At 62.2% G+C, this 115343-nt stretch carries 102 protein-coding genes, 1 pseudogene and 1 riboswitch (1 of these 104 cut by a window edge); of the genes and pseudogenes, 47 read left to right on the forward strand and 56 right to left on the reverse strand.

The genetic code is table 11. The features are described 5' to 3' along the window. Positions 1-196: 196 nt before the first annotated feature. On the forward strand, positions 197-619 hold the full coding sequence (locus tag ACMUVN_RS05225) for a GFA family protein (RefSeq protein WP_132571950.1): 423 nt from the start codon (positions 197-199) through the stop codon (positions 617-619). 101 nt (positions 620-720) lie between these two features. Next, positions 721-1368: a VOC family protein gene (locus tag ACMUVN_RS05230; RefSeq protein ID WP_047610092.1), complete on the forward strand. Its 648-nt coding sequence runs from the start codon at positions 721-723 to the stop codon at positions 1366-1368. Positions 1369-1390: 22 nt separating this feature from the next. Here the strand turns inward: ACMUVN_RS05230 and ACMUVN_RS05235 are convergent, their stop codons facing one another. Beyond that, positions 1391-1921 (reverse strand): DUF1003 domain-containing protein, encoded by a 531-nt coding sequence (locus tag ACMUVN_RS05235; protein ID WP_028758558.1) that lies wholly within the window; start codon positions 1919-1921, stop codon positions 1391-1393. A gap of 192 nt (positions 1922-2113) precedes the next feature. On the opposite strand from ACMUVN_RS05235, the gene ACMUVN_RS05240 reads away from it, so the two are divergent. Next, the gene (locus tag ACMUVN_RS05240) at positions 2114-3793 is read left to right on the forward strand and encodes an NAD+ synthase (RefSeq protein ID WP_097543661.1); all 1680 of its coding nucleotides are present in this window, start codon (positions 2114-2116) and stop codon (positions 3791-3793) included. Here the strand turns inward: ACMUVN_RS05240 and ACMUVN_RS05245 are convergent. Further along, positions 3780-3947 (reverse strand): hypothetical protein, encoded by a 168-nt coding sequence (locus tag ACMUVN_RS05245; protein WP_414814903.1) that lies wholly within the window; start codon positions 3945-3947, stop codon positions 3780-3782. The two genes, ACMUVN_RS05240 and ACMUVN_RS05245, sit on opposite strands and share 14 nt — an antisense overlap. On the opposite strand from ACMUVN_RS05245, the gene ACMUVN_RS05250 reads away from it, so the two are divergent. Further along, positions 3946-4773, forward strand: coding sequence for a TolB family protein (locus tag ACMUVN_RS05250; RefSeq protein ID WP_097543660.1), 828 nt, complete (start codon positions 3946-3948; stop codon positions 4771-4773). The genes ACMUVN_RS05245 and ACMUVN_RS05250 overlap by 2 nt on opposite strands. On the opposite strand, the gene ACMUVN_RS05255 is transcribed toward ACMUVN_RS05250, so the two are convergent. From ACMUVN_RS05255 to ACMUVN_RS05270, 4 genes are all read right to left on the reverse strand, one after another. After that, a complete protein-coding gene (locus ACMUVN_RS05255; RefSeq protein ID WP_047610087.1) occupies positions 4770-5834 on the reverse strand; it encodes a 3-deoxy-7-phosphoheptulonate synthase in 1065 nt (354 codons plus the stop codon). The two genes, ACMUVN_RS05250 and ACMUVN_RS05255, sit on opposite strands and share 4 nt — an antisense overlap. 326 nt (positions 5835-6160) lie before the next feature. Beyond that, positions 6161-6742 (reverse strand): hypothetical protein, encoded by a 582-nt coding sequence (locus ACMUVN_RS05260; RefSeq protein WP_028758678.1) that lies wholly within the window; start codon positions 6740-6742, stop codon positions 6161-6163. A 60-nt stretch (positions 6743-6802) separates the two neighbouring features. Then, a complete protein-coding gene (locus tag ACMUVN_RS05265) occupies positions 6803-8677 on the reverse strand; it encodes a methyl-accepting chemotaxis protein (RefSeq protein WP_097543659.1) in 1875 nt (624 codons plus the stop codon). A gap of 231 nt (positions 8678-8908) precedes the next feature. After that, positions 8909-10312, reverse strand: a complete 1404-nt coding sequence (locus tag ACMUVN_RS05270; RefSeq protein ID WP_097543658.1) for a DHA2 family efflux MFS transporter permease subunit — start codon at positions 10310-10312, stop codon at positions 8909-8911. A 196-nt stretch (positions 10313-10508) separates the two neighbouring features. Continuing rightward, positions 10509-10697, forward strand: a riboswitch (cobalamin riboswitch). Positions 10698-10737: 40 nt separating this feature from the next. Here ACMUVN_RS05270 and bluB point away from each other — a divergent pair. Beyond that, positions 10738-11427, forward strand: coding sequence for a 5,6-dimethylbenzimidazole synthase (gene bluB, locus ACMUVN_RS05275; RefSeq protein ID WP_028758681.1), 690 nt, complete (start codon positions 10738-10740; stop codon positions 11425-11427). 3 nt (positions 11428-11430) lie between these two features. Here bluB and ACMUVN_RS05280 read toward each other — a convergent pair whose 3' ends face one another. Then, on the reverse strand, positions 11431-12522 hold the full coding sequence (locus ACMUVN_RS05280; RefSeq protein WP_132571948.1) for a DUF2865 domain-containing protein: 1092 nt from the start codon (positions 12520-12522) through the stop codon (positions 11431-11433). 338 nt (positions 12523-12860) lie between these two features. Here ACMUVN_RS05280 and ACMUVN_RS05285 point away from each other — a divergent pair, with 338 nt between their 5' ends. Beyond that, on the forward strand, positions 12861-13397 hold the full coding sequence (locus tag ACMUVN_RS05285; protein WP_414815011.1) for a ribonuclease H family protein: 537 nt from the start codon (positions 12861-12863) through the stop codon (positions 13395-13397). 66 nt (positions 13398-13463) lie between these two features. Here the strand turns inward: ACMUVN_RS05285 and ACMUVN_RS05290 are convergent, their stop codons facing one another. Then, a complete protein-coding gene (locus tag ACMUVN_RS05290; RefSeq protein ID WP_063474992.1) occupies positions 13464-15776 on the reverse strand; it encodes an NADP-dependent malic enzyme in 2313 nt (770 codons plus the stop codon). 223 nt (positions 15777-15999) lie between these two features. Here ACMUVN_RS05290 and ACMUVN_RS05295 point away from each other — a divergent pair, with 223 nt between their 5' ends. Then, on the forward strand, positions 16000-17439 hold the full coding sequence (locus ACMUVN_RS05295) for an FAD-binding oxidoreductase (RefSeq protein ID WP_097630999.1): 1440 nt from the start codon (positions 16000-16002) through the stop codon (positions 17437-17439). A 119-nt stretch (positions 17440-17558) separates the two neighbouring features. Here ACMUVN_RS05295 and ACMUVN_RS05300 read toward each other — a convergent pair whose 3' ends face one another. Next, the gene (locus ACMUVN_RS05300) at positions 17559-18119 is read right to left on the reverse strand and encodes a TetR/AcrR family transcriptional regulator (protein WP_184389147.1); all 561 of its coding nucleotides are present in this window, start codon (positions 18117-18119) and stop codon (positions 17559-17561) included. 232 nt (positions 18120-18351) lie between these two features. Between ACMUVN_RS05300 and ACMUVN_RS05305 the strand changes: the two genes are divergently transcribed. Together ACMUVN_RS05305 and ACMUVN_RS05310 are read left to right on the forward strand one after the other, a co-directional pair. Beyond that, a complete protein-coding gene (locus tag ACMUVN_RS05305; RefSeq protein WP_414814904.1) occupies positions 18352-19530 on the forward strand; it encodes an efflux RND transporter periplasmic adaptor subunit in 1179 nt (392 codons plus the stop codon). Between the two features lie 5 nt (positions 19531-19535). Then, entirely contained in the window at positions 19536-22688 is a 3153-nt protein-coding gene (locus ACMUVN_RS05310; RefSeq protein ID WP_063474991.1) for an efflux RND transporter permease subunit, read from the forward strand. Positions 22689-22783: 95 nt separating this feature from the next. Here the strand turns inward: ACMUVN_RS05310 and ACMUVN_RS05315 are convergent, their stop codons facing one another. After that, complete coding sequence (locus tag ACMUVN_RS05315; protein ID WP_047610072.1) at positions 22784-23533, reverse strand: histidine phosphatase family protein; 750 nt, start codon at positions 23531-23533, stop codon at positions 22784-22786. Positions 23534-23820: 287 nt separating this feature from the next. Between ACMUVN_RS05315 and ACMUVN_RS05320 the strand changes: the two genes are divergently transcribed. Both ACMUVN_RS05320 and ACMUVN_RS05325 read left to right on the forward strand, forming a co-directional pair. After that, positions 23821-24633 carry a UDP-2,3-diacylglucosamine diphosphatase gene (locus ACMUVN_RS05320; RefSeq protein WP_063474988.1) on the forward strand — a complete coding sequence of 271 codons (813 nt, stop codon included), beginning with the start codon at positions 23821-23823 and terminating at the stop codon, positions 24631-24633. Between the two features lie 179 nt (positions 24634-24812). Further along, on the forward strand, positions 24813-26033 hold the full coding sequence (locus ACMUVN_RS05325) for an MFS transporter (RefSeq protein WP_063474987.1): 1221 nt from the start codon (positions 24813-24815) through the stop codon (positions 26031-26033). Here the strand turns inward: ACMUVN_RS05325 and dgcA are convergent. After that, the gene (dgcA, locus tag ACMUVN_RS05330; protein ID WP_132571936.1) at positions 25985-26968 is read right to left on the reverse strand and encodes an N-acetyl-D-Glu racemase DgcA; all 984 of its coding nucleotides are present in this window, start codon (positions 26966-26968) and stop codon (positions 25985-25987) included. The genes ACMUVN_RS05325 and dgcA overlap by 49 nt on opposite strands. A 102-nt stretch (positions 26969-27070) precedes the next feature. On the opposite strand from dgcA, the gene ACMUVN_RS05335 reads away from it, so the two are divergent. The 5 genes from ACMUVN_RS05335 (at position 27071) to ACMUVN_RS05355 (ending at position 32498) form a co-directional block, all read left to right on the forward strand. Further along, positions 27071-28240: an ABC transporter permease gene (locus tag ACMUVN_RS05335; protein ID WP_174824470.1), complete on the forward strand. Its 1170-nt coding sequence runs from the start codon at positions 27071-27073 to the stop codon at positions 28238-28240. 1 nt (position 28241) lies between these two features. Further along, a complete protein-coding gene (locus ACMUVN_RS05340) occupies positions 28242-29081 on the forward strand; it encodes an ABC transporter ATP-binding protein (protein WP_132571933.1) in 840 nt (279 codons plus the stop codon). 9 nt (positions 29082-29090) lie between these two features. Continuing rightward, positions 29091-30461, forward strand: a complete 1371-nt coding sequence (locus ACMUVN_RS05345) for an MlaD family protein (RefSeq protein WP_047613957.1) — start codon at positions 29091-29093, stop codon at positions 30459-30461. Positions 30462-30485: 24 nt separating this feature from the next. Continuing rightward, positions 30486-31097: an ABC-type transport auxiliary lipoprotein family protein gene (locus ACMUVN_RS05350; RefSeq protein ID WP_047610060.1), complete on the forward strand. Its 612-nt coding sequence runs from the start codon at positions 30486-30488 to the stop codon at positions 31095-31097. A gap of 147 nt (positions 31098-31244) precedes the next feature. Continuing rightward, a complete protein-coding gene (locus ACMUVN_RS05355) occupies positions 31245-32498 on the forward strand; it encodes a sensor domain-containing diguanylate cyclase (RefSeq protein ID WP_063475197.1) in 1254 nt (417 codons plus the stop codon). A gap of 25 nt (positions 32499-32523) precedes the next feature. Here the strand turns inward: ACMUVN_RS05355 and ACMUVN_RS05360 are convergent, their stop codons facing one another. Further along, the gene (locus ACMUVN_RS05360; protein WP_047613956.1) at positions 32524-33399 is read right to left on the reverse strand and encodes a D-alanyl-D-alanine carboxypeptidase family protein; all 876 of its coding nucleotides are present in this window, start codon (positions 33397-33399) and stop codon (positions 32524-32526) included. Positions 33400-33769: 370 nt separating this feature from the next. Between ACMUVN_RS05360 and ACMUVN_RS05365 the strand changes: the two genes are divergently transcribed. After that, complete coding sequence (locus tag ACMUVN_RS05365) at positions 33770-34519, forward strand: aminoacyl--tRNA ligase-related protein (protein WP_097594353.1); 750 nt, start codon at positions 33770-33772, stop codon at positions 34517-34519. A 72-nt stretch (positions 34520-34591) separates the two neighbouring features. Here the strand turns inward: ACMUVN_RS05365 and ACMUVN_RS05370 are convergent, their stop codons facing one another. Further along, complete coding sequence (locus ACMUVN_RS05370; protein ID WP_127430917.1) at positions 34592-41437, reverse strand: hypothetical protein; 6846 nt, start codon at positions 41435-41437, stop codon at positions 34592-34594. 462 nt (positions 41438-41899) lie between these two features. Between ACMUVN_RS05370 and ACMUVN_RS05375 the strand changes: the two genes are divergently transcribed. Both ACMUVN_RS05375 and ACMUVN_RS05380 read left to right on the forward strand, forming a co-directional pair. Beyond that, positions 41900-42283 (forward strand): Hpt domain-containing protein, encoded by a 384-nt coding sequence (locus ACMUVN_RS05375; protein WP_080759826.1) that lies wholly within the window; start codon positions 41900-41902, stop codon positions 42281-42283. Positions 42284-42547: 264 nt separating this feature from the next. After that, on the forward strand, positions 42548-42868 hold the full coding sequence (locus tag ACMUVN_RS05380; protein ID WP_047610054.1) for a 2Fe-2S iron-sulfur cluster-binding protein: 321 nt from the start codon (positions 42548-42550) through the stop codon (positions 42866-42868). 327 nt (positions 42869-43195) lie between these two features. Here ACMUVN_RS05380 and ACMUVN_RS05385 read toward each other — a convergent pair whose 3' ends face one another. Next, a complete protein-coding gene (locus ACMUVN_RS05385; protein WP_047610052.1) occupies positions 43196-43822 on the reverse strand; it encodes a DUF922 domain-containing Zn-dependent protease in 627 nt (208 codons plus the stop codon). A 101-nt stretch (positions 43823-43923) separates the two neighbouring features. Between ACMUVN_RS05385 and folP the strand changes: the two genes are divergently transcribed. The 3 genes from folP to folK are packed head-to-tail and all read left to right on the forward strand — an operon-like array spanning position 43924 to position 45666. Continuing rightward, entirely contained in the window at positions 43924-44793 is an 870-nt protein-coding gene (gene folP, locus ACMUVN_RS05390) for a dihydropteroate synthase (protein WP_063473357.1), read from the forward strand. Continuing rightward, entirely contained in the window at positions 44790-45155 is a 366-nt protein-coding gene (gene folB, locus ACMUVN_RS05395; protein WP_027667693.1) for a dihydroneopterin aldolase, read from the forward strand. Before folP ends, folB begins: the two co-directional genes overlap by 4 nt. Further along, entirely contained in the window at positions 45148-45666 is a 519-nt protein-coding gene (gene folK, locus ACMUVN_RS05400; protein WP_132573278.1) for a 2-amino-4-hydroxy-6-hydroxymethyldihydropteridine diphosphokinase, read from the forward strand. Before folB ends, folK begins: the two co-directional genes overlap by 8 nt. A 68-nt stretch (positions 45667-45734) precedes the next feature. Here the strand turns inward: folK and ACMUVN_RS05405 are convergent, their stop codons facing one another. From ACMUVN_RS05405 to ACMUVN_RS05420, 4 genes are all read right to left on the reverse strand, one after another. Then, a complete protein-coding gene (locus tag ACMUVN_RS05405; RefSeq protein ID WP_027667695.1) occupies positions 45735-46286 on the reverse strand; it encodes a hypothetical protein in 552 nt (183 codons plus the stop codon). Between the two features lie 210 nt (positions 46287-46496). Further along, positions 46497-47576 (reverse strand): YcjF family protein, encoded by a 1080-nt coding sequence (locus ACMUVN_RS05410; RefSeq protein WP_047613949.1) that lies wholly within the window; start codon positions 47574-47576, stop codon positions 46497-46499. Continuing rightward, positions 47573-49048, reverse strand: coding sequence for a YcjX family protein (locus ACMUVN_RS05415; RefSeq protein ID WP_047610042.1), 1476 nt, complete (start codon positions 49046-49048; stop codon positions 47573-47575). Before ACMUVN_RS05415 ends, ACMUVN_RS05410 begins: the two co-directional genes overlap by 4 nt. 78 nt (positions 49049-49126) lie before the next feature. Beyond that, positions 49127-49621 carry a SixA phosphatase family protein gene (locus ACMUVN_RS05420; protein WP_047610040.1) on the reverse strand — a complete coding sequence of 165 codons (495 nt, stop codon included), beginning with the start codon at positions 49619-49621 and terminating at the stop codon, positions 49127-49129. Between the two features lie 277 nt (positions 49622-49898). On the opposite strand from ACMUVN_RS05420, the gene dksA reads away from it, so the two are divergent. Continuing rightward, positions 49899-50318 carry an RNA polymerase-binding protein DksA gene (gene dksA, locus ACMUVN_RS05425; protein ID WP_017964517.1) on the forward strand — a complete coding sequence of 140 codons (420 nt, stop codon included), beginning with the start codon at positions 49899-49901 and terminating at the stop codon, positions 50316-50318. A 110-nt stretch (positions 50319-50428) separates the two neighbouring features. Here the strand turns inward: dksA and ACMUVN_RS05430 are convergent, their stop codons facing one another. Next, positions 50429-51064 (reverse strand): DUF1062 domain-containing protein, encoded by a 636-nt coding sequence (locus tag ACMUVN_RS05430; protein WP_132571930.1) that lies wholly within the window; start codon positions 51062-51064, stop codon positions 50429-50431. Between the two features lie 388 nt (positions 51065-51452). Beyond that, the gene (locus ACMUVN_RS05435; RefSeq protein ID WP_132571927.1) at positions 51453-52514 is read right to left on the reverse strand and encodes a flagellar biosynthetic protein FliO; all 1062 of its coding nucleotides are present in this window, start codon (positions 52512-52514) and stop codon (positions 51453-51455) included. Positions 52515-52815: 301 nt separating this feature from the next. On the opposite strand from ACMUVN_RS05435, the gene cckA reads away from it, so the two are divergent. Continuing rightward, positions 52816-55419, forward strand: a complete 2604-nt coding sequence (cckA, locus tag ACMUVN_RS05440) for a cell cycle histidine kinase CckA (RefSeq protein ID WP_132571924.1) — start codon at positions 52816-52818, stop codon at positions 55417-55419. Positions 55420-55551: 132 nt separating this feature from the next. Here the strand turns inward: cckA and ACMUVN_RS05445 are convergent, their stop codons facing one another. Both ACMUVN_RS05445 and ACMUVN_RS05450 read right to left on the reverse strand, forming a co-directional pair. Continuing rightward, entirely contained in the window at positions 55552-56484 is a 933-nt protein-coding gene (locus ACMUVN_RS05445) for a pseudouridine-5'-phosphate glycosidase (RefSeq protein ID WP_063475220.1), read from the reverse strand. An 88-nt stretch (positions 56485-56572) separates the two neighbouring features. Continuing rightward, entirely contained in the window at positions 56573-57517 is a 945-nt protein-coding gene (locus ACMUVN_RS05450; RefSeq protein ID WP_127430914.1) for a carbohydrate kinase family protein, read from the reverse strand. Between the two features lie 229 nt (positions 57518-57746). Between ACMUVN_RS05450 and recA the strand changes: the two genes are divergently transcribed. Together recA and alaS are read left to right on the forward strand one after the other, a co-directional pair. Continuing rightward, entirely contained in the window at positions 57747-58841 is a 1095-nt protein-coding gene (gene recA / locus ACMUVN_RS05455; RefSeq protein ID WP_003540131.1) for a recombinase RecA, read from the forward strand. A 154-nt stretch (positions 58842-58995) separates the two neighbouring features. Continuing rightward, the gene (gene alaS / locus ACMUVN_RS05460) at positions 58996-61650 is read left to right on the forward strand and encodes an alanine--tRNA ligase (RefSeq protein ID WP_028758078.1); all 2655 of its coding nucleotides are present in this window, start codon (positions 58996-58998) and stop codon (positions 61648-61650) included. Between the two features lie 88 nt (positions 61651-61738). Here alaS and ACMUVN_RS05465 read toward each other — a convergent pair whose 3' ends face one another. Beyond that, positions 61739-62401, reverse strand: coding sequence for a LysE family translocator (locus ACMUVN_RS05465; protein ID WP_414814905.1), 663 nt, complete (start codon positions 62399-62401; stop codon positions 61739-61741). Between the two features lie 127 nt (positions 62402-62528). On the opposite strand from ACMUVN_RS05465, the gene ACMUVN_RS05470 reads away from it, so the two are divergent. Continuing rightward, positions 62529-63380, forward strand: a complete 852-nt coding sequence (locus ACMUVN_RS05470; protein WP_028758076.1) for an AraC family transcriptional regulator — start codon at positions 62529-62531, stop codon at positions 63378-63380. 51 nt (positions 63381-63431) lie between these two features. Here ACMUVN_RS05470 and ACMUVN_RS05475 read toward each other — a convergent pair whose 3' ends face one another. The 3 genes from ACMUVN_RS05475 to ACMUVN_RS05485 form a co-directional block, all read right to left on the reverse strand. Beyond that, entirely contained in the window at positions 63432-64058 is a 627-nt protein-coding gene (locus ACMUVN_RS05475) for a glutathione S-transferase family protein (RefSeq protein ID WP_028756196.1), read from the reverse strand. An 88-nt stretch (positions 64059-64146) separates the two neighbouring features. Further along, positions 64147-64593 (reverse strand): GNAT family N-acetyltransferase, encoded by a 447-nt coding sequence (locus tag ACMUVN_RS05480; protein WP_028758075.1) that lies wholly within the window; start codon positions 64591-64593, stop codon positions 64147-64149. A 69-nt stretch (positions 64594-64662) separates the two neighbouring features. Beyond that, the gene (locus ACMUVN_RS05485; protein ID WP_028756198.1) at positions 64663-65874 is read right to left on the reverse strand and encodes an NADP-dependent isocitrate dehydrogenase; all 1212 of its coding nucleotides are present in this window, start codon (positions 65872-65874) and stop codon (positions 64663-64665) included. A 187-nt stretch (positions 65875-66061) separates the two neighbouring features. Here ACMUVN_RS05485 and ACMUVN_RS05490 point away from each other — a divergent pair, with 187 nt between their 5' ends. The 10 genes from ACMUVN_RS05490 to ACMUVN_RS05535 all read left to right on the forward strand — a co-directional run bounded on the left by ACMUVN_RS05490 (position 66062) and on the right by ACMUVN_RS05535 (position 76602). Then, a complete protein-coding gene (locus tag ACMUVN_RS05490; protein WP_028756199.1) occupies positions 66062-66589 on the forward strand; it encodes a hypothetical protein in 528 nt (175 codons plus the stop codon). 119 nt (positions 66590-66708) lie between these two features. Then, a complete protein-coding gene (locus ACMUVN_RS05495) occupies positions 66709-68748 on the forward strand; it encodes an FUSC family protein (protein WP_132571918.1) in 2040 nt (679 codons plus the stop codon). Between the two features lie 4 nt (positions 68749-68752). Beyond that, entirely contained in the window at positions 68753-69583 is an 831-nt protein-coding gene (locus tag ACMUVN_RS05500; RefSeq protein WP_028756200.1) for an RNA methyltransferase, read from the forward strand. Continuing rightward, complete coding sequence (gene murI / locus ACMUVN_RS05505) at positions 69564-70364, forward strand: glutamate racemase (RefSeq protein WP_028756201.1); 801 nt, start codon at positions 69564-69566, stop codon at positions 70362-70364. The genes ACMUVN_RS05500 and murI overlap by 20 nt, the downstream gene beginning before the upstream one ends. 179 nt (positions 70365-70543) lie before the next feature. Beyond that, complete coding sequence (locus ACMUVN_RS05510; protein WP_028756202.1) at positions 70544-72058, forward strand: ATP-binding protein; 1515 nt, start codon at positions 70544-70546, stop codon at positions 72056-72058. A gap of 224 nt (positions 72059-72282) precedes the next feature. Then, positions 72283-72900 (forward strand): 30S ribosomal protein S4, encoded by a 618-nt coding sequence (rpsD, locus tag ACMUVN_RS05515; protein ID WP_004676212.1) that lies wholly within the window; start codon positions 72283-72285, stop codon positions 72898-72900. Positions 72901-73002: 102 nt separating this feature from the next. Beyond that, positions 73003-73932, forward strand: a complete 930-nt coding sequence (locus ACMUVN_RS05520) for a glutaminase (RefSeq protein WP_028758072.1) — start codon at positions 73003-73005, stop codon at positions 73930-73932. Between the two features lie 60 nt (positions 73933-73992). Continuing rightward, positions 73993-74862, forward strand: a complete 870-nt coding sequence (ttcA, locus tag ACMUVN_RS05525; protein ID WP_132571912.1) for a tRNA 2-thiocytidine(32) synthetase TtcA — start codon at positions 73993-73995, stop codon at positions 74860-74862. 46 nt (positions 74863-74908) lie between these two features. Next, entirely contained in the window at positions 74909-75736 is an 828-nt protein-coding gene (locus ACMUVN_RS05530) for an inositol monophosphatase family protein (protein ID WP_132571909.1), read from the forward strand. A 41-nt stretch (positions 75737-75777) separates the two neighbouring features. After that, complete coding sequence (locus tag ACMUVN_RS05535; protein WP_132571906.1) at positions 75778-76602, forward strand: inositol monophosphatase family protein; 825 nt, start codon at positions 75778-75780, stop codon at positions 76600-76602. A 22-nt stretch (positions 76603-76624) separates the two neighbouring features. On the opposite strand, the gene ACMUVN_RS05540 is transcribed toward ACMUVN_RS05535, so the two are convergent. From ACMUVN_RS05540 to ACMUVN_RS05570, 7 genes are all read right to left on the reverse strand, one after another. Beyond that, positions 76625-77098 carry a GNAT family N-acetyltransferase gene (locus tag ACMUVN_RS05540; RefSeq protein WP_097594367.1) on the reverse strand — a complete coding sequence of 158 codons (474 nt, stop codon included), beginning with the start codon at positions 77096-77098 and terminating at the stop codon, positions 76625-76627. A 74-nt stretch (positions 77099-77172) separates the two neighbouring features. After that, positions 77173-78012: an acyl-CoA thioester hydrolase/BAAT C-terminal domain-containing protein gene (locus ACMUVN_RS05545; RefSeq protein ID WP_132571903.1), complete on the reverse strand. Its 840-nt coding sequence runs from the start codon at positions 78010-78012 to the stop codon at positions 77173-77175. A 101-nt stretch (positions 78013-78113) separates the two neighbouring features. After that, positions 78114-79394 carry a multidrug effflux MFS transporter gene (locus tag ACMUVN_RS05550; RefSeq protein ID WP_028758066.1) on the reverse strand — a complete coding sequence of 427 codons (1281 nt, stop codon included), beginning with the start codon at positions 79392-79394 and terminating at the stop codon, positions 78114-78116. Positions 79395-79429: 35 nt separating this feature from the next. Then, the gene (locus ACMUVN_RS05555) at positions 79430-80635 is read right to left on the reverse strand and encodes a multidrug effflux MFS transporter (protein ID WP_132573276.1); all 1206 of its coding nucleotides are present in this window, start codon (positions 80633-80635) and stop codon (positions 79430-79432) included. A gap of 137 nt (positions 80636-80772) precedes the next feature. Then, positions 80773-81108, reverse strand: a complete 336-nt coding sequence (gene grxD, locus ACMUVN_RS05560; RefSeq protein WP_003586231.1) for a Grx4 family monothiol glutaredoxin — start codon at positions 81106-81108, stop codon at positions 80773-80775. Between the two features lie 144 nt (positions 81109-81252). Then, positions 81253-82074 carry a c-type cytochrome gene (locus ACMUVN_RS05565; RefSeq protein ID WP_132571900.1) on the reverse strand — a complete coding sequence of 274 codons (822 nt, stop codon included), beginning with the start codon at positions 82072-82074 and terminating at the stop codon, positions 81253-81255. 59 nt (positions 82075-82133) lie between these two features. Beyond that, complete coding sequence (locus ACMUVN_RS05570; protein ID WP_028758063.1) at positions 82134-82364, reverse strand: hypothetical protein; 231 nt, start codon at positions 82362-82364, stop codon at positions 82134-82136. Positions 82365-82528: 164 nt separating this feature from the next. On the opposite strand from ACMUVN_RS05570, the gene ACMUVN_RS05575 reads away from it, so the two are divergent. Beyond that, positions 82529-83719 carry a hypothetical protein gene (locus tag ACMUVN_RS05575; RefSeq protein WP_132571897.1) on the forward strand — a complete coding sequence of 397 codons (1191 nt, stop codon included), beginning with the start codon at positions 82529-82531 and terminating at the stop codon, positions 83717-83719. A gap of 35 nt (positions 83720-83754) precedes the next feature. Here the strand turns inward: ACMUVN_RS05575 and ACMUVN_RS05580 are convergent, their stop codons facing one another. From ACMUVN_RS05580 to ACMUVN_RS05595, 4 genes are all read right to left on the reverse strand, one after another. Further along, positions 83755-83988, reverse strand: coding sequence for a BolA/IbaG family iron-sulfur metabolism protein (locus tag ACMUVN_RS05580; protein ID WP_003579540.1), 234 nt, complete (start codon positions 83986-83988; stop codon positions 83755-83757). Between the two features lie 19 nt (positions 83989-84007). Then, entirely contained in the window at positions 84008-86239 is a 2232-nt protein-coding gene (gene purL / locus ACMUVN_RS05585; RefSeq protein WP_132571894.1) for a phosphoribosylformylglycinamidine synthase subunit PurL, read from the reverse strand. A 122-nt stretch (positions 86240-86361) separates the two neighbouring features. Next, on the reverse strand, positions 86362-86925 hold the full coding sequence (locus ACMUVN_RS05590; protein ID WP_097543645.1) for an acyloxyacyl hydrolase: 564 nt from the start codon (positions 86923-86925) through the stop codon (positions 86362-86364). A 122-nt stretch (positions 86926-87047) separates the two neighbouring features. Beyond that, entirely contained in the window at positions 87048-88466 is a 1419-nt protein-coding gene (locus tag ACMUVN_RS05595) for a PLP-dependent aminotransferase family protein (protein ID WP_047609998.1), read from the reverse strand. A gap of 81 nt (positions 88467-88547) precedes the next feature. On the opposite strand from ACMUVN_RS05595, the gene ACMUVN_RS05600 reads away from it, so the two are divergent. After that, positions 88548-88805, forward strand: a complete 258-nt coding sequence (locus tag ACMUVN_RS05600; RefSeq protein ID WP_028758058.1) for a DUF1127 domain-containing protein — start codon at positions 88548-88550, stop codon at positions 88803-88805. 315 nt (positions 88806-89120) lie between these two features. Here the strand turns inward: ACMUVN_RS05600 and ACMUVN_RS05605 are convergent, their stop codons facing one another. The 7 genes and pseudogenes from ACMUVN_RS05605 to ACMUVN_RS05635 form a co-directional block, all read right to left on the reverse strand. Then, entirely contained in the window at positions 89121-89513 is a 393-nt protein-coding gene (locus ACMUVN_RS05605; RefSeq protein WP_028758057.1) for a hypothetical protein, read from the reverse strand. Between the two features lie 84 nt (positions 89514-89597). Then, positions 89598-90269, reverse strand: coding sequence for a phosphoribosylformylglycinamidine synthase subunit PurQ (gene purQ / locus ACMUVN_RS05610; protein WP_028758346.1), 672 nt, complete (start codon positions 90267-90269; stop codon positions 89598-89600). Then, positions 90266-90820, reverse strand: coding sequence for an RNA 2'-phosphotransferase (locus ACMUVN_RS05615; protein WP_132571891.1), 555 nt, complete (start codon positions 90818-90820; stop codon positions 90266-90268). Before ACMUVN_RS05615 ends, purQ begins: the two co-directional genes overlap by 4 nt. 44 nt (positions 90821-90864) lie before the next feature. Continuing rightward, positions 90865-91107: a phosphoribosylformylglycinamidine synthase subunit PurS gene (gene purS / locus ACMUVN_RS05620; RefSeq protein WP_012757626.1), complete on the reverse strand. Its 243-nt coding sequence runs from the start codon at positions 91105-91107 to the stop codon at positions 90865-90867. 15 nt (positions 91108-91122) lie between these two features. After that, positions 91123-91887, reverse strand: coding sequence for a phosphoribosylaminoimidazolesuccinocarboxamide synthase (gene purC / locus ACMUVN_RS05625; protein ID WP_003568927.1), 765 nt, complete (start codon positions 91885-91887; stop codon positions 91123-91125). A 250-nt stretch (positions 91888-92137) separates the two neighbouring features. Further along, a pseudogene (locus ACMUVN_RS05630) lies at positions 92138-94436 on the reverse strand (putative bifunctional diguanylate cyclase/phosphodiesterase). Positions 94437-94528: 92 nt separating this feature from the next. Continuing rightward, the gene (locus tag ACMUVN_RS05635; RefSeq protein WP_028758349.1) at positions 94529-95086 is read right to left on the reverse strand and encodes an RBBP9/YdeN family alpha/beta hydrolase; all 558 of its coding nucleotides are present in this window, start codon (positions 95084-95086) and stop codon (positions 94529-94531) included. A 175-nt stretch (positions 95087-95261) separates the two neighbouring features. On the opposite strand from ACMUVN_RS05635, the gene ACMUVN_RS05640 reads away from it, so the two are divergent. After that, positions 95262-96068: a DUF2189 domain-containing protein gene (locus ACMUVN_RS05640; RefSeq protein WP_132571888.1), complete on the forward strand. Its 807-nt coding sequence runs from the start codon at positions 95262-95264 to the stop codon at positions 96066-96068. Positions 96069-96197: 129 nt separating this feature from the next. After that, entirely contained in the window at positions 96198-96677 is a 480-nt protein-coding gene (locus ACMUVN_RS05645) for a low affinity iron permease family protein (protein ID WP_127430954.1), read from the forward strand. A gap of 90 nt (positions 96678-96767) precedes the next feature. On the opposite strand, the gene purB is transcribed toward ACMUVN_RS05645, so the two are convergent. The 5 genes from purB to ACMUVN_RS05670 all read right to left on the reverse strand — a co-directional run bounded on the left by purB (position 96768) and on the right by ACMUVN_RS05670 (position 101211). After that, positions 96768-98075, reverse strand: coding sequence for an adenylosuccinate lyase (gene purB, locus ACMUVN_RS05650; RefSeq protein ID WP_028758352.1), 1308 nt, complete (start codon positions 98073-98075; stop codon positions 96768-96770). A gap of 69 nt (positions 98076-98144) precedes the next feature. Continuing rightward, on the reverse strand, positions 98145-98630 hold the full coding sequence (locus ACMUVN_RS05655) for a hypothetical protein (protein WP_414814906.1): 486 nt from the start codon (positions 98628-98630) through the stop codon (positions 98145-98147). 32 nt (positions 98631-98662) lie between these two features. Beyond that, the gene (locus ACMUVN_RS05660) at positions 98663-99388 is read right to left on the reverse strand and encodes a DUF2259 domain-containing protein (protein WP_028758354.1); all 726 of its coding nucleotides are present in this window, start codon (positions 99386-99388) and stop codon (positions 98663-98665) included. Next, on the reverse strand, positions 99385-100062 hold the full coding sequence (gene rpe, locus ACMUVN_RS05665) for a ribulose-phosphate 3-epimerase (RefSeq protein WP_414814907.1): 678 nt from the start codon (positions 100060-100062) through the stop codon (positions 99385-99387). The genes ACMUVN_RS05660 and rpe overlap by 4 nt, the downstream gene beginning before the upstream one ends. 66 nt (positions 100063-100128) lie before the next feature. Further along, complete coding sequence (locus ACMUVN_RS05670; protein WP_047609987.1) at positions 100129-101211, reverse strand: ABC transporter substrate-binding protein; 1083 nt, start codon at positions 101209-101211, stop codon at positions 100129-100131. 180 nt (positions 101212-101391) lie between these two features. Between ACMUVN_RS05670 and ACMUVN_RS05675 the strand changes: the two genes are divergently transcribed. Both ACMUVN_RS05675 and ACMUVN_RS05680 read left to right on the forward strand, forming a co-directional pair. Further along, positions 101392-101886: a flavin reductase gene (locus ACMUVN_RS05675; protein ID WP_028758357.1), complete on the forward strand. Its 495-nt coding sequence runs from the start codon at positions 101392-101394 to the stop codon at positions 101884-101886. A gap of 37 nt (positions 101887-101923) precedes the next feature. Next, positions 101924-102241: a TfoX/Sxy family protein gene (locus ACMUVN_RS05680; protein ID WP_047609986.1), complete on the forward strand. Its 318-nt coding sequence runs from the start codon at positions 101924-101926 to the stop codon at positions 102239-102241. Here the strand turns inward: ACMUVN_RS05680 and ACMUVN_RS05685 are convergent, their stop codons facing one another. The 5 genes from ACMUVN_RS05685 to ACMUVN_RS05705 all read right to left on the reverse strand — a co-directional run bounded on the left by ACMUVN_RS05685 (position 102242) and on the right by ACMUVN_RS05705 (position 107071). Further along, positions 102242-102664, reverse strand: coding sequence for an NUDIX domain-containing protein (locus ACMUVN_RS05685; RefSeq protein WP_047609985.1), 423 nt, complete (start codon positions 102662-102664; stop codon positions 102242-102244). A gap of 8 nt (positions 102665-102672) precedes the next feature. Next, on the reverse strand, positions 102673-104190 hold the full coding sequence (locus ACMUVN_RS05690) for a DEAD/DEAH box helicase (protein WP_047609983.1): 1518 nt from the start codon (positions 104188-104190) through the stop codon (positions 102673-102675). A gap of 157 nt (positions 104191-104347) precedes the next feature. Further along, a complete protein-coding gene (locus ACMUVN_RS05695; RefSeq protein ID WP_127430896.1) occupies positions 104348-105667 on the reverse strand; it encodes a peptidoglycan DD-metalloendopeptidase family protein in 1320 nt (439 codons plus the stop codon). Between the two features lie 106 nt (positions 105668-105773). After that, on the reverse strand, positions 105774-106601 hold the full coding sequence (locus tag ACMUVN_RS05700) for a ferritin-like domain-containing protein (RefSeq protein WP_028758362.1): 828 nt from the start codon (positions 106599-106601) through the stop codon (positions 105774-105776). Next, positions 106598-107071 carry a peroxiredoxin gene (locus tag ACMUVN_RS05705; RefSeq protein ID WP_132571885.1) on the reverse strand — a complete coding sequence of 158 codons (474 nt, stop codon included), beginning with the start codon at positions 107069-107071 and terminating at the stop codon, positions 106598-106600. Before ACMUVN_RS05705 ends, ACMUVN_RS05700 begins: the two co-directional genes overlap by 4 nt. Positions 107072-107195: 124 nt before the next feature. Between ACMUVN_RS05705 and ACMUVN_RS05710 the strand changes: the two genes are divergently transcribed. Both ACMUVN_RS05710 and ACMUVN_RS05715 read left to right on the forward strand, forming a co-directional pair. Then, entirely contained in the window at positions 107196-110594 is a 3399-nt protein-coding gene (locus ACMUVN_RS05710) for a DUF3971 domain-containing protein (protein WP_132571882.1), read from the forward strand. Between the two features lie 218 nt (positions 110595-110812). Continuing rightward, complete coding sequence (locus ACMUVN_RS05715) at positions 110813-111097, forward strand: hypothetical protein (RefSeq protein ID WP_028758365.1); 285 nt, start codon at positions 110813-110815, stop codon at positions 111095-111097. 139 nt (positions 111098-111236) lie between these two features. On the opposite strand, the gene tyrS is transcribed toward ACMUVN_RS05715, so the two are convergent. Next, positions 111237-112493 carry a tyrosine--tRNA ligase gene (gene tyrS / locus ACMUVN_RS05720; RefSeq protein ID WP_047611578.1) on the reverse strand — a complete coding sequence of 419 codons (1257 nt, stop codon included), beginning with the start codon at positions 112491-112493 and terminating at the stop codon, positions 111237-111239. A 131-nt stretch (positions 112494-112624) separates the two neighbouring features. Between tyrS and ACMUVN_RS05725 the strand changes: the two genes are divergently transcribed. Beyond that, positions 112625-113743, forward strand: a complete 1119-nt coding sequence (locus tag ACMUVN_RS05725; RefSeq protein ID WP_047609972.1) for an anhydro-N-acetylmuramic acid kinase — start codon at positions 112625-112627, stop codon at positions 113741-113743. After that, positions 113740-114267 carry a GNAT family N-acetyltransferase gene (locus ACMUVN_RS05730; RefSeq protein WP_063475238.1) on the forward strand — a complete coding sequence of 176 codons (528 nt, stop codon included), beginning with the start codon at positions 113740-113742 and terminating at the stop codon, positions 114265-114267. The genes ACMUVN_RS05725 and ACMUVN_RS05730 overlap by 4 nt, the downstream gene beginning before the upstream one ends. A 1-nt stretch (position 114268) precedes the next feature. Here the strand turns inward: ACMUVN_RS05730 and ACMUVN_RS05735 are convergent, their stop codons facing one another. Beyond that, positions 114269-115343 carry the 3' portion of an acyltransferase family protein gene (locus tag ACMUVN_RS05735; RefSeq protein WP_063475239.1) on the reverse strand. The gene runs 104 nt beyond the window's last position, so only the last 1075 of its 1179 coding nucleotides appear in the window; its start codon lies beyond the right edge, outside the window; it ends in the stop codon at positions 114269-114271.

A 115343-nucleotide genomic window follows, 5' to 3' on the forward strand; every position in this document is an offset into this window, starting at 1 on the left:
GCCGACAACAGCCGGCGATTCAATGCCGGGATGAGATGAGGTTGGCGGCTGTTGTCGTCGAGCAACAGGTGCTCGAGCCGACCAAGCATGCATAAGGCCAGCGATTTTCAAGATTTCTGATGATTTCGTTGAACGGAATGGATTTGACGCCGGGGGCGATCGGCGGCAACGTTCCGTCATAAACGGGAGAGCGATCATGACCGGACGGCATACAGGCGGCTGCCTCTGCGGCGCCGTGCGATTTTCAACGATGGCGACGCCAGGACCAGTCGTTGGCTGCCATTGCTCGCAGTGCCGCCGGCAGACGGGATTTTATTACGCCGCGGTCAATGTGGCCCGCGCGGCTCTTTCGGTCGATGGCACTGAGGCGGTCCGTTGGTACCGGTCGAGTGACGAGGCGCAGCGCGGCTTCTGCTCGAATTGCGGCTCCGCGCTGTTCTGGCAGGCGGACGGATCGGCGGAGATTTCGGTGATGGCCGGCGCCTTCGACGCGCCGAGCGGCCTGACCTTCGGCCATCATATCTACTGTGCCGGCAAGGGCGATTTCTACGAGATATCGGACGGCCTGCCGCAATACGCCGTGAATCCCCCATCGTCATCCTCGCCGGCCCGTGATTGACAAAGGTTGATCGCCGAGGCTAGGTTTACCGTGCTGCGTAGGGCGCTTCGTCGAATGTCGAAAGGGCAATGCCCGCCTACAATGTATCAACAGTTGCGCCCATGCCGAATCTCGAAAACCTCAAAAAGCAGGCCAAGCAGTATTTGCGATGGCACAGCGAAAGATACTATCCTGTTGCAGCCGAGATCAGAGCTGCGTTGCCGCGCTTCCGTCATCTCGATGACAGCCAGGTGCTGGAGGCGCGCTTCAAGCTTAGCGACGCGCAGGACCTGATCGCACGTCAAATGGGTTTCGAGGGATGGCAGGCGCTCAAGACAGGAGCCGCAGCCATGACAGATCCGAAAAAACAGCCAGCACCACAAGCCATCCTGAGTTCGCTATCCGCGCAGTTGTTCGTCACCGATATCAAAGCGTCGTGCGAATTCTTCACCGGCAAACTCGGCTTCAGGGTCGACTTCGTCTATGGCGACCCGCCGTTTTACGGACAGGTCATCCGCGACAATGCTCAACTCGCTCTGAGGCTGGTATGCGAGCCCGTGTTCGTCGGCGATATCAGGCAACGGGAGCATCTGCTTTCAGCCTCGATCACCGTCGGTACATCAGACGAGATCAAGCGCCTGTTCCTGGATTTCCAGGCCGCAGGCGTATCCTTCCATCAGCCCCTCAGGAAGGAGCCGTGGGGCGCCAGAAACTTCATCGTGCTGGATCCGGACGGAAATCTCATCCTGTTTGCCGGTCCGGGCGGCTGATCATTGCGCAATAAGCGCTGCCTCAGCTTCTGGCGGAAAGTTCGGCGCTGAGGCGGGCCACATCCTCGCGCAGCGCCGTCAGCTCGGTCAGCACGCTCATATCGATCTTCTGGTGCAGGGAGAGCACTTCGAGCTCGGCCTTGAGATTGACCTCATAATCCTTGGCGGCCTCGAAGCGGTCGCGCTCGGCCTGCCGGTTCTGCGACATCATGATGATCGGCGCCTGGATGGCGGCGATCATCGACAGGATCAGATTCAGAAAAATGAAGGGGTATGGGTCGAAGGGATTCGCCACCAGACCGATGGTGTTCAACAGTGTCCAGACGGCGAGAAAGGCGAGGAAGGCGAGTATGAAGGACCACGAGCCGCCGACGCGGGCAATGCCATCGGCGATACGCTCGCCGAAGGATGACTCGGCGGATAGAGCGGCATTGACGTCGGTCGAGATGATCTTGCGCGCGTGCGTTTTCGCCAGCACGCGCTTTTCGATATCGCCGAGTTCATCGGCCGGTTTGTCGAAATGATGGTGCACGAAATTCGAAAGATTAGACATTGCCTGTTTCCGATGCCGGTTATCGATGCGGTCGCTTTCGGCGCCAGTATTCCGCTCCGGAGGCAAATTGCAATGCGTATCGGTGCCGCGCGGAGCCACGCGTGATCCGTTCATAAAAATTTCGTCGTCGCGAGGTGCCGCTTTCGGCCCGAACGTGTTGCGGTCGCGAAAGGCGCAGGCTAAATAAATGACATGACACAGGAAAACGCTCTTTCTGATATCTTCCGCATCGCCATCGGCCAGCTCAATCCGACGGTCGGCGACGTCGCAGCCAATCTCGCCAAAGCGCGTGAGGCGCGCGCCGATGCGGGCAGGGAGGGTGCGCATCTGCTCGTCCTGACTGAGCTTTTCATCTCCGGCTACCCGCCGGAGGATCTGGTGCTGAAGCCCGCCTTCATCCGCGCCTGCTGGAAGGCGGTCGAGAGCCTGGCGGCCGATACCGCCGATGGCGGGCCGGGCGTCCTCATCGGCTTTCCCCGGCAGGACGAGACCGGGCGTTACAATTCAGTCGCCGTGCTCGACGGCGGCAAGGTGATTGCGGTGCGCGACAAGATCGACCTGCCGAATTACGGCGAGTTCGACGAAAAACGCGTGTTCGACCAGGGCGCCATGCCGGGGCCGGTGAATTTCCGCGGCGTGCGAATCGGCATTCCGATCTGCGAGGATATCTGGGGCGATCTCGGCGTCTGCGAGACGCTGGCCGAAAGCGGGGCAGAGATCCTGCTGTCGCCGAACGGTTCGCCCTATTATCGCGGCAAGGTGGATATCCGTCACCAGGTGGTGCTGAAGCAGGTGATCGAAACCGGCCTGCCGCTGATCTATGCCGCCCAGCTCGGCGGCCAGGACGAGCTGGTTTTCGATGGAGCAAGCTTCGCCTTCAATGCCGACAAGTCGCTCGCCTTTCAGATGAGCCAGTTTGAATCCGCACTGGCGGTGACGACGTGGAAGCGCGGCGAAAGTGGTTGGCATTGCGCCGAAGGGCCGATGGCGCACATTCCCGAGCGCGAGGAGGCCGATTACCGCGCCTGCCTGCTCGGTTTTCGCGACTACGTCAACAAGAACGGCTTCAAGACCGTCGTGCTCGGCCTTTCCGGCGGCATCGATTCTGCGATCTGCGCGGCGATTGCCGTCGATGCGCTCGGCGAAGAACGGGTGCGCACCGTCATGCTGCCCTATCGCTATACTTCCGAGGATTCGCTGAAGGATGCGGCCGACTGCGCCAGGGCGCTCGGCTGCCGCTACGATATCGTGCCGATCGAGCAGCCGGTGACGGGCTTCAGCAGCGCTCTCGCCAGCCTTTTCGAAGGCACGGACAGCGGCATCACCGAGGAGAACCTGCAGAGCCGGGCGCGCGGCGTCATCCTGATGGCGATCTCCAACAAGTTTGGCTCGATGGTGGTGACGACTGGTAATAAGTCGGAAATGTCGGTCGGCTACGCCACACTCTACGGCGACATGAACGGCGGCTTCAATCCGATCAAGGACCTCTACAAGATGCAGGTCTATGCGATTTCCCGCTGGCGCAACGAAAACGTGCCACCGGGTGCGCTGGGACCGTCGGGCGAGGTGATTCCGCAGAATATCATCGACAAGGCGCCGTCGGCCGAACTGCGTCCTGATCAGAAAGACCAGGATTCGCTGCCGCCCTATCCCGTGCTCGACGATATTCTCGAATGCCTGGTGGAGAAGGAGATGGCGGTCGAAGAGATCGTCGCGCGCGGCCATGACGTGGCGACCGTCCACCGGGTCGAGCACTTGCTCTATCTCGCCGAATACAAGCGCCGGCAATCGGCGCCTGGCGTCAAGATCACCAAGAAGAATTTCGGCCGCGACCGGCGCTATCCCATCACCAATCGTTTCAGGGACCGCTGACGCAATCGAGATCGCTGGCGCAATCGAGATTGCTGGCGCAATCGAGATTGCTGGCGCAATCGGGATCGCTGGCGCAATCGAGATCGCTGGCGCAATCGAGATCGCTGGCGCAATCGAGATTACTGACGTCATCACGTTTTTCGGGAGGAAACATGCGCAGCTCGGTTGAGATCTACAATGTCAGGACCGGCAGGGCCCGTGAGGTCTGGCAGACGGACAGACTGGTGGAGGCGCCGAACTTCTCGCCCGACGGTTCCTACCTGCTGCTGAACGGCGACGGACTGCTCTACCGGCTGCCGCTCGATGGCGGCGAGGTGGTTAAGGTCGATACCGGCTTTGCCGTCAACTGCAACAATGATCATGGCATTTCGCCCGACGGCACCGAGATCGTCATCTCCGACAAGACCGAATTCGGCAAGTCGGCGATCTACATCCTGCCGATCGAAGGCGGCACGCCGCGGCTCGTCACGCAAAATCTGCCATCCTACTGGCACGGCTGGTCGCCGGATGGTCGTCAGCTTGCCTATTGCGGCATCCGCGACGACGTCTTCGATATCTACACGATTTCCGTCGACGGTGGCGCCGAGACGCGGTTGACGCATGGCGAGGGCCGCAACGACGGACCGGACTATTCGGCCGATGGGCAATGGATCTATTTCAATTCCAGCCGTACCGGGCTGATGCAGATCTGGCGCATCCATCCCGATGGCACGGGTCTCCACCAGGTGACATCGGACAATCAGGGTAACTGGTTCGCCCATCCGTCGCCTAAGAACGACAAGGTGCTGATCCTGTCCTACGACCCTTCGGTGTTCGACCATCCGCGCGATCTCGATGTACGGCTGCGGCTGATGGACATGGATGGCGGCAATCTGAAGACGTTGTTCGAGCTTTTCGGCGGGCAGGGCACGATCAACGTGCCCTGCTGGTCTCCTGATGGCGAGGAATTCGCCTATGTCCGGTACTTTCCGGTGGGTTAGGCGGCCGCTGCCTTGCGACGATCGCGTGCCGATTTCGCCAGGTCTTCGAGCACCGCGACCGACATATCCCAATCGATGCAGCCATCGGTGATCGACTGACCGTAGACCAGCGGCTTGCCGGGCACGAGATCCTGGCGGCCTGCGACGAGGTTGCTTTCGATCATCATGCCCTTGATGTGGCGGTTTCCGGCAGCGATCTGTGCGGCGACGGATTTGACGACGCGCGGCTGGTTCATCGGATCCTTGCTGCTGTTGGCATGGCTGGCATCGATGAGGATGCGCGGGGCCACGCCGAGCTTGACGGCTTCGGCGGTGACAGCTTCGACGTCGGCCGCCTCATAGTTGGGCCGCTTGCCGCCGCGCAGGATGATGTGGCAGTCCTCATTGCCCGTCGTAGAAGCGATCGCTGCCTGTCCGTCCTTCGTCACGGCCGGGAAGTGGTGCGGTTGCGAGGCGGCGAGGATCGCGTCGAGCGCCACGCGCGCTCCGCCGTCGGTGCCGTTCTTGAAGCCGATCGGGCAGGAGAGGCCGGAGGCAAGCTGCCGGTGGATCTGGCTTTCGGTCGTGCGCGCGCCGATCGCGCCCCAGCTGACGAGGTCGGCGATGTATTGCGGCGTAATCGTGTCGAGGAATTCGACGCCGGCCGGAAGACCCATGGCATTGATATCGAGCAGCAGGCGTCGCGCAATCCTCAACCCTTCCTCGATGCGGTAGCTGCCGTCGAGGTGCGGGTCGTTTATCAGACCCTTCCAGCCGACGGTCGTACGGGGCTTTTCGAAATAGACGCGCATGACGATCTCGAGATCACCGGCAAAGCGCCGCCGCTGTTCCTCCAGCCGCGCGGCGTACTCCCTGGCGGCAACCGGGTCATGGATGGAGCAGGGGCCGATGACGGCGATCAGGCGATCATCCTCGCCCCGGAGAATCTTGTGGATGGCATCACGGTTGCTGGTCACGGTGTCGGTGACGGCAGCATCGCGGTGAATTTCCGCGAGGATATCGGCGGGTTTGGTGAGGGGCGTGATCTCGAGGATACGAAGATCATCAATGGCATCAGACACGGTATGGCTCCTGTTTGGTCATACCGTGCGGAACAAAAAAGCCGCCAGGTAGACTAGCGGCTGTTCGGGTTGTCGTCGCGTCGAATTCAGTTACGCATAGACCCGCATCCGCTGTGAGTAGCGGTACCAATAAAATCGCGAGGCGTTGATTGACGTGATCGACATGCGGCGTGTTTAGCGCCAAGGCCGCGCGTTGTCACGTAGATTTTTCTGCCTAAAACCTGCGTTCCTTGGGAGAGTAACTGGTCTTGCGGGAGCGACACGCACGGGAGGCAGGCAGCACGCCGCACTCGATCTCACTCGTGCGGCGTGCTGGGTCTTTGAGATTAGAGGGCGTCGACGTTCACGCCGACGGTGATGGCGCCGATCGGTGTTCCCTTGTCGTCTGAAATCGTCACGCTTGCCTGCGACTGCAGCGTCTGGGTCGATTCATCCTTTTCGATCTCATCGACGAAGACGGCATCCTTGCCGGCGCCGAAGGACTTCTGGAACTTGCCTTCGTCGCCCTGCCAGTAATCTGACGTGACGTCGCTCTGGCCGACATTCAGGCCCTTTGCATCCATGACGAAGATCTCGGTGATCTTGCCGCCGGAGGCCTCCTTCTTCGCCTGAAGGAATTTCGACAGCGCATTGTTGAGCACGCCGTCGATCATCGAGTGGTCGGAACCATCGACTTCGGCGCGCCACTTCTTGTCGAGGGCGTCGATATCGGCTGCACTCAGGTTGGCGTTGGCGGCGTCCTGCGCCTTGACAGCCTCGATGATCGCGGGGTCGTTCAGCCAGGGCGTTACGTCGCTCTTCACGTAGTCGAAGATCGGGGCAAGCTTCGCATCCTCAGCCATGGATACGTCCATGGGCACGGCAAATGCGGTGCAGGCCAAAAGAAATGCGGGCACGAGTTTCTTCATAACTGTTTCCTTCCTGATTATAGGTTGCTGAGAACTAAGGCTTATCGGACGAAGGCGGCGTCAGAACTCTTCCCAGGCACCGGGAGCGGCGGCAACGGCGGCATTGCCTGCATGACGCTGCACGTAGGCTCGGGGTTCGGGACGAGATTGGCGGGCGGGTTGAACGGGTTTGGTCTGGCTGGCCGCGGCCGCGCCGACGACGAATCTGCCGGCCGAGTCCTGCAGTTGGCGTCCCTGCGACAGCAGTTCCTGGCAGGCCGCATTGGTTTCCTCGACCATTGCTGCGTTCTGTTGCGTCGCCTGATCCATCTGGTTGATCGCGCCATTGATTTCCTGCAGACCGGTCGCCTGTTCGCGATAGGACTGGACGATGGAGGCGATACTGTCGCTGATGCGGTTGATCTGCTCCTCGATCTTCAGGAGAGCGTCGCCGGTTTCGTTCACCAGCCCGACGCCTGCGGCAACCTCTTGGCCGGACACATTGATCAGGTTCTTGATTTCTTTGGCGGCATTTGCCGACCGCTGGGCGAGTTCACGCACCTCCTGCGCGACAACCGCAAAACCCTTGCCGGCTTCGCCCGCACGCGCCGCCTCGACGCCGGCGTTCAGCGCCAGCAGGTTCGTCTGGAAGGCGATTTCGTCGATGACGCCGATAATGCGGCCGATCTGGCTCGACGAGGTCTGAATACGGTCCATCGCGCCGATGGCATCACGCACCACCGTCGCCGAGACGTGAGCGCTGCGCTTCGTCTCCTCGACCAGCTTCCCGGTATTTTCGGCGCGCTGCGACGATGTTCGGACGGTGGTGGTCATCTCATCCAATGCGGCAGCGGTCTGTTCCAATGATGCCGCCTGTTGCTCGGTCCGCTTGGCGAGTTGATCTGCGGAGGAGGCAAGCTCGCTCGAGCCGCCTTCAACCGCCACGGAGGCGGCCTTGATCTCCGTCAGTGCGGCGGCGACGGCCTCGACCATGTTGTTGAAATCCTGCCGCAACTTATCGAATTCCGGACCGAGATCGGCCAGGTGTACGGAGAAGTCGCCTGCGGCGAGCTTTTCCAATGCATTTGCGAGAGCGGTCATGACCAGCCGCTGCGTGTTGCTGGCCTCTTCCGTGAACAATGCGTTGCGCGCCCGTTCGGCATCGAGCGAAGCGCTCTGCTCGGCAGCGGCCTGCTCCCTTTCGACCTTCGCAATCGCCTCGTGGCGGAAAACTTCCAACGCACGCGCCAGGAAGCCGATCTCGTCGCCATTTTCCTTGTAGGTGACGGGAGAGGCCAGGTCGCCTTTCTGCAAGGCGCTGATCCGTTCGCTGATGATCCGGATGGGCCGGCCAACGAGGCTGCGCATGGCAAGAAGGAAGGCGATGACGGCCAAGGCGGTGATCGCGGACTGCGTGAGCAGCGAAACGAGAACCTTCTGCTTGACTTCAGAAGCGATTTTTTCGACGGACCAGTTGGTGACGATATAACCGGTGACCTTGCCTGACTTATCCAGCGGGAGGGGTGCGGTGATCGTCACCACGCCGGCAGATAACCCGCCGTCATTGATGGTCGTCTTTTCCGGCTTTGCACTCAGGCCCTTCGCCAGATCGGCCGCTGCGGGCAGACCGTTGATGCCGTCACGTGTCCAGGTGTCGACGGCGACAGCCTCCGCATTGAATGCGGCAAACTGCACGAGATCGAGCGAGGGATCGTCGCGGTAGAGCGAATAAGCCTCTCGAACGGCATTCGCCTTGCCCCATTTCACGCCGCCCGCCGCCAGAGAGGCAAACTGCTCCGCATCCTTGGACCAGTTCGCCTTGGCGCCGTCGATCAGCGCTCGGGTTTCGTACATCCATGTGTAGGTAGCAAAGGCGGAAATGCCGCACAGATTGACGGCCACGATAATCGCCGCCAGCTTGGCTGTCAGAGGCATCGTTTTCAAAAATTGGAACATTCCGCGGGGGCCTAGAATTGCGGCTCAGTCGGACATGTTCCCGACCGGCGTATCAATACGGGCATCCACGCTGACGGTCACATCACGAGCGCTCATGCCCATGTCCTGATAGCGACCCAAAACGCGCAAACGCAGTGTGTATTTGATGTGTGAATAAATCATAAAGTAGAAAGGGATGCCGGAGCACACGCGTGTGATTTCGCTATCACGCCCGCTGGTGATCTGCCGCGATCAGCTGTTTTCCGCGATCGCCTCTTCAGGCTCCGTCTGCCGGTGTTTGCGGCGGCGCGTCGTCAGTTCCGCGCCGGCATCGCGCGGCAGGCGCAGGAAGGTGATGCAGGCGAGCGCCGAAATCGCCGAGACGCTGAAGAAGGCGACGTGGAAATCCGAGACCAGCAGCCGGCCGCTATGGAAGCTGCTCGAAATTTCGAGGATGCCGCCGGCGATCGCCACACCCATTGCCATGGAGATACGCTGGGCAACGGCATTGATCGCGGTTGCCTGGCTGCTGTCGGCGGCGTCGACATCGCCGAAGGCCATGGCGTTGACGCCCGAGAAAGCCATGGAGCGGAACAGGCCGCCGATCAGCAGGCAGGCCATGATCAGGAACAGCGGGGTTTCGGCGGTGAACAGGCCGTTGATGCCGAGGAAGATCGCCGCCAGCAAGGTGGTGATTGATATGACGGTGCGGAAGCCGAAGGCATTGAAGGTGCGCGAGGCGGCGAATTTCGAGCCCATGGAGCCGAGTGCGCTGACGAAGGTGACCGAGCCCGACTGCAACGGCGTCAGGCCGAAGCCGAGCTGCAGCATCAGCGGCATCAGGAAGGGCAGCGCGCCGAGCCCCATGCGGAAATTCGAGGCGCCGAGGATCGCCGCCCGGAACATCGGGTAGCGGAACATCTTCGGATCGAGAAGCGGATAGGGCGCGCGGCGAGCATGCAGGAGGTAGAGGAGACCGGAAAGGATGCCGATCGCAACCGTGACATAACCGTAGATGACGGGCACGGCCGGCAGGCTGATCACCGAGACGCCGAAGACGAAGCCGGAGAAACCGAGGCCGCAGAGGAAGAAGCCCGGGAAATCCATCGGCCGCGGGCTGCGCGGCTCGACCGCCGGCAGGAAACGGGTGACGAGGATGATGCCGAGCACGCCGATCGGGACGTTGATCCAGAAGATCCAGTGCCAGGTGAGATAGGTGGTGAGGAAACCGCCGATCGGCGGCCCCAAGATCGGGCCGATCAAGGCGGGAATGGTGAGCCAGGCCATGGCGTCGACGAGTTCGTGGCGTGGCGTTCCCCGGACCAAAAGCAGGCGGCTGACCGGCGTCATCATCGAGCCGCCGGCGCCTTGGACCAGCCGTGAGATGACGAAGGCCGTGATCGAGTTGGAGAAAGCGCAGGCGACCGAGCCGATCATGAAGACGAAGATCGCCATGCGGAAGATGTTGCGCGCACCGAACCGATCGGACATCCAGCCGCTGATCGGGATGAAGATCGCCAGTGCCACGAGATAGCTGGTGACGGCGAGCTTCAGCGCGATCGGCGAGGTGCCGATATCGGCTGCGATCGCCGGCAGGCTGGTGGCGATCACGGTCGAATCCATCTGTTCCATGAACAGGGCGACCGCAAGGATCATGGGCGTGAGGCGGGGCACGGGCAACCGGGATGCTGCGAGGGACTGTATCGTCCATACGCCTTCGGTGGTGATAAGGCCATAGAAACTATGGATGAAGGAGCTTGTCGAGCCGCTTCAAACCGACGCGGGAGGGTGCGTGGCTCAACGTGGTTCCCGACTGCGACCTCGGGCCGGCTTGCCGTCGCCGCGCTTTCCTGAAATAGATGCGCCGTCAGGTGCCCGCCATCAACGCGGGAGAATCGGGAATCCGGTGCAAGGCCGGAACGTGCCCAACGCTGTAAGGCCGACGCTTGCCGCTTCATCTCGCCACTGGCTTCTCGCCGGGAAGGCTGCGGCAGACGGATGACGCCGAGTCAGAAGACCGGCCTGGCAAGATTGACCGATCCGCGCGGACGGCGGGCGGTTGCGTTGTTGGGGATTTGACGATGCGACCCTTTGATGAGGATGCCCTTTCGGCGGCGTCCGGTTTTTCCTTGGCCGAGCGCGAGGCCGTCTATCACGCGATCAAGACGCGGCGCGACGTTCGCAGCCAGTTCCTGCCCGACCCCTTGCCTGACGATGTCGTGGAGCGGCTGCTGACGGCCGCCCATCATGCGCCCTCCGTCGGCTTCATGCAGCCGTGGAATTTCATTCTGGTGAAAAGTGCCGCGGTCCGGGCGCGCGTCCAGGACGCCTTTGTGAAGGCCAATGAGGAGGCGGCGCTGATGTTTACCGGCGAGCGGCGGCAGGCATACCGCTCCCTCAAGCTCGAAGGCATCACCGAGGCACCGCTCGGCATATGCGTGACCTGCGACCCCACCCGCAGCGGCAGCGTGGTGCTGGGGCGCACCCACAATCCCAGGATGGATAGCTATTCCACAGTCTGCGCCATCCAGAATCTCTGGCTTGCGGCGCGGGCGGAAGGGGTCGGCATCGGCTGGGTCAGCATTTTTCGCGAAGGCGATCTGAAAAGCATTCTCGGCATACCCGAGCATATCGAGGTGGTCGCTTGGCTCTGTGCCGGTTTCGTCGATCGGCTTTATGACGAGCCGGAACTGTCCGTCAAAGGCTGGCGGCAGCGTCTGCCGCTCCAAGAGCTCGTCTTCCATGACGGGTGGGGACGCAACGACCCGTAGCAATCACTGCTGTTGAGGCTGCGGCCCCGGTGTTGCCGGATTGGCGAGGTCTATCGAGCCTTGATCACCGGCAAGGAATTGCGGGCCGACCTGGCGGACCTTGTTCTGCACGGGATCGTAGGGGCGCTCCGGGACGGATGGTTGCGGTGGGGCTGCGGCAGCATCCTTCGCCGTGGGATTGGTGCGGATGGTGGTGATCGAACCTTGTTGCGGCGGTTCGCTTGACGGCTGCTTGCCGCGCATCTCATCGTAGTAGGCGGTGAGATTGCAGGCGCAGGAGGACTTTTCCCCCGGCGTGCGGTTCTTGTAGGCAAAGGCGTTTTTCATGGCGCTGTAGGGCGTGCCCGTTGCGACCGAGATCATGTTCGAGGCTTCGGTGCTCGTCACGTCACGATAGAACAGCTCGGTCTCGATACCCGGGCACATCTTGGCGCACGTCTGGGCGTCGCGGCCGAAATCGACCGAAGTGGCGTTCGAGCTGATCGGGAAGAAGCCGCCGTCGCAGGTGCGCACGCACATGGTGCTGACCGGCGAGAGCATTTCGGCCCGCGGCAGGCCGTAGCGCGGATCGACCTCTTCACCGCCGCCGAGCGGAATGAAGGTATCGGTGCGCATCGCCTGCTCCTCGATGCTCGGGGCGGGGTCGGCGGCGTTGCGATCGCTCGGGGCATAGAAGTTTTCGCTGTTGCAGCCATTGAGATCGAGCGCGGCGATCAGTTCACGGCGTGTCCCATCATCGCCGCTCTGGCCGGCCAGCTCGTTACGGCGGTCCTGGAGATATTGGATATTGTCGATCATGCGGGCTTCGGACTGCGAGAGTTCACCGCAATAATCGGCATTCTCGCCGCCGATCACGACCATGCTGCCCGAGGTGCAGTCATTGTTGCGCAGCTCGTTGCGAACCTTGCGCAGCTCGAGGTTCTGCTCGGCCATGGCGCTGGCATATTGGCGCGCCTCCCGGCCGTTGCTATTGCCGATCGATCGCGGCAGATCGGCGAGACGGCCACGCAGGTCCTCGCAGACAGCGCTCGTCTGCGCGGCGGCGGGCGCTGCGAAGGCGAGGAGGAGGGCAAGAGACAATTTTCGGGGTTTCACGGCGTCGTCCGGGGTGAGCAAAAAGTCGATCGGTCGATTGCGGCCTCGATCGCCGCGCATTGTCTCTTAAGGCGTTTCTCTTAATGAGCTTGGAGAAAATCCTAGCGCATTTTCGCGATCTTATCCAGCAGACGCGGGTAATCTTCCGTAAGGGGAGGTCGGGGCAGATTCATTGTCCATGATCCACATTGCCCTACAGTTCTCGGTCGGGGCGGGCGCTGTTGCCGCCACCATCGTCAATGGTTGACACAACGCAGAGGTACAGTTCGAATGTCCGCTTCGGGGCGAGCAGGCAGTCGCAAATTGCGCTGGCGCAGCGAAGGCAAAAAGCGGAGAAAATGACGAGCATTTCCAACAAGCTTCACTTCCCTGCAACAACAGTCGGAATATCGGAAGGCCAACATGGCCTCCACCTCTTCGTTGACGGTTGCTACGAACCCGGCTCCGGGCATGGGGGCTGGGCTTTTGTCGCTTATCGCGATGCCGTGGAGATCGCCTCCGGCTTCGGCGGCGTCGAAGATTCCGCCAATAATTCGATGGAATTGGCCGCCGTCCTCAACGCGGCAATATGGTTCAATAGCCAAACAACAGGCGAACCTGCGACCATCTGGTCGGATTCCGTCTACGTCGTCAAAGGCTGCAACAGCCGGCGGCATATCTGGAAGAACAATGGCTGGAAGAAAAGCAGCCCGAATGGCAATGGCCGAAGCCGAACGATCGCCAATGCGGAACTCTGGAAAGCGGTTGACCTTCAGCTGTCCCAGAACGGTCTGGTGGCAATTGCCTGGTGCAAAGGCCATTTCGGCATCGCCGGCAACGAACGCGCGGATGCGCTTGCGGATAGAGGGCGCCTTTCGTTACAAGGCGCCCGATAGCTGTTTCATATCAACCGGTTGCAGATGCCCAGGACAAGCCTGAGCATGACGAAATGAGGAGCCGGCTTAGGCCGGCTGCGATGCTTCGACGACGGCGAGTGCCGCCATGTTGACGACGCCGCGGGAGGTGACCGAAGGGGCAAGGATGTGTGCGGGCAGGGCCGTGCCGAGCAGGATCGGTCCGACATGCAGGCCGTCGGTCATCGACTTGACGACACCAAGCGTGATGTTGGCGGCATCGAGGTTCGGGAAGACCAGGAGGTTCGCTTCGTCGTGCAAGGTCGTGTCCGGCATGACGCGCTTGCGCAACGCTTCGGTGATGGCGCTTTCGCCATGCATCTCGCCGTCGACTTCGAGATCGGGAGCGGCGTCGCGCACGAGCTGCAGAGCGCTGCGCATCTTCGTGGCGCTTTCGGATTCGCGCGAGCCGAAGTTGGAGTGCGAGACGAGGGCGGCGCGCGGGGTGATGCCGAAACGGCGGATTTCCTCGGCCGCCAGCACCGTCGCCTCGGCAACCTCCTCGGCGGTCGGATTGAAGGTGACATAGGTGTCGGTGAAGAAGGTGGCGCCGCGCTGCGAGATCATCAGACTGAGTGCGGAGAAATCACGGACATCCTTGCGCTTGCCGATGATCAGGCGGACGTCGCGCAGATGCTTCTCGTAACGGCCTTCGAGGCCGCAGATCAGCGCATCGGCCTCACCGCGCCGCAGCGCCAGCGCGCCGATGACGGTGGTGTTGGTGCGCACGATGGTGCGGGCGGCTTCGGGAATGACACCGCGACGGCCGACGAGCGAGAAATAGAGATCGACATATTCACGGAAGCGCGGATCGTCTTCCGGATTGATCACCTCGAAATCCTGCAGCGGGCGGATGCGCAGGCCATAGCGTTTGAGGCGCGTCTCGATGACCTGCGGGCGGCCGATCAGGATCGGTTCGGCGAGGCCTTCCTCGAGCAGCACCTGGGCGGCGCGCAGCACGCGTTCGTCCTCGCCTTCGGAGAAGATGACGCGCTTGCGCTCTGCAGCCTTGGCGGCGGTGAAGATCGGCTTCATGACGAAGCCGGAGCGGAAGACGAAGCGGTTCAGCTGGTCGAGATAGGCGTCGAAATCCTGGATCGGGCGACGCGCCACGCCGCTCTGTTCTGCTGCCTTGGCGACCGCAGGCGCGATGCGCAGGATGAGGCGCGGATCGAAGGGCGAGGGGATGAGGTAATCCGGACCGAAGACCGGGGTCTCACCGGAATAAGCACGGGCGGCGACGTCGGACGGCTCTTCCCGGGCAAGCGCGGCGATGGCGCGCACCGCCGCCATCTTCATTTCCTCATTGATCGTCTCGGCGCCGCAATCGAGCGCGCCGCGGAAGATATAGGGGAAGCAGAGGACGTTGTTGACCTGGTTGGCGAAATCCGAGCGGCCGGTGCAGATCATCGCATCGGGGCGGGCGGCGCGGGCGAGATCCGGCATGATCTCCGGCGTCGGGTTGGCGAGCGCCATGATCAGCGGCTTGTCGGCCATCTGCGCCAGCAGCTCCGGCTTCAGGACGCCGGCGGCGGACAGGCCGAGGAAGACGTCGGCGCCGCCGATATTTTCGGCCAGCGTGCGCGTGTCGCTCTTCTGGGCATAGACGGATTTCCATTCGTCCATCAGCTCGGTGCGGCCCTCGTAGACGAGGCCTTCGAGATCGTGGACCCAGATGTTTTCGCGCTTCGCCCCGAGAATGACAAGCAGGTTGAGGCAGGCAAGGGCGGCAGCACCCGCGCCGGAGGCGACGATTTTGATGTCGGCGATGTTCTTGCCGGCGAGTTCCAGCCCGTTCAGAATCGCGGCGGCGACGATGATCGCCGTGCCGTGCTGATCGTCGTGGAAGACTGGGATCTTCATCTTCTCGCGCAGGCGCCGCTCGACCTCGAAACATTCCGGTGCCTTGATATCTTCGAGGTTGATGCCGCCGAAGGTCGGTTCCAGCGAGGAGACGGTCGAGACCATCTGCTCGACGCTTGCTGCGTCGATCTCGATGTCGAAGACGTCGATGCCGGCGAATTTCTTGAAGAGTACGGCCTTGCCCTCCATAACCGGCTTGGAGGCGAGCGGGCCGATATTGCCGAGGCCGAGCACGGCGGTGCCGTTGGAGATGACGGCGACGAGATTGGCGCGCGAGGTGTATTCGGCCGCCATTTCGGGATTGTCGCGGATGGCGAGGCAGGGCGCGGCAACACCCGGCGAATAGGCGAGCGCCAGGTCGCGCTGGTTGCCGAGTGGCTTGGTCGCCTGGATCTCCAACTTGCCCGGACGGGGATAGCGGTGGAAGAAAAGCGCCTGTTCGTCGAGATCGCCGCTCGTCAGGTTCTTTTCCGTCTTGGATTTATCCGGGTGATCCATTGCCGCCTCCGTGCACGTCTTTTTGGGAGTTCCCTCCATACATCAATCGGATACGGGCGACAGTATGGAAATGGGGGATGGGAAAAGTTTTCGTGATGAGCGTGCCGTGGGGCCAAGCGGCGGCCCTGGTTAGCTAATCCTTTTGGAAAACTTGTTTGACGACCTCAACAGGCGCAGGATGCCGGCCGCGACGGTGCGGGGCGCCGGTCGCATGGAGGAAATCATGGACAATTTGAACCTGACGACTCTGCAAAGGGGTCAGACGATGGTCAATGACGTAGCCATCGATGCCTTTGCCGCCGGATTTCGCGGCAGTCTGCTGACCAGCAAGGATATGGATTACAACGATGCGCGGGCGATCTGGAATGCGATGATCGATCGCCGGCCCGGGCTTATCGCGCGTTGCGCCGGTGCAGCCGATGTCGTGCGGGCTGTGCGGTTTGCACGCGACAATAATCTGCTCGTTTCAGTGCGTGGCGGCGGGCACGGCATTGCCGGCAACGCCGTCTGCGAGGGCGGTATCGTCATCGACCTGTCGGCGATGAAGTCGGTGCGGGTCGATCCTGAGACCAAGCGCGCCAGGATCGAGCCGGGGGCGACGCTTGCCGATGTCGACAAGGAAACGCTGGCCTTCGGGCTGGTACTGCCGACCGGGATCAATTCCACCACCGGCATCGCCGGCCTGACGCTCGGCGGCGGCTTCGGCTGGCTGACCCGCAAATTCGGGCTAACGCTCGACAATCTGCTTTCGGTCGATGTGGTGACGGCCGACGGTGAGCTGGTCAAGGCGAGCGAGACTGAGAAACCTGACCTGTTCTGGGCGCTGCGCGGCGGCGGCGGCAATTTCGGCGTCGTCACCTCCTTCGAGTTCAAGCTCAACCCGCTCAACACAGAGGTGCTGGCCGGCCTCGTCGTGCATCCCTTCGCCGATGCGGAAAAGGTGCTTAAGGAGTACCGGCAGGCACTGGAAGAAGCACCCGACGAATTGACCTGCTGGGTGGTGATGCGCCAGGCGCCGCCGCTGCCGTTCATTCCCACCGAATGGCACGGCAAGGAGATCGTGGTGCTCGCCATGTGCTATTGCGGAGACATTGCGGCGGGAGAGAAGGCTGCGGCGAGATTGCGCGCGATCGGAAAGCCGATTGCCGACGTCGTCAGCCCGGTGCCGTTCACCGGCTGGCAGCAGGCATTCGACCCGCTGCTGACGCCCGGTGCGCGCAATTACTGGAAGAGCCAGGATTTCGCCGCCCTATCGGATGCGGCAATCGACGTGCTGCTCAAGGCCGTGCGCAAGCTGCCCGGACCGGAATGCGAGATCTTCATCGGCCATGTCGGCGGTGCTGCCGGCCGCGTGCCCACAGAGGCCACCGCATTTCCGCAGCGCAGCTCGCATTTCGTCATGAATGTGCATGCCCGCTGGCGGGAAACGGGAATGGACGGAAATTGCGTCGGTTGGGCGCGGGAACTCTTCGAGGCAACCAAGCCGCATTCGGTTGGCACCGCCTATGTCAACTTTATGCCGGAGGACGAGACCGATCGGGTCGAAAGCGCTTACGGTGCCAATTACAGCCGCCTTGCCGAAATCAAGCGGCGTTACGATCCGAACAATCTGTTCCGGATGAACCAGAACGTCAAACCCACGGCGGCCGTACGGGCTGCCTGACGGGAATGGCGCGACATCAAGGCATTGAGCCTGCGCCGCGCGTTCGCTTTACGCGCGGCGGCAAAATGATCCGAATGCTCGACGACTGATGTCCTCGGCCGGTGACAATCTGTTCTTTGTCAGCCTTTGGTGAGTTCGATCAATTCCTGCAACAGCGCCGTGTCGTCGGGAGCCGCCTGGTTGTCAGGCCTCAGAACATGGGCAAGCCATGCTCCGTCCGCCGCCAGGCGAACGATTTCGAGCCGCATTCCAGCGTCGGTTTCGGCGTGTTTGATGAGCCGGTCATTCATCCATTTATGCCAGAGCGACTTGGAGTAGGGGTCGGCAAGCACGGTCATGGTCTGCGCCGACCAAGGGCTTTGGTTAAGGGCGCGGTCGGCAAATAGCGTGCGGACATAGGCGCGGGTGAATGTGCCGTGGCCGCCCTTATCCCTTTCCAGTTCCTGATCGATCTCGCGGTCGAGATTTTCCATCATGCCGTCGAATACGGCTTCTATGAGCGCCTGCTTATTGGGGAAGTGGTGAAACAGACCTCCCTTGGTCACGCCGGCTGCGCTGGCGACTGCCTGCAGGCTGACGGCGGCGAGACCATGTTCGAGCGCCAGCTTCGTGGCGCAATCGAGAAGAGCCTGCCGCACGACATCCGGCTGTTTCTTTCTGTTGCGGGGGCTATCTACCAATGCATGACCTGTGTTCGGGATAAGCTTCGCGTCGAGACGGTTCGAGAGGATCAGTATCACTCCCGGGATCGCCGGACCATGGGAACTTCAAGTATGAGAATACTATCATACCGACCGGTAGGTATCTTGCAATGCGAAAAAAGATCGACTATCTGTCGGTTCACGAGGCCCGCCGAACGTCATGTCGGCGGGCTGTGCTTTTTTGGACCCCAGCGGACCATCAGGAAGGCTTATGAATATGCTTTTTCGTCCGAAATCATTAGGTTACGCGCTGACGTTGGCGCTGTTGCTCGGCGCCGGCCTGCCGGCTCACGCACAGGAAGGCGGCGCGATGCCGCCTGCAGCCGTCAGCGTCCTAACGCTCAAGGCGCGTCCGGTTCCCGTTGTCAGCGAATTGCCCGGCCGCATTGCCGCAACGCGCGTTTCGGAAGTGCGGGCTAGGGTTTCCGGCATCCTGCAGGAACGGGTGTTCGAACAGGGCAGTCTCGTTCACCAGGGTGACGTGCTCTACCGCATCGATCCGGCGCTCTTCCGGGTCCGCGTGGCGAGTGCCGAGGCAAGCCTCGAGCGCGCCAAGGCGACGCAGTTGAATGCCCGCCAGCAGTTGGAGCGCCAGAAGTCGCTGCGCGACCGCGATGTCGCAAGCGGTATCGAATATGATGCGGCCGCCGTCGCCCTTGCCCAGGCCGATGCCGATGTCGCGCTGGCGCAGGCAGCGCTCGACGAGGCGAAGATCAATCTCGGCTATACCGAAGTCCGGGCGCCGATCACTGGCATCATCGGCGGCGCGCTGGTGACGGAAGGCGCGCTGGTGACGGCCGACGCCGGGGATGCACTGGCGATGATCCAGCAGATCGACCCGGTCTATGCCGACTTCACGCAATCCTCCGGAGACCTGCTGGCGCTGAAGCGGGCGGTCGAGAACGGCAGCCTGGCATCGACGGAAGCCGGGAAGGCCGATATCAAGCTCGTCTTCGACAACGGCACGGTCTATGGCGAAGCCGGAAAGCTGCTCTTCAGCAGCGCCAGCGTCGATGCGACGACGGGTCAGGTCACGCTCCGCGGTGAATTCCCCAATCCGAAGGGCGACCTGCTGCCGGGGCTTTATGTCCGTGTTCGCATCGAGCAGGCCGTCCGTGTGAAGGCAATCCTCATTCCGCAGCGCGCCGTCATCCGCACGGCCGATGGCAAGGCGCAGGTCTATGTCGTCCAGGAGGGAGACGTGGCGCAACCGCGCGATATCGAGCTCGGTCAATCCTCCGGCAATGAATGGGTCGTCGAAAGCGGCCTGTCGTCGGGCGAACGCCTCGTCGTCGACGGTGTCCAGAAGCTGCAGCCGGGCGCAAAGGTCGCGCCGGAAGAATGGCGGGATGGCCAGCTCGCGTCCGGTGACGCCAAGAAGCCGGAGTAAGCTCGATGGCACGTTTCTTTATCGATCGCCCGATCCTTGCCTGGGTCTTTGCGATCTTCATCTCCATCGCCGGCCTGATCGCGCTGCCCTTCCTGCCGGTCGCCCAATATCCGAAGGTCGCGCCGCCGCAACTCAGCATCACCACCAGCTATCCCGGCGCGTCGCCGCAAGATATCTATCAGGGCGTCACCCGCCAGATCGAGGAAGAGCTGAACGGGGTCGAGCACCTTTCCTATTTCGAGTCGACCTCCGATACATCGGGCGCGATGACGATCACTGCGACTTTTGCGGCAGGCACCGATATCGATCAGGCCTCAGTTGACGTTCAGAACGCCATCCGCCGTGTCGAGCCGCGGTTGCCGCAGTCTGTCAAGGATCAGGGCATCACGGTCGAGGAGGCGTCGTCCGGCTTCCTGATGTTCATCTCGCTGACCTCGACAGACGGCAAGACCGATGAGGTGGCGCTCGGCGACTATCTCAACCGGAACGTCATCGGCGAGCTGCGCCGTCTCGAAGGCGTCGGTCGCGCGCAGTTGTTTGCCTCGCAGCGGGCGATGCGTATCTGGATCGATCCCGACAAGATGGTCGGCCTCAACCTCACCGCCTCCGACATCAGCGCGGCGATTTCGGCGCAGAATGCCCAGGTGGCGGCGGGCCAGATCGGCGCCGCACCCAATCCGATCTCGCAGGACCTGACGGCGACGGTGCTGGTCAAGGGACAGTTGACCGACACCAAGGAGTTCGGAGACATCGTGCTGCGCGCCAATGCCGACGGATCGAACGTCAGGCTGCGCGATGTCGCGCGCATCGAAGAGGGCAGCGAGAGCTACAGCTTTTCCACCCGCTTGAACGGACAGCCGAGTGCGGCGATCGCCATCCAGCTGTCGTCGACAGGCAATGCCGTCAATACCTCCAATCTGGTCAAGGCGAAGATGGAGGAGCTATCGCGCTTCTTCCCGGCGGGCGTCGAATATGCGGTTCCCTACGACACCAGCCCGTTCGTCTCGGCATCGATCGAGAAGGTGGCGCATACGCTCGCAGAAGCCGTCGCACTCGTCTTCGTCGTCATGCTCATCTTCCTGCAGAGCTTCCGCTACACCATCATTCCAACGCTCGTCGTGCCGGTCGCGCTGCTTGGGACGCTTGCTGTCATGTATGCCGCCGGCTTCTCGATCAACGTGCTGACGATGTTTGCGATGGTGCTGGCCATCGGCATTCTCGTCGACGACGCCATCGTGGTGGTGGAAAACGTCGAGCGGCTGATGGCGGTGGAAGGGCTGTCGCCAAAGGAGGCGACCAAGAAGGCGATGCGACAGATCACCGGCGCGATCCTCGGCATCACGCTGGTTCTTTCCTGCGTCTTCGTGCCTATGGCGTTCTTCCCGGGCTCGACCGGCATCATCTACCGCCAGTTCAGCCTGACCATGGTTGTCTCCATCCTGTTTTCGGCCTTCCTGGCGCTGTCGCTGACACCGGCGCTCTGCGCCACCTTCCTGAAACCGATCAAGGGCCATCATGAAAAGAAGGGCATCGCCGGCTGGTTCAACCGCAATTTCGACCGGCTGACCGGCCGCTACGCCCGCACCGTCGGGGGATTGGCCAAGCGCTCCTGGCGGGCCATGGCCGTCTATCTCGCGCTGGTCGTGGGCCTCGGCTATCTCTTCGTCAACCTGCCGAGCAGCTTCGTGCCGGATGAGGACCAGGGATTCCTGATCGTTGACGTGCAGGGACCGCCGGAGGCGAGCCGCAACCGCACCGTGGCTTCGCTCGAAAGCATCGAGGCGATCTTCAGGAAGGAACCGGCCGTTGCCAACGTCGTCGCGATCCAGGGCTTCAGCTTCTCCGGGCAGGGACCGAACGCCGCCCTGGTGTTTGTCACGCTCAAGGACTGGGCCGAACGCGGCGCCGGCAATTCGGTGCAGGAGATCTCCAACCGCGCCAATATGCAGCTGTTTGGGCTGAAGGATGCCACGTCCTTCGCGCTGTCGCCGCCGCCGATCGAAGGTTTCGGCACGACCAATGGCTTCACCTTCCGCCTTCAGGATCGTGGGGCGAAGGGCCAGGCGACACTGACCGAGGCGGCGGGCATTCTGATCGGCAAGGCATCTGAGAATCCCATCATCGCCGGTATCCGCCCGGAAGGCATGCCCGACTCGGCCCAACTCGTGCTGGTCATCGACCGCGAAAAGGCAAATACCTTCGGCGTCGCCTTCGCCGACATCAACAGCACGATCACCGCCAATCTCGGTTCGAGCTATGTCAACGACTTCCCGAATTCGGGCCGCATGCAGCGCGTCATCGTGCAGGCGCAGGACAAGAGCAGACTTCAGGCCGAAGACCTGATGAAGCTCAATGTCCGCAATGCGAGCGGCGGCATGGTGCCGCTGTCGTCCTTCGCCATCGCCGAATGGCAGAAGGGACCGGCGCAGATCGTCGGCTATAACGGCTACCCCGCCGTGCGCATTTCCGGCGCTCCGGCGCCGGGATATTCATCGGGCGCGGCGATTGCCGAAATGGAGCGGCTGGCAGCCGAACTTCCCGACGGCTTCGGCTTCGAATGGACCGGCCAGTCGCTGGAGGAGCTCAGATCTGGATCGCAGGCGCCGTTCCTGTTCGGCCTCAGCATTCTTTTCGTCTTCCTGCTGCTGTCGGGGCTTTACGAAAGCTGGTCGATCCCGCTGTCGGTGATGCTGGTCGTGCCGCTCGGCGTCATCGGCTGCGTGCTCGCGGTGATGAGCCGCGACATGTCCAACGACATCTACTTCAAGGTCGGCCTGATCGCGATCATCGGATTGTCGGCGAAGAACGCCATCTTGATCGTCGAATTCGCCAAGGACGGCTTTGCCGAAGGGAAATCGCTGATGGAGGCTGCGATCGAAGGCGCTCGTCTGCGCTTCCGGCCGATCATCATGACTTCGCTCGCCTTCACCTTGGGCGTGGTGCCGCTGGCGATCGCCACCGGGCCAAGCGCGGCCAGCCAGAATGCCATCGGCACCGGCGTGCTTGGCGGCATGATCTCGGCGACGGTGCTGGCGATCTTCTTCGTTCCCGTCTTCTTCGTCTTCGTGCTGCGTCTCCTGAGGACGAAACGGCCGGAGGCGATGAACGAGGAAGCCTCGACCGCGCAGGAGCCGGCAACCATGACGTCACCGAGCTGACGCGACGTCACCGCCTGAACCGACGAGTTGGCGGGTTGCCTTGCGCAAACCGCCACACACCTTCGCACCGGGCCGTTCATTTCTTGGCTGTGTTGCTAGCCGCCGAGCTTCGGCGTGATCGTCACGTCGGCGCCATAGGCATCGCGCAGTTCGCCTTCCTGTCCCGGCTGCCGATCGACCGCCTGATGCAGCAGGATCGACTCGTATCCTTGCGAGCGCGTCCCCTCGATCAAGGTGATATCGGCATTTCCGGGATTGTCGGAGCGCTCGAACCACTCGACGGGGCGGTGCAGGAAGTTCATTTCCACCGCCCGGTTGGTGACGCCATGGCCGACGATCACGACGTTGTGGTCGCTATTTTCGGCGTCGTGCATGACGGTCTGCAGGAACAGGCGCACCCGCTGGGCCACATCCGCCCGGCTCTCGCCATCCGGCGGCCGCGCGTAGAATTTGCCGCTGTTGCTGCGCAGCCTTGCCCATTTTTCGAACTCATCGGGAAACTTCTGCTTCTGTTCGGCATGATCATAGATCTCGGTGAAGAGACCGAAATCTTGCTCGCGCAGCAGATAATCCTCCCTGATGTCACCGACGACGCTTTCCGGCAGGGCTGCAAGCAGCGCATCCTTGCTCTGCCGCGTCCTGAGAAAGGGCGAGTACCAGATGTGCAGCTTGCCGAAACCGGCGCTCGGCAACGCCGTGACATAGGAGGCGATCACGCTGCCTGCCTCCAGCGCCTGCCGATAGCCCCACTGCGTCAGCGGCACGTTATGATCGCCGAATTGGCGATAGGCCTGTTCATTGATGTTGCCGAGGGATTCGCCGTGGCGAACGAGAAAGATACGCATCAGCCATCCCGCATTGTCGGATATGAATCGCTGTCATCATGAACGCCCTGAATGCGCAGGGCAACATGGCTGGCGGGCCGCGCGGCGACGGACACTCTGCCAGCGCAGCGACGGACATTCTGCCAGCGCGGCGGCGGACAATCTGCCCGCGCGGCGACGGGCATTCTGCCCGCGGGGGATGAGCGGTTTGCAGCGCTTTTCCACATCTTGTCATCATCCTGAAACACGAGTCTGGTTTTGGAAGGTTAGATGAAAGATGGGGACATGAGCGGCAGCTCGTGAAAGACATGATGGAACCCAGACATTTCCGCACGCTCTTCATTTCCGATGTCCACCTCGGCTCGAAGGCCGCGAAGGCCGACTTCCTCTTGGATTTCCTGCGCCACCACGAAGCCGATACGATCGTGCTCGTCGGCGACATCGTCGACGGCTGGCGTCTGAAGCGCAGCTGGTATTGGCCACAGGTCTGCAATGACGTCGTTCAGAAACTGCTGCGCAAGGCGCGCAAGGGCACCCGCGTCGTCTATATTCCCGGCAATCACGACGAATTCCTGCGAGACTTCCCGGGCATGCATTTCGGTGGCATCGAGGTCGTCGAGCGCATGATGCATGACGGCGCCGACGGCAAGAAATACCTGATCCTGCACGGCGACGAATTCGACGTCGTCGTCCGCAACGCCCGGCTGCTCGCCTATCTCGGCGACTGGGCTTACGATACGGCGATCCGCATCAACATTCTCCTGGCGGCGGTGCGCCGCCGGCTCGGCATGCCCTACTGGTCGTTCTCGGCCTGGGCCAAGCTGCAGGTCAAGCATGCCGTCAACTTCATCGGTGAATTCGAGCGCGTCGTGGCTGAAGAAGCCCGCAAAAACGGCGCCGACGGCGTGATCTGCGGACATATCCATCATGCCATCATTCAGGACATGGACGGCATCCGCTACATCAACACCGGCGATTGGGTGGAAAGCTGCACGGCGGTCGCCGAGCACGAGGACGGTACGTTCGAACTGATCACCTGGCGGGCGCTCGCCAGCAGCGTGCCGGCGCTTGCCGCCATCGAAATGCATGACGAGGGCGAACTCGCCCCCCAAGCTGCCTGATTTTGGCGGCCTGATTTTTGTGCTGGCACATCCGTGCCCGCGCTCCCAAGAATTTAGCCGTTACCGTCAGGTGACAGGCCCTATTTATTTTCTAAAACGTTTCAGAACGGCTATTTCTCACAATAGTCGCCTCCAGGGTGGCGTGTTAGGACAACGTCCAGTTTCCTTCAGGTCCGCCCATGATTCCCGCTCAACATTCCCCGACGGGTGAGGGAGCGCCGCCGCGCTTCCGGCTGCTCAGCGCGCTTTCCTATTGTGCGCCGCTGCTCGTCAACGGCATCGTTCTGCCGTTCTTTCCCGTCTGGCTCGCAACCCACAGCTTCAGCGATCACGAGATCGGCATCATCCTTGCCATACCGATGGTGGTTCGCGTGTTGGTGGCGCCTGTCGTCGCCATGATCGCCGATCGCTTGAAGGAACGCGCCGACGTCTTGCTCTGGTCTGGCTGCCTGTCGCTGCTGACGGCGATTGCGCTCTTCTGGACGACGACCTTCTGGCCTGTGACGATCGTCTATGCGCTGCAGGGCGCCACTTTCGCGCCCTATGTACCCGTCGTCGAATCGATCGTCATCTCGGGCGTGCGCCGTTGGGGGCTCGATTACGGATCGATGCGCGTGTGGGGCTCTATCGCCTTCATCGTCTCGACGTTGGTCGGTGGCCAGTTGATCAGCCGGTGGGGCGGCGAGATGGTGCTTGATATCATGGTGTTCGGCTTCATCATGACCGTCGTCATGGCGATCTTCTGTCCGCGCATCGGGCCGACGCGGCGGCGCGGCCAGCCGATCAACATTCCGGCCGCCACCGGCAGCGGGTTGCGCGAGCCGCATCTGCTGCTGCTTCTGATCGGCGTCGCCATCCAGCAGTCGAGCCACGCTGTGCTCAACGCTTTTTCCTCGATCTACTGGCATCAACTCGGCTTCTCCGGCACGCAAGTCGGCCTACTCTGGAGCGCCGGCGTCGCTTCGGAGGTAACGGTGTTTTTCCTGTCGAAACGTCTCAACCGGCGCTTCAACGCCTGGACGCTGATCCGCTTCGGCTGCGCCGTCAGCGTCTGCCGCTGGATCCTGTTTCCGATGAATACGGGCTTTGTCGGTTTCTTTCTGCTGCAGTGTTTCCACGGCTTCACCTATGCCTTCGTGCATACCGGTGTGCAGCGGCGGATCATGGCGACGGTGCAGGAAACACAGGAATCATCGGCGCAGGGCGCCTATTTCTTCTATGTCGGCATGGCGATGGCGCTGATGACGTTGACGTCGGGTTATCTCTATTCCTGGCTCGGTGTCGTCAGCTATTACGTCATGGCGCTGGTCGCGCTCTCCGGCCTCGGCCTCGTCATCTCAGCCTATTATCTTCAGCCCCAGAGGGTGCTTTCCGGCGGAAAGACCAGGGAAGCGGCGTAGCGCAGGCCGGGCTCGCGGTCGCGTGCAAGCAGCAACGGACCATCGAGATCGACGAAATCGGCAGTCTGGGCGAGCAGCACGGCCGGCGCCATGGCAAGCGAGGTGCCGACCATGCAGCCGATCATGATGCCGAATCCAAGCCGTTCGGCCTCGGCCTTCATTGCCAGGGCCTCCGTCAGGCCGCCGGTCTTGTCGAGCTTGATGTTGATCGCGTCATAGCGGTCGGCGAGGCTTGCGAGATCGCCGGTGTGGTGGACGCTCTCGTCGGCGCAGACGAGGAGCGGGCGGCGGATTTCGGCAAGCATCCCATCGCGGCCAGCCGGCAGCGGCTGTTCGACGAGCGCCACCCCCGCTTGCGCCGCGATATTGAGGTGGCGTTCGAGCACCGCTTCCGGCCAGCCCTCATTGGCGTCAAGGACGATTTTGGAATCGGGTGCGGCCGCGCGGACGGCGCGGATGCGGCTTTCATCATCGCCGGTTCCGACCTTGACCTTGAGCAGTGCGCGGCCGGCATGTTCGCGCGCCTGGGCGGCCATCACCTCCGGCTCACCGAGCGAGATGGTGTAGGCGGTGGTGAGCGGCTTCAGATCGGCAAGGCCGAGACGGACGGCGACGCTTTCACCCGTTCGTTTCGCTTCCAGGTCCCAGAGGGCGCAATCGACGGCGTTGCGCGCAGCGCCCGGCGGCATCGCCGACAGCAGGTCGCTGCGCGAAATGCCTGCCTCGACCAGCGGACGCGCGGCCTCGATCTGGGCGAAAACGCTCTCCATGGTCTCGCCATAGCGGCGATAGGGCACGCATTCGCCAAGCCCCCGGGCACCGTCTTCGGCGAGTGTACAGGTGATGACATCGGCCTCGGTCTTGGCGCCGCGCGAGATGGTGAAAGTCCCGGCAATCGGAAAGGAATTCATCTGGATATCGAGGGTGCGCGGCATTATTGCTGTCCTGCGAGCATGGAAATTGCACGTTGCTTCTGTATATTGACGCGCCGGTCGTCGAACGGTCCGTTCGCGATTCGCGGCAAGTTGCTGTAAGCCTTGAAAGACATAAGTATCTTGAACGCCGAGAATCGCAACGCTGCCTCGCTTGACGTGGACGACCAGGCCGATGGTTCGGGGCAGCATGTGCGTCTCAGAGGCAATTGGCGCAGCGCCTATATTCATTTCGTGCTGCGCGACTTCGAAAAGCTCCTTCATCAGAAGGCCGGCGACCTGACTGTCGACCTCTCGCATATTTCGGATATCGATACCGCCGGAATCTGGCTGCTGTGCCGGCTGAAGAAGGAAGAGGAGGCGGCTGGACGGACGGTTCGCTTCGAAGGCACCAATCAGCATATCGACGAAATGCTGGCGATGTTTTCCGAGGAGCCGGCCAAACCCGAGCCGGAGCAGCAGGAGAAGGTCTCGCTCGTCGCGCGCATCTTCGCGCCCGTGGGCAAGATGACCTACGAGGTCTGGGACAATTTCGCCGCCGCCATGTATATCCTCGGCTCGGCGGTGCGTGGTGCGCAGATGAAATTCGGGCGCGGCAGCGGCGTTTCGCCGGCCTCGATCGTCAACCAGATCGACCATATGGGCGTTCGCGCCGTTCCGATCATCCTCCTGATGTCGTTTCTGATCGGGGCGATCATCGCCCAGCAGGGCGCCTTCCAGCTGCGCTACTTCGGCGCCGAGGTTTTCGTCGTCGATCTCGTCGGCATTCTGCAATTGCGCGAAATCGGCGTGCTTCTCACCTCGATCATGATCGCCGGCCGTTCGGGCAGCGCGATCACCGCCGAAATCGGCTCGATGAAGATGCGCGAAGAGATCGACGCGCTGAAGGTGATGGGGCTGAACCCGATCGGTGTGCTGATCTTCCCGCGTCTGGTGGCGCTGACCATCGCGCTGCCGCTTCTGACGGTGCTGGCGAATTTCGCGTCGCTCGCCGGTGCGGCTGCGGTCGCCTGGGGTTATTCCGGCATCACCTTCGCCAATTTCCTGGCGCGTCTGCACGAGGCGGTGACGCTGTCGACGGTGCTCTCAGGCATGATCAAGGCGCCGTTCATGGCACTCGTCATCGGCATTGTCGCCGCCGTCGAAGGGCTGAAGGTCGGCGGCAGCGCGGAATCGCTCGGCCAGCACGTAACGGCCGCGGTGGTGAAGGCGATTTTCGTCGTCATCCTGATGGACGGGTTATTTGCGATGTTCTATGCAGCGATCAACTTCTAGCATGGCGAGCCCCGTGAACGAGCAACCGATCGAAAGCGAAGGACAGGGCAGGGATGTCGTGCTCTCGGCGCGCGACGTCACCGTCGGCTTCGGCTCCAAAGTGGTGCTCGACAATCTGAACCTCGATATCTATCGCGGCGAGATTCTCGGATTCGTTGGCGCGTCGGGCACCGGCAAATCCGTGCTGATGCGCACCGTGCTCCGGCTGCTGCCGCGCCGCTCCGGCACAATCAAGATCCTTGGCCAGGATTTCGACGAACTCGACGAACCCCAGCGCAACGCGCTCGATATGCGGCTTGGCGTACTATTCCAGCAGGGTGCGCTGTTTTCGTCGCTGACGGTCAAGGAAAATATCCAGGTGCCGATGCGCGAATATCTCGATCTGCCGCGCTCGCTGATGGACGAATTGGCGCATCTGAAGATCCGTATGGTCGGGCTTGCCGCTGACGCCGCCGACAAATACCCGTCCGAACTCTCCGGCGGCATGATTAAGCGCGCCGCCCTTGCCCGCGCGCTGGCGCTCGATCCGGAACTCGTCTTCCTGGACGAACCGACCTCGGGTCTCGACCCGATCGGCGCTGCCGAATTCGATGAACTGATCGCCAACCTGCGCGATAGTCTGGGACTGACCGTATATATGGTAACGCATGACCTCGACAGCCTGTTTTCGGTCTGCGACCGTATTGCCGTGCTCGGAAAGAAGCGGGTAATGGTGGAAGGCACGATCGACGACATGCTGGCCTATGACGATCCGTGGGTGCAGGCCTATTTCAAGGGTAAGCGGGCGCGGTCGATCGTGCCGCGGGACAATGGCGTGCGGCACGGCAGCAGCGGGAAGTGACCGGATAAGATGGAAACCAAAGCCAATTACACGATTGTCGGTTTTTTCACGGTGCTGGTGATCGCGGCTGCCTTCGGCTTCGTCTACTGGATGGCGGAGTATGGCCGTGGCGGCCCGATGACGGAACTGATCGTTCGGATTCCAGGATCGGCGAACGGCCTTAGTGTCGGCTCGCCGGTGCGCTTCAACGGCATCCAGATCGGCTCGGTGCAGACACTGTCGATCGATGCCGACGATCCGCAATATTCGCTGGCCTTCACCCAGGTGCGCACCGATGCGCCGATCTACCCGTCCACCAAGGCCGCCCTTGAAATCCAGGGCTTGACCGGGGCCGCCTATATCGAACTCTCAGGCGGCCGCAAGGGCGAGGAAAGCATCCTCCAGCATGCGATCGACAATAACAAACGCGCCGTCATCGTCGCCGACCAGTCAAGCGTCACCAATCTTCTGGCGACCGCAGACAAGATCCTCGATCGCGCCAACGACGCGGTCGGCGAACTTCAGGGTTTCATCGAGGATTCGCGCGGGCCGCTGACCGAGACTTTTAAGAATGCCGAGACTTTCTCGGACGCGCTTGCCAAGAATTCCGGCAATATCGACTCCTTCCTGCAGAGCGTCGGCCAGCTTTCGGAGACGGTGAAGGCGGTTTCCGGCCGCGTCGACTCGACGCTCAAGGCCGTCGAAGAGCTGGTCAAGGCGGTCGATGCGCAGAAGATCGACAACATCGTTTCCAATGCCGAGAAGCTCACCGCCAATGTTGCCGATGCCTCGGGCGACCTCAAGGGTGCGATCCAGAAGTTCGACCAGACTGCCACCACCTTCAACGATTTCGGCAAGCAGGCGCAGGCCACACTCGACCGCGTCGATACGCTCGTCGCCCAGATCGACCCGGCAAAGGTGAAGGGTTCCGTCGACGACATCGCGCAAGCGACCAAGGATGCGCGCACCGCCGTTGCCTCGATTCGCGATGTCGCCAACACGGTTTCATCGCGGCAGAAGGATATCGACCAGACGATCCAGGACGTCTCGCAGCTCGCCAATAAGCTGAATTCGGCCTCGACCCGCATCGACGGCATTCTCATCAAAGTCGATGCCCTGCTTGGAACCGACAATACGCAATCGCTGTTCACTGAAGCGCGCGATACGCTGGAATCCTTCAAGAAGGTGGCCGACAACCTGAATTCGCGCATCGGCCCGATCGCCGACAATCTGCAGAAATTTTCGAGTGGCGGCTTGCGCGACGTGCAGACTCTCGTCAACGACATGCGCGGAACCGTGAACAATCTGAACGATACGATCACCAACTTCGACCGCAATCCGCAGCGCCTGATCTTCGGCGGGGACACGGTCAAGCAATATGACGGCCGGACGCGGCGTTAACTGGGAAGTCAGGGGTAGCCTAATATGGTCGCATCGCATCTGTTGTCGCGCCGTTCGTGGATCAAGGGAACGGTGATCGCGCTGCCGCTGACGGCGCTGATCCTTTCGGGGTGCGGCACCGCGGCCAAGAACGATACCTATGACCTGTCCGCCGCCGTCGACGGCGACGGGCCTGCGGCCAAATCCCGCCAGGTCCTGATCGCCAGCCCGACGGCGCTGCGGGCGCTCGACAGCGAGCAGATCGTCATCCGTGTTTCGTCTTCGGAAATTCAGTATCTCTCGCGGGCGCAGTGGGGCGACAAGCTGCCGCGCATTGTACAGTCGAAGCTGGTGGAAGCTTTCGAGAACTCCGGCAAGCTCGGCGGCGTTGGCATGCCGGGGCAGGGGCTGGCGATCGACTACCAGGTCGTCACCGATATCCGCTCCTTCGAGATCGATGCGTCGAGCGGCAATCAGGCTGTGGTCGAAATCTCGGCCAAGATCCTCAACGACCGCAACGGCTCGGTGCGCGCCCAGAAGGTGTTCCGCGCCACGGCACCGGCCGGCGGCGACAATGTCGGCTTCGTCAAGGGTCTCGACCGCGCCTTCTCCACGGTTGTCTCCGAGATCGTCAGCTGGACGCTGCGCTCAATCTGAGATGGCGTGTCGCGACCGCTGCGTCGACATCAAGGGTTGCTGATTCTGAAGAATATTTGGCCTCATGAGTTTGGGGCCGCCATCGTATTCAATTTCTTCATGAATTTGTGGAACGCATCATGTTATCGCTATCAGGAGGCATGCTGCATGGTGGTCGCACGCGTATTCGGAAAGTCGTCGTCGGAAGCGATTCAGCGCGAAAATGCTCGGTTGGCTGCGCTGCAGCAGCTCGACCTTCTCGATACGCCGAGGGACGAAGGCTTCGAGCGGATCGTACGCCTGATAAAGCAGATATTTTCCATCGAGATCGGCATCGTATCCCTGATCGATGCGCATCGGCAGTGGTACAAGGCATGCTCCGGCCTTTCGGCCGACGAGGTATCGCTCGAAGACACGTTTTGCCGCTGCGTTGTGGACTGTGACGAGCCTGTTATCGTGCAGGATGCCACGAAGGATGCCCGCTTTTCGAAGCATCCTGCAGTGACAGGCGAAGACCATATCCGCTTTTATGCCGGCGTGCCGCTGAGAACAAAAGCCGGGCACATGATCGGGACGGTATGCGCCATCGACCGTCGGCCAAGATCGTTCGGCAACACAGACCTTAGCATCCTCCAGGAGCTGGCGGGGGCGGCTATGGACCGCATCGAGCTCATGCAATCGGCCGCCACCGACAGCCTCACTGAGACGATGACACGGCGTGCCTTCAAGCAGGAGGCCGATCAGCTGATTTCGCTCGCTCTGCGGCATAAGCATGACCTCTCGTGCATCGTCTTCGATATCGATCATTTCAAGCAGGTGAACGATACGCATGGGCATGCCGCAGGCGACGAGGTTCTCAAGGCGGTGGCAGCGGTCTGCAGGACGGCACTCCGAGCCGGTGATCTTTTCGGCCGTCTTGGAGGCGAGGAGTTTGGCGTTATCCTGCCGCATGTCGACCGGGAAGGTGCACTCGCCGTCGCCGAGAAACTCAGAGCCGCCATCGCCTCTGAGATCATTCGCGGCGATCACGGCGCCCTGACCGTTACGGCCAGCTTCGGAACGTCGGCGCTTTCGATCGTCAGCAAGGAAATCGAGACCCTGCTGGCCCAAGCCGATGCCGCGATGTATCAAGCCAAGCACAGCGGACGGAATCGTTGCGTGTCGTGGAGTTCCATCCACGCCGATCACGCCATCGGCGCGCGACGGCGGGTGCTGAAGGCGGGTTCGATCCTGTTCAACGATCGACGCTCGACCATCGACTGCACCGTCAAGTCCATCGGTTCGGAGAGCGCCGGCATTTCGGTCTCCAATACGTCAGGCATTCCGCCGGAATTCATCCTTGCCATCAAAGGCGAAGGCTTCGAAACGAATTGCAGGGTGATCGCCCAAGACCGGCAACACCTGGAGGTGGCTTTCAGATAAGCCGTCAGCAAAAAACCTGCCGGAGCTACTTCGTCGGTTGCGAATCCGTCATCGTCGCTCCCGGCTGGCTGCCGGGTGTCGTGGAAGCTGTGGTGGTCGATGACGCCGGCAGGGTGCTGTCCAGCAGGCTTGCCATCTTGTCGTCGCGCAGGCTCGCGGTCTTTTCGCCCATGACGACGCCGACCACGCGGCGGCCATCCTTCTGCGCCGACGTCACGACGTTATAGCCCGAAGCGTCGGTATAGCCGGTCTTGATGCCGTCGACGCCGTCATAGCGATACATGAGGTTGTTATGGCCGCGCAGCTTCATGCCGCGGAACTGGAAGCCGCGCATGGAGAAGAGCTTGAACTCCTCGGGGAAGTCCCGCATCAGCGAAATTCCGAGTGTGGCCATGTCACGCGCCGTGGTGACCTGCTCCGGATCGGGAAGACCCGACGGATTCTTGAAGACAGTATCCTTCATGCCGAGCTGGCGTGCCTTGCCGGTCATCGCCTCGGCGAAAGCCTGTTCGGAGCCGCCAAGCTGCTCGGCGATCGCCACCGCCGCATCATTGGCCGACAGCACGACGATTCCCTCGACCGCTTCGCGCAGCGTCACCTTGCGGCCGGCGCCGACGGCGAGCTTGAAAGGCTCCTTGCTCTCGGCATTTTCCGACATGGTGAGCTTCTGGTCCCAGTTGAGGCGCCCGTCATGCAGGGCCTCGAAGGCAAGATAGAGCGTCATCATCTTGGTCAGCGACGCCGGATAGTTCAGGTCGTCCTGATTGGAGCTTTCGAGGACTTGACCGGACTGCGCATCGACGACGAAGCTTGCCTGGCCCGCCTCAGCCAGAGTGAAAGCGCCCATCAGGAAAAGGGAAGAGAGCGCGGTGGCAAGGAGCCGGGATGTCGTCTTGGTCATCAATGTGCTGTCTCTGTCGTTTCGATGGTCGAGTGGGCCGTTGGCCTGAATGCAGCGGATTATAAAAGTTTGTGACGGAATGAAGGACGAGGAGCAATAAAAAAGGGTCATCCACAGCTGGTTCCTTTTGTCTCACCGTTTTCGGTTTTGACAAGGATGCGCCCGGCACGTAGAAAACTCGCCATGAGCATGAAGCCCGCGCTTTTCTCCCGTCATATCAGCACCTGCCTGCAGGTCGTGACGGTGCGCGCTTTTGGCGGACGAGGTCTTCGCGTCCTGCTGTGACGTCGGAGCGCTGCGGGCGTCCGGCGCGCTGCTGGACGTAAAGCCCCTCACCACGCCAATCAAGGTTGCCAGGGAGACAGGCACCGTGCTCAATCTTTATCATGTCAATTCGCTCGTCCATTGGGAGGAGCGTGAGATCCATCTGCGCGATCATATGATCGCCTTCTTCTCGCAAGAGGTCCGCAGTTTTCTCAGGTCGGTCAATCCGGCCTGGGATGTCAGGAGGGTCGAGGCGCCGGCGCTGATGCCGCAGGCGCTGGTGTCGAGCGCCTATTCGAACGCCGATATCTGGGTTCAGGAACAGCTCTCCGCCAGCGATGCCGCGCTGGTCCTGCGACCGGAAACCACGCCATCGACCTACATCTACATGCAGCACATTCTCGGCAATCATTCGAAGACGCGACTGCCGCTCTGCGTTTGGCAGGCCGGCAGATCCTATCGCCGCGAGCAGGAACAGCCGACGAAACACATGCGACTGAAGGAATTCTGGCAGCTCGAATTCCAATGCGCCTTCACGGCCGACAGTGGCAACGACTATCACGCCGCCTGCCTAGAACCGGTCCGCCGCATGATTGCATCGCTGATCCATCTGCCGACGCGGATGGTGCCCTCCGACCGGCTGCCGGCCTATTCCGAGGTGACGATGGATATCGAGGTCGACAATGGCGACAAGTGGATGGAAGTCTGCTCGATCTCGCGGCGCACAGATTTTCCGCAGCGCTACCGGTCTGAGCCCAAGAAGGGAGCGGCGGTCGACCATGACGTTCTCGTGCTCGAGATCGCCATCGGCCTCGACCGCTGTATCCATAACTGGGACATAGCGGCCGATCGGTGAGGGCATTGTAAAACGAAAGCCGCCTGACACATGTTCAAGCGGCTTTCCTGTATCCGATTCAGATCAGCAAGTTCAGGTGAGCCTGCCTGCAGCGTGGGCGAGCATGGTGTAGACCTTGCCGGTGTCCGAGGTGAGGTAAGACTGCGTCACCGTGCGGTTCGGGTCGGTGCGGGCGACGTCGGCGAGCAGCTTTTCGAAATCGCCGATGTAGCGGTCGACGGCGGTGCGGAATTCCGGTTCGCGGTCGTATTTGCGTTTGATCTCGTCGAAGGTCTGCTGGCCCTTCAGCGTGTAGAGGCGACGGGTGAAGACATCGCGCTCACCGCGCTGATAACGGCGCCAGAGATCGACCGAGGCGTCGTGATCGATGGCGCGGGCGATATCGACCGAGAGCGAGTTCAAGGATTCGACGACGTGGCGCGGATTGCGGCTGTCGTTGCTACGCGCGGCCGGCGCGGCAGTTTCCGCCGGGCGGGCAGGGGCGCGGGCAGACGCCTCGTCGGCGGCCTCCTCACGCGATGCGCCGCGCAGGAGATCGCTGATCCAGCCACCGCTTTCCGGACGGGCCGGTTCCTGGCGCCCCGATTCCTGGCGATCGGGAGCAGGTTGCGGGGCGGCGCGTTGGGGCGCAGCCGCCGGCGCAGACGGCGCGATCGTTCCACGCAGGCCCGTCGCTTCGATCGACGGGGGCGCTACCGGCTGCGGCGGCTGGGCTGCGACCGGCTGGGCAGGACGCGGAGCCGGCTGCGCCTGCGCGAGCGTGCGGGCGACGGGCTGGGAGATCTCGAGCTGCTGGCTAGAGCGGCCGACGAGCTGGGAGATATCCTGCAGAGCCTTGATCTGCTCAGCCACGGCCCGGCGCATGGCCGAGGCGCTTTCCTTGGCTTCCTCGGGAAGGTCGAAGGCGCCGCGCTTCAGTTCGGCGCGGGTGGCGTCGAGCTCGTTACGGATGTCGGCGGCGGAGCGGCGGATATCTTCGGTGGCGCCGGAGAAACGGCCGACGGCATCATCGATCGCCTCGCGCAGTGCTTCCCGCATGTTCTGGGCGGCGCCGTCTGAGGCGCGGCCGGCTTCGCCGAGCATGCGCTCGACTTCCGATAGCGAGGCGGTGAGACCGCCGCGAATGCGATTGGAGAGATCGCCGGAACGCCGTTCGACATTGGCGAAGGTGCCGTCGATCGTCGTATTGGCCTCGTCGCCGGCGCGGGTGATCGCCTCGCGCATCGTCTCTGCCGCTTCCTGGGCGCGCTTCTCGGTTTCGCTAAGAATGCGGCCGATATCGGCGAAGGAAGACTGCACGCCCTGGCGCAGATTGCCGGTGACCTGGTTGGAGCGTTGCTCTGCCCGCTCAAACACGGTCTCGATCATGCTGCCGAGGCCCTGCATCGTCTTTTCGATCTCGGCGGAGCGCTGGACGAGGCCGACCGAGAGGGTCTGCAGAGCGCTCTCGCGCTCCTCGAGCGTCGAGGCGAGATTGGACTGGGCAGCGCCGAGCAGCTGCGAGGCCTGGGTCAGGACCTTGGAGTGTTCGTCGAAGCGGCCGATGATGCCGCCGACCTGTGACAGCGTCTGGCCCGAAATGTCGGAGAGGCGGTCGACCTTGCCTTCAAGAAGCCTGGTCGAGGCGGAGACCATTTCAGCGGCCTTGGTGGCGGAGTCGGCAAAGCGCGCGGTGGTGTCACCGAGACGGCCGTCGACGTTGGCCAGTTGCTCGGCGGCGCGGTTCATCATCATCGCCATTGCCGCACTGCTTTCCGACATGCGCTGGACGAGGCCGTTGACGTTACCGACCAGGCTGTTCTCGATGGCGCTGACGGCGTTGGCGACATTCTCGGTGCGGGCGGCAACGGCGCTGGCGAGCGCTTCGTTTTCGGCGCGCAGACGCTCGGCGCTGAGGTTGGCCGCAGCGGTGATGCGGGCGGCAGCCTGCTCGCCGGCATCGGTGTAGCGGTCGATGATCGGGCGAGCCGTTTCGTCGAGGATGCGCGTCAATTCGACAGAGCGGCCCGCCAGCATCGAGTTGAGATCGCGGGTGCGCTCGTCGAGCGTCGAGCGGATCGAGTTGCCGCGCGCTTCGAGCGCCTTGTCAATGTCGGAGAAGGTCGTATCGATCTCGCGGGTACGTTCCTCGAGATTGGTGCGGATGGCATTGCTGCGGGCTTCCAGCGCCCGGTCGACATCCGCCATGGTGGCGGATATCTCGCTGCCGGCCCCCGACAGCGTCGAGCGGATGGCATTGCCGCGCGTCTCCAGAGACTGGCCGGCATCCGACAACACCTTGGAGATGGCATTGACCTGCGTGCCGACGATGGTCTCGGCCTCGGAGACCTTGTTGACGATGGCGTTGCCGGCTTCCGAGAAGGTCTGGGCCACGGCAGCGGCCTGGCTCGCCAGCCGGTTCTGAGCTTCGGCGACCCGGGTGACGATTTGCGACGAACGCTCATCCATGGTGCGGGTGAATTCGTCGCTTTTCGCATTGAGATCCTCGGCGAATTGCTGGCCGGTCTTGCCGAGCAGTTCGGTGGTTCTCGTCGCTTCGCCTTCCATTCCCTGAGCCGCGTCGGCAACCGCGCTGCGCAGTGTCGAGGCGAGACCGGCGGCCTTGCCTTCGATGGTGCGATTGACGGCTTCAAGGCCGACGGTCAGCGCGCGGTCCATGGTGGAGAGGCGTTCCTCGATGCGTTCATTGCCGCGGTCGAGGGTTTCGCCAAGGCTTGCGGTGCGGCCGTCGATAGCGCCCGTCAGGCTTGTGGTGCGGCTGTCCAGCGTCTCGGCCAGATTGGCGGTGCGGCTGTCGATCGCCTGGGTGAGGTTTGCGGCACTGCCTTCGAGCGTCGCGGAAATGCGCCGAGTGGCGTCGTCGCTGAGCGCACCGAGACGGGAGACGCCGTCGGCGAGCACGCCGGACAGCTGGCCGCTGGCGGCTTCGACCTTTTCGGCAACGCCGCCGACGCCGTCGCGGATGCGGGTCTCGATCGCCGCAAGACCGGCTTCCACGCGCGATCCGGTTTCTTCAAAACGGCCGGTCAGGCTTTCGACCGACCGATCGAGATGGGCGGAGAAATCCTGGGTGGAGCTCGAAATGGCGTTCGCCGCCTCCTGGAAGCGGCCGGCGATCTGGCCGGCGCCGGCATGCATGCGATCTTCCAATGTCTGGGCGCCGGCATCGATCGCCTGGCGAATCGCGGCTTCACGGTCCTCCAGCGACATTTCGAGCATGCTGACGCTCGTCGCCACCGAGGTGCCGATGCTGGTCGCCTGTTCGGTCAGCGTATCGCTGATCAGCGCATGGGCCTGGCTCAGCGACAGGTCGATGGCATTGGCGCGGTCTTCGAGCGTCGTGCGGATGCGTTCATGGGCGGAGGCGAGCCCGCCCTCGATGCGCGCTGCGGCCTCGTCGGCGAGGCCTCCGAGCCGTGTATGGGCATCGGTCAGGCGACTTTCGATGCGGCCGGTCAGGCCGCCGACGAGATCCTCGAAGCGGGCGCCGCCGGCATCGAGAGCGCCAGAGAGGGCGGCGCTATGTTCGGAAAGCGCATTTTCGAGCCGCTGCTGATTGTCGGTATAGGCGGTGCGGATCGCATCGGTCTTGTCGGCGAAGGCGCCGGCGACGCGAGCCTCGGCACCGGAGACCGCTTCCATGATGGCATTGCTGCGGGCTTCGAGCGCACTGTCGAAGCGGCTCTGGTTATCGTCGAGCGAAATGGCGAGCGCCATCGTCTTTTCGTCGAGCGTATCGGTGAGCCGGTCGTGGGTTGCGGTTACAGCGCCGATGATTGCGGCGGTGCGGTGCCCCAAGGCTTCCTCGAGGCGGGCCTGGCCTTCGGTCAGCGAGGCGGCAATGGCGGCGGCCTTTTGGTCGAGCACACCGTTCAGGCCTTGATGCGTGCCGGAGACCGCATTGGTGATCGCATCGGCGCCTGTTGTCAGCGTCTCCTCGAGACGGCTCTGGCTCTCGTTCAGCGAGATGGCAAGCGCCATCGCCCGATCGTCGAGTGTTTCCGACAGACGATCATGGGTGGCGGAGACCGCATTGAGGAAGGATTCCGAACGGCTCTCCAGCGTGTCCTGCAGGCGGCTCTGACCTTCGTTCAGGGAGGCAGCGAGCGCCGCAGACTTTTCGTCGAGCGTTTCCGAGAGACGGTCGTGCGTGCCGGACACAGCCTGGAGGAAGGCTTCGGAGCGCGCTTCCAGCGTGTCTTCGATCCGCGACTGGCTCTCATTGAGCGAGATGGCGAGCGTCATCGCCTTCTCATCCAGCGTTTCGGACAGGCGGTCATGGGTGCCGGAGACGGCGTTCAGCAAAGCTGCGGAGCGGGTTTCGAGCGTATTTTCGATACGGGCCTGGCTCTCGCTCAAGGATCTGGCGAGCGCCATCGCCTTTTCGTCGAGCGTCTCGGCAAGACGGTCGCGGGTGCCGGATACGGTGTTCAGCAGCGCTTCGGCGCGCGTTCCAAGCGCATCCTCGATGCGGGCATGGCGCTCATCGAGCGAGGTCGTCAGGGCGGCAGCCTTGCTGTCCAGCGTTTCAGAAAGCCGGTCATGGGTGCCGGAGACGGCGTTCAGCAGGGCCGCCGAACGGGTTTCGAGCGTATCCTCGATGCGGGCCTGGTTTTCATTGAGCGAAATGGCGAGCGCCATCGCCTTTTCGTCGAGCGTCTCGGAGAGGCGGTCATGCGTGCCTGATACCGCTTTCACCAACGCTTCGGAGCGGGTTTCGAGCGTATCTTCGATGCGGGCCTGGCTCTCATTCAGGGAGATGGCGAGTGCCATCGCCTTTTCGTCGAGCGTCTCGGCAAGACGGTCATGGGTGCCGGAGACGGCATTGAGGATGGCGTCGGAACGGGTTGCCAGCGCTTCCTCGAAGCGGCCGTGATGGGTGGTCAGCGCCTCCACAAGTGCGTCGCCGCGCTCTGCCATGACGCTGTCGATGCGGCCATGGGCCGTGCCGAGTGCCTCGGTGATCTCAGCCGCACGCGCCGCAAGCACGCCGCTCAGCTCCTCGGCGCGACCGCCGAAGGCAGCCGTCACCTGTTCGGTGCCGGCGGCAACGGCGCTCGTCAGCTCAGTGGTGGTGGTGCGCAGCGTGTCGCGCAGTTCGGCCGAGCGTGTCTGAAGATTGTTCTGCAGTTCGGAGGTGCCGGATGCAAGCGCCAGCGCGATTTCCGAAGTCGCGTTCTGCAGAGACGAGGTCAGTTCGCCGGTGCGGCTGCTGAGTGCGGTGGTGATTTCCTCCGCCCGGCTGCCGAGCGTGCTTTCCAGCATCTCATGGCCGGTGGCGAGCGCGGTGGCGAGCGCCAGCGACTGGTCTGTTATCGACGAACCAAGCCGGTCGATACCGGAACTCAGGATGCCGTCGATTGAATCCGAGCCGCCGGTCAGCGTCTCGTTGATACGGGCGAGGCTTTCCATCAGCTTGGTGTCGAGCGAGCCGGTGCGTTTGTCGAAGGCGCTGGTGAATTCTGCGACGCGCTCGTCGAAGGCGGTGGACAACTGGGCAACGGTCGTCTGCAGCCGTTCCTCGAAGAAACCGGAGCGTACGTCGAGATCCATGACGGCGTCGTCGGCGGTGGTCTGCAGGCTCTGGCGGAAGCTTGCGCCCTTTTCGTCGAGGGCGCTGTTCAGCTTCGACAGAACGTCATCGAGCGTGCCGCCAATGGTGCGTTCGCCCGATGTCAGGCTCTCGTTGATCTCGCGGGTGCGGGCGATCAGGATCTCGTTGAGCTGGTGCGTGCGTTCGTTCAGCGCCGCATTCAGCTTCTCGGTGCTGCTGTCCATGGTCGAGGCGCGCGTCTCGAACTGGCTGAGCAGCCTTTCGCCATGGTCATTGAGATTGACGGAGAGCGCTTCGAGGCGATTGTCGAATTCGGTGGCGAGCGCAAAACCCGATGCGTTCAGTGTCTGCAGCAGGGTATCGGTCTTGGCGGCAAGCAGGCTGCCCATCGACTGCAGGGCGCTGTCCGACTTTTCCAGGATCGTCGCGGCGCGCGTATCGATCAGCGAAGCGAAGGCTTCGCCCGATGTGGCAAGCCGCACCGCGATCTCTTCGGTCGCAAGCGACAGTTCTTCCTTCAACTGGTCGTGGACACTGCCGATCGAGGTGCGGATGCGGTCGGCATGGTTGACGATCGCCTCGCGCTCGGAGCCGAGTTCGTGGACGAGGCCACGGACGCGCAACTCGTTGTCGGCATAGGAGCGTTCAAGGGCATTGACTTCGGAATGGACGAGCGTTTCCAGTTCGGACGCACGCGCGATCGTGCGCTCGATGCCTTCATTCATGGCCGAGACTTCACGGCGCACGGCCTGGCCGACGGTCATGATGCGCTCGGAGGCAATGGTTTCCGGCTCGGCCAGGCGCAATGCCACCTCCGCCATGGAGCGGGCGGCGTTGCGCATGTCCTGGGCGCGCGCGATCATGATGGCGAAGGCATAGAACATCATTACGGGAATGATGATGCCGACGAGGCCGGCGATGACGCCGGGCAGGGCGACGAGATCGGCGATAGAACGGATCTGCCAGATCTGCGGAGCATAAAGCAGCGACATCAGGCCGAGGCCGGCCATGACCCAAAGCACGGAGAACAGCGTGGCGGTGCGCACCGCCGAGCGGCTGGAGGCGCCGTCGAAGGATTTCAGGATCGAGGCAGGCGTGTTGCGGCTGGCATCGTTGGCGGGCGCGAAGGCCGGCCCCCTGGAAGCCTGCTCGCCGGCGGCACCGCGGCGGCTGCGCCGCTGCGCCTCTTCCTGGGCCTGCTGGTTACGCGCATTTACTGGATCAGACACATTAGCCTCCGGGGCCTGGGGCGCGTCGCCGCGGCGAGACGGTACGTTATCCTTGCTGAAGTCGATCTGGAGGGCCTCGTCCAATGCCTTGAACGCCTTGTCCTCAATCGACTCGTTATATTTGTTGTTCGCCATTCGGGTATGCCTCGTTACTGTCAGCCGGCCCAACCGCGCATCCCGGGCTTCCGCCTCACCCGGGGACAACTTTGCCGTTCCAGCCTTCCATCCCAACGACGGACGGATAAGCATGTCATTTCAGAGTAGATAGCCGCTTTTTCAAACGGAAGGTATCAAAACACTACCATTATCCACTCGCTCGGCAAAGGCGCGTACCATAAACCCGCTCCACCAGTATCGTAGTGACACATCTGGGCTCTTCACACAATTAATGAAGGCTTGAGATTTGCGGTTCGTTAATCCGTTGTTAACATCTTTGAATCCTGGGCAGCGCTTAAAAACCAATAATTTAGGGATATTTAACGGACGTTAACCATATGGCGAGATTTCCGCCCTGAATGTGCCGGAATTTAACGGGATGGCCACCCTCCTGACGCAGAACTGTTGCAACTGCGGACGACAGAGACGGGAGAATTGGCAATGGCAGCCCAGATGGCGGCATTGAACATCGTATTCGAGGCGCCGGATAATGCAAAGGGACCCTGTCCCTCGAAGGTCCGGCCGATCGATCTCGTCCATCTCGCAAAGCAGACGATGGGCGACAAGGCGCTGGAAATCGAAGTCCTTCAAATGTTTGCGCGCCAGGCCCGCGCATGCCTCCAGGATATTGCGAGCGGCGAAACCATCCGTATCGGCGCAGCCGCGCACCGGCTGAAGGGCGCGGCAAGCTCGGTCGGCGCATTCCGGGTGTCGCAGACGGCCGAAGCTGTCGAGGAAACCGGCGGCGATGCCGGCGCGACCGCAGCGCTCGGGGCCGCCGTCATCGATGCGGAGAATTTCATCCTGAAGCTCTGCCGCGGCTGATCTCCAAGTCGTTAGTTGATGCATATCATTGTCCCAAAACCGCCGCACAGTTTTGGGCGACACGCATTGAATCCCCTCCGAACGAAGACCCGTTGTTCCATTGCGGAACCGCGGGTCTTTTTGCGACGTCCCGAATGACGCTTTGAAGACGGCGGGCGAAGGCACGATCTGCGAGGCTATGGCGGATTTCCCCAATGTTGACTGTCGCGTCGAATTGTCGGAAGAAAAATCCGCCCACCCACCTGAAGACCGGAAATATTCCCGATGCCAAAACTTACCATCGTCGCCTTCGACGGCACGCGCTTCGACCTCGACGTCGACCAAGGCTCCACCGTGATGGAGAACGCCGTGCGCAATTCGGTGCCCGGCATCGAGGCCGAATGCGGCGGCGCCTGCGCCTGCGCGACCTGTCATGTCTATGTCGATGAGGAGTGGACGGAGAAGGTCGGTCAGCCGGAAGCGATGGAAGAGGATATGCTCGACTTCGCCTTCGACGTGCGCCCGACTTCGCGGCTGTCCTGTCAGATCCGAATGAAGGCCATCTATGACGGGCTCGTGGTGCACGTGCCGGAACGCCAGGCCTGAAGCACATCCGCTTCAAACGTCGCCGAAACATCCGATATCAAAAAAGACGCCTCGCGCGCTGGAGCGAGCGAGGCGAGGCGGGCGCATTACCTTCGGATGAGGGAGGAACATCCGAGGCTTCGGAACGCGCCAGGAGAACCCAGCGATGAAAGTGCAGGTGCCGTACTTGGTGTCGTACCTGGACTTTCGAATGTGTTCATATTAACGCGTTCCGGTTGAGTCTGCCAGGATGAAAAATGACCATTCAATCGCTGGGGAGAGCGCAAGTTTCGCACAAGTTTCGTTGTGCAGCTAAGGTTTCCTGCTCGCAAGCTGATTGAAAAAGCCCTATTTTGCGCCGGTTCGACCGTTGATTCGATTATTCAGCAATCTCAGCATGCGCTTCTGGAAGTTGACCGCTTCGACCCTGTCGAATCGCGCCTGCTGCCGATCGTGCTCCTCTATACCGCGTGCTGATTCGTCGGAGACGAGTTCCTGCATGGCTTCGCAGCTGCGCTGCTGCGGCAGCGCGCGAATGGCGCGCTCCATGGCGCGGGCCTGATCGCGGGCGATCTCGGCATGGCGCTCCTCATGGCGTTTGATATCGCTCGACAGGGCGTCCCAGATCATCGACAGCTCCTTGCTGGCACCCTTGCGGCTGCTCCAGCGCGGCAGGATGATCTGGGTGTGGACCGTGACCTTGACGTTGCCGACGCGGCAGCGCCCGTTATCCTGGATATAGGTTGCCTCGCCGCCGAAGCGGATCTTCGTGGCGCCGGGATGGCGCGCCGAGGAGCCGCTCGCCGTCGGGCCGCGCCGGCTGAGTTCGCGGTCGAGTTCATCCGCGGTTTTGCCGCGAATGTCGAAATAGGAATAGCTTTTCGATGCGATCACTTCGGCTGCCACGGGGCTGCAGAGGGAAAGAGCAATGGAAAAGGCGATAGGGAAGACCATATAACGCACTGCAAGCGGCATTCTGAACGCAACCCGTGTTGAAATCGACCGGAGCTTGGGGCATAGCCACCACAAGCGCAATATCGGATGGCGCTTTTTTCGTCATCAATGGGATAAGTCTGGTGACAGGGCTGGAAGGCAGCATATGGCGTGTCGGCCATGGCCGGGAGATCGAACTTGGCCGTCGTTCGACGATCATGGCGATCATCAACGTGACGCCGGACTCCTTTTCCGACGGCGGACGTTTTGAAACCGTCGATGCCGCGGTCGAACAGGCGCTGCGGGCGGTGAGCGAGGGTGCCGGCATTGTCGACATCGGCGGCGAATCGACCCGGCCGAACGCAGCAGCCGTCAGTCCTTCCGAGGAGCAGGCGCGCGTATTGCCCGTCATCGAGGCATTGCGCGGGCGCACCCAGGCGCTGATCTCCATCGACACCTATCGCGCCGAGACGGCGCGGCTTGCCATCAGCGCCGGCGCCCATATCGTCAATGACGTCTTCGGGCTGCAGAAGGAGCCCGATATCGCCAATATTGCCGCAGTGACCGGAGCCGGGCTGTGCATCATGCATACCGGCCGCGACAGGGTAAAACTGACCGACGTGATTGCCGATCAGGTGCATTTCCTCGAACGCTCGCTTGCGATCGCCGCTGCATCCGGCGTCAACAGCGACCGGATCGTGCTCGATCCGGGCTTCGGCTTCGCCAAGGAGACGGCGGAGGAAAACCTGGAGCTGATGGCGCGGTTTTCCGAGCTTTCCCGCTTCGGTCTGCCGCTGCTCGCCGGCACGTCGCGCAAACGCTTCCTTGGTGCGGTGACGGGGCGTGAGGCGGCAGACAGGGATGTGGCGACGGCTGCATCGAGCGCGCTGCTCAGGCTTCAAGGGGCTGCGGTTTTCCGCGTGCACAATGTCGCAATCAACAGGGATGCGCTTGATATCGCCGATGCTATGCTGAATGCACGCCAGGAATTCGAGAGGAAGCGGCCGACATGACCACCTACACGATCACGCTGCAGAACTGCGCCTTCTTTGCGCGCCACGGCGTGCATGACGAGGAGGAATTCCTCGGCCAACGTTTCTTCGTCGATGCCGAGCTCGATGTCGTCGCCGGCGAGGCGCTGGAAAGCGATTCGATCAACGATACCGTCAATTACGGCATTGCCTTCACCGTGATCGAGCAGATCGTCACCGGCAAGCGGCGCTACCTCATCGAGGCGCTGGCGCTCGATATCGCCAAGGGGCTCTGCGAGACATTCCCTCAGATCCGGCGGGCGAAGATTACGGTGCGCAAGCCGAACGCGCCGGTGCCGGGCGTACTCGATTTCGTGCAGGTGAGCGTTGAGCATTTTGCCTGAGGCCGCATTGCAATCCGCCACACTCGGTCTCGGCGGCAATATCGGCGATCCGGTGAAGGCGATGGCGGGCGCGCTGCAAAGGCTGGACGGACGCGACGACTGCCGGGTGACGGCGGTCTCGCGGCTCTATCGCACGCCGCCCTGGGGCAAGACGGATCAATCCTTCTTCTTCAATGCCTGCGCCGCCGTCAAGACCAGGCTGGAGCCCGAGGCTTTGCTCGATGTCTGCCTGTCGATCGAACGGGAGATGAAACGCGAGCGCATCGAGCGCTGGGGGCCGCGCACGCTCGATATCGACGTGCTGACCTATGGCGACGTCATCCAGGACGCACCGCGGCTGGAACTGCCGCATCCGCGCATGACCGATCGCGGTTTCGTGCTGATGCCGCTCGCCGATATCGCGCCGGGCCTTCTCGTCAGCGGTAGGGCGGTCAGTGACTGGCTTGATGATGCCGAGGTGACCGGCATCGAGGTCGCCGACGAGAGCCGCGACTGGTGGCGGAGCGCCTGAATCAGAGACGCTGAAACGGAAAACGGCGGGAAACCCGCCGCTTCAGGAAAATCCGCTGTGCGGTTTCTCTACTGGATCGAGCCGACGGCCATCTCGTCGACCTGGCGGGTCAGCGTCAGGCCGATCACCGGGATCATCTGGCTTTCGACCTTGACCGAAACGGTGACGTTCATCGTCTTGTCGTCACGCACGCGGGCGATCATCGCACCGTTCAGCTTGGCGCGGTTGATGCCGACGACGACGGTATCCTCGGAGACGGCGCCGGAGACGACGTCAAGGCCCTTGCCGGCGGCGCCGTCCAGGAACTTGCCCTTGTAGGTCGAGCCCGACTGCGAGATGACGGCAGTCATCGGCTGTTTGAAGACGCCAACGCGGCAGGTGCCGTCGAGCTTGATGCCGGCGCTGCTGTCGCCTGTGGGTTCGCCGATCAGGTTGCAGGTGAATTTCGTGCCCTTGTACTTGCCGGCGACGATTTCGCCGGGGCCTTTCCAGGAGCCGGCGACCGAATCGAAGAAGGCCTTGTCACGGGTTGCAGCAGTGGCTGCCGGAGCGACATCTGCGACGGGAGACAATGCCGCGGCGGCCAGGCCGCATACGATGAGAAACTTGCGCGAATACATGGATTTTCCTTGGCAAACACCACTCACGAACTGGGTGCAAGTTTTGCCGAATAATGGTTAATCCTTCCTTTCGATTGTGCCGAAATGCGCGGAAAGACGGGAGTTTCAGGCGCCGGAGATTTTAAAATACTGTCGCTAGAGCTCTGAATTCACTGAAATTTCTTCAACGTTACGCAAGGGGAGGCGAAAGACGCGGAATCGCTGTGTCGCTCAAGGATTGTTGCCGCGCGGCGACATGGACGGGGTGAGATCGCCGATGAAATCACCGATTCCCGGCCGCTTCAGGGCTCGGAAGGCGAGCGGACGGCAGAGATCCATTGCCGCGATTCCGATGCGGGCGGTCATCAGGCCGTTGATCACACCCTCGCCCAGTCGGGCCGAGAGCCTGGAGGCCAGCCCGTGGCCGAGCACCTGCTGGACGAGGCTGTCGCCGACGGCGATCGAGCCGGTGACGGCCAGATGCGCCAGCACGTCGCGCAGCAGGCGGAACATACCGAGAGTTCCGGGCCGGCCGCCGTAAAGTTCGGCCATGGCGCGAATGAGGCGCACGGCCTCATAGAGCACGTAGAGCAGGTCGACCACGGCACGCGGGCTGACGGCGGTGACGATCGAGACGCGCTTGGAGGCATTGACGATCAGCGCGCGGGCCTTGCGGTCGAGGGGAGCAAGCAGTTCGCGTTCGGCGAGCGCAATCAGATGCGGGGGGTCGATGACCTCGCCCTCGGTCGCTTTCAGCGTTGCGCGGCCCTTCGATGTCTCGGGATTGGCGGAAAGCAGGGTGGTGAGGCGCGCCACGACGGCGCGCGCCTTCGCCGGCCGGGTTTCGAGAATCGCGGCGTCTGCTTCGGCCTTGATCGCCTGGACGGCAGCAAGACGCATCATGCCCACAGTTTCGCGGACGACCAGGGCAAGCACGGCGAGGATGCCGACGGCGAGCACGGCAAGGGCTGCATAACCCAGCCAGTCGGCGCGAGTGAAGAGATCGCGGATCAGGCTGTCGGTCCAGAGGCCAATGGCGAGAGACAGCAGGATGCCGAAGGCGCCGGCGGCAATCTTGCCGAAGGAGGTTCGACGTTTCCGCGGCGTGGCAACCGGAACTGCGCTCAGATCCTTGTCGGGATTGAGGAAGGGATCGTCCTCATCGGGCGTCACGATGATATGTTCGGAGAAACTTTCCGGCTTGCGCCGTTGCTCTGCCTGCCTGCCGTTGTCTCGCGGCTGGGTGACCTCGTCCTCATAGGTGAAGGCGGCGGGTGCGCGGCGCGGCGGATCGGACGGGGGCTTGCTCATGCGAGACGGTCTCCGAACAGGAACTGCATGGCGCGGTCGAGGCGGATATGCGGCACCGACAGCTTGATGCCGCCGCCGGTTTCCTCAAGCTGCGGCGGGCGGAACCTGACGACGTTGACATCGGGCAGCTGCAGGCCTGTTACACCCGAGGCAATGCGGTCGAACAGGCTTTCCGGATCCTCCGGCAGGTCGCCGGGGAAGATCGCGGTCTTTCTCTGGCCGTCGAAGCGTTCGCCGGCTAGGGTTTCGCCGTCCATCGGCGTGCCGACGATGACAGGCAGCTCGTGGCCATCGCGCCTGACGGTCGCCTCGCGAGTGGCGCGGACGGAGGCAAGCGCCATGACGTCGATGCCGGCCCCCGCCATGCCGATGCGGTCGATGGCGCGATCCACCAGGCGGCGGGTCAGCGCATCAAGCCGGTCATGGCTTTCATGGTGGAGATGATCGGCCTTGGTGGCGGCGACCAGCACGCGGTCGATGCGGCGTCCAAGCAGGGAGGAGAGCAGCGAATTGGTGCCGGGGCGGAAACAGGCGAGCACATCGGTCAGCGCGCGTTCCAGATCCTGTACGGCTTCGGGGCCGCGGTTCATCGCCTGCAGCGCATCGACCAGCACGATCTGGCGGTCGAGGCGGGCGAAATGCTCACGGAAGAAGGGTTTGACGACGACCGATTTGTAGGCCTCGTAGCGCCGCTCCATCATCGTCCACAGCGAGCCGCGCCCAGGACGTCCGTCCGACGGCAGCGCCAACGGCGCGAAGGTCAATGCTGGCGACCCATCCAGATCGCCGGGCAAGAGCAGGCGGCCGGGCGGCAGGGTGGAGAGCGAGCGTTCATCGGCCTTGCAGGCCTTGAGATAATCGGCGAAGGCGGTCGCGAGGTCGCGGGCGATCATCTCGTCGGCGCCGGCGTGGATATCGGCGGCGCGCGTCAGAGCCAGCCACTCACGCGACAGCTCCGAGCGGACGCCGGTTTCGGCGAGCGCGATGGTTTCCTCGCTGAAGGTGCGGTAATCCTTGCCGAGCAGCGGCAGGTCGAGCAGCCATTCGCCGGGATAATCGACGATATCGATCGACAGGCGGCCGGGGGAAAACAGCCGGTTCCAGCCGCTGGCGCTCTGGTAATCCAGCGTGATGCGCAGTTCCGATATGGCGCGGGTCGAATCCGGCCAGATGCGGTCCTTCACCAGCGCACGGATATGGTCCTCGTACTGGAAGCGCGGCACGGCATCGTCGGGCTGCGGCTCCAGCCGCACCGCCGAGACCCGGCCGGATTGCACCGGCTCGAACAGCGGCAGGCGGCCGCCATGCAGGAGATTGTGGACCAGCGAGGAGATGAAGACCGTCTTACCGGAGCGGGAGAGGCCGGTGACGCCGAGCCGCACGGTCGGATTGACGAGGCCGCTCGCCCGGTCGGCGAGATTGTCGAAGGCGATGCGGGCGTCATCGGCAAAGGATGTCAGGCGTGGCGGCAAGGCGCGATTCCGGTTGGTGACTGCCCCGCAATATAGGGAGGGCGCGCCGCCCGCAAAAGAAGAGCGGCGTGAAAGACTTCAGACGACCACGAAATCGGTGAGGCGCCAGACAGAGGCCGAAGCGTCAAAATCGACGACGGCAAGGCCTGCGGTTGGGAAGCCGCCGGGAAGGGCGCTTACCATCGCGTCATGGCCGATCAACGTCTCCAGCGCCTGCTCCATGGTCGGATTGTGGCCGACCAGCATGACGGCCGCCTCATCCTGTGCATCGACGATCTCGAGATAGGTATCGACCGTGGCGTTGTAGAGCGCATCGACATAACGCACCTCGAGCGCGACGCCCATCGCCCGGTGGACGGCGCCTGACGTGTCACGGCAACGCAGCGCTGTCGAACTGATCAGGAGATCGGGACGATAACCCTTGTCGGCGGCCTTGTCGGCGATGATCTCGGCATCGCCAAAGCCCTTTTCGCTCAGCGGCCGGTCGAAATCGCGCTGTCCGGGTTCGGCCCAGCTGGCCTCGGCATGACGCAGGAGATAGATGCGGTTGGGCGGAGGCAGCGGTACGGTCATGGGCAAATCCAGGATCGGGCGGGGTCTTTTCAGTAGCGGTTGCGATTGGCCGCCGTCAATCGCCAGCCATGTCGCAACTGCCCGAAACGTGGCCGATAACACGGCGTTTTGAAGGCGAAGCAAAAAACGGCAATCGGAATAACCATGACAAAATAGATCGTTAGCCGAAAATTGTAACAGATTTAAAAATCTGTTTACCTGTCGTATTTGGCTTGAATCGCGACTAGCGCTTGGGATATACACCCGGCCAGATGAGATGTTCTTCAGGAGAATCGCGTTGAGTGAGAAGATCGATCTTAGCAATTACGTTCCCTCGGAAGAGGAAGAGTTCATGAACGTAAACCAGCGTGCCTACTTCAGGGCCAAGCTGGTTGCATGGAGAAACGATATCCTTAGAGAAGCGCGCGAGACGCTCGACCATCTGGCCGAGGAAAGCGCAAACCATCCCGACCTCGCCGACCGGGCGTCGTCGGAAACGGACCGGGCGATCGAACTTCGCGCCCGTGACAGACAGAGAAAGCTGATTTCGAAGATCGACGCGGCACTGCAGCGCATCGAAGACGGTACCTACGGCTATTGCGAGGAAACCGGCGAACCGATCGGCCTGAAACGTCTCGACGCCCGCCCGATCGCGACACTGTCGATCGAGGCGCAGGAGCGTCACGAACGTCGCGAAAAAGTCTATCGCGACGAATAAGAGTTTTCATGCAGGCATGAGAGCAGAACAGGCGCCGCGATCCCGATCGCGGCGCCTTTTTCGATAGTCACGAAGGCCCGAGATCGAGCCTCCGCGACGGAGTTCCACTATTATAGCGGATCTCCTGCTGCCAGAGCTTTCCAAGATTGCTTTCGGTCGGCCTCCATGGCGAGGTCAATCACGACAAGGGTGCCATTCCTGATCCGCCGCCGCATGACGCCTGCTCGGTCAGGATCTGTCCGAACCATGCCTTGATCATGCAGAGCCTGCAGCCGCGAGCGTGACACTTTCAGTTCGGAGCCCAGCAGACGGTCGAGGCGTGTGCTCGTTGGAAACGGGACCATCAGTTCGATTGCCAATCTCGTCCAATTCGCCGTGTCGCTCTGCATCTCTTTTTTGATGTCAAATTCGGCAAACTCGTCCACACGCCGTGACTTCTGCCGGAGAGCATCGAGGTTGAAGGTTTCTGCCCGGATCCAGCCGGGATCGTTGGATTGTAACGCGTCAAGGACTTGAGGATCGATGTCGCGAACATTGCGGCGCTCGAGGATTGGCCGGTTCCATGTTCTTTCACAGGTCAGGCATTTGTAGATAAGCCAGGCGTCGAGCTTGCGACCGTTGGCGTTGAGCCGGATCTTGCCGCTGGGTTGGAAAGCTCTGAGGCCCCCGCATCCGCCGCAGGCCAACCAGGGCTGGGGAGCTGTCTTGGGAATAATGGTCCATCGGACCCGAAGCGTATTGCACATACCGTCTTGGTCTTCCGTTCGGAAGTCCACCAAGATGGTGCATGAGAAAACCCTTGCGGGCGCGGTGTGGCGATGTTGTGGGCGGCTGAAGAGCTGAGACAGCGGAGCTGCACATGGCACATTGTAACAATGCCAAACCGGTCTCTCGCCACCACCCGATGAACATGTTCGTATGCCGCCAGCGTGTCGCTTTGCGGCAGTACGGGTGAAACTGGAGTGAGACCGGTATTTACTTAGGCAAAGTGTTACCTCGAATGCACCAAAGCTCTTCGACTTCAGAGATAACAAATGATCGGCATCAAGGGGAGCCCCCGAGCCGTTCGCGAACTGAAAGCCGCAGCATTGCGGCTTTTATGCAACTTGGTGATGAAGGCCGGCGTGTCTGCCCTCATTTGTCGCGATTGACGCTCATCTCGCCGAAGATGCGGGCGACTTCCTTCTGCAGTTCCGTGTCGGCTCCGGTGATGGGAGCTAGCTCGGGATCGCGGCGCGGCAGGTTGCCCGGCTGCGGCGCGGCTTGGCGGGGTTCCTGGTTTGCCGGCGCCGGCACGATGCGCTCGGCCGTCAGATTGCTCGACATCTCCTCTTCCAGCACGCGCTGGAAATCATGACGGATCGCCGCTGCCGACTGCGCAGCCGCATCGTCCTCGGCCGTAACAGGCGCGGCGCGTGCTGCCGCCGGCAAGTGCTGGACAGGCGGGGCGGAGACCTCGGGTTCGATGCGCTGCTGCGGCAGCACGCGCTGGCGGGCCGCATCGAGAATCTCGGCTGCACTCGCGGTATCATGGAACTGTGCGGGCTGCGAGGCTGGGGGAACGGCGGGACGCTCCGGCGGGCGCGGCTGGGGCGGAGCGGCACGCAGAGGATTGTCGCGTTCGGCCGACAGTGGAGCTGTCACCGGCTCTGCCGGAAGCGGGCTCGTGACCACCGGCGGCGCAACGGCCGGCGGGGCCGATGTTTGAGCCGATGATTCCGGGCGCGAGCGCGGCTCTGGCGGGACCGGCGAGGAGAAAGAGGGCTCGGCGGCCGGCTCGACACGGGCAGCGACCGGCGGGCGCGGCGGAACGACCGGCGGCGTTTCCGGCCGCGCGACGGGTATCGGGCGCTGCTCGACGGGCTGCGGGCGGTTGACGCTTTCCGGTTGTGCTGTTGCCGCGGCGGGCAGGATGCGGCTTTCGATGACGATATCGCTCGGGCCGCCGATCATGATCAGGTGCTCGACGTCGTCGCGGCGCACCAGCACCAGCCGGCGGCGGGCATCGACGGCAGCGGCATCCAGCACCTGCAGGCGGGGTTGGCGGTTGCGGCCGCCGCGCACGAAAGGCGAGGGCGCCCGGCTGCGGATCACCCAGAGCACGAGGATGAGCAGGAGAAGCGCCAGACCGACGCCACCGGCTGCAAGCAGGAAACGACTGCCATAAGCTCCGACAACATCATCCAACATAGTCACTTACTCCATTTCGCATTTCGGCACATATTGACGACTTTTCCGTTCCTTAGGCAAGGGCCGCCCATGCTGTCCAGTCACGGGAGAACGCGATTTCGTGTTCAGCTGCCTGGCGCCCAGCGACCTTGCGCAGGGGCGGCCGCTTTGGGCTTCAGGGGCAGATGGCGCTGTTGCCTGTGAATTCAAGCAGTCTTGCCGGTTGCCGGTGTTTTTGCCGACGCGGCAAATTGCTAAGAAGGAAAGAGTGCCTGATTCCCGCTTTGTGTTCGTGCTACGAAGCGGGAGGGGCTTATGTGAGGAATACATGACGAAACCGCGTCAGGCCGACGATTATAACGCACCGCTTGTGGATCGTGGGGGGCGTTCTGGCACGGTTTTGCGCATTCTGCTGCTGGCGCTCGTGCTGATTGCTGCCGCCGGGGGCTTCGTCTTCTTCAAAAAGTCGCTCGACAACGAGATCGTGCTCGGCGGTCTCGGCGTGCTCGCCATGGTCGGCATCTTCTTCCTGGTGTCTTCGGTCATCGGCTTCATCGAGGTGATGCCGCAGCGCCAGTCCGACAGCCTGGCGCGCGCCTTCCTCAACAGCCATCCCGACGGGACGCTGATCACCGACGAAAAGGGCCGGATCATCTATGCCAATGCCGCCTATGGCGCGCTGACCGGCGCGCGCAAGGCGACCGAGGTGCAGACGCTGGAAACGCTGCTGTCGCGTCACCGCGAATCCAATGAAGCGCTCTACAGGCTGGTCAACGGGTTGCGCGAGGGCAAGGAAGGCCGGGAGGAATTTCGGCTGCTGCGCGCCGTCGGGCCAGGCAGCAACAGCTCCGGCGCGCATTGGTACCGGCTGAAGGCACGGCTGCTGCAGCCGGAGGAGAATAGCGGCAGGCCGCTGCAGATCTGGCAGATCACCGACATCACCACTGAGCGCGACGACCAGGAGCGCTTCTTCAAGGAATTGCAGAACGCGATCGATTATCTCGACCATGCGCCGGCCGGCTTCTTTTCCGCCGGCAGGAAGGGCGAGATCTTCTATCTGAATGCGACGCTTGCCGAGTGGCTGAGCCTCGACCTCACCAAGTTCGTGCCGGGCTCGATGACGATCGGCGACGTCGTGGCGGGCGAGGGGCTGGCGCTGATCCAGTCGGTGCAGGCCGAACCGGGTCTGAGGAAGACCGTGACGCTCGACCTCGACCTGCGCAAGACCAACGGCCAGAGCCTGCCGGTGCAGATCATCCACAGCGTCACCTCGATGCGCGATGGCGCACCCGGCGAAAGCCGGACGATTGTGCTGGCGCGTGAAAAGAGCGAGGCCGGCGGCCAGTCGGCTTCTGCCGCCGCCATGCGCTTCACCCGTTTCTTCAACAACACGCCGATGGCGATCGCCTCGGTCGACGGCGACGGGCGCATTCTGCGGACCAACGCACCGTTCCTGAAACTGTTCTCCGGCGTCGTCTCGCGCGACGATCTCGAAAAGGCGCCGCATCTCGAAACCATCGTGCAGGAGAGCGACCGGCCGCAGCTTGCCGAGGCGCTGGCGGCGGCCAAGGATCGGCAGGGCGATATCGCGCCCATCGATACCCGGACGCCGACCGACGAGGCGCGCTATTTCCGCTTCTATGTTAACGCGGTCATCGACCAGAGCGACGAGGCGCCCGAGGAGGCGGCGATCGTCTATGCCGTCGAGGTGACCGAGCAGAAGGCGCTGGAAGCGCAGATGGCGCAGACGCAGAAGATGAATGCTGTGGGCACACTCGCCGGCGGCATCGCGCATGATTTCAACAACGTGCTGACGGCGATCCTGCTGTCCTCCGACCATCTGCTGCTGCAGGCGCGGCCGGCCGATGCCAGCTTCGCCGACCTGATGGAGATCAAGCGCAACGCCAACCGCGCCGCCGTGCTGGTGCGCCAGCTGCTCGCCTTCTCGCGCAAGCAGACGATGCGGCCCTCGGTACTGAACCTCACCGATGTCGTCGGCGACCTGCGCATGCTGGTCGACCGGCTGCTCTCCGGCACCAACGTCAAGCTCGACGTGCAATATGGCCGCGACCTCTGGCCTGTCAAAACAGACCTTTCGCAGTTCGAGCAGGTGCTGATCAATCTCTGCGTCAATGCACGCGATGCGATGCCCGAGGGCGGCACGCTGACGCTGCGCACCAAAAACCTGACCGCCGCCGAGGTCTCCGCCTTCAACTATTCCTACATGCCGGCCGAGGACATGGTGCTGATCGAGGTGGCCGATAACGGCACCGGTATCGCGCCTGAGATCATGGACAAGATCTTCGAGCCCTTCTTCACCACCAAGGATGTCGGCAAAGGCACCGGCCTTGGCCTCGCCATGGTCTACGGCATCGTCAAGCAGTCGGGCGGTTATATCCAGCCGGAATCCGAAGTCGGCAAGGGCACGACCTTCCGGGTGTTCCTGCCGCGCCACATCCCTGAGCCGGCGGTCGCCGCCGAAGCAGGTTCGATCGACAGCGCCATCGCCGAGATCGGCGTGCGGCCCGAGGCGCCGGCGACACAGCAGCCGGAGGATCTGACGGGATCGGCGGTCATCCTGCTCGTCGAGGACGAGGAGGCGGTGCGCCGCGGCGGCAAGCGCATGCTGGAAACGCGCGGCTACACCGTACACGAGGCGGGCTCGGGCGTCGAGGCGCTCAGCATCATGGAAGAACTCGACGGCAAGGTCGATATCGTCGTCTCCGACGTCGTCATGCCCGAAATGGATGGGCCGACGCTGCTGCGTGAGCTGCGCAAGACCTATCCCGACATGAAATTCATCTTCGTCTCCGGCTATGCCGAAGATGCCTTTGCCCGCAACCTGCCGCCGGATGCGAAATTCGGCTTCCTGCCGAAGCCCTTCTCGCTCAAGCAGCTCGCTGTTGTGGTGAAGGAAACGTTGGACGGGTGAGTGGGGTGCGCCCGAGAGAGGGCGTGCCACACATCGCCTCTGGCACGGTTGTGCCGTGCCAGCCCCTCTGCCCGGCAGGCAGAGGGGCTTTTTCGGCACCATCTATCTGTCACGGCCATACCGACCTACCCGTCAATCCTCATTCCGCAGCGCCACCGCAATCTCGGCGGCAAGCCGCGCATTGTTCTCCACCAACGCAATATTGGTTTTCAGGCTCTGGCCGTCCGTCAGGTCGAAGATGGTCGAGAGCAGATAGGGCGTCACAGCCTTGCCGGTGATTTCGTCGCGCTCGGCGCTATCCAGCGCCCGCTCGATATAGATTTCCATCTCCTCGCGTGGGATTTCGTCGACTTCCGGCACTGGGTTGGCGACGAGCATGCCGCCGTCGACACCGAGCTGTTCGCGCACCGTCTGGAAATTGGCGATGGCGGCCGGGCTGTTCAGCGACAGCGGGCTTGATATGCCTGAGGAGCGTGACCAGAAGGCGGGGAATTCCTCGCTCTCATAGGTGACGACAGGCACGCCGCGGGTTTCCAGCACTTCCAGCGTCTTCGGAATGTCGAGAATCGCCTTGGCGCCGGCGCAGACGACGATGACGCCGGTTCGGGCGAGCTCCTCGAGGTCGGCTGATATATCGAAGCTTTCCTCGGCGCCGCGATGTACGCCGCCGATGCCGCCTGTGGCAAAGACGCGGATGCCGGCGCGCGCTGCCGCAATCATCGTCGCCGCGACCGTGGTGGCGCCGGTGCGGCGCTCGGCGATCGCGAAGGCGAGATCGGCGCGCGACACCTTCATCACCTCGGTCGCCTTGGCGAGCTGTTCCAATTCCGCGGCTTCAAGACCGATATGCAACGTGCCATGAATGACGGCGATCGTTGCCGGCACCGCTCCCTGTTCACGGATGATTGTCTCGACGCTGCGGGCCATCTCAATATTGCCGGGATAGGGCATGCCGTGGGTGATGATCGTCGATTCCAGCGCCACCAGCGGCGCGCCGCGCTGCTTGGCGCTGGCAACCTCCTTCGAATAGGCGATCGGCAGAAGAGGGGAGATGGGCTTGGTCATGGTCTTGTCCTATGATCGACAGAACATAATGCCGAAAAGTGTGGGCGGTTTTCGGACGGCATCATGCTCAACTCTTTAATTAGTCGCTTCAATGCAGAATTCTGATCTTGGGAACAAGGGCAAGCGCCTCATTCAAAAGATCCGGCGTCAGATTTTCGTTGACGGCGTGCCGCGACTGCACGGTCAGCGTGGCGGCCGCGGTGCCGTGGCGGACGGCTTCCTCGAGCGGCAGGCCGAGCATCAAGGCGGCGAGCGTGCCGGCCGCAAGAGAATCGCCGGCACCCGTGACATCGGCGACGGTGTCGGCGATCGGCGGCTGCAGCGTCACGGCGCGGTGCCCGCAAAGCGCGACGAGTTCGCGCCGGCCGCGAGTGACGACGGCATTCCTGATGCCGATCTCGTTCAGCAATGGTGGCCAGCCGGCGGCGTCTTCCGGCTGCTCACCGGTCAGGGCGGCGGCCTCGGCCTCGTTCAGGAAAAGGTAGTCGATATCTCCGATGCAGGGTTTCAGCCTGACGACCTTGGCCGGCGAGATGGCGATCGCCGCGACGGGCTTGGCCAGGGAATGCGCCTTGGCGACGATCGCGGCGATCGTCTCTTCCGGCAGGTTGGCATCGAAGAGGATGAAATCATGGGCGTCGAAAGCTTCCCGCACCCAGCGGATGGATAGACGCCGCGGCACGAAGAAGCGGTAGAGATCCATGTCGGCCAGGGCGATCACCAGATTGCCGTCCTTCTCGATGATCGCCGTGTAGCTCGGCGTCTTGCGGTCGAGGAAGACGAAAGGCCGGTCGTCGATGCCGGCGAAATCGGCGGCTTCGCCGACCAGTTCGCCGTTGGGATCGCCGCCGCGCGGCGAGATCATCGTCACCTGAAAACCGAGCCTTGCGAGATTGCGCGCCGCATTGAAGCCGCCGCCGCCGGGCTCCTCGAACCAGGTGCCGGGATTGCTGGCGCCAGGCGCTGTCTCGCCGGAGATGCGGCCGCGCCGATCGATATGGGCACCGCCGAGAACGAGAATCTTTCTTTTCATTTCAGGCACTCTCCAGATGCCCGACGTGCGAATCGATGGGATGGGTTTTTGTGCGCGGGTGCCGGCACTTTACATCTAAGTCGTTGCTTTTCATCGATAAAACAAATACAGAACACGGGCCGTTTTACCTTTTTCTTTCAATTGTTTGATCGCCTATTGCGAGAGTGGAACAAATAGGGTACAAACTCGACATTGCTTGGGCGGCTTCAATAACCTAAAGGTGGATCGGATGTCTCAGAATTCATTGCGGCTGGTAGAGGACAAATCGGTGGACAAAAGCAAGGCGCTTGAAGCGGCACTCTCACAGATAGAGCGGTCGTTCGGCAAGGGCTCGATTATGAAACTCGGCTCCAACGAGAACGTTGTCGAGATCGAGACGATCTCGACCGGCTCGCTTGGCCTCGATATCGCACTTGGCGTCGGCGGCCTGCCGAGGGGCCGCATCATCGAAATTTACGGGCCGGAAAGCTCCGGTAAAACGACGCTTGCGCTGCAGACCATTGCCGAAGCGCAGAAAAAGGGCGGTATCTGCGCCTTCGTCGATGCCGAGCATGCGCTCGATCCTGTCTATGCCCGCAAGCTTGGCGTCGATCTGCAGAACCTTCTGATCTCGCAGCCCGATACCGGCGAGCAGGCGCTTGAAATCACCGATACGCTGGTGCGCTCCGGCGCCGTCGACGTCCTCGTCGTCGACTCGGTCGCCGCACTGACACCACGCGCCGAAATCGAAGGCGAGATGGGCGACAGCCTTCCCGGCCTGCAGGCGCGCCTGATGAGCCAGGCGCTGCGCAAGCTAACCGCTTCGATCTCGAAGTCGAACACCATGGTGATCTTCATCAACCAGATCCGCATGAAGATCGGCGTCATGTTCGGTTCGCCGGAAACGACGACGGGCGGCAATGCGTTGAAATTTTATGCCTCCGTGCGCCTCGACATCCGCCGCATCGGCGCGGTCAAGGAGCGCGAAGAGGTGATCGGCAACCAGACACGCGTCAAGGTCGTCAAGAACAAGATGGCGCCACCCTTCAAGCAGGTCGAGTTCGACATCATGTATGGCGAGGGTGTTTCCAAGACCGGCGAGTTGGTTGATCTCGGCGTCAAGGCCGGCATCGTCGAGAAATCGGGCGCCTGGTTCTCCTATAACAGCCAGCGTCTCGGCCAGGGTCGTGAAAACGCCAAGACCTTCCTGCGCGACAATCCGGATCTCGCCCGCGAGATCGAGTTGTCGCTCCGCCAGAATGCCGGCCTGATCGCCGACCGCTTCCTGCAGAACGGCGGACCGGATCCCGATGACGGCGATGGCGATGCCACTGCGGAAATGTAATTTTCGCGCTTGAACTCATCAGTCAGTTCCAGCCGGCCGCATTCCTGATGAGAATGCGGCCGGTTTTGTTTGTCTGCTGGACAGTGGCGGAGGCGAACGTTAAAAGCCGATGGATTTGTATTTACCTGCCTCCGGCAGCATTGAAGGGCATAGCATGAGCGGCGTGAACGATATCCGGTCGACCTTCCTCGACTATTTCAAGAAGAACGGCCATGAGATTGTTCCGTCGAGCCCGCTCGTCCCGCGCAACGACCCGACGTTGATGTTCACCAATGCCGGCATGGTGCAGTTCAAGAATGTCTTCACCGGCCTGGAAAAGCGTCCTTATTCGACGGCGACGACCTCGCAGAAGTGCGTGCGCGCCGGCGGCAAGCACAACGACCTCGACAATGTCGGCTATACCGCGCGTCACCTGACCTTCTTCGAAATGCTCGGCAACTTCTCCTTCGGCGACTATTTCAAGGAGAATGCGATCGAGCTTGCCTGGAAGCTCGTGACCGAAGGTTTTGATCTGCCGAAGCATCGCCTGCTGGTAACCGTCTATTCCGAAGACGAAGAGGCAGCGACGCTGTGGAAGAAGATCGCCGGTTTCTCCGACGACAAGATCATCCGCATTCCGACCTCCGACAATTTCTGGCAGATGGGCGATACCGGCCCCTGCGGTCCGTGCTCGGAAATCTTCATCGACCAGGGCGAGAACGTCTGGGGCGGACCTCCGGGCTCGCCGGAGGAAGATGGCGACCGGTTCCTGGAATTCTGGAACCTGGTCTTCATGCAGTTCGAACAGACGGAGCCCGGCGTTCGCAACCCGCTGCCGCGTCCGTCGATCGACACCGGCATGGGTCTGGAGCGCATGGCCTGCATTCTGCAGGGCGTTCAGAGCGTGTTCGACACCGATCTCTTCCGGACACTGATCGGCGCCATCGAGGATACGATGGGCGTCAAGGCGGAAGGCAGCGCCAGCCACCGCGTCATCGCCGACCACCTGCGCTCCTCGGCCTTCCTGATCGCCGACGGTGTGTTGCCGTCGAATGAGGGCCGCGGTTATGTCCTGCGCCGCATCATGCGCCGCGCCATGCGCCATGCGCAGTTGCTCGGCGCCAAGGAGCCGCTGATGTACAAGCTGCTGCCGACGCTGGTGCAGCAGATGGGCCGCGCCTATCCGGAGTTGGTGCGCGCCGAGGCGCTGATCTCGGAAACGCTGAAGCTCGAGGAAAACCGCTTCCGCAAGACGCTCGAACGTGGCCTGTCGCTTCTGTCGGACGCAACGACGGATCTTTCCAAGGGCGATATGCTGGATGGCGAGACCGCCTTCAAGCTCTACGACACCTACGGCTTCCCGCTCGATCTGACGCAGGATGCATTGCGTGCCCGAGAGATCGGCGTCGACATCTCCGGCTTCACCGATGCGATGCAGCGCCAGAAGGCCGAAGCCCGCTCGCACTGGGCCGGTTCCGGCGAAAAGGCGACCGAAACCGTGTGGTTCGAGCTCAAGGAAAAACACGGCGCGACCGAATTCCTGGGCTACGACACCGAAACGGCTGAAGGCGTCGTGCAGGCGATCGTCAAGGATGGCGCGGTTTCGACCGAGGCCAGGGCCGGCGACAAGGTGCAGATCGTCGTCAGCCAGACGCCGTTCTACGGCGAATCCGGCGGCCAGATGGGCGATACCGGGGTGATCTCGTCCGACCACGGCAAGATCGAGATTTCAGATACGCAGAAGAGGGGCGAAGGCCTGTTCGTGCATCTGGGTACTGTCATCGAAGGCGTGGTCAAGGATGGCGATGCTGTCGCGTTGACGGTCGATCATGCCCGCCGTTCGCGCCTGCGCGCCAATCACTCGGCAACCCACCTGTTGCATGAGGCGCTGCGCGAAGTGCTGGGCACTCATGTGGCACAGAAGGGTTCGCTGGTAGCACCCGAGCGCCTGCGTTTCGACGTTTCGCATCCGAAGCCGATGTCGGCCGAAGAGCTGAAAATCGTCGAGGATATGGCAAATGAGATCGTGCTGCAGAATTCGCCGGTCACCACGAGGCTGATGAGCGTCGACGATGCGATCGCCGAAGGTGCGATGGCGCTGTTCGGTGAGAAATACGGCGATGAAGTCCGCGTCGTGGCGATGGGCGAGGGTGTGCGCGGCGCCAAGGCCGGCAAGCCCTATTCGATCGAACTCTGCGGCGGCACGCATGTCGGAGCCACCGGCCAGATCGGCCTGATCCGCGTTCTCGGCGAAAGCGCCGTCGGCGCCGGCGTTCGCCGCATCGAGGCCGTCACCGGCGAATCGGCGCGCGAATATCTGGCCGAACAGGACGAGCGCGTGAAGACGCTTGCCGCCTCGCTGAAGGTTCAACCGTCAGACGTTCTCTCGCGCGTCGAAGCGCTGATCGACGAGCGCCGCAAGCTCGAAAAGGAACTGGCCGACGCCAAGCGCAAGCTCGCCATGGGCGGCGGGCAGGGCGGCTCGGCCGATTCCGTGCGCGAAGTCGCCGGCGTCAAGTTCCTCGGCAAGTCGATATCGGGCGTCGATCCCAAAGATCTGAAGGGGCTCGCCGATGACGGGAAGACCAGCATCGGCTCGGGCGTCGTGACGCTCATCGGCGTTTCCGAGGATGGCAAGGCAAGCGCGGTCGTTGCCGTGACGCCCGACCTCGTTGATCGCTTCAGCGCCGTTGATCTGGTGCGCGTCGCTTCTGCCGCGCTTGGCGGCAAGGGCGGCGGCGGCCGTCCGGACATGGCGCAAGCTGGCGGCCCTGATGGCGCCAAGGCCGACGAAGCCCTTGAGGCAGTTGCGTCGGCACTTGCAGGCTGACCATCAGCCTGACGGCGTTTGACATGTGGACCGGCTGCGAGATCTGGATTTCGCAGCCGGTTTTATTTTGCGCAGAAGCCTGCGGCGGTCAGTTTCGCGCTTGCAAAGCGAGGCGGCAGGCGAGCCCGGTAAAAACAGTCGCCAGCATATATTGCGGCATCTTCGGAAAGCGGCTGAGCGAGGCCAGCCGCGTGCGAATTTGGCTTCCGAGAATAATGACGGCTCCATTGACGACGAGGCCGATGCCGTTCAGCACGGTCGCAAGCACCAGCACCAGCACCAGCACCAGCACCAGCACCAGCATCTGCATCGTGATCGAGCCGCTTTGCGCAGTCACGAATTGCGGAAAGAGGGCCATGACGAAGAGGGCCATTTTCGGATTCAGCAGATTGGTGGCGAGACCTGCAAAGAAGATGCGTCTGCCCGAAAGCCGTCTCAATGTCGATGCTGGCGCAAAGGCGGTGACTTCCGAGCGGATTGTCTTATAGGCCAAATAGAGAAGATAGCAGCAGCCGGCCCAGCGCACTGCTTCATAGATAGCGGGCACCGTCACGAAGAGCTGAGAGAGCCCGAAAGCGGCGGCAAGGGCGTGGCAATAGGTGCCGAGCGCGATGCCGGCATAGGTCAGAAATCCGGCGGCGCGTCCCTGGCTGACACTGCGCGAGGCGATCAGCAGCATGTCGGGACCGGGCGTGGCTGTCAGCACCAGCGCTGCGGCGGCAAAAATCATCAATGTTGAAAAATCCGGCATCAGTCATTCCTTTTGGGTTCGAGCCGGACTTCCGCCCTATGCCGGATTCGTCGAAAGCGCAAGTCAGCAGGATTTGTCAAATCGGGTTATGTTCTTCTTTGGCCGATCGATTTGCACGAGGTTTGACATGAACGGCGAAACGGCATGGGCACTTTATGAAAACCGTCTGCGACGGGTTTCGGCCTATATTCACGACCATTTGGACGAGGAGCTGGATATGGAGCGCCTTGCCGAAATCGCCTGCATGTCGAGCTATCACTGGCACAGGATCTACCGGGCGATTTACGGCGAGACGCTGGCGGCAACCGTCAAGCGGCTCAGGCTGCATCATGCGGCAGGCGAGATCGTCCGCACGGAACTTGCCGTCAGTGAAATAGCGAAGCGATCAGGCTATCCCAATCTCCAATCCTTCAATCGCATCTTCAAGTCGGTCTACGGCATGCCGCCGGCCCGCTACCGGAAAGAGGGAAGCCACACAGCCTATGAGCCCTCACCCAACGGAAAGACCAAAGCGATGTTAGACGTTACCATACGCGAGATCGGGCCGATCGAGCTGATCGGCGTTGCCCATACCGGTTCCTACATGCAGATCGACAAGGCCTTCGAGACGCTGTTCGGCACGCTTTATGCCCGCGGCCTCGCCAAGCCCGAGATGCGGATGATCGGCGTCTATCTCGATGATCCCGATATCGTGCCGTTGGAAAAGCTGCGTTCGATCGCCTGCGTCACCGGCGCTGCCGACGTGCCGGCCGATGCGCCGTTCGAGCGGCGCACGATCGACGGCGGCGATTATGCCGTGCTGCGCCACAAGGGCCCCTATGCCAATATGCCCAAGTCCTATCAATGGCTCTTTGCCGAATGGCTGCCGAAGTCCGGCCGGCAACTGAAGGACAGGCTCATGTTCGAGGAATATCTCAACAATCCGCGCGAGGTGCCGCCGACCGAGCTTCTGACGGACATTCACATGCCGCTTGTCTGACGGCGGATATCTCCGGAGCGGCGGTCGGGCCGCCACTCCAGGTTTTACAGATTAAGCCGCCTGCATCGTCTTGCCGGCTTCGTCGTCCAGCGCATTCGCGCGCTTGTAGGCCTCACGCCCGCTGATGCGGCCGAAATAATCGACGAAGGCCTGGCGCTTCTCGATACTGCCGAAACCGAGGCCCCAGCCGATATGCGAGCCGACATAGACGTCGGCGGCGGTGAAGCGTTCGCCGGCGACGTAGGTCGAGCCGGAGACCGCCATTTCGAGCGTATTCATGACGTCGCCGAAACCGCCGCAGCCGGCCATACGTAGGCGATCCTTCGGAATTTCGAAGCCGAGCCCCTTCATCGTTACCGCCGATTCGAGCGGACCGGCGGCAAAGAACATCCAGCGGTAATAGCGGGCGCGCTCCTCCGGCGTCGGCGCCAGCGCCTTTTCGGGGAAGGTGTCGGCGAGATAGGCGCAGATCGCCGCGCATTCGGTGACGATGGTATCGCCGTGACGGATCGCCGGCACCTTGCCCATCGGATTGACCGCGAGATATTCGGGCGCCTTCATGGTTTCGCCGAAGGTCAGCAGTTCGGTGCGATAGGGCTGGCCGATCTCCTCCAGCATCCAGCGCGCGATGCGGCCGCGCGACATCGGGTTCGTGTAGAATACCAGTTCTTCCGTCATGAGATCCTCCTCGTGCTGCCGTAATTCTGCGGTCTTGCCGTTCCCCGGAATCAATAGTGCGGCGAGGCCTTTGTGCAACCCCAGCCGCTTAAAGCGCCTTTCGGTACTGGATGAAACCCGAGCGCTCGGCGATCCTGTCATAGAGCCGCCGCGCCGTTGCATTGGTTTCATGCGTCATCCAATAGAGCCGGCCTGCGCCGTTTTTGCGGGCGAGGTCGGCGACGGCGTCGATCAGTGCGGCGCCGGTGCCGAGCCCGCGTTGGGTGTTTTCGACATAGAGATCCTGCAGATAGCAGGTCCATTGCGGCAGCCAGCAGGAGCGGTGAAAGATGGCATGGACGATGCCGACGAGACGGCCATCTTCATCAAAGGCGCCGAGCGCGTGCATCGGTTCGTCAGGATCGTGGAAGCGAGCCCAGGTGAGATCGGTGGTTTCGGGCGGAATGACCACCTCATAGAAGCGCTGATAGGCTTCCCATAAGGGTTCCCATGCGGCGCGGTCGGCGGGTTCAAGCGGTCGCAGGATGGCCGTCATCGGTTCATTCCCCAATTGAAAACGGCGGGGAAATCCCCGCCGTTTCGATCTTATCTCGGAAAGGCCGGCTTACGCCATGGCCTTCTGGAGGTTCTGGTCGATCTTGTCGAGGAAGGCGGTGGTGGACAGCCACGGCTGGTCGGGGCCGATCAAGAGCGCCAGATCCTTGGTCATGAAACCGGATTCGACGGTATCGACGCAGACCTTTTCGAGCGTTGCGGCAAAGCGGGCAAGCTCGGCATTGTCGTCGAGCTTGGCGCGATGCGCCAGGCCACGGGTCCAGGCAAAGATCGAGGCGATCGAGTTCGTCGAGGTTTCCTGGCCCTTCTGGTGCTGGCGATAGTGGCGGGTGACGGTGCCGTGAGCGGCTTCGGCTTCGACCGTCTTGCCATCGGGGGTCAGCAGCACCGAGGTCATCAGGCCGAGCGAACCGAAGCCCTGGGCGACGGTGTCGGACTGGACGTCGCCGTCATAGTTCTTGCAGGCCCAGACGTAGCCACCGGACCACTTCAGCGCCGAGGCGACCATGTCGTCGATCAGGCGGTGTTCGTAGGTGATGCCGGCTTCCTTGAACTGATCCTTGAACTCGGTCTCGAAGACTTCCTCGAAGATGTCCTTGAAGCGGCCGTCATAGGCCTTGAGAATGGTGTTCTTGGTGGAGAGATAGACCGGCCACTTGCGCATCAGCCCGTACATCATCGAGGCGCGGGCGAATTCGCGGATCGATTCGTCGAGATTGTACATGGCCATGGCGACGCCGGCGCCCGGTGCGTTGAACACTTCCTTCTCGATGACGGTGCCGTCCTCGCCGACGAACTTGATCGTCAGCTTGCCCTTGCCGGGGAATTTGAAGTCGGTGGCGCGGTACTGGTCGCCGAAAGCGTGGCGGCCGACGACGATCGGCTGCGTCCAGCCGGGAACCAGGCGCGGCACGTTGCGGCAAATGATCGGCTCGCGGAAGATGACGCCGCCGAGGATGTTGCGGATCGTGCCGTTCGGGCTCTTCCACATTTCCTTGAGGTTGAATTCCTTGACGCGGGCTTCATCCGGCGTGATCGTCGCGCACTTGATGCCGACGCCGTACTTCTTGATGGCATTGGCGGCATCGACGGTCACCTGGTCATTGGTGGCGTCGCGGTTTTCGACGGACAGGTCGAAATAGTCGATGTCGAGATCGAGATACGGATGGATCAGCTTGTCCTTGATGAGCTGCCAGATGATGCGCGTCATTTCATCGCCGTCGAGATCGGCGACGGGATTGGCGACCTTGATCTTGTTCATGTATCTGCCTCGTTCGAGCTTGAAGGGGGACGGGGTCCCGGGTGGGTGACGTGATGAGGAGCGCTATAGCATTGTGAACCGGGAACGCAAAGCTGCAACGGGTTCTGCAATGCGTTTTTGCTGCATTGCCAAGTGCCGGAATTCGGCTAGTGTCCGCCTTGATTTGCCGCCCCTCGGATATTCGACCATGAAGACAATCGCCGTTGTTATCGCAAGCCTTATCGCCTTTTCCGGCATCGGCCATGCCGCCGATGTCACCGCCCCCGTGAAGGAGATCATGGACGCGACCAAGAGCAACTGGGCGGACAATAACAGCGACTGGACCGACATCTTCGACGCAAGCCGGCTCGACCATCTTTACAGCCGCGATTTCGTCGCGAGATACCAGGCGGCGGCGCAATTTCCCGCGGTCGACGACGACGGCATATCGCCGTTCGACTACGACGTCATCGTCAACGGCCAGGATGCCTGCCCGCTGCAGGATCTGACGATGGCGGCAGCACCTGTGGTCAACGGGACGGCCGAGGTGACTGTGCGCTTCCAGAAATCCGCCTGCTCCGATGCGCCCGATGCCAAGGACTATACGACCGTTCGTTTCGAAGTGGTCGAAGAAGACGGCAAGCCAGTGATCGACGATATCGTCACCGAGAATATCGAAACGCAGGCCCGTGATTCCCTGAAGGCGACGATGGCGCTGATTGCCAAGGGCCAATAGACGCGCCACATTCGATCGATGCCGAAGGATTCGAGCCCGGCGAATGTTCCGATCGTTGCCGTGGTTTGATTTCCGCTCTTGCGGCGGTATCTGTCGATCCTTCTGCGGCATGAGGGGCTTTGCATTTGTTTTCCGGTTTTCAGTTCCGCGACTGGCTGCTTGCCAATGATCCGGCGCTTTCGCGCCTGCGCATGGCCTCGCGGGTAACGCTGACGATCATCTTCTCATTTTTAATCCTTCTCGCCATCCATATGTTCATCCTGCCGTTGCCGACGGCGGCTTTCGGCCTCGGCATCGTGCTGTCGATCGAGGGTGGGGTGGCCGTTCGCGACAAGGGCAATACGCGCCAGCTGGTGACGCGGCTCTTCGGTTGCGTCGCAAGCCTTGGCGTCGTCGCCATCGCGGCGGGCCTCGAGCATCGCCGTTTATTCTCCGACCTCGTCTTCCTGGTGGTGATCGCGCTCGCATCGGCCGGGCGGGTGTTCGGGCCGCGCGGTTTTGCGATCGGCATGTTCGCCTTCACCTCCTATTTCATGGGCGCCTATTTCCGGCCTCCGCTGGCCGAGCTGCCTGATGTGGCGATCGGCCCCGTCGTCTCCGTGCTCGTCGGCCATCTGGTGAGAGCCGTATTGTTGCCGGACGACTGGCGGCGCGACCTGCTCCGCTCGCTCGAAAGTGTGCGCGGCCGGATCAACCAGATCCTCTTCAAGCTCGCCGCCCTCGCCGTCGGCGCCGAGATCGGTGAAGCCGACCGGCAGGAACTGCGCCAGCTGGAAGACCGGCTGAAGGAAGTGGTGCTGATGGCCGAAACCTTCATCCCGCGCCCGTCCGGCGGCGTTTTCGATGCCACCGCCGATCCGGCCGCAGAATTGGCGATCCGGCTCTTCGATGCGCATCTGGCCGCCGAGAGCGCAATCGTGCTGAGTTTCCAGAGCCCGCCGCCTTTTGCGCTCATCCATGCCGTAATCGAGGCCGATAGCACGGAACTTGCAAGATTTGCGGAGATGGCCGAAGCCATCAAGGACCAGCCGCAAGGCGAAACCGTGCGGGCGCTGCTCTGGCTCGGCGAGGCGCGGCAGCAGTTGACACAGGCGATCGGCGAGGGGCAGACCTCGGGATTCTCCGGCATCGACGCCGTCAAGGATACTGTGCTGCCTGAGAAGATCGACTTTTCCTTTGCCAATCCCCTGCTTCGCTCGGCGCTGCAGATCACGCTCGCCTCAGCGCTTGCCATGGCTTTTGGCCTGGCTCTCTCGCGCGAGCGCTGGTTCTGGGCGGTGCTTGCCGCCTTCCTCGTTTTCACCAACACCAATTCGCGCGGCGATACGGCGATGAAAGCGCTGTCGCGTTCGCTCGGCACCGTGTTCGGGATCGCCATCGGGCTTGTGCTGGCGACGCTGATTTCGGGCGAGCCTGATATCGCCATTCCGATCGCCGCCGTCTGCATCTTTCTCGCCTTCTATTTCCTGCAGGTTTCCTATGCGACGATGACCTTCTTCATCTCGATCGTGCTCTGCCTGGTCTACGGCATGACCGGCGTGCTGACGCTCGATCTGTTGAAGCTGCGCATCGGCGAAACCATGATCGGGGCGGCGGCCGGAACGGCGGTCGCCTTCATCGTCTTCCCCACGCGCACGCGCGGGGCGCTCGATGCCGCACTTGCCCGCTGGTTCCAGGCGTTGCGCGAGCTGCTTGGCGCGATCGGCGAGGGCAAGAGCGGTTTCGACCTGATCCGGTTGTCGCAGAAGATCGATGGCTGCTACCGCGACGTGACGGTGGCGGCGCGGCCGCTCGGCTCGTCCTGGTCGGTGGTGACGCGGCCGGGCCAGATCCGCCAGACGCTGGCGATCTTCCTCTCCTGCACCTATTGGGCGCGTATCCTGGCGAAGAGTTATGACGCGCCGGCCGCTGACGACAATCTGAAGACGCTGATTGCGGCGGATCTGGCGCTGATCGACAATGCGGCCCGGCGCGGCTCGAGCTGTTTCCTCATCAAGCGCAAGGCGTCGCGGACAACTGGCCGGCACCTGCCGCTGTCGCGCGAGGGCGCGAAACTTGGGCTCGAAATGATCGGTTCGGCGCTGGAAAGGCTCTATCCCGCTGCAGACGTCTTGCCGTTTGCAGCGGGCGAGGCTATTGCGCGCTCGAAACAGGGATAGGACCATGGCAGGTACGAACAGCGAGCGTCAACTTCTGGCCGAAGGCCCGGCCATCATTCTGGTCGAGCCGCAGATGGGCGAGAATATCGGCATGGTGGCGCGCGCCATGGCGAATTTCGGCCTTGCCGAACTGCGCCTGGTCAATCCACGCGATGGCTGGCCGAACGAAAAGGCGCTGGCGACCGCTTCCAAAGCCGATCACGTGATCGAGGCGACCAAGGTCTACGACACGCTGGAGCAGGCGGTTGCCGATCTTAATTTTGTCTATGCGACGACGGCGCGCGAGCGCGACGGCTACAAGCCGGTGCGCTCGCCCGTCATCGCCGCCGAGACACTGCGGGCGAGGTTCCGCGCCGGCGAGGGCACCGGCATCCTCTTCGGGCGCGAGCGCTGGGGGCTGACCAACGAGGAGGTGGCGCTTGCCGACGAAATCGTCACCTTTCCCGTCAATCCCGCCTTTGCCTCGCTGAACATTGCCCAGGCCGTGCTGCTGATGTCCTATGAATGGATGAAATCCGGCATGGAGGATCTCGGCGCCGTGCCGTTCCAGGCGATGGGGCAGACGCCTTCGACCAAGGAACAGCTTTTCGGCCTGTTCGACCAGTTGGAAGAGGCGCTCGATGCCCGCGGTTATTTCCATCCTGCCGGGAAAAAGCCGAAAATGGTCGACAATCTGCGCGCTGTCTTATCCCGCCGGGCTTTCACGGAGCAGGAAATCAGCGTGTTGCGCGGCGTCATCTCCTCCCTCGACCGCTTCTCGCGCAAGAGCCCGCGCGGAGGTCGGTTCCCGCCAGCGGCCAAGGAAACACCGCCCGATGACAGCGACGACGCGTGAGCTGAAACCTATTCTTCTCTTCGATTCCGGCATCGGCGGGCTGACCGTCTTGCGCGAGGCGCGCGTGCTGATGCCGGAACGCGGCTTCATCTATGTCGCCGACGATGCCGGCTTTCCCTATGGCGGCTGGGAGGAGCAGGCGCTGAAGGAGCGGATCATCGGACTTTTCGGCAAACTGTTGGCGGATCACGATCCCGAAGTCTGCATCATCGCCTGCAACACAGCCTTCACGCTTGTTGGTGCCGATCTGCGCGCCGCCTTTCCGCAGATGACCTTCGTCGGCACCGTGCCGGCAATCAAGCCGGCGGCGGAGCGCACGCGGTCGGGCCTGGTCTCGGTGCTCGCCACTCCCGGCACCGTGAAGCGAGCCTATACGCGCGACCTCATCCAGTCCTTCGCCCAGCAATGCCACGTCCGCCTCGTCGGCTCGGAGAACCTTGCGCGCATGGCGGAGGCTTATATTCGTGGTGACGCCGTCTCCGACGAGGCCGTGCTTGGCGAAATCGACCAATGCTTCGTCGAGAAGGACGGTCGGAAAACCGATATCGTCGTGCTCGCCTGCACACATTATCCTTTCATGGCCAATCTCTTCCGCCGGCTTGCGCCCTGGCCGGTCGACTGGCTCGACCCCGCCGAGGCGATCGCGCGCCGCGCCCGCACGCTGGTGCCGCTGGTCGCCGATGCCGTACACCCGGACAATTTCGACTTCGCGGTCTTCACCTCCGGCCAACAGGATTTCGCCACGCGGCGGCTGATGCAGGGCTTCGGCTTGCGGGCGTAGCGTGGCGACGGAATGTAGGATCGCGGCGATGGATCCTCTTCTCGGGTGAGCCGGGAATTGTCCTGTGGGTTGGCGAAATCCGGTCCTGAAAGATAGCGCATTCTTTGATAGACGGGGCGATGCCGTTTCGGAAGAATGGCGCTTCGTTCATGTGAGTCTCTTCGCCGCGAGGATCAGCATTGCAGGTTGGCATCGATATGGGATTGGCGTCCGGCAGCCCGGCGACGCTCGATATCGAGGAGCTGCTGGCGACCCGTCTGCTCGTGCAGGGCAATTCCGGATCGGGCAAGTCGCATCTGCTGCGCCGCCTGCTCGAGCAATCGGCGCAATGGGTGCAGCAGGTCATCATCGATCCTGAAGGTGATTTCGTCACGCTCAGCGACAGGTTCGGCCATGTCGTCGTCGACGGTGAACGGACCGAGGCGGAATTGGCGGGCATTGCCAACCGTATCCGTCAGCATCGCGTTTCCTGTGTGCTGACGCTCGAAGGCCTCGATATCGAGCAGCAGATGCGCGCTGCCGCCGCTTTCCTCAATGGCATGTTCGATGCCGATCGCGAATATTGGTATCCGGTTCTCGTCGTCGTCGATGAGGCGCAGATGTTTGCGCCGTCGGTCGGCGGCGATGTCTCGGAAGATGCGCGCAAGATGTCACTTGGCGCGATGACTAACCTGATGTGCCGCGGACGCAAGCGTGGTCTTGCCGGCGTGATCGCGACGCAGCGGCTGGCCAAGCTCGCCAAGAACGTCGCCGCCGAGGCCTCGAACTTCCTGATGGGCCGCACCTTCCTCGATATCGACATGGCGCGCGCCGCCGACCTGCTCGGGATGGATCGGCGCCAGGCCGAGATGTTCCGCGACCTGAAGCGTGGCAATTTCGTCGCTCTCGGACCGGCGCTGTCGCGCCGGCCGCTGCCGATCCAGATCGGAGCGGTGGAGACTTCGGCGCGCTCGTCCAGCCCGAAGCTGATGCCGCTGCCGGATGCGCCTCAGGATGTCGAGGACCTGATCTTCACGCCCGATCCGGAAGAATTCCAGCGCCCGCCCATGCGCCGCGCTGCGCCGGCGCCGCGGCCGACGACCGACATTCTCGCCGAACTCTCGCGCTCGACGCCGGCAGCCTCGGCCGCACCTGCCGAGGCGAGGGCGAGCCAGGTGGAGGTCTCGGCCGAGGAGCGGGAGGAGCGCCTTGCCGGAGTGCTTGCCGAAATCCTCGACGATCCCACCTCCGGTTTCCGCACCGATTCGGTGCTTTACCAGGATTTTCTCGTGCGGCTGCGCATGCGCCGTGTGCCGGGACCACCGATCGCCCTGCCGGATTTCCGCCGGCGCGTGGCGATCTCGCGCTCGGGCGTTGATGCGGAAACGGCCGCGAGCGATGCCTGGGCAACGGCGCTGTCGCTGTCGTCAGGCGTCACCGACGATCTGCAGGGTGTCTTCCTGATGCTCGCCAAGGCCGCCGTCTGCGGCGAACCGTGCCCGTCGGACGCCCGGATCGCCCGCGCCTACGGCACCCATTCCGCCCGCCGCGCCCGCCGCCTGCTTGGCTATTTCGAGGAGCAGGGCATCGTCGTCGTGCACACGGATTTCTCTGGCAAGCGCATCGTCGCCTTTCCGGATATGAACTGCCAGACCGCACCTGGCGACGCCAACGCGCCTGATACAGGCGGCGACCAGCCGTTGGCGGCAGAATAGTGGCGCGTTCAGGCTGTGCCGCTGTTGACATTTTCATGACGGCCCTCTAAAGACCGCCGCAAGCACCGGGCAGCAATGCCCGGTGTTTCATTTGACATGTCCCGTGGATCGTTTCTGTTCGCTAACCGAAACATCCTGTCAGATCTCGGCAGAGATCAGAGGAGGGCGTGTTTCCTTCGTGCGGTTTGGTAACAAATCGTCATAAACCTTTGAAAGGAAATACGATGAGCAAGCGCGAATCGTCCAAGTACAAAATTGACCGCCGTATGGGCGAAAATATCTGGGGCCGTCCGAAGTCCCCGGTGAACCGCCGCGAATACGGCCCGGGCCAGCACGGCCAGCGCCGCAAGGGCAAGCTTTCGGACTTCGGTGTGCAGCTGCGCGCCAAGCAGAAGCTCAAGGGCTACTACGGCGACCTGCGCGAAAAGCAGTTCCGCGCGATCTTCGCCGAAGCTGACCGCCGCAAGGGCGACACCTCTGAAAACCTGATCGGCCTGTTGGAATCGCGTCTGGACGCCATCGTCTATCGCGCCAAGTTCGTTCCGACGGTCTTTGCTGCCCGTCAGTTCGTCAACCATGGCCACGTCACCGTCAACGGCGTTCGCGTCAACATCGGTTCCTACCGTTGCAAGGCCGGCGACGTCATCGAAGTTCGCGAAAAATCGAAGCAGCTGGTGACCGTTCTGGAAGCCGTCAGCCTCGCAGAGCGCGACGTTCCTGACTATATCGAAGTCGATCACAACAAGATGGTCGCAACCTTCGGCCGCGTTCCGACGCTCAGCGACGTTCCGTTCCCGGTCGTCATGGAACCGCACCTGGTCGTCGAATTCTATTCGCGTTAATGCCTTCGTCTCGCAGTCGAAACCGATTGCGGGACAACAGCATGCGCCGATATATGGAAAGCCGCTCTTTCGAGCGGCTTTTTTGCGATCTGGAGAGAAGCGATGGCAGATTTGCAGGCGACCCTCGATAGCATCTACGCCGATATCCAGCCGCGGATCGGCGAGGGCAAGGTCGCGGACTATATTCCCGAGCTCGCCAAGGTCGATCCGAAGCAGTTCGGCATGGCGATCGTCACTGTCGACGGTAAGGTTTACCGTGTCGGCGATGCCGATACTGCCTTTTCGATCCAGAGCATATCGAAGGTGTTCATGCTGACGCTGGCGCTCGGCAAGGTCGGCGAGGGGCTGTGGAAGCGGGTTGGGCGCGAACCCTCCGGATCGGCTTTCAACTCGATCGTCCAGCTCGAGCACGAGAGCGGCATCCCGCGCAATCCCTTCATCAATGCCGGCGCGATTGCCGTCAGCGACGTCGTCATGGCCGGTCATGCGCCGCGCGAGGCAATCGGCGAGCTGCTGCGCTTCGTGCGTTATCTCGCCGATGACGAGTCGATCACCATCGACGACAAGGTGGCTCGTTCGGAGACGCAGACGGGCTACCGCAATTTCGCGCTCGCCAACTTCATGCGCGCCTATCGCAATCTCGACCATCCCGTCGACCACGTGCTCGGCGTTTATTTCCATCAATGCGCGCTGTCGATGACTTGTGAGCAGCTCGCCCGCGCCGGGCTGTTCCTGGCGGCGCGCGGCAGCAATCCGACGACCGGCCATTCGGTGGTCTCGCCGAAGCGGGCGCGGCGCATCAATGCGCTGATGCTGACCTGCGGACATTACGACGGCTCTGGTGATTTCGCCTATCATGTCGGCCTGCCCGGCAAGAGCGGCGTCGGCGGCGGCATCTTCGCGGTGGCGCCCGGTATCGCCTCGATCGCGGTGTGGTCGCCGGGGCTGAACAAGGTCGGTAATTCGCAGCTCGGCGCCGCGGCGCTGGAAATGCTTGCAGCCCGCACCGGCTGGTCGGTTTTCGGCGATTGATGCTGTGTTGCCAGGCGGCTTTCTGCTAGAGCAAGTGTGGAATTTTTGTGGGACGAAGCAATGAATATCGCAGCCAATATCGCTGATGATTTGGAAACCGGCGAGGCCGACACCAGCGGCCATGCGCTGTTTGCCGATGCGCCGCGTTCCGTCTCCTTCAACAAGCTGCGCAAGCGGCTGCTGCGGCAGGTGCGCCAGGCCTTCGACGATTTCGACATGTTGAAGGGCCAGAAGCGCTGGCTGGTCGGTCTTTCCGGCGGCAAGGATTCCTACGGGCTGCTGGCCTTGCTGCTCGATCTCAAATGGCGCGGCCTGCTGCCGGTGGAACTCATCGCCTGCAATCTCGACCAGGGACAGCCGAATTTCCCGAAGCACGTGCTGCCGGATTATCTGAAAAAGATCGGCGTCCAGCACCGGATCGAGTATCGCGATACCTATTCGATCGTGAAGGAGAAGGTGCCGGAAGGCGCCACCTACTGCTCACTCTGTTCGCGGCTGCGGCGCGGCAATCTCTACCGTGTCGCGCGGGAGGAGGGCTGCGATGCATTGGTGCTCGGTCACCACCGCGAAGACATTCTCGAAACCTTCTTCATGAATTTCTTCCATGGCGGGCGGCTCGCCTCGATGCCGGCCAAGCTTCTGAACGACGAGGGAGACCTGATGGTGCTCCGGCCGCTTGCCTATGCTGCCGAGGAAGACCTCGCGAAATTCGCTGTCGCGATGCAGTTTCCGATCATCCCCTGCGATCTCTGCGGCTCGCAGGACGGGCTGCAGCGCAATGCGATGAAGGATATGCTCTCCGATATCGAACGGCGCATGCCGGGACGCAAGGACACGATGCTGCGGGCGCTTTCGCATGTGAACCCTTCACATCTGCTCGATCCGAAACTCTTCGACTTTTCCACCCTTGCTGTCACCGACCCGTCATGAATGACCGGCTAAGCAGGCGGCTCATGTATGACGGACAGGATTTCGCATGACTATTTCTGACAAGGACATTCTCTTTCTCGGTGATTGCATCCGGGAGGCGGCGCGTGCCGATATCATGCCGCGTTTCCGCAATCTCGGCGATGCCGATGTTTCGGAAAAGACTTCGGCAATCGATCTGGTGACACAGGCGGATCTACTTGCCGAACACAGGATCACCGCGGCGCTAAGGGAGCGCTTTCCTCAAGCCCTCATCGTTGGCGAAGAGGCTTATGATGCCGATCGATCCGTCGTGCCGGCCCTTGCCGATGCCGAGCTTGCCTTCGTCATCGACCCTGTCGACGGGACGTTCAATTTTGCCGCCGGGCTTCCCGTCTTCGGGACGATGCTGGCGGTGACGGTCAGGGGCGAAACGGTCGCCGGCATCATTCACGATCCCGTTCTCGGCGACACCGTGACGGCGATCAAGGGTGCCGGCACGTTGCTGACGCGCCGGGACGGGCAGTCGACAAAGCTGAAGGTGGCCGAGCCTGCTAGCCTGAACCAGATGGTCGGCGGCCTCTCATGGGGCCACATGGACGACCCGGATCGCGCGCGCATCTGCGCCAACATGGCGAAGATCCGGATGACCTTCTCCTTCAATTGCTCGGCCTACGAATATTGGATGGTCGCTTCCGGCAAAATGCACTTCATCGGCCATGCGAAGCTGATGCCCTGGGACCACCTGGCCGGCGTGCTCGCGCATCAGGAGGCCGGCGGCTATACGGCGAAATTCGACGGCACACCCTATCGCCCCGGCGAGACGACGGGCGGCATCATCTCCGCACCCGATCGGGAAAGCTGGCAGCTGATCCGACGTGAGATCGTCGGCATTTGATGTGGGGCCCTTCCCGAAAGGCCGGACCGAAAGGATTTGACATGACTTCGACCGTTGACGTGACCGTTCTTGCCGATCTGCTGCGCCGCGCGGCGAAGGCGGAGATCCTGCCGCGCTTCCGCCGGCTCGGCCAGGGCGACGTGCGCGCGAAGAGCGAGGCGACCGATCTCGTCACCGAGGCGGATGAACAGGCCGAGCGGATGATCAAGGCGGAAGCTCAGCGGCTCTGGCCGAGTGCGCTGTTCCTCGGCGAGGAATCGGTCGCGGCCGCGCCTGATTTGCTCTACGGGCTCGAAGATGCCGGTCTCGCGATCGTCGTCGATCCGGTCGACGGTACGTTCAACTTCGCCTCCGGTATTCCGGCTTTCGGCGTCATGGCCTCTGTCGTCTCGGCCGGCGAGACGGTTGCCGGTATCATCTACGATCCGATGGGCGACGACTGGGTGATGGCGGAAAAGGGCGGCGGCGCCTGGCTGCGCCGGCCGGACGGCGAAGCGCAGCGGCTCGCGGTTGCAGAGCCGGTTGCGCTCGACCAGATGGTCGGCATGGCCTCGACCGGCTACCTGCCGCAGGAGAAGCGGGCGGAGATTCTCGGCAATCTGGCCAAGGTGCGTTTCCTCACCAATTACCGCTGCGCGGCCCAAGAATACCGCACCTTTGCCGGCGGCCATGTGCATTACCTGATGTACAACAAGCTGATGCCCTGGGATCATCTTGCCGGCACGCTGATCTCGCAGGAGGCCGGTGCCTATGCGGCGCGCTTCGACGGCTCGCCCTACCAGCCGCATCACCTCGACGGCGGTCTGCTGATTGCGCCCGACAAGGCCTCGTGGAACGTGCTACGGCGTGAGGTTTTCACGGTCTGAAAAGCGGTCCGACTGCCGCCTGTTATCCGTAGAACTTTTCCATGAGAAAGTTTTCCAGGCTTTGCCCACGTTTCTCGACGATTTGCTTCGTTATGACGCGGAAGCCTTTTCGCGCAAAAAACGGCCGGGCAGTTCGGCTGGCTTCGGTATAAATTCGGCTGAACCCCAGTTTCAGAGCTTCGTCCTCGATCCTACTCAACAGCCGGCTTGCTATTCCAAGCCCTTGAAATTCGGGATGCACAAACATCATGTCCAGGCACCCGTCGCCGGTCAGGTCGGAAAACCCAACAGGCTGTCCGTCAAATTCTGCGATCCAGGCAGGCCTGCTTATCCTTCGCTCTGCCCATAGTCCGCGATCTTCCACCTTTGCCCAAGCCTGGATCTGTGCGGGTGAGTAGTCTTTCGACGAGACCTCTCGAATCGCACGCAGAAAAATTTCAATCGTCGCGTCCACGTCGCCGGGCGCGTAAGACCTGATCAGAATTCGGTCGTCCATAGAGGATGCCCTTCGCGCACTGCCGCACCAATCCGATGGCTTGAACCATCAATCAAATGACTACTGCTATCCCGTTATAGGGCAGCGAGAATGTACTCCCACGCCAGTCGTCCCAATTTGGCGTCGGCTGTCTCACTTCCACCGTGAGCACGCAGCGATGATCGGGGAGTCGTTTCACCCGGCAGCAAAATGCGATGGCCCGCATCTTCTCCCAACACAAGCTGGGTGAGTAGGCCCGAAGATGCGCGCCGGCGAACAATTGCTGCGGCAAATTCGTCTGACGGCCAAAGCGCATCATCGCCTCCTGCCACAAGCAGAATTTCGGCAGTTGTTTTCTCCAAAGGGATAGTTGCTAGTTCGATCTCAGACTCGTGCACTTGAAGACATCGTTCGAACAGGCCCCGGTAGGCAACGAGCCCGTCTCGGTATTCCTGCACCCATTCAGGGTCGGACGATACAAAGGGAAGCGGTGTCCCTCGCAACGTCCAGGATGAGCGTTCCGGCCAGCTGATGCCGTCAAGCCCCGGACCAATATTTCCCCATACGACCGAAGAAGGGCTCATTGCGATGACGGCGCTGATGCGTGGATCATGTACCGCCGTGAGCAGCGCGGCTTCGGCGCCTTTCGATGTCCCCACCAAGACGATACGTCTGCAGCCGAGCTCCATCAAATAATCGGTGGCGGCGAAGAAGATTTCCAGCGGCACCTCGCAAATACCTGGCACCTGGCCTTCGCCGCCGAACCACCGAAGCGCGATTACCGTTGCCCCTTGGCTGGCAAACAACCTGGCACGGGCCACATCGACCCGACCACTGGAGCCGCCGAGTACCACAACGCCAGTGGCGGTATTTGTTTTGGCTTGAAATATCCCACCCTGCAATGGCGGGGGGAGATGTTGATATTCTACATCCAAAACTGAGCTCCTTGTTCCAAGGGCATCCAGATTTAGGAACGTGCCGAGTTTGTTATTTAAATGCAATGCCGCCGGGACCGAACCACCCAGCAGCTCGCACTTCAAAAGTGGGCCGCACCCGGATCGAGCTGCGGGCTGTCGCCGGGGTGGGTGAAGAGCTTGCCGTTCTCCGCCCAAAGGGTGGCTGCGATCGTCACCGCGCCGAAGAGCGCGAAGCCGCCGAAGAGCGGCTGCACCGTGCCGTTGAACATCTGACCGACCAGGCCGCCGAGGATGGCGCCGAAGGTCGTCGAGACGAAACCGGTGATGGCGGTGGCCGTGCCCGCGAGATTGCCCATCGGCTCGAGGCTGATGGCGGTGAAATTAGTGGCGATCAGGGCAAACATCATCAGCACGATGGTGAAGATGCCGTAGGCGATGGCGAAATCCGGCTTGCCGGCCAGCGAATAGAAGAAGCCGACAGCCGACAGTGCCGTGAAAATCAGCAGGGCGGCGTGCGAGATGCGGCGCATGCCGAATTTGCGCACGAAGAAGCCGTTGGCGAAATTGGCGACGGCGATGCCGCCTGCGGTGGCCGCAAAGGCGATCGGCAACCAGTCGCCAAGGCCATAGACTTCACCGAAGACCTGCTGCACCGAGATCACATAGGCGCTGATGACGCCGGTGAACATGGTGAGGCCGATCATGTAGCCGCAGGTGATACGGTTCGTGAGCACGGTCTTGAAGCCATCCCCGACAGAGGCAACCGACAGCGGCAGCCGCTCTTCCGGCGGCAGCGATTCCTTCAACCGCAGAAGAGCCCAGACGAACAGGATGGCGGCGATGATGCCGAGCAGGATGAAGATCCAGTGCCAGTTGGCATAGAGGATGATGAGCTGGCCGACGGAAGGCGCAACGATCGGCACGATCATGAAGACGATCATGACATAAGACATGACGCGCGCCATTTCGCGGCCGCCGAAGCAGTCGCGGACGATGGCCATGGTGGTGATGCGCACGGCCGCACCGCCGATGCCCTGGACGAAACGCATGACGAGCAGCATTTCGAAACTGCCGGTCGCTGCGGCGGCAAACATTCCGACAATATAGCAGGCCAGGCCGCCGAGCAGGATGTTGCGGCGGCCGAACGTATCCGAAAGGCTGCCGAAGAATATCTGTGAGACGCCGAAGCCTAAGAAGAACACGCCGATGATCAGCTGCGCGTCGTTGGTATTGGTGACGCCGAGGGAATGGCCGATATTGGGCAATGCCGGCAGCATGCTGTCGATCGCCATGGCGACGCTGGCGGTCATGATGGCGATGGTGACGACGAATTCGCCAAAGCCCATGCCGATGCGGCGAGAGCCTTGGTTTTCCTGGTGCGGTTTATGCGGCGGCGTCATGTGGTGAAATCCCGGATGCGAATGAGGCCGGCCGTTCAGACGGCTGGGTTCTGCGATTGGAAGAGGCGGCCCTTCTCGGCGATCAGCACGAAGACCAGGCCGACGATCGACACGGCGAAATAACCGGCGACCATCGGCAGTGCCGTGCCGTCGAAGGCCTGGCCGATGCCGGCGCCGATGATGGCGCCGCCGACCGTGCTCATGAAGCCGAGGACGGAGGAGGCGGTGCCGGCGACGTGGCCGAGCGGTTCCATGGCGAGCGAATTGAAGTTCGAGCCGATCCAGCCAAACTGGAACATGGCAAGGCCGAAGAAGGAGATGAACAGGGCAAACGGCATCGGCTCGGTGCTGGCCATCTGGACGATCAGCCAGATGGTGTTGATGGCAATGAAGCCGAGCAGCGAGCCGTGCGACAGGCGGCGCATGCCGAGCTTGCCGACGAAGCGGGAATTGAAGAAGGACGACAAAGACATGAAGATCGCCACGCCGGCGAAGGCGAAGGGAAAATAGACGCCGAGATCGTAGATGCCGACATAGACCTGCTGGGCGGAATTGATGAAGCCGAACAGGGCGCCGAAGATGAAGGTGCTGGCGATGGTGTAGCACAGCGCCACGCGATTGGTCAGCACCAGCTTGAAGGCTCCGAAGATCGAGCGGGCGGTAAAGGGGCGGACATTGCCGGGATGCAGGGTTTCCGGCAGACGGAGATAGGCCCAGACGGCGATAGCAGTCGCCATCGCGGCGATGAACAGGAAGATCAGGTGCCAGTTACCGAAGAACATGACGATCTGACCGGTGCCGGGCGCAATCACTGGCACGATCATGAAAACCATCATGATCAGCGACATGACTTCGGCCATCTGCCGGCCGCCATAGATATCGCGAACGACGGAGACGGTGATGACGCGGGTTGCGGCGGAGCCGACGCCCTGGATGAAACGCAGGGCGAGCAAGCCAGCAAAGGACGGAACGAAGACGATACTGATGGCGGACAGGATATAGATGACGAGGCCGATCAGAAGCGGCGTGCGGCGGCCGAAACGGTCGGAGAGCGGACCGTAAAACAACTGGGCGCAGCCGAAGCCGAGCAGGTAGGTGGAGACGACGAACTGACGATGATTTTCGCTCTCGACGCCGAGGCTCGCGCCGATCTGCTGCAAGGCCGGCAGCATGATATCGATCGCCAGCGAATTGACGGCCATCAGGAAGGCAGCAAGCGCGATGAATTCTCGCTTGCCCATGGGCAGGCGGCCCGCGGACACGGCTTGTGATGAATCTGTCACAATGAAATTCCCATAAACAGGTCAAGGCGCTGCTAGCCGCAGCGCCTCGAACTCAAGAAACAGATTTGGAAACCGGGCGGACGTCCGGTGACCGGTCAGGCGGCGCCGCGCACGGTGATGCCGTTTTCCTGGAGGTGCTGCTGCAGCTCACCAGCCTGGAACATTTCCCGGACGATGTCACAGCCGCCGACGAATTCGCCCTTTATGTAAAGCTGCGGGATTGTCGGCCAGTTGGAGTATTCCTTGATGCCCTGGCGGATTTCCGAATCGGCAAGCACGTTGACGCCCTTGTAGTCGACGCCGATGTAATCGAGAATCTGCACGACCTGCCCGGAGAAACCGCACTGCGGAAACTGCGGCGTGCCCTTCATGAAGAGGACGACGTCGTTGCTCTTGATTTCGTTGTCGATGAATTCGTGAATGCCGCTCATAGGACCTGATCCTTTCAACAGGCGGGTTAAAGGCCCGCCGTTTCAATCGTTGCCTTTAGATAGCATGCGACGGCAGGAATTCCAGCCGCCCGAACCAAAAAAAGACCAATTCGCGCAGGCCGTTGCCGGGTTGTTGCCGTCGCGTTACGGTCGATTGGCGAGATAGGTCTGAATCTGTTCGATTTCGACATCGGTGAAATGGCTGAAATCCCATTGGGAAACCTGTGTCATCACGCCGAGATCGCGGTTGCCGACACCCTTGCCGGTGCGCAGCAGCGTCCTGAAATCGGCAGCCGAATAGGATTGCGCCAGGGGCTTAAGCGCCGGCGCCAGGAAGGCTTCCGACTGCTTTGCCGTATCGAGATTATGACAGTGGCTGCAATCGGTCCTGAAGGCGTATTCGCCGATATCGGCCGGACGCGTCGCGGCAGGGGTGCCCACGGCAGGCACCAGATCGGCCTCGAAGGGGATCTTGTCGAGCGCCAGGCCGATTCGCCCGAGCGGTCCCCATTGAGTCGTTCCGGCCACCGCATCGGGAAGGTACTTCAAACTGCGCATCCACGCAATGATCGCCGCCATATCGTCATCGGTGATATTGGCGAAGTTGCTTGCCGGCATGATGAAGGCGCCGGTACCGTCCTTCTTGACGCCATGGCGGATGAGGCGCACGAGTTCAGCATCGCTGTACATGGGCACGAAGCGGGTCAGGTTCGGCGCGACGATGCGGCCGACGCCCGGTTCGTCGATGAGCACGTTGCCGGCATCGTGATGACAGCCGCCACACATCAGCGTGCGCGCGCGGCGTTCGGCTTCCTCGGCAGGCAGCGTCGTCTTGACGGTGAAATCGGCAACCGCGACGTCGTAGGTCCTGGAAAGGCGCATCTCCGACAGGGCGTAGACGCCGGCAGCCGCGATGAGACAGATCGCGACGACGGCCGCAAGAATGATTTTCAACATGCGCATCATCGGTTTATGCCCTCAAGAGCGCCGCTATTCGTCCGAAGCCGCTCACATTTGATCGTGCCTTAGCTGCGTCGCTGGCGGCTGCGGCCAGCGGCGGTGCGGCGCTTGCTGACCTGTTTGCGGGCGGGCTTAGCCTTGGCCGAGGTCGTCTTGCGCGCAACCTTCGTCGTCGCGGCGGGTCGTGTCTTACGCCTCCTGCGCTTCGTCGCGACGCGGCCGGTGGTCTTTTTCAGGATCTCCTTCAGCACGCTGTCGACGACGCCTGATATCAATTCTTTGACTAGGTCGGCCACAAAACCCCTCCGTTCGTGATGGAAACGACATGGACGCTATTGAATTCCGGAAGAGTTCGGTTAGCAAGACGGCTTCGAGACCATAGCTGCTTTTTTGTCCCTATCAGCGGCGCAGCAGCCGGATCGCAGCAACATGCCGGCCATTCGCCGGCCGGAAGAGTGGAATGAAACTGATCGAGAAGCGGGTCGTCCTGCATTTCACGGGCTTCGAGCCGCTCGACGGCGTTGCCCATAGGGCACGCTACGAGCGTTCGGCCAGGCAGAGTGCCGCCGTTTGGGGCTATTCGCTTGAAACGGGTGCGCCGGAGGCGGGAAGTGATCCCCTCAGTTTCGTGGTCACGACGGGCGGACGGGATGCCGACAAAGCGGCGGCCGGGGAAGGGACCGGTTTCCCCAGCTGGCAGACGAAGAGCCGGATCCACATGGTCGATCACGATACGCTGGTAACCAGGCTGCGCGGGGGCAACACGCTGAGCCAGATTATGGCAGGTTTCCGAAGCTGCGCCGAGATCATGCTCGAAGGCGGGATGCGGGGATATTTTCGCCACGCCTGGCGCTTCGGTCTGTTCTTCCTCTTCCCGTTCCTGCTGACCGCGCTGGCGATCGCGCTGACGGCGCAAATCGCCATCATGCCCTATGGTTTCGGCTTTTCGCCGTGGCACATGCTCTGGAGCGGACCGCTGGCGCTTTGTTTCTTCATCTTCGCCTTCCTGCCGTTTTCCGAACGCTTCCATACGCTGCATCTCTTCGCCGATTGGGTAATGGCCGTGGCGCTCGGCCGCATGGACCGGACAGATTTCAACGACTGGCTGGAAGACCGGGCCGCTGCCGTGCGCGCAGCACTTGACGACGAGGCGGACGAATATGTGATTTCTTCGCACAGCATGGGATCGAGTGTTGCCGCCCATGTCATCGGCATATTGCTGGAACGGGAGCCGGAGATCTTCAAAGGCAAGCGGGTGGTGTTTGCCACACTCGGCAGCGCCATCCTGCAATGTGCGCTGCTATCGTCGGCGACGCAGCTGCGCGCCCGCGTCGGGTTGATCGCGCGCTGTCCTGAGATTTCCTGGCTCGACGTGCAGTGCCTGACGGATTCGATCAATTTCTACAAGGTGCCGGTCGTCGCCGTTTCCGGCCATGCGGATGCACCTCCGGCGAAGATGATCCTGATCCGCGTCAAGCAGATGCTGACGCCCGAGCACTATCGCAAGATCCGCAAGGACCAGCTGCGCGTCCACCGGCAATATGTGCTGGGGCCTGATCTGCAGGCATCCTTCGATTTCACGCTTTTGACATCGGGGCCAATGCCGGCCTCGGTCTTTGCCGATCCCGACGAAAAGAGAATGCCCGGCTGAGGGCCGGGCACCGTTTATCCGGATCGCGTCGGGCTCTATTCCGGTGCGGAGGTCTGCAGCGCCAACGCGTGCAGTATGCCGCCCATATTGCCCTTCAGCGCCTCGTAGACCATCTGGTGCTGCTGCACGCGGCTCTTGCCGCGAAAGGCTTCGGCGACGACTTCGGCGGCGTAATGATCGCCGTCTCCCGCCAGATCGCGGATCGTCACCTTGGCACCGGGAATCCCAGCCTTGATCATGTCTTCGATATCGCCGGGTTTCATGGCCATGATCGTTACTCCTTGCGCATCATTCCGCAGCCAGTTCGCCGCGGCCTTCCATGAAATCAGGGAACCACGATTCATGGGCATCGCGCAATTGCTGAATCGGCAGCGAGATGAGATCGCCGACGAGGAGCGCCGTTCCTCCGACCGTGCCGAGACGGCGGAAGGGGACGCCGGCGCCTTCGGCATTGGCGCAAACGAAATTTGCGACGTCCGCAGGCACCGTCAGCACGTAGCGCGCTTGATCCTCGCCGAAGAGCAGCGCATGCGGCGCGCCCTTGGCTTCGCCGAGATCGATGACGAGACCCTTGCCTGAGGCCATCGCCATTTCGGCGAGCGCCACGGCAAGACCGCCCGAAGAAATGTCGTGGCAGGCGGTCGCCTGGCCGTTGCGGATGACGGAGCGGACGAAATCGCCATTGCGGCGCTCGGCGAACAGATCCACCTCGGGTGCGGGACCTTCGCGGCTGGCAAGCACGTCTCTGACATAGACGGACTGGCCGAGATGGCTGCCGTCGACGCCGATCATGATCACCTTGTCGCCGTCGTTGGCGGTGCCGATGCGGGCCATCTGGCTCCAATCCGGCAACAGGCCGACGCCTGCGATCGTCGGGGTGGGCAGGATGGCGACGCCGTTGGTCTCGTTGTAGAGCGAGACGTTGCCGGAGACGATCGGGAAATCGAGTGCGCGGCAGGCTTCGCCGATGCCCTTCACTGCCTCGACGAACTGGCCCATGATCTCGGGCTTTTCAGGATTGCCGAAATTGAGATTGTCGGTGGCGGCGAGCGGCTCGGCGCCTGTCGCGGTGATGTTGCGCCAGCATTCGGCGACCGCCTGCTTGCCGCCTTCGAAGGGATCGGCTTCGACATAACGCGGGGTGACGTCGGAGGAGAAGGCGAGCGCCTTGCTCGGATGGCCGTCGACGCGCACGACGCCGGCATCGCCGCCCGGAAGCTGCAGCGAATTGCCCTGGATGAGCGTGTCATATTGTTCATACACCCAGCGGCGGCTCGACTGGTTGGCGGAACCGACGAGCTGCAGCAGCGCCTGGCCGTAATCCTGAGGTGCCGCGACGAGATTGGCGGGCAGGGGAGCCTGCTTGCCGGATTCGCGCCAGGGGCGATCATATTCCGGCGCCTGGTCGCCGAGATCCTTGATCGGCAGGTTGGCGACTTCCTCACCCTGGTGCATGACGCGGAAGCGCAGGTCGTCGGTTGTCTTGCCGACGATGGCGAAATCGAGGCCCCACTTGACGAAGATCGCCTTGGCTTCGTCTTCCTTCTCCGGCTGCAGCACCATGAGCATGCGCTCCTGGCTTTCCGACAGCATCATTTCGTAGGCCGTCATCCTCTCTTCGCGAACCGGCACCTTGTCGAGCTCGAGCAGGATGCCGAGATCGCCCTTGGCGCCCATTTCGACGGCCGAGCAGGTGAGGCCGGCCGCACCCATGTCCTGGATGGCGATGACGGCGCCGGTCTTCATCAATTCCAGGCAGGCTTCCAGCAGGCACTTTTCGGTGAAGGGGTCGCCGACCTGAACGGTCGGGCGCTTCTCCTCGATCGATTCGTCGAATTCGGCCGAGGCCATCGTCGCGCCGCCGACGCCGTCGCGGCCGGTCTTGGCGCCGAGATAGACGACAGGCAAGCCGACGCCCTTGGCTTCAGACAGGAAGATGGCGTTGGATTTCGCAATGCCGGCGGCAAAGGCGTTGACGAGGATGTTGCCGTTGTAGCGGGCGTCGAACTCAACTTCACCGCCAACCGTCGGCACGCCGAAGGAATTGCCGTAGCCGCCGACGCCGGAGACGACGCCGGAGACGAGATGACGGGTCTTGGGATGATCCGGCTCGCCGAAGCGCAGCGCGTTCATCGCGGCGATCGGGCGTGCCCCCATGGTGAAGACATCACGCAGGATGCCGCCGACGCCGGTCGCCGCACCTTGATAAGGCTCGATATAGGAGGGGTGGTTGTGGCTCTCCATCTTGAAGACGACGCAATCGCCGTCATCGATGTCGACGACGCCGGCGTTTTCGCCCGGACCCTGGATGACGCGCGGCCCCTTGGTCGGCAGCGTGCGCAGCCATTTCTTCGAGGATTTGTAGGAGCAGTGCTCGTTCCACATGGCCGAGAAGATGCCGAGCTCGGTGAAGGTCGGTTCGCGGCCGATCAGATCTAGAATACGCTGGTACTCGTCCGGCTTCAGGCCATGGCCTGCAATGAGTTCCGGCGTGATCGGGATGGTGTTTGGAATGGTCATGAGCGGAAAGTCCCTGGCGCGTTTTGCGCTGTCTTTAGCTTATGTAGCGGCGGCGCGCGACAGAAAAAAAGCCCGCCGTCAACAGAGGGCGGGCAGGCTTTCTTCACAAAGGCGGCAACCACTCAGAACTTATAGCCGATCTGCAGGCCGGCGCGGGTCATGCCGTCGTTCGGGCCGTCGCAGAGATTGGCATGCGAGGAGTGGGCAATCTGGGCCATCACGTTCCAATTGCGGGTGAAACGGTAGCCGGCGCCCAGATATTCGTGGAAGAGGACGCGACAGCCGAGTTCCGGACCGTCACTGTCGCCCTCGAGATCGCCGGTATGGATGACGCCGCCGAATCCGGCTTCGGTAAAGAGCTTTTCGTTGAAATCGACCGTCCAGGTGAAGCCGGTGAAGAATTGGGTGGCCTCGCCTGACGTGCCGATCGACGTGCCGAGATGGATACGGGGATGCAGCAGCTGCTGCCAGCCGACCGCCGCGTCGTAGCCGAAGGGATCGAAGAGAGCGGTAATCTCGGGAAAGACGCCGTCTTCCCTGGAATGGCCCGATTGTACCGAGGTCGAGACGCCGAAGCGCAATTCATCGAATATCTGCTCGCCGGCCGTTGCCGAACCCGCGGCTGTCGCTGCCACGGATGCCATGCCCAAAAAACGCAACGCGATCCTTCCGTAATCGAGCCTCATTTGCTGTCCTTTGATTCGCGTCAGACGGGAACAACAAAGGCGTAACATGGACGTCGAGTCGCTAAAGCACCTCGAAGAAGCTTCGGCGTTTTTTCCGATTTATGGCGTCGATTTGCAACACGTCATATTTCACCGTCATAGGCGGAGCCGCCATTTTCCAGCAGGCGGCGCAGGATCATCAGGCCCGAAATGAGTTCCTGCCCTGTCTTCGGCGAGGAAAAACCGATGCGGACGCGGTGATAGGTTTTCTCGCCGCGGGCTGCCTTGAACTCATCCTCGTCGTCGACGAGCACGCCGTCGCGATAGGCGGCGTTCTTGAAGGTGCCGGACATCCAGGGTTCGGGCAGTTTCAGCCAGAGGAACGGCGCATGCGGGTGCGATTCGAAATCGAAGCCCTGCAACTGCTCGCGGACGAGCCGGACACGCCGGGAGAGTTCCTCGACGCTTGCCTTGCGGATTTCGTGCGCCGTGCCGCTTTCGACGAGACGTGCGCAGGTCTCTGCCAGGATGAAGGGCAGGCCGCCGGTGATCATCCTGTGCGTCACCTTGATGCGCTGGGCAAAATGCGGCGGGCAGGCGACCCAGCCGCCGCGCACACCGGCGGCGACCGATTTCGACAGGCCGTTGACAAGAAAGGTGCGATCGGGCGCAATCGAGGCGAGCAGCGGCGTGTCGTCATCGGCCATGCCGCCGTAGAGATCGTCCTCGATCAGCCAGACGCCGTGCTTCCGAGCGATTGCAGCGATTGCCACCCGTCGCTCATAGGGCATGATCGCCAGCGTCGGATTGTGGACGGTCGGCATCAGGAAGGCGATCTTCGGATGCTGCTGCTGACAGAGCCGCTCGAAATCCTCGGGAATCACGCCGAGCTCATCGGAATCGACCGTCAGCGTGCGCCTGCCGAGCAGGCGAGCACTGCGGCTGACCTGCGTGTAGGTGAGGTCCTCGAAGACGATCTTGTCGCCCGGCGCCGAGACGGCCGAGATCACTGATATCGCCGCCGCATGGGCGCCGAGCGTCGGCACGACGTTCTCGACCTCCGGCGTCCAGCCGCTGCGGGCAAGCCAGAGGCGGCCGGCCTCGAACCAGTTGCGCGGGAAACTCCGGGAATAGGAGGAAATTTCGGACAGATGCTGTTCGCCGATCTCGGCGAGGATGCCCGCTATGACCTTGCCCTGACCGAGATCGGGCGCGGCCGTCGTGTCAAAACGGATCTTGTTGGCAGGTGCATCCTGGACGCGGGTGCCGCCGAGCGAGACGGTCAGCGGATCGATCTGCTCGCCGGGCGGCGTTTCGGAGCGGTTCAGCACATAGGTGCCGCGCCCCACTTCGCCGGCGACCAGGCCCCGCTCATGCACCAGCGCATAGGCGCGGCCGATCGTGCCGATTGTCACGCCGATATCATAGGCAAGATTGCGCTGCGGCGGCAGCTTGCTGCCGGCGGGCAGGGCGCCGCTTGATATTGCGGATTCAATGCTGTCGGCGAGCCGGAGATAGACCGGCCCGGAACCGCGGGAAATATCGGGAAGCCAATTTGTCATGGTGACAATTGTATATATTGGCACATTGTATCGGTCAAGCGTATGAGTCAATTCCAACGACAAGCCGTGAGGATTCCTGGAATGTCTGCCTTACCCGAGATCAAAATGCCGATTGTACCGATTGTCTCCTATGAGGACAGGAGACAGATCATTCTCCCCGACGTGCCCGCTGAGGCGACGACGCGGCTCGGCCGGATCTGGGCGGCCACTCTTCTCTGGCATCAGAAGCGGGAAGGCCGGCGTGCGCTGAGAAACCTGACGGCGAACGAGCTCAAGGATATCGGCGTGTCGCAGTCCGATGCGGCGCGCGAAGTCAGCAAGTCGTTCTTCTGGGACTGAAGATGCTTTCCGAACGGATCATGCTTTCGGAACTGAACGGGGCGATTAGAGCCTTTCCGGGTTAGATTGCAGCATTCTGCCGGAGCAGGTTTTCGTCAGGGCAAAGGCGATTGGCGAAGGGCATACCTCTTGGTACGTCCGAGCCGATCGCCTTTGCCCTGGCGGAAAGATGCCTGGCCCTTCGGGTTGGCTGAAACGGGCCGGCTGATCGACCGGCCGGCTTGGCCGTAGAGCCGGGCTACGACGCGCGCCGGCCGGTCGACCATCCGACTCCGTTTGAGCCAACAGAATGCTGCAAGCTAACCCGGAAAGGCTCTAGCTGCAGGCCTTGTTGCCTGCCGACCAGCGATTGACGTCGGCGGCGATGCGGCCGGCTACCGGCTCCTGCATCATCGGCCCGAAGGCCTGGAGACGCGAGGGGCTTCCCTCAGCCTGCACGACGAGCAGCGGCCGGCTTTCCGGGCTGCCCTTGTGGACGACCAGGATGCGCGGCCGGCCGGAAAAGGAATTGAGTTCCGGTGCGAGCTTATAGGCGGCAAAAGCCGGATCGCCCGACTTGAACCAGCAGGCATTGGCGCCGAGCGCCACGCGTTCCATCGTCGGCAGCGCGCCACGGTTCGGGCCTGTCGTCGGTGCCGGCGTCTGGCAGGCTGCGACCATGGCTGCGAGAGCGGTCAACAGGGCGGCGTTTGCGAGGCGAGGGCGCATCAATCTTGCTCCAGATCCGGACGGAAGGATTTTCGGGTGCATGCAGTTGCCCAAAACCGCTACGCGCGGGGCAACGTGCAGGTCTCAGGCGGCGATGACGTCGAGCGCCGAAGCAAAGAGGCCGCGGCCGTCCGAACCGCCATGGGCGGCTTCGATCAGGTTCTCTGGATGCGGCATCATGCCGAGCACGTTGCCCTTTTCGTTCATCACTGCGGCGATATCGTTGATCGAGCCGTTCGGATTGGTGCCCTCGGCATAACGGAATACCACCTGGCCATTGCCTTCGATCGCAGCCAGCGTCGCTTCGTCGGCGAAATAATTGCCGTCATGATGGGCGACCGGGCAGCGGATGACTTGGCCCTGCGCATAAGCGCGGGTGAAATCCGTCTCGGCATTGACGACTTCGAGCTTGATTTCGCGGCAGACGAATTTCAGCGAGGAATTGCGCATCAGCGCGCCGGGCAGCAGGCCGGCCTCGACGAGGATCTGGAAGCCGTTGCAGACGCCGAGCACCTTCACGCCCTTCGCAGCCTTGTCGATGATTGCCTGCATGACCGGCATGCGGGCAGCGATCGCGCCGCAGCGCAGGTAATCGCCATAAGAAAAGCCGCCGGGGATGACGATCAGGTCGACATCGGGGATCTCGGTTTCCGTCTGCCAGATCGTCACCGGCTGCTGGCCGGAGATTTTGGCCAAGGCTGCGATCATGTCGCGGTCGCGGTTGAGGCCCGGAAGTTGAACGACAGCTGATTTCATGGGGTCCCTGCGTCTGGCGAAAGATATTGAACTGGAACGCTTTCGGCGAGCCATACTCCATTGTCGGAGACAAAGAAAGAATGACCCTCTGAAAACATGCGGGCCGCGTCGACACGCAGGATGATGTATTCACCCTTGCGACGCCTTGCGACGATTTTAGCCGTGTCGACATCCGCTGAGAGATGAACGTGGTGTCGCTGCATCTTCTTCAAGCCTTCGCGCTCGATCGACTGCCAGTTCGTCAGAGACGTGCCGTGAAATAGAGCGGCAGGCGGTTCAACCGGGTTCAATGCGAGATCGACGTCGACGCTATGACCCTGGTTTGCGCGAATTCTATTATCGGCGAGTGCGAAGCGCTTCTTCGGATTGTTTTCGACAATCTCGATAATATCGGCGCGGGAAACGTCGGATTTCGACGCCAACGCTTTTTCGAGCGCATCGAACGACACCCAACCCTCGCCATCAAGCGTCAAACCCGCGGCATCAGGCGCATGACGCAAAACATAGCTCATATATTTCGAGACTTCCGTCTCCAGCTTTGCTTTCATCATGACGCCAAATCCTCAAGGTCCGCCGGAAGACGGGTCTGTGATCGTCAGTCGATCGCGATTGCGTAGTTCTCGATCACCGTATTGGCGAGCAGCTTTTCGCACATTGCCTTGAGGTCGGCCTCGGCCTTGCCCTTGTCGGCGCCTTCCAGTTCCAGGTCGAAGACCTTGCCCTGTCTTACATGGCCGACGCCCGAGAAGCCGAGGGCGCCAAGCGCACCCTCGATAGCCTTGCCCTGCGGATCGAGAACGCCGTTTTTCAGCGTGACGGTGACACGAGCCTTGATCACTTTGTCTTTCCTGCCTTACTTGACGAGAACCGGGCCGGTGCCGCGCACAGGCTCGTTTTCATTGATGATGCCGAGACGGCGCGCAACTTCGGAATAGGCTTCGAGCAATCCGCCGAGGTCGCGGCGGAAACGATCCTTGTCCATCTTCTCGTGGGTCTCGATATCCCAGAGCCGGCAGCTGTCCGGCGAGATCTCGTCGGCGAGAATGATGCGCATCAGATCGCCTTCGAAGAGGCGGCCGCATTCGATCTTGAAGTCGACGAGCTGGATGCCGACGCCGAGGAACAGGCCGGTCATGAAGTCGTTGACCCGGATGGCAAGCGCCATGATGTCGTCGAGCTCGGCAGGATTGGCCCAGCCGAAGGCAGTGATGTGCTCTTCGGAGACCATCGGATCGTCGAGCGCGTCGGACTTGTAATAGAATTCGATGATCGAGCGCGGCAGCACGACGCCTTCGTCGATGCCGAGGCGCTTGGCGAGAGAACCGGCGGCGACGTTGCGCACGACGATCTCCAGCGGGATCATCTCCACTTCCTTGATCAGCTGCTCGCGCATGTTGAGCCGGCGGATGAAATGGGTGGGGATGCCGATCTTGTTTAGATGGCTGAAGATATATTCGGAAATGCGGTTGTTGAGGACGCCTTTGCCATCGATGACTTCGTGTTTCTTCTTGTTGAAGGCAGTGGCATCGTCTTTGAAGAACTGGATCAAAGTGCCCGGTTCCGGGCCTTCATACAGAATCTTTGCCTTGCCCTCGTAGATACGGCGGCGACGGTTCATCGTGGTCATTCTCTGTTGTTGGCGCTCTTGGGATAGCGCGAGTGGATCGATCTCGTGGCGTCCCCTTAAAGGAAAAGAGAGGGTTTCACAATCCGCCTGTCGCTCCTTCCATGGTTTCCGAATTTCCTGGCCCCGGTTTCCGATTTTACGGAATACCGCCAAGAGAATCGAATGAATTCGCAAGACGAGTCTAGCGCCTTTTCCTCTACGGTGGAATGAAGGCGAAATGGCGGGCCGCTTATGCAGGTGTTTATTTGGCGGCTCTGCTGCGCAGCGCGCGGCGAAGCTCAGTCTGCAAGGCGCGAGCGGCGATTTGCCCGTGGCGCCAGCTTCCGGCGCGGATGAAGGAGGGGATCTGCATGGCCGGCATCGGCCGGGCGAGCGCGTAGCCCTGCAGCGTGTCGCAGTCGAGTTCCTCGAGGATGCGGATGTGATCCGCCGTCTCGACGCCCTCGGCGATGACCAGGATATCAAGCGAGCGGCCGATATCGATGATCGAGCCGACGAGTTTGCGCTGCTCGGCCGATTGCGGCAGCATGCGGATCAGTTCGCGGTCGATCTTCAGCGTCTTGGGGCTTAGGCGCAACAGGCTGACGATCGAGGCATGGCCGGTGCCGAAATCGTCGATCTGGATGTCGATGCCGAGCTTGCGCAGCTTTTTCAGGTTGGCGGCTACCCCCTCGTCGCAATCGTCGAGCGAGATCGATTCCAGCAGTTCGAAGGAGATGGTGCCGGGCTCGATCTTCAGAGCGCGGAGCTTTTTGCCGAGATCGGGATCGGCGAGCCGCCTTGCGGAGACGTTGACCGATATCTTCGGAATCGACAACCCGTCCTTGATCCAGGCGCTGCGATCGGCCAGCGCGCGTTCCAGGATCAGCGCGTCGATGGTCGAGACGACGTCGAGATCCTCGGCGATATCGAGGAAGCGGTCGGGCGTCAGCAGCCCGTGCACCGGGTGCTGCCAGCGCGCTAGTGTTTCGACGCCGGTGACATCGAGCGTGCGGGCATCGAACTGCAGCTGATAGAAGGGCACGAATTCATTGCGTTCGAGGCCGATCAGTATCTCGTCGGCGAGGTGCTTGGCGGAGATGGTGTCGCGGCGGTCAGACGCCGAGAAGAATTCGAAACGGTTGCGGCCCAGGCCCTTGGCCCGATAGAGCGCGATATCGGCGTCGAGCAGCATCTGCTTGGCGTCGAGCGTCGGCCCGCTGTCGACGGTGATGCCGATGCTGGCGCCGAAACGGCAGTCGTGCCCTTCATATCTGACGGGTTTGCGCAATTCGCGGATGACACGTTCGGCAAGGCCGGCGATCTTCTTCGATGCTGGATCGACGGCGCAGAGGATGACAAACTCGTCGCCGCCGATGCGGGCGACGAAATCGGCGGTTCGGACGGAATTCCTCAGCACGTTTGCGGCATGCTGCAGCATGGCGTCGCCGGCCCGGTGGCCGAGCGTGTCGTTGATCTGCTTGAAGCGGTCGAGATCGATATTGCAGGATCGCCAGTGCAAGGTCCTTGGCCCGGCATTCGGCCGAGCGCTCGCCCAGCATCTTGTCGAGGTAGCGGCGGTTCGGCAGGCCTGTAAGGTAATCGTGCAGCGCCAGATGCTCGATGCTCTCCTTGGCGGCTTCGAGCTCGCGGTTGCGCGCTTCCGCCAGATCCTTGGCGCGCTGCAGCTCGTTGCGGAGCGCGGCCTCTTCGGTAACATCCCAGTTGGCGCCGATCAGTTTGCGGTTGCCATTGCCGTCGATGAAGAAGGCCGAGCGGGCGCGGATGACGCGTTCGGCGCCGTCGCCGCGGATGATGCGGTATTCCTGCTGGAAATCACTTCCGCTTTCGACGCTGCGGTCGGACAAGCCAAGCACGCGTTCCCGGTCGTCGGGATGCAGGCTTTTCGCCCAGGCGTCGCCGCCGATCTGACGCGGGGCGCCCTGCAGACCGTAAATGGCAATGAGGCGCTCGTCCCATTCGACGGTATCATGTTCGATATCGGCTTCGAAGACGCCGATGCGGGAAACCTCCAGCGCCAGATCGAGCCGGCGCGACAAACGCGCCAGCGTCTCCTCGGCCTGCTTGCGGGCGGTGATATCGGTATCCGTGCCGACGATGCGCGTCGGCACGCCGCTCTCGTCCCATTCCACGCAGGCACCGCGGCACTCGATCCAGATCCAGTGGCCGTCCCTGTGGCGCTCGCGATATTCGAAGATCTGGTAGTTGGGATCGCCGGCGTTCTGCCGGTCGATGGCATGGATGACGAAATCGCGATCGTCGGGATGAACGAGCTGCAGCCAGGCGTCGTAATCGCCGGCGGCTTCCTCGTCGGGCGCCATGCCGCGCATGGTTTTCCACGTCTGCGAGTAATATTTCCGATCGAGACGGTAGTTATGATCCCATACGCCAAGGCCCGAGCCGACGAGTGCGTGGTTCCAGCGGCTTTCCCGCTCCGCCAGGTCGGAATCGTCGGCCGCCCCATTGCCTATGCCTGCCTCAGCCGCTGCGGCTTCGCCATGCGGATCATCAGCCTCTGGAAGGGCTTTCTTCACGGGCATTCTCGCTTATTTCACCTCGGTGCAGTCTGCTGTCATTCCATTAAGAAAGACTTAGAAAGCACTTGCTCAACAAGCGAGAAGGCGGGTTTTCCTCACTCAGCGGAGAGCCGGCTGAGGAACTGGGCAAAGACCATGGTGCCTTCGGGCCAGGGACCGTGACCGGAATCGGCATTGATGTGACCGGACTCGCCGGCATCGACGAGGAAGGAGCCCCAGCTGCTGGCGATATCGTCGGCATGGTCGTAACTGCCGAACGGGTCGTTGCGGCTGGCGACCGTGATCGACGGGAAGGGCAGCGGATCGCGCGGATAGGGGCCGAAGGTCATCAGATGCTTCGGGCGGATGTCGGGATTGGCGACATCGGGCGGAGCAACGAGGAACGCGCCCGCCACCCGGTTGCGGAAATGCGGGATGGCGTGGATCACCGAGGGCACGCCCAGCGAATGGGCGACGAGAATGACCGGGCGGGTCGAGGCGTTCACCTCCTCGGCGATGCGGGCGATCCAGTCCTCGCGGACCGGCTTCGTCCATTCGACCTGTTCGACACGGCGCGCCGTGCTGAGCTTTGCCTCCCAGCGGCTCTGCCAGTGGCTCGGGCCCGAGTTGGTGTAGCCGGGGATGATGAGGATATCTGCGTCTGAGGCTTTCATGGTGCCGCCGATGTGAGAAAGCTTGGCCGAGATGTCAAGAGGGGATGCCAAGGGAGAGAGCGACAGGGCGGCTGAAACTTGTTATATTGCTCGAGTGCCGGTTGCGGATTTCGTGTCGGCTTGCCCGCCGATGCTGTCCGCCGCCGATCAGGTCTCGGCTGAGGAGGAGAAAGCCATGGCGGCATTTCATGTCATGACGGGTTCAAGTGAAAACTTTGTGCGCCCCGTCGTCAATCGCATCAGTATCGCCGACGTCTTCGACGCGCTGAAGCGCGGGTACAATGATTTCATGGAGAAACCGTCCCACTATGTGTTCCTATGCCTGATGTACCCGATCGCCGGCGTCTTCCTGACGCTGTGGACCTCGGGCGCCAACCTTTTGCCGATGGTCTTCCCTCTGATGGCGGGTTTCGCGCTGATCGGCCCGATCGCGGCGATCGGCCTCTACGAAATCAGCCGCCGGCGCGAGGCCGGCCTTGACACGTCCTGGACGCACGCGCTCGAAGTGCGCCATTCGCCGGCTCTGCCATCGATCGTGGCGGTCGGACTGATGCTCTGCGCTTTCTTTGTCGTCTGGCTGGTGACGGCGCAGACGCTCTACAGCAATCTGCTCGGCGAAGTGTTCCCGCGCAGCATGGCGGATTTCTTCAGCCAGGTCTTCGGCACGCCCCAGGGCATGCAGCTGATCATCTGGGGCAATCTCATCGGCTTCGTCTTCGCGCTCGTCGTGCTGGCGATGACCGTCATCACTTTTCCGTTGCTGCTCGACCGCGATGTCGGGGCGGTGGCCGCCGTCACGGCGTCGATCCGCGCGATGGTTCTCAATCCGGTGCCGGTGCTGCTCTGGGGCCTGATCGTCGCCGCACTGCTCGTGATCGGCACGATCCCGGTCTTTGCCGGGCTTGCGCTGGTTATCCCGATCCTCGGCCATGCGACCTGGCATCTCTATCGCAAGCTGATTGCGCGGGAAGCCGCCGCGTAACCAAGCCTCGCCCCCAGGGAATTCTCGAATCCCTGGGGAACCTCAAACCTGCCTCGGAGTTTTTTGCCAGAGCATGATGTCGTCGAGACCATGCTCTGGAGACGTCGAGGGAGGATTTCAGAGGTGGCGATAAAGCATCTGTTTGCCCGCTTCGCAACCAAGACATCAGAATGGGCGGGCAAGCCCGTTATCTTCATCCTGGCGCTCATCGCCGTTATCATCTGGGCCTGCCTAGGCCCGTTCTTCGATTATTCGGAAACCTGGCAGCTGGTGATCAATACCGGCACGACAATCATCACCTTCCTGATGGTCTTCGTATTGCAGAACGCCCAGACGCGCGACACGCGGGCGATCCAGGCCAAACTCAACGAAATCATCCTGACGAGCCACGCCGAGAACCGTTTCATCGGTATCGAGAACCTCGACGAGGAGGAGCTGAAGCGCCTCGACGAGTTGGTCGCCAAGGCCGCCAAGGGCAGGGGTGAGACGGAGGCTTGCAGGACAGAGGAGGCGGCGAAAGCGGCGCCTTTGAAAAAGGCCGCGGCACGCAAGCGCCCTGTTGCCGCCAAAGGAAACAAGCAGAAACAACGGCCGCTTGAGAAAAACTGAACCATCATCCGCTCTGCAATTGCAGAGAGCCAAAGGCAGAAATAAAACGGCGCCGGCGAGGGCGCCGCCATATCGTTGATTGCAGATCGCTCAGGCGTTGCCGAACACCCGCCGGAAAATCGTATCCACATGCTTGGTATGATATCCGAGATCGAATTTCTCCCGAATATCCTCCTCGGATAGCGCAGCCCGCACCTCGGCATCAGCCAGCAGCTCTTCGAGAAAATCCTTGCCCTGTTCCCAGACCTTCATGGCGTTGCGCTGCACCAGGCGGTAGGCATCCTCGCGGGAGGTGCCGGCCTGGGTCAGCGCCAGCAGGACGCGCTGGGAGTGGACGAGGCCGCGGAACTTGTTGAGGTTCTTTTCCATATTCTCCGGATAGACCAGCAGCTTTTCGATGACGCCGGCGAGGCGTGAGAGGGCGAAATCGAGCGTCACGGTCGCATCCGGACCAATCATGCGTTCGACCGAGGAATGGGAGATGTCGCGCTCGTGCCAGAGGGCGACGTTTTCCATCGCCGGCATGGCATAGGAGCGGACCATGCGGGCAAGGCCGGTCAGGTTTTCGGTCAGCACCGGATTGCGCTTGTGCGGCATGGCCGAAGAGCCCTTCTGGCCGGGCGAGAAATATTCCTCCGCCTCCAGCACTTCGGTGCGCTGCAGGTGGCGGATCTCGGTCGCCAGCCGCTCGATCGACGAGGCGACGACGCCAAGGGTGGCGAAATACATGGCGTGGCGGTCACGCGGGATGACCTGCGTCGAGACCGGTTCGGCCTTCAGGCCGAGCGCCTCGGCGACATGTTCCTCGACGCGCGGATCGATATTGGCGAAGGTGCCGACGGCGCCCGAGATGGCGCAGGTCGCGACTTCCTCGCGGGCGGCGACTAGGCGCTGGCGGCAGCGCTCGAATTCGGCATAGGCGAGCGCCAGCTTGACGCCGAAGGTGGTGGGCTCGGCATGAATGCCGTGAGAACGGCCGATGGTGACGGTGTCCTTGTGTTCGAAGGCGCGGGTTTTTAGCGCTTCGAGCAGGCGATCGAGATCGGCGATGAGGATGTCGGTGGCGCGGACCAGCTGGACGTTGAAGCAGGTATCGAGCACGTCGGACGAGGTCATACCCTGGTGGACGAAACGCGCATCCGGGCCGACGATTTCGGCAAGATGGGTGAGGAAGGCGATGACGTCATGCTTGGTGACGGCCTCGATCTCGTCGATGCGGGCAACGTCGAAGGTGGCGGCGCCACCTTTTTCCCAGATTGTCTTAGCCGCGGATTTCGGGATGACGCCCAGTTCGGCCAGCGCGTCGCAAGCATGCGCCTCGATCTCGAACCAGATGCGGAACTTGGTTTCGGGAGACCAGATGGCGACCATTTCGGGCCGGGAATAACGCGGGATCATGGGCTGCTGCCTTCACTTCAAGAGATTTGTTCAAGGTTGAAGCCCCTGTAGCAAAGACGGGCGGCAATCTCAATGCATGCGTTTGGCAAGATGATAGCTGCTGACGACAAGGCAGACGAGACCAAGCGGCAGGAAAAGACGCAGGCCGATCACCAGGAACTGGTAGACGGCGCTGATACTGGTGAAGACGAACTGGAAAGCCCAGATGATGCTGCCGAAGGGGGCGTGCCAGCGCGAATAGAAGATCCGGTATTCCATGGCGAAGAGGAAGGCGGTCATCGCAATCGTCGCTGCTGTCAGCGTCACGAAAAAAGCGGCAAAACGTGCTTCCGGCGGCCTGTCATAGGCAAGGAAGCGGGCGACCGGCAGGGCGAAGGGCCAGGCGAGCAGGCCGCCGAGGAAATAGAGTGTGGCGACCTCGGCTAGACGGCTCGTCTCCAGGCCGTTGCGCAGGTAAAGGCCGAGCATGGCGGCGGCGAGCATCTGCATGCCCCAAAGCAGCGCGCCGGCAATCAGATCAGGGTAGGGCGGCCGCGCAGCTCTTAGACGATCCATCCTCGGGCGATCCGTCCTGGGGCGATCCATGCTCAGGGATGAACCGGAACGGCGATCCAGCGTCCGTTCCTCTCGGCATCGAAGGCGAGGATGAGGGCGATGTGAACCTGATTTCCGGTTTCCGGCTGATAGACCATCGCGCCGCCGATCCGGTATTCGACCGAACATACCCGTTCGGCCGGAACGGCGGTGGCCTGGCGTGCCGCCTGGCGGTTCGGAGCGCCCTCCTTCTCGATCATCTGCAGGCTGAAGCCAAGCACCCGCTTGTCGATCGAAGCGCACTCCTTCGGCGTCGGCACCGGCATCTCGCCGAGCGAGAGCGTATAGGGTGATTTTGGTGGACCGTCGGTCGCAAGCGTCGTGTAACGGATCGTCTTCGAAGGAGAACCGAGTTCGGTCGGCGGATTGAAGGCGGCGATCAGGCCGGGATTGGTCAGGAGATCGTATTTGTCCATCTCGCCGCGTGCCGCCGTCAGGTTCTGCCGCCGCGCCTTGGAAAGATTGGCGTCCTTATCGGTCAGTTCGGTGCGAAACGGCGTGCCCTCGAGATACTGGCCGCTGCCGGTATTGACGAAATAGGTGTTGGAGTAGGGGACGCGGCCCTCCTCCTTGATGCCGAATTCCTGAAATCCGAAGACCTTGCCGTCGGCGGAAAAGCCGATCGGCTGGATATTGGCAATGTCTCCGGCAAGTGACATGCCGGGCAGGCCGGCAAGTGCGGCGGCAAGCACGCCGCCAATGATGAGACGCTTCTTCATGTTCGTGCCCCTTCGGCTGCCTGACGCAGATCGGCGATGGTCCGACGGTAAGCCTCGACCGTATCGCCCTTGAAAATTGCCGAGCCGGCGACGAGGACGTTGCCGCCCGCCCGGGCAATTGCCGGCGCCGTTTCCACAGTCACGCCGCCGTCGACCTCGAGTTCGATCGGCCGATCACCGATCAGTGACTTCGCCGCCGCGATCTTGGCCGCCATCGCCGGAATGAACTTCTGTCCGCCGAAGCCGGGATTGACCGACATGATCAGGATGAGGTCGACATCGTCGAGCACGTTCTCGATGGCGCTGAGCGGTGTCGCCGGATTGATCGTCACGCCGACCTTCTTGCCGAGATTGCGGATGGTCTGCAGCGAGCGGTGCAGATGCGGTCCGGCTTCGGCATGGACAGTGATCCGATCGCAGCCGGCCTTGGCGAAGGCTTCGAGATAATCGTCGACCGGCGAGATCATCAGGTGGCAGTCGAAGGTGGCTGATGTGTAGGAGCGCAGCGACTTGATGACATCAGAGCCGAAGGAGATGTTCGGCACGAAATGCCCGTCCATCACGTCGAGATGGATCCAGTCGGCGCCGGCGGCCGTTACGTCGCGCACCTCCTCGCCGAGCCTGGCGAAATCCGCCGCGAGGATCGAGGGGGCGATGCGAATGGGCAGCGTCATCAAATCTTACTCCATATGGGTCGCCATTTGACTGCGGCGCCCTGATTCAAGGCTGGCGCGCGCCGCTCATTGCGTTGGCGCGGCGGGTGGAAAAAAGCCGTTGCCCCGCCATTCGAGCAGGCGGTAGGGGTTTTGCGAAAGCTCATGCGCGCCGGTGAAGGCCATAGTGCCGATCGGCGTCTGGAATGTCGTGCCGAGAAGCATCTCCTGGAGGGGTTTGCTCGCTGCAGCGGCGGCTTCCGCAGCCTGGCCGGCAATGAGTGCCGCGGCCAGCGACGGCAGGACATAACCTTCCGGCTCGATGCCTTTGGCGCGCAAAGCGTCGGCTGCAGCTGCGCTTTCCGGCCGAACGGTATATTCGGGCAGGGCAACGGCGCGCACGCCTGTAATCAGCGGCAGCGGCTGGTCGGCGGCGCGCATGGCATCGCCGCCGAGGATGGACAGCGGGATGTTCTCCGCCTTGGCGTCGCGGGCGATGACGGCAACGTCGTTGCGGTCGCCGCCGATGAAGACCCTGGTGGCGCCGGCCCGTTTCAGGCGGCGCACGAGGGCAATCTGCTGTTCCTGTCCCGGCCGATAGGTGTCGGTAAAGACCGGCTTCAGGCCGTTCTGCTCCAGCGCGTTGCGCACTGCTTCCGTCAGTTCTCGGCCATGGATGGTGCCGTCTTCGATCAGGGCGATCGGATCGGCGGCCCAGTCCTTCAGGATGATTTCGATGATCTTTGCCGCCTCGGCGCCGTCGGCGGGCGCTGCCCGGAAGAGCGGCCAGCCGTTCTTCAGCGCATCCTCCATCAGGATGCGGGAGCGCACGGAGACGGTGATCGCGGGAATGTTGGCGTCCTTCAGCTTCGGCAGTGCGCCTTCCAGCGTCTCGCTGCAGAGAAAGCCGATCGCGACCTGCACCTTGGCATTGATCAGCGCGTCGGCAATTGCTGCGCCGCTATTCTCTTCGCAGGTCTCGTTGATGGCGACCAGAGTATTGCCTGATTGTTGAATCTCGAAACCGGCGCCGGCGGCAATCTGGGCGCCGAGGAGGGCGAGCGTGCCGTTCTGAGGGGCGACGACGCCGATCGTCACGCCTGCCGCATGGCTCGGCACGGCCGCTCCCAGCAGCGTCAGAAAGGCTGCTATGCCACGCAGGTTGATCATGAAAGGCGAAGATCCCTAGCCGTCGTCCATGCCCTTTTATCCGCAAGGCCGCGATCGTCAAAGAAAAACAAGCGCAACGCAGCGCTTTTCACCGGTCCTATTGTAGAAAAGGTAACCGATGCTCGCCATATTGGCGCGATAACAAGTCGATCAATGCAAAAGCGCGCACGGGAGAAGCAGGTGTTGAACAGGCAGCATATCGACCCTGGCCTTTATCGCGATGCCATGAGCCGTTATGCCGGCCATGTGCAGCTCGTGACGACGGCGATGGGCGAGTTGCGCCGCGGCGTCACCATCACCGCCGCCTGCTCGGTCTCGGATAATCCGGCCTCGGTGCTGATCTGCCTCAACAACACCAACCCGAAGAACGACATCTTTTTCAGGAGCGGCATCTTCGCCCTGAATACGCTCGGCGCCCATCATCAGGGCGTCGCCGATGCCTTTTCCGGACGCACGGCGCTTGCCGATGACGACCGTTTCGCCAGCGCCCGTTTTGAGATGCTCGTCACCGGCGCGCCCGTCCTGGCCGACGCGCTTGCCGCCTTCGATTGCCGGGTGACCGACATCAAGGAAATGCCGACGCACAATGTCATCTTCGGCGAAGTTGCGGCCGTCCGCTTCAGCGAAAAACACCCAGCGCTCATCTATATGGACCGGGATTATCACGCGCTGTGATGAGAGCGCCGTGGCCGAGATTTCGAGGGAATAGAGAATGGACAATGCCGGGATCGAGGAAATGTTTCAGGGGCTCGGCCCGGTCACGGTCAAGCGCATGTTCGGCGGCAAGGGCATCTATCATCTTGGGCGCATCATCGCGCTCGAAGTGCGGGACGAGATGCTGCTGAAGGCCGATGAGAAGAGTGCCCCGGAATTTGCGGCTGCCGGCGCCACGCAGTGGAGCTATGAAGGCAAGAAGGGCAAGCCGGTGAAGATGCCCTACTGGTCGATCCCCGACGAGGCCTATGACGATCCCGATCTGATGGCGAAATGGGTGCGGCTAGCCTATGAGGCGTCGCTTCGCGCCGAATGACTAGCTGCGTTCGGCAGTCGGCAAAGCCGCTATCGCCGCCTTGGTGAAGGCCGACAGCGGCTCGGGCAAGTCCGTCAGCGGAAACCAGCCGAAATCCGAAAGCTTGTCCGGTTCGGTCAATTGTGGTTCGCCTTCGATGTCACGGGCGAGATAGAGAACTGAAATCCAGTGCTGGCGATCGGCATCGATGATCTGCTCGGTCATGCCGATTCGTTCGATGCGCCCGATCGTCAGGCCGGTTTCTTCTTCGGCCTCGCGGCGCGCGGCTTCCTCGGCCGGCTCCATGTGATCGACCTTGCCGCCGACAATGTTCCAATAGCCGGCTTCAGGTGGGCGCATACGTTTGTAGAGAAGGATCCTGGCGTCGCGCAGAATCACCAGCCCGACGCCGAGACCCGGAAAATCGATACCGGGTCTGGCCATGGCAATGCTCAGACCTTGGCGCTGCCGGCGATCAGCATGAAAGCGGGGATATCGTCGCCGAAACCGATCGGGGTCGGGCCGTCGTCGTGGTCGCGATGGCGGCGGCGGTCGCGGCTGTCATCATTTGCCGGATAAGGCCGATTGTTGCGCGCGTTGTTCTGCGGCTTCTGCTCTGCTTTGCGCTCGTTCTTCACGATGTCGGCCTTTACTGGTGCTGCCTGGATCACTTGGACGTCATTATCCTGTATGTCGTTGTCAGATTTATGACTCGCGGCGCCACGACTGCCGCGGCCGCGGCCGCGATCCTTCTCGCCTCGATCGTCCCGACCGCCACGCTCGCGGCTGTTGCGGCGCGGGCGTTCGCTGTCCTTGCCTTCTTCTGCCGGCGGTAGGGAATTCAGGTCACCGTTCTGCCATTCGACCTTTTCGCCGATCAGCTTCTCGATGGCGTCGACGAATTTGGTGTCGCGCTTGGTGACCAGGGTGAAGGCGGCACCCGAGCGGCCGGCACGGCCGGTGCGGCCGATGCGGTGGACGTAATCCTCGGAGTGAATCGGGACATCGAAATTGAAGACGTGGCTGACATCGGGAATGTCGAGGCCGCGGGCTGCAACGTCGGAGGCGACCAGCAGCTGGAGATTGCCGTCACGGAAGCTCTGCAGCATCATCGTGCGGGAGCGCTGGTCCATATCGCCATGCAGGGCGCCGACGGAGAAACCGTGGCGCTCGAGCGACCGGAAGAGATCGGCGACATCCTTCTTGCGGTTGCAGAAGATGATGGCGTTCTTCAGCTCGGTCTGGGCACGGACGAGTTCGCGCAGAACCGCACGCTTTTCGTAGTCCTTGCTGTGCGAGGCGACGAAGCGCTGCGTCACGGTCTTTGCGGCGGAAGCCGGCTTTGCGACCTCGATGCGCTCGGGATTCTGCAGGAACCGGTCGGCGAGCTTCTGGATTTCCGGCGGCATGGTCGCCGAGAAGAACAGCGTCTGACGGGTGAACGGGATCATCTTGGCGATGCGCTCGATATCCGGGATGAAACCCATGTCGAGCATGCGGTCGGCCTCGTCGATGACGAGGATCTCGACGCCGCTCATCAGGAGCTTGCCGCGCTCGAAATGGTCGAGCAGGCGGCCGGGCGTGCAGATCAGCACGTCGGCGCCGCGCTCGAGCTTGCGGTCCTGGTCCTCGAAAGAAACGCCGCCGATCAGCAGGGCGACGTTGAGGCGGTGGTTTTTGCCGTATTTCTCGAAATTCTCGGCGACCTGGGCGGCGAGTTCGCGCGTCGGCTCGAGGATCAGCGTGCGGGGCATGCGGGCGCGGGCGCGGCCCTTCTCCAGAAGCGACAGCATCGGCAGAACGAAGGACGCCGTCTTGCCGGTGCCTGTCTGCGCGATGCCGCAAATATCGCGGCGCTCGAGCGCAAAGGGAATAGCTCCCGCCTGAATGGGCGTGGGGATCGTGTAGCCCGCGTCGGCAACAGCGGATAGCACTTTTTGGCTCAAGCCAAGGTCAGCAAATGTCGTCAAAGGGAAAACTGTTTCCGTTCCGGTTCGGCCGAGCTCTGAACGAGTCGGCGGGATTGCATGCCGCAATGCAGCGCGACATAGCCCCGAATGGCCGGCAAGTCAAGAATTAGAGAGGCCGCACCCCGTGCAGAGTGAAGCGATGGTTACCGGCCGGGTATTACTTGATATAGGTGGCGAGTTTAAGGCCGGCATTCATGAAATATACTGGATCGACCGCGTGACCGTCCTGGCGCACTTCATAATGCAGGTGCGTGCCTGTCGAGCGGCCGGTGCTGCCGGCAAGGCCGATGACGTCGTTGCGGTCGACCGTGTCGCCGACCTTGACCAGCACCTCCGACATATGCCCGTAGCGCGTCGAAATGCCGTTGCCGTGATCGACCTCGACCATGTTGCCGTAGCCGCCGGTCCAGCCGGCCGAAATCACCCTGCCAGGCGCCGTCGGGCGGATCCTTTCGCCCGGCGAAAAGCGAAAGTCGATGCCGGAATGAAGCGCGAGGCGGCCAAGGAAGGGGTCGCGGCGATTGCCGAAGGGGCTGGTCACTTCCTTGCCGACGGCGGGATTGCGGAAGGGCAGGGATTCGGCGGTGCTGCGCACGGCCTCGAGCCGGGTCAGCGCGCCGTCGAGGGCGACCAGCGAATTGTTGAAGTCGTCGTTGCTTTCAGGCTCGACATAGGGGCCGCCGACGGCATCGTCATCGTCTTTCCTGGCCGCGGTCTCGGGCATCGGGATCTTGAAGCGGGTCAGCACGGTCTCGATAGCGTTGGCGGCACTGCCGGCATCGCTCGTCAGCTGTTCGACCCGGCTGCGCTGGTCCTGTTCGACATCCTTCAGCGACAGCGTCACCTTGGAGAAGATCCGGTCGGCGCGGTCGCCGACGGTCTCCGCGGTCGGCACATAGGCAAGCGTCGAATTGTCGGGCGTCGCATCGGCGGGGGCGCCGCTTGCCAGCTGTTTCTCGATCGCCTGGATACCGCCGCCGTCAAGCGAAGCGCGCTTGTCTTTGATCTCGGGGGCATAAGACTGAACGGGGGAAGACGGCGCGGGCGGGGCGCCATCCTTCTCTGTCAGGCCGGAACTTTCGGCCCGATCGAGCAGATTGTCGAGCTTGCCATGGCGCGAGGTCAGCGCCATCTGCTGCTCCATCAGCTTGTCGACCTTGTCCTCGACCACCTGCTGGTCGAGAAGCTGGCGGGAGGTGATGCGGTCGACCTGAGCGCGAAGGGCGGCGATCCGGTCTTCATAGTCGTGCTGCATGCGGGCCTGGCGCGCCATGGTGGCGCCGATCAGGTCGTCGCGCAGCACGAGATAGGAGGTGGCGAGAAGATAGCCGATCGAGAACACGCCGATGAAGCAGAAGGCAAGGGCTGCCATCCACGGCCGGACCGTCATGTGGCGGACATTGTCGCCGCTTGCCAGGATGAGGATATGTTCCTGCGCCCGCCTGCCGAATACCCGGTGCTGATGTCCGCTGTTCACGCAGGCTCTCCCGATTGATGCTCTACGCCTCTTTCGGAAAATTAGACACGTTTATGGTTAATGAATGCTTTCATTGCCGTCGTACCCGGCAGAAATACTAGGCATTTCAAGCGTGGCTGATCGATGCCAGCGCGCGGTAGAAGGACGGCGTCAGCCCCGCCTCGGCACGGGCGAGATCATTGAAGGGCGGCTTCAGCGGTCCGCGGAAATTGGCGCGTACCAGTTCCTGGAAGGCTTTTGCCGGGTCGCGCTTCTCCCGCGCGCAGAGGAAGCGGAACCATTTGGCGCCGATGGCGACGTGGCCTTTCTCGTCGTTGTAGATGACGTCGAGCACCGCCGCACTTTCGAGATCGCCGGTTTCGCGCATCTTCGCCTGCAGCGACGGCGTGACGTCGAGGCCGCGGGCTTCAAGAATCAGCGGCACGACGGCGAGCCTTGCCGTCAGATCGTTGCGCGTCGAATGGGCAGCCTGCCAGAGCCCGTCATGGGCGGGGAGATCGCCGTAATCGGCGCCGAGATCGTTGAGTCTGGCGCGCACCATGCGAAAATGCTTCGCCTCCTCGAAAGCGACTTGCATCCAGCCGTCGAAGAAGGAATTCGGCACCTGCTCTGTCGCGAATCGCGCGACGATATCGAGCGCCAGATCGACGGCGTTGAGTTCGATATGGGCGATGGCATGCAGCAGGGCGATCCGCCCTTTGAGCGTATGCAGCGAGCGCTTCTTCACCTGGGTCGGCGGCGTCAGCTCCGGCCTGTCGGGACGGCCGGGCCTGTCCGGCAGGGCGGCATCGAGCGGCGAGCGCAGCGACACCCGGCGGGCGAACCAGCGGGTGGCGCTTTCCTGCGCAAGAGCCGTCTTGCGGTCGAGATCGGCGGAAGAGATCGCATCGATGGCGCCACCGCGCAGCGAGGTTATGGCCAGATGCCCCGTCACGCGGCGAGATTCCGCACGGCCTCGAGCACGGTTTCGGCATGCCCCTGCACCCTTACCTTCTGCCAGATGGTGGCGATGATGCCGTCCTTGCGGATGAGAAAGGTGGTGCGTTCGACGCCCATGAAATTGCGGCCATACATGCTCTTTTCTTTCCAGACGCCATAGGCCTGCAGCGTCGTCTTTTCCTCGTCCGAGGCGAGCGCAACCGAAAGACGGTGCTTCTTGACGAACTTGTCATGGCAGGCGGCCGAATCGGGAGACATGCCGATGACGGCGGCGCCCGCCGCATCAAACTCGGCTGCTAAGGCCGTGAAAGCCAATGATTCGGCGGTGCAGCCGGTCGTATCGTCCTTGGGATAGAAGAACAGCACGAGCGGCCTGCCGTGGAATTCGGCCAGCGAGACGCGGCCGCCGCCGTCGCGGGGAAGGTTGAAATCGGGGGCCGTGGCGCCGATGCCGGGAACCGCCATTGGGAAAACCTTTCTTTTGCCGGGTTTGTGGATGACACTTTCTCTCCCCGAATTATATAGTGGATGGAAACCCGTCCAGCATGGCCGGGTTCAATTCTTCACTAAAGGGAGAGCCCGAGGGCGCATGTCAGCCATCCGCGGCGAAAAGGTCACGTTTCGCAAGAAGGATATCGTTGCGCTGGACCGCCTGCCGTCCGCCCAGGCCGAGGATCCGATCATCGTCCATTGCCCGCCGCCGCGTTCGCCGATGCGCCGCACGGCGAAGCTGACCTGCGGATTTGTGGGACTGATCCTTGTTATTCTGGCCGGCATCGTTTTCACCGTCGAGAGCGGCATGTTCGACAAACCGCTGTCGCAGCAGGCGCAGGCGGCGCTGAACGGCGTGGCCGGACCGCGCTACCGCGCCGAGGTCGGCTCCACCGTCATCCGCTTCACCTCGGGCTTACGTCTGGCGCTGGAAGCGCGCAACGTCAACATGATCGACCAGGGGAGTGGCCAGCATCTGTCGACGACGGGTTCGGTGCGTCTGGGGCTGGATCCGCTGCAGCTCTTCCGCGGCCGCATCGCCGTCACGGACATCGAGGCTGACGATATCGCGCTCGATACCGCGCTTCTGCCTTCCGGCAATCCCGTCAAGCTCGACGATCTGCGCATCGACGCCATGCCGGCGGCGATGGAGAGGATCTTCTCGCAGTTCGACATGTTCGACAGTATTGCCACACGCGGCTCGACGAATTCGGTGCGCATTTCCGGCATCGACATCAAGCTTGCCGATACCGCTAACGGTCCGCTGTCGCTCGTCGTCGACAATCTCGTCTTTGCCCATGCCGGCCCGTCCTCGCTGCAATTGACCGGCGAGGTGGCGCTCAACGGCGAGGTGGCGGAACTCGACGTGCTGGCCGAGAAGGAAGACGGTCACGTTTCGAAGGTGGTGGCGACGCTGAAGCATGCCGACCTCACGCCGTTCGCGCTGAAACGCAACGATCAGGGTGTGATACGGCAGGGGCTTAGCGCCTTTGTCGACATGACGGTGTCGGCCACCAGGGCGCGCGATGGCGCGCAGCCGGCGCTTGCGGCAACGGTCGATATCGATCCCGGCCTGATCTATGCGGACGGTGATCCGCAGGAGCTGTCGGGCGGGCAAATCAACCTCGTTTATGATTTCGCCAAGCAGACGATCGAGATTGCCCGGTCCAACGCCCGGTTCGGCGCGACCACGCTGCCGATCAACGGCGCGCTGATCGATCTCGACAAGCTCGACCCGCAGGCCGGCAAGGGCTTCGGCATCGACCTGCTGGTCAGCGGCGGCACGGCGGCCCCCGGCGGTTCCGGCGAGCCGCCTGTTGCCTTCGATATCCAGGCGACCGGGCGCTACATGGTCGCCGGCCGGGAATTCCGGTTTCCCAACATGACCGTTTCCAGCCCGCTCGGCGCGCTCTACGGATCGCTTGATATCAAGCTCGGCGACAAATCGCCGGAGATCAGCTTCGCCGGCCAGTCGTCGCAGCTGCAGACGACGGCGATCAAGCAGCTCTGGCCGTTCTGGATGGCGCCCAAGGTGCGCAACTGGGTGCACGGCAATCTCTTCGGCGGCACCGTCACCGACGCTTCCATTTCCGTTTTCATTCCCTTCGGCCGGCTGGACGAGGCAGCCGGCGGCAAGGGATTGAAGCTCGACGCCAACCAGATCCGCATCGGTTTCGACATCGCGGGGGCTCGGATGAACGTCGCCGGCGACATTCCGCCCATCCGCGACACGTCGGCACATTTCGACCTGACCGGCCCCGTTGCGACGATCGCGATCAAAAGCGGCACGTCCTATTTCCCCTCCGGCCGGTCCGTCGGTCTCGGGCAGGGGACATTCGTCATACCATCCGCCTATGACAAGCCGCTGATGGCCGATATCGATCTCGCGGTGTCCGGCGCGGCGGACGCGGTCGGCGAGCTTCTAACCTACAGGCCGATCCGGGTGCTGCAGCGCGCCGGCTTTACGCCCGACGATTTCAAGGGTCGGATCGAGGCGAATGTGAAGGCGCATTTCGGCCTGCTCTCCTCGCAGAACCCGCCGCCGGCCGAATGGGCGGCGGCCATGAAGCTCAGCGATATTGATCTCGCCAAGCCATTTTCCGGCCGTACCATCACCAATCTCGACGGCACGCTGAACGGCAATCCGAAACAGATCACGCTCGATGCCAAGGCCCAGATCGACGGCGTTCCGGCCGATATCGATCTTACCGAACCGGTTGAGGCATCCGACAGTGCGTTGCGGCAGCGGGTGATCACCGCGACGCTTTCCGAGGACCAGCGCAACAAGCTGATACCCGGCCTTTCGGGCATCATCGGCGGCAGCGTGAAGATGGTGCTGACGCGGATCGACAACGACCGGCAGGACGTCCAGCTCGACCTCACCAAATCGCTGCTCGAATTGCCTTGGATCGGCTGGTCGAAGGGCAGCGGCATTGCCGCCACAGCCGAATTTGAAACCTCCGGCCCGGCCGACAACACTCAGATCAAGAACTTCCGGCTGAAAGGCGACGGTTTCGGCGCCAACGGATCGCTCAATATCGGCAAGGGTGGGCTGACCTCGGCCGATTTCGACAGTGTCAAGCTTTCCTCGCTCGACGATTTCGCTCTCTCGGTGAAGCGCAGCAAAGGCAATTTCGACGTCTCGGTCTCCGGCGACAGCGCCGATGCGCGGCCTGTTATCGCGCGGTTGAAATCGGGCTCGGACGGCGATGGCGACGGGGATGGCGGCGACACCAGCGTATCGGTGCGCGCCCGGCTGAAAAACGTCATCGGCTTCAACGACGAGAAGGTCGGCAATTTCCAGGCGCAGATATCACTGCGCGGCGACAAGCTGCAGACGCTCAACTTTTCCGCCGTCACGGACAGCGGCGAGGCCGTGGTCAGCCAGATGAAGGACGGCGGCGTCATCAACATCACCAGCGGCGATGCCGGCGCGGTATCGCGTTTCGCCGATCTCTACCAGCACATGCAGGGAGGGTTGCTCAATCTGGCGATCCGGCTGGGGGCAGAGGGCGGCTGGGACGGCTCGCTCGATGTGCGCCGCTTCTCGATCGTCAACGAACAACGCTTGCGCTCGATCGTCTCGACGCCTGTCGGAAGTGAACAGCGCAGCCTCAACGAGGCGGTCAAGCGCGACATCGATACCTCGTCGCAGCGCTTCCAGCGTGGCTTTGCCCGCGTCGTTTCACGCAATGGCATGGTCGGAATCGAGAACGGCGTGCTGCGCGGCGACCAGATCGGCGCGACCTTCCAGGGCGTCGTGCGCGACCGCAAGGGCAATATGGACATGACCGGCACCTTCATGCCGGCCTACGGCCTCAACCGCCTCTTTGCCGAGCTGCCGCTGATCGGCGTCATCCTCGGAAATGGCAGCGACCGCGGCCTGATCGGCATCACCTTCAAACTGACGGGCAAGTTCGACCAACCGAACCTGCAGATCAATCCGCTGTCGATTATCGCGCCTGGCGTCTTCCGGCAGATCTTCGAGTTCCAGTGAGGCTGTGAAGGCCGGACGGCAGAGGTCGTGGCGAGAACGCCTAAATTCCTTTCCGCCTGAGTAGGATCAGCAAAACGCGCAAGCATCGACCCGATCAGAATCGATCCGAAGCCCGGTGTCGAAACGAGCGAACGACGCTTGGCCTGCTATTTTAGGGAAATTTGATGTAAGCTGCGTCTCCGGCCTTGGCAACGGCCGTTGCGATGTCGGAGGATGCCATGCAGTGCGCTCGGACAGTCTCTTTCGTATCGGTCGCGGTGATCGCCGCTGCGGTCGGCGGCCATGCTGCATATCCCGCCGAAAAGAGCGAGCGACTGAAGCCGCCGGAGCTCATCCGGTCGGCCCATGTGCTGACGGTTCCTCTCGACGCGATGATGACGCCGCCTGTCTTCTCGATCAGCTGGTGGTCGCGCGTCAAACCTGCTTCAGACGTCAATCCGCCAAGCTATGTGTTTCGAGAGGCTGAACGGACGGATGCGCCATCCCGGCCGGGAGTCGAGTGACCGTATGCGGTAGTGCCGCGAAACTCTCGGTACGCGCGGCTGTATCGTCAACTTCGCAAATGCCTCGACACCGCCGTCAGCGAAATCGAAAAAGCCGGCGCGGAGGCCGGCTTTCATATCTGTTCGGAATTGAGGCCGCTTACGCCGCGCGGCGGATCAGGATGTGCTTCTTCTTGCCGAGCGAGAGCTTGATGACGCCGTCGGTGGTGATTTCGCCGCTGTCGATCAGACGGCGTTCGTCGCTGACCGCCTCGTCGTTGATGCGGACAGCGCCGCCCTGGACGTGGCGGCGGGCTTCGCCGTTCGAGCCGGCGAGGCCGGCGCGGACCATCAGCGACAGCAGGCCGATGCCGCTATCGAGTTCGCCGGCCGGGATATCGACCGAAGGCAGGTTTTCCGAAAGACCGCCTTCCTCGAAGGTCTTGCGCGCCGTTTCGGCTGCCTGTTCGGCGGCTTCGCGGCCGTGCAGGATCGCCGTGACCTCGGTCGCAAGGATCTTCTTGACCTCGTTGATCTCCGAACCGCCGAGTGCCGAGAGGCGGGCGATTTCATCCATCGGCAGCGTCGTGTAGAGCTTCAGGAAGCGCGAGACGTCGGCGTCCTCGGTGTTGCGCCAGTACTGCCAGAAATCATAGGCCGAGAGCATGTCGGCGTTCAGCCAGACAGCGCCCGTCGCCGACTTGCCCATCTTGGCGCCCGACGATGTCGTCAGCAGCGGCGAGGTCAGCGCATAGAGCTGCGGTGTCCCCATACGGTGACCGAGGTCGATGCCGTTGACGATATTGCCCCATTGGTCGGAACCACCCATTTGCAGGCGGCAATCGTAGCGCTTGGCGAGCTCGACGAAGTCGTAGGCCTGGAGGATCATGTAGTTGAATTCCAGGAAGGACAGGGACTGTTCGCGGTCGAGACGCGTCTTCACGCTGTCGAAGGACAGCATGCGGTTGACCGAGAAGTGCTTGCCGACATCACGCAGGAATTCGAGGTAGTTCAGCGAGCGCAGCCATTCGGCATTGTTGATCATCAGCGCGTCCTTCGGACCGTCGCCGTAGTTCAGGTAATTGGAGAAGACGCGCTTGATCGAGGCGATGTTGCCTTCGATCGTGTCCACGGTCATGAGCTGGCGCGCCTCTTCCTTGAAGGAGGGATCGCCGACCATGCCTGTGCCGCCGCCCATCAGCGAGATGGCGCGATGACCGGTCTTCTGCATCCAGTGCAGCATCATGATCTGGATCAGCGAGCCGGCGTGCAGGCTGGGCGCCGTCGGATCGAAGCCGATATAAGCCGTCACGGTTTCCTTGGCGAACATGTCGTCGAGGCCGCGCTCATCAGAGATCTGATGAATGAAGCCGCGCTCTTTCAGCGTGCGGAGGAAATCGGACTTGAACTCGGACATGGCCTTCGTCTCTTGATATCTGCGCTCGCCCATGCGGGTCTCGCGCAAGTTCGTTGTTGTTGATCTGTCGCGGCGCGTTTAGCACTGTTTTTATCAAAGTGCATCCGGGAATCGCATGGGAGGCAAGCCTCATGGATGTCATCAGGACTGCGATCGGTCTGATGAGCGGCACGTCGATGGACGGAATCGATGTCGCGCTGCTCAGGACCGACGGCCGCGGCTTCATCGAGCACGGGCCGTTCATGGGCGTGCCCTATGACGCCGATTTTCGCGGCCGGCTGAAACGGGCGCTGGAACTGGCGCGTCCGCTCAGCGACAGGAGCGAACGGCCCGCTGAGCTTCGCGACATCGAGCTGGAACTGACCTTACGTCATGCAATTGCCGTTACGGCATTCCTGGAGCGTTTCGGGCTTTCAGCCGATGCCGTCGATGTTCTCGGCTTTCATGGCCAGACAGTACTCCATCGCCCTGACGAAGGATTGACGATCCAGATCGGTGACGGTCCGGAACTGGCGCGCCGAACCGGCATACCGGTGGTGTACGACATGCGCGCCAACGACATGGTTCATGGCGGGCAGGGCGCGCCGCTGGTGCCTGCCTATCACGCCGCACTTGCGGGAAAATTCCAGCAGGCTGGACAGGCGGTGTGCTTCGTCAATATCGGCGGCATCTCCAATTTGACCTTTATCGGCACGGATGGCCGGATATCGGCCTTCGACAGTGGGCCGGGCAATACGCTGATCGACCAGTGGGTGGAGATGCAGACCGGCAGAACCTATGATCCCGGCGGCGAAATCGGTGGGCGCGGCAAGGTCGTGGCCGCTCTCGCGGAACGTTATCTGCAAAGCCCGTTCTTCCGCGGCAATCTTCGCCGTTCGCTCGACCGCGGCGATTTCGCGCCGCTTCGGCCCGAGGAAGCGAGCCTTGAAGACGGCGCCCGGACGCTCGCCCATGTCGCCGCCGCCTCGATCATCAAATCTGCCGGTTTTCTGCCCGAGAGCCCATCGATCTATATCGTCTGCGGCGGCGGGCGGCTGAACGCCACCGTGATGGCGGAGTTTTCCGCCATGGCCGGAAGGCTGGGCGCGAGGGTGTTGAGCGCCGAGGAGGCAGGCTTCGACGGTGATGCGATGGAAGCTGAGGCCTGGGCCTATCTCGCCGTCCGCTCGCTGGACGGGCTGCCGTTGACGTTTCCCGGCACGACGGGCGTCGGCGCCCCCGTCAGCGGCGGGGTGCTGGCGACGCCATGAGAGAGCAGAGCGTCATATTGAGCACGCCGCGGCTCAACTTCGTCATGTGGGACGAAGGCGATGCGGTCCTCGTGCAGCAACTGCATTCGACGATGGCGACGACCCGATATCTGTCCGGCAACGGGCCATGGAGTCTCGAAAAGGCTGAGGAGCGGCTGCGGGGCTGGTTCGAGGAGCAGGCGCGCCACGGCACGACGAAATACAAGATCCTCGACGAGGACGGCCGGTTTATCGGTCGCGCGGGGATTTCGAAGTTCAGGAACGAGCAATTCGAACTTGGCTATTCCCTGCGCGAGGAGGTGTGGGGCAAGGGCCTGGCGACCGAGGCGGCAGGTGCGGTGGTCGACTGGTTCTTCGAAAGGCAGCTTGCGCAGCGCCTCATCGCCTTCACGCATCCCGATAACATCGCCTCGCAGCGTGTGCTGAGGAAAATCGGCATGCGTGAACGCGTGCCGATCCTGATCGATGGAGTGCTTGACCCAGCTTTTGAACTCACCGCCGATATGCGGCCGGCAAAGTGCTAATTTAACTCTTTACGGCAACCGGCGGCCGGACGTGGGATTCGCGCCCAGCCTGATTGCCATCCTCGACGCCCCTGACCTGGGCGATGAACGAGAACTTCTTGCGAAGGCCAAGGATCGGCTTCTCGATGAAATGCCAGGACAGCACCGCCACGGCGAGGGCCGAGGGCAGGCCGACGAGATAGAGCGCCAGCGCACCATATTTCGGATAGAGAAATACGGACGGAAACGAGCTGATCCAGATCTGCAAAAACGGGTCATGATAGAGATAGACGCCGTAGGAATAGTCGCCCTTCCTGAAAAAGGCCGGAATGGGTACCTCCGACAGGCCGATAAAGACGGTGATATAAACGAGAGAGGTGATGACCAGGGGCCGGTTCATCACCGACTCCGTCGCTTGGCTGTCCAGGGTGAGAATGGCGACGAGGCAAACCAGGCCGGCGGCGGCGAACAGCCAGCGGGAATGCGGAATGACCGCTTTGAACTGAAAGACGACGATGCCCATCATGAAGGCCGTTATCAGCTGGGAGCCTCGGCTCATGAACAGGAAGCGAGCGATCGGCTTGACCGAGCCTGGCAGCAGATAGGGCATCTTCTGCACGACAAGGCCGATGACGATATAGGCGATCGTCACCGCAAGCAGCTTGTAGCGCGTCTTGACGATGGCAGTGATCATCAGGAACGACATGATGATGTAGCAGAAGATCTCCCAGGGAACCGTCCAGAGCGCGCCGTTGACACGTTGGCTCGGATTGTCCTGGAAAACGCCCGGCAGCTCGTAATGGATCCAACCGACGATATTCAGAAAGTATTTGAAAAACCGCGGATCGGTAAAATATTCGGCGTGATAGACGATCGTGACGAGCGGGCCGATGATCAGCGAACAAACGACGATATCGACGGCAAGCGCCGGGACGATACGCAAGCTTCGGTTGATCAGGAAATTTCTGAGGCTCAGGCGTTGGGCGCTGCCGGCGATCAGAAATCCGCTCAGCGCGAAGAACATCGGAACAAGAGCGTATTCCGTGAACCAGAATACCGACCCCCTGATGAAGTCATTGTTCCTGGTTAACAAAAAG

Source organism: Rhizobium sp. IY2 (assembly GCF_047532935.1).
Classification (GTDB): domain Bacteria; phylum Pseudomonadota; class Alphaproteobacteria; order Rhizobiales; family Rhizobiaceae; genus Rhizobium; species Rhizobium anhuiense.

Excerpts from the sequence above, each read along its gene's own strand:
- ACMUVN_RS05225 (WP_132571950.1), top strand. The coding sequence starts at position 197 with ATGACCGGACGGCATACAGGCGGCTGCCTCTGCGGCGCCGTGCGATTT.
- ACMUVN_RS05230 (WP_047610092.1), top strand. The coding sequence starts at position 721 with ATGCCGAATCTCGAAAACCTCAAAAAGCAGGCCAAGCAGTATTTGCGA.
- ACMUVN_RS05235 (WP_028758558.1), bottom strand. The coding sequence starts at position 1,921 with ATGTCTAATCTTTCGAATTTCGTGCACCATCATTTCGACAAACCGGCC.
- ACMUVN_RS05240 (WP_097543661.1), top strand. The coding sequence starts at position 2,114 with ATGACACAGGAAAACGCTCTTTCTGATATCTTCCGCATCGCCATCGGC.
- ACMUVN_RS05250 (WP_097543660.1), top strand. The coding sequence starts at position 3,946 with ATGCGCAGCTCGGTTGAGATCTACAATGTCAGGACCGGCAGGGCCCGT.
- ACMUVN_RS05245 (WP_414814903.1), bottom strand. The coding sequence starts at position 3,947 with ATGTTTCCTCCCGAAAAACGTGATGACGTCAGTAATCTCGATTGCGCC.
- ACMUVN_RS05260 (WP_028758678.1), bottom strand. The coding sequence starts at position 6,742 with ATGAAGAAACTCGTGCCCGCATTTCTTTTGGCCTGCACCGCATTTGCC.
- ACMUVN_RS05265 (WP_097543659.1), bottom strand. The coding sequence starts at position 8,677 with ATGTTCCAATTTTTGAAAACGATGCCTCTGACAGCCAAGCTGGCGGCG.
- ACMUVN_RS05270 (WP_097543658.1), bottom strand. The coding sequence starts at position 10,312 with ATGATCCTTGCGGTCGCCCTGTTCATGGAACAGATGGATTCGACCGTG.
- bluB (WP_028758681.1), top strand. The coding sequence starts at position 10,738 with ATGCGACCCTTTGATGAGGATGCCCTTTCGGCGGCGTCCGGTTTTTCC.
- ACMUVN_RS05285 (WP_414815011.1), top strand. The coding sequence starts at position 12,861 with ATGACGAGCATTTCCAACAAGCTTCACTTCCCTGCAACAACAGTCGGA.
- ACMUVN_RS05290 (WP_063474992.1), bottom strand. The coding sequence starts at position 15,776 with ATGGATCACCCGGATAAATCCAAGACGGAAAAGAACCTGACGAGCGGC.
- ACMUVN_RS05295 (WP_097630999.1), top strand. The coding sequence starts at position 16,000 with ATGGACAATTTGAACCTGACGACTCTGCAAAGGGGTCAGACGATGGTC.
- ACMUVN_RS05305 (WP_414814904.1), top strand. The coding sequence starts at position 18,352 with ATGAATATGCTTTTTCGTCCGAAATCATTAGGTTACGCGCTGACGTTG.
- ACMUVN_RS05310 (WP_063474991.1), top strand. The coding sequence starts at position 19,536 with ATGGCACGTTTCTTTATCGATCGCCCGATCCTTGCCTGGGTCTTTGCG.
- ACMUVN_RS05315 (WP_047610072.1), bottom strand. The coding sequence starts at position 23,533 with ATGCGTATCTTTCTCGTTCGCCACGGCGAATCCCTCGGCAACATCAAT.
- ACMUVN_RS05320 (WP_063474988.1), top strand. The coding sequence starts at position 23,821 with ATGATGGAACCCAGACATTTCCGCACGCTCTTCATTTCCGATGTCCAC.
- ACMUVN_RS05325 (WP_063474987.1), top strand. The coding sequence starts at position 24,813 with ATGATTCCCGCTCAACATTCCCCGACGGGTGAGGGAGCGCCGCCGCGC.
- dgcA (WP_132571936.1), bottom strand. The coding sequence starts at position 26,968 with ATGCCGCGCACCCTCGATATCCAGATGAATTCCTTTCCGATTGCCGGG.
- ACMUVN_RS05340 (WP_132571933.1), top strand. The coding sequence starts at position 28,242 with ATGGCGAGCCCCGTGAACGAGCAACCGATCGAAAGCGAAGGACAGGGC.
- ACMUVN_RS05345 (WP_047613957.1), top strand. The coding sequence starts at position 29,091 with ATGGAAACCAAAGCCAATTACACGATTGTCGGTTTTTTCACGGTGCTG.
- ACMUVN_RS05350 (WP_047610060.1), top strand. The coding sequence starts at position 30,486 with ATGGTCGCATCGCATCTGTTGTCGCGCCGTTCGTGGATCAAGGGAACG.
- ACMUVN_RS05355 (WP_063475197.1), top strand. The coding sequence starts at position 31,245 with ATGGTGGTCGCACGCGTATTCGGAAAGTCGTCGTCGGAAGCGATTCAG.
- ACMUVN_RS05360 (WP_047613956.1), bottom strand. The coding sequence starts at position 33,399 with ATGACCAAGACGACATCCCGGCTCCTTGCCACCGCGCTCTCTTCCCTT.
- ACMUVN_RS05370 (WP_127430917.1), bottom strand. The coding sequence starts at position 41,437 with ATGGCGAACAACAAATATAACGAGTCGATTGAGGACAAGGCGTTCAAG.
- ACMUVN_RS05375 (WP_080759826.1), top strand. The coding sequence starts at position 41,900 with ATGGCAGCCCAGATGGCGGCATTGAACATCGTATTCGAGGCGCCGGAT.
- ACMUVN_RS05380 (WP_047610054.1), top strand. The coding sequence starts at position 42,548 with ATGCCAAAACTTACCATCGTCGCCTTCGACGGCACGCGCTTCGACCTC.
- ACMUVN_RS05385 (WP_047610052.1), bottom strand. The coding sequence starts at position 43,822 with ATGCCGCTTGCAGTGCGTTATATGGTCTTCCCTATCGCCTTTTCCATT.
- folB (WP_027667693.1), top strand. The coding sequence starts at position 44,790 with ATGACCACCTACACGATCACGCTGCAGAACTGCGCCTTCTTTGCGCGC.
- ACMUVN_RS05405 (WP_027667695.1), bottom strand. The coding sequence starts at position 46,286 with ATGTATTCGCGCAAGTTTCTCATCGTATGCGGCCTGGCCGCCGCGGCA.
- ACMUVN_RS05410 (WP_047613949.1), bottom strand. The coding sequence starts at position 47,576 with ATGAGCAAGCCCCCGTCCGATCCGCCGCGCCGCGCACCCGCCGCCTTC.
- ACMUVN_RS05420 (WP_047610040.1), bottom strand. The coding sequence starts at position 49,621 with ATGACCGTACCGCTGCCTCCGCCCAACCGCATCTATCTCCTGCGTCAT.
- ACMUVN_RS05430 (WP_132571930.1), bottom strand. The coding sequence starts at position 51,064 with ATGTGCAATACGCTTCGGGTCCGATGGACCATTATTCCCAAGACAGCT.
- cckA (WP_132571924.1), top strand. The coding sequence starts at position 52,816 with ATGACGAAACCGCGTCAGGCCGACGATTATAACGCACCGCTTGTGGAT.
- ACMUVN_RS05445 (WP_063475220.1), bottom strand. The coding sequence starts at position 56,484 with ATGACCAAGCCCATCTCCCCTCTTCTGCCGATCGCCTATTCGAAGGAG.
- ACMUVN_RS05450 (WP_127430914.1), bottom strand. The coding sequence starts at position 57,517 with ATGAAAAGAAAGATTCTCGTTCTCGGCGGTGCCCATATCGATCGGCGC.
- recA (WP_003540131.1), top strand. The coding sequence starts at position 57,747 with ATGTCTCAGAATTCATTGCGGCTGGTAGAGGACAAATCGGTGGACAAA.
- alaS (WP_028758078.1), top strand. The coding sequence starts at position 58,996 with ATGAGCGGCGTGAACGATATCCGGTCGACCTTCCTCGACTATTTCAAG.
- ACMUVN_RS05465 (WP_414814905.1), bottom strand. The coding sequence starts at position 62,401 with ATGCCGGATTTTTCAACATTGATGATTTTTGCCGCCGCAGCGCTGGTG.
- ACMUVN_RS05470 (WP_028758076.1), top strand. The coding sequence starts at position 62,529 with ATGAACGGCGAAACGGCATGGGCACTTTATGAAAACCGTCTGCGACGG.
- ACMUVN_RS05475 (WP_028756196.1), bottom strand. The coding sequence starts at position 64,058 with ATGACGGAAGAACTGGTATTCTACACGAACCCGATGTCGCGCGGCCGC.
- ACMUVN_RS05480 (WP_028758075.1), bottom strand. The coding sequence starts at position 64,593 with ATGACGGCCATCCTGCGACCGCTTGAACCCGCCGACCGCGCCGCATGG.
- ACMUVN_RS05485 (WP_028756198.1), bottom strand. The coding sequence starts at position 65,874 with ATGAACAAGATCAAGGTCGCCAATCCCGTCGCCGATCTCGACGGCGAT.
- ACMUVN_RS05490 (WP_028756199.1), top strand. The coding sequence starts at position 66,062 with ATGAAGACAATCGCCGTTGTTATCGCAAGCCTTATCGCCTTTTCCGGC.
- ACMUVN_RS05500 (WP_028756200.1), top strand. The coding sequence starts at position 68,753 with ATGGCAGGTACGAACAGCGAGCGTCAACTTCTGGCCGAAGGCCCGGCC.
- murI (WP_028756201.1), top strand. The coding sequence starts at position 69,564 with ATGACAGCGACGACGCGTGAGCTGAAACCTATTCTTCTCTTCGATTCC.
- rpsD (WP_004676212.1), top strand. The coding sequence starts at position 72,283 with ATGAGCAAGCGCGAATCGTCCAAGTACAAAATTGACCGCCGTATGGGC.
- ACMUVN_RS05520 (WP_028758072.1), top strand. The coding sequence starts at position 73,003 with ATGGCAGATTTGCAGGCGACCCTCGATAGCATCTACGCCGATATCCAG.
- ttcA (WP_132571912.1), top strand. The coding sequence starts at position 73,993 with ATGAATATCGCAGCCAATATCGCTGATGATTTGGAAACCGGCGAGGCC.
- ACMUVN_RS05530 (WP_132571909.1), top strand. The coding sequence starts at position 74,909 with ATGACTATTTCTGACAAGGACATTCTCTTTCTCGGTGATTGCATCCGG.
- ACMUVN_RS05535 (WP_132571906.1), top strand. The coding sequence starts at position 75,778 with ATGACTTCGACCGTTGACGTGACCGTTCTTGCCGATCTGCTGCGCCGC.
- ACMUVN_RS05540 (WP_097594367.1), bottom strand. The coding sequence starts at position 77,098 with ATGGACGACCGAATTCTGATCAGGTCTTACGCGCCCGGCGACGTGGAC.
- ACMUVN_RS05550 (WP_028758066.1), bottom strand. The coding sequence starts at position 79,394 with ATGACGCCGCCGCATAAACCGCACCAGGAAAACCAAGGCTCTCGCCGC.
- ACMUVN_RS05555 (WP_132573276.1), bottom strand. The coding sequence starts at position 80,635 with ATGGGCAAGCGAGAATTCATCGCGCTTGCTGCCTTCCTGATGGCCGTC.
- grxD (WP_003586231.1), bottom strand. The coding sequence starts at position 81,108 with ATGAGCGGCATTCACGAATTCATCGACAACGAAATCAAGAGCAACGAC.
- ACMUVN_RS05565 (WP_132571900.1), bottom strand. The coding sequence starts at position 82,074 with ATGATGCGCATGTTGAAAATCATTCTTGCGGCCGTCGTCGCGATCTGT.
- ACMUVN_RS05575 (WP_132571897.1), top strand. The coding sequence starts at position 82,529 with ATGAAACTGATCGAGAAGCGGGTCGTCCTGCATTTCACGGGCTTCGAG.
- ACMUVN_RS05580 (WP_003579540.1), bottom strand. The coding sequence starts at position 83,988 with ATGGCCATGAAACCCGGCGATATCGAAGACATGATCAAGGCTGGGATT.
- purL (WP_132571894.1), bottom strand. The coding sequence starts at position 86,239 with ATGACCATTCCAAACACCATCCCGATCACGCCGGAACTCATTGCAGGC.
- ACMUVN_RS05590 (WP_097543645.1), bottom strand. The coding sequence starts at position 86,925 with ATGAGGCTCGATTACGGAAGGATCGCGTTGCGTTTTTTGGGCATGGCA.
- ACMUVN_RS05595 (WP_047609998.1), bottom strand. The coding sequence starts at position 88,466 with ATGACAAATTGGCTTCCCGATATTTCCCGCGGTTCCGGGCCGGTCTAT.
- ACMUVN_RS05600 (WP_028758058.1), top strand. The coding sequence starts at position 88,548 with ATGTCTGCCTTACCCGAGATCAAAATGCCGATTGTACCGATTGTCTCC.
- ACMUVN_RS05605 (WP_028758057.1), bottom strand. The coding sequence starts at position 89,513 with ATGCGCCCTCGCCTCGCAAACGCCGCCCTGTTGACCGCTCTCGCAGCC.
- purQ (WP_028758346.1), bottom strand. The coding sequence starts at position 90,269 with ATGAAATCAGCTGTCGTTCAACTTCCGGGCCTCAACCGCGACCGCGAC.
- ACMUVN_RS05615 (WP_132571891.1), bottom strand. The coding sequence starts at position 90,820 with ATGATGAAAGCAAAGCTGGAGACGGAAGTCTCGAAATATATGAGCTAT.
- purC (WP_003568927.1), bottom strand. The coding sequence starts at position 91,887 with ATGAACCGTCGCCGCCGTATCTACGAGGGCAAGGCAAAGATTCTGTAT.
- ACMUVN_RS05635 (WP_028758349.1), bottom strand. The coding sequence starts at position 95,086 with ATGAAAGCCTCAGACGCAGATATCCTCATCATCCCCGGCTACACCAAC.
- ACMUVN_RS05640 (WP_132571888.1), top strand. The coding sequence starts at position 95,262 with ATGGCGGCATTTCATGTCATGACGGGTTCAAGTGAAAACTTTGTGCGC.
- purB (WP_028758352.1), bottom strand. The coding sequence starts at position 98,075 with ATGATCCCGCGTTATTCCCGGCCCGAAATGGTCGCCATCTGGTCTCCC.
- ACMUVN_RS05655 (WP_414814906.1), bottom strand. The coding sequence starts at position 98,630 with ATGGATCGTCTAAGAGCTGCGCGGCCGCCCTACCCTGATCTGATTGCC.
- ACMUVN_RS05660 (WP_028758354.1), bottom strand. The coding sequence starts at position 99,388 with ATGAAGAAGCGTCTCATCATTGGCGGCGTGCTTGCCGCCGCACTTGCC.
- rpe (WP_414814907.1), bottom strand. The coding sequence starts at position 100,062 with ATGACGCTGCCCATTCGCATCGCCCCCTCGATCCTCGCGGCGGATTTC.
- ACMUVN_RS05670 (WP_047609987.1), bottom strand. The coding sequence starts at position 101,211 with ATGATCAACCTGCGTGGCATAGCAGCCTTTCTGACGCTGCTGGGAGCG.
- ACMUVN_RS05680 (WP_047609986.1), top strand. The coding sequence starts at position 101,924 with ATGGACAATGCCGGGATCGAGGAAATGTTTCAGGGGCTCGGCCCGGTC.
- ACMUVN_RS05685 (WP_047609985.1), bottom strand. The coding sequence starts at position 102,664 with ATGGCCAGACCCGGTATCGATTTTCCGGGTCTCGGCGTCGGGCTGGTG.
- ACMUVN_RS05705 (WP_132571885.1), bottom strand. The coding sequence starts at position 107,071 with ATGGCGGTTCCCGGCATCGGCGCCACGGCCCCCGATTTCAACCTTCCC.
- ACMUVN_RS05710 (WP_132571882.1), top strand. The coding sequence starts at position 107,196 with ATGTCAGCCATCCGCGGCGAAAAGGTCACGTTTCGCAAGAAGGATATC.
- ACMUVN_RS05715 (WP_028758365.1), top strand. The coding sequence starts at position 110,813 with ATGCAGTGCGCTCGGACAGTCTCTTTCGTATCGGTCGCGGTGATCGCC.
- tyrS (WP_047611578.1), bottom strand. The coding sequence starts at position 112,493 with ATGTCCGAGTTCAAGTCCGATTTCCTCCGCACGCTGAAAGAGCGCGGC.
- ACMUVN_RS05725 (WP_047609972.1), top strand. The coding sequence starts at position 112,625 with ATGGATGTCATCAGGACTGCGATCGGTCTGATGAGCGGCACGTCGATG.
- ACMUVN_RS05730 (WP_063475238.1), top strand. The coding sequence starts at position 113,740 with ATGAGAGAGCAGAGCGTCATATTGAGCACGCCGCGGCTCAACTTCGTC.